The sequence below is a fragment of the Aliihoeflea sp. PC F10.4 genome (assembly GCF_054612275.1).
In genome coordinates this window covers 2,598,819-2,710,071 of the sequence record NZ_JBTSWH010000001.1, presented here as the reverse complement: position 1 = coordinate 2,710,071, position 111,253 = coordinate 2,598,819, and the positions used below count along the sequence as shown (strand labels likewise).

Below are 111,253 nucleotides of genomic sequence, written 5' to 3'. Positions count from 1 at the left end.
GCAACCTCGTCGGCGACGGTCCTGAGCTTGTCGGCAACCAGCCTGTCGAGCAGAGGAACGTCGTCCAGCCAGCCGCTATCCTCCTCGTCGAACAGGTAGCGGGGCAGCACCGGGCCGCCGGCCGCGACATAGGCGTCGAGGCCGACGAACATGGCGCGCTTGTCGGACGCGGGAACGCTGGTCTCGGTGAGCATCTGGCGGACGTGCCAGGGCTCGCGGTAGTGCGACTGCCGCACCGCATCCCAGACCTGCTCCTGACGGCCGTGATCGGGATTGGCGGTGAAGGTCTCCAGCAGCGCCAGCGTCATGCCGTTCTCGGCATAGACCTCCAGCAGCTTCGGCGAGACCTTGGCGAGCGCGAGGCGCTGCGCGACATAGCGCTCGGTGGTGAAGTAGGCGGTCGCGACCTCCGCCTCGGACATGCCGCCGCCGACCATGCGCTTGAAGGCGCGGAACTGGTCGAGCGGATGCAGTGCCAGCCGCAGCATGTTCTCGGCCAGCGAGTCGTCCACGGCCGAGGTCTTGGCGTCGGCCTTCTTGACGATGCAGGGAACAAGGCCGTCCTCGGGGAAACGCCCCGCCTTCACCAGCCGGGCGATCGACCTGTAGCGGCGGCCGCCCGCCGGGGTCTCGAAATCCCCAGTCTCGTTGCCGTCCGCATCGAGGATGGCGCGGACATTGAGGCCCTGCACGAGATCCTCGCGGCGGTCGATGTCGAAGGTGAGTTCGTCCAGGCCGGCCTCGACGTCGACCTCGCGGACATTGCTGTCCGACAGCCTGATGCGGTTGAACGGAATATCGCGCGCCCGCGAGAAGACAATCATCGGGACGGCGGCGGACTTCTTCCTGGCAGCTCTTGCCATCGTGGTTTCTCCACGACGGGCGCGGAGAGCCTCTCTCTCCGCTTCCAACCCGTCACGGAAAACCCGGCCCCTCTCTTCCTCTCGGCTGCGCCGGCACAAGCCAGCGCAGCCATCGGCCGGAACGGTCACAACGCGAACTGCCGGGGCCGTTCGTCGTTGATGCGGTATTTGCAGCGAAGCGCTAGAATTGCGCCGTTCTGCCGCTCGACCTTGCGGCGAAGCCGCTCAAGCTCGGCCTGCGCGGCATCGGTCATGCGATCGAGGATGCGCCGGTATTCGGCCTCGTCGGCGCCGGTCCAGCGGCTCATCCGGCGGTGATACCAGCGCGACTTCGGGCGCCGCCGGATGGTCTTGGCTTCCGCGCCGTCGCAAAGCCGGCGCTCGACAAGGGCGAGGTGGTGCCGGGTTTCCGCGAGGCTCGCCTCCATCCGGGCGAGCGCCGTGCGCGATTGGGCATAGGTCATCATGCCGCTCTCCTGTCGATCGAGGAGACGGTCTCTACGGCGGGCTGCTCGTCGGGCGGCAGGAAGGAGAGCAGCCAGTCCGCCGCCTTGCTGGCGTGCGAGGCGGCGCGGACGATGGCGCGGTTGTCCTCGCGCAGCACCTCCAGCCAGGAGCCGATGTAATCGGCATGGCGCACGGTCGGCACGATGCCGAGCGAGGCGCAGCAGAACGCCGCGTTCATCTCGGCCACCAGCTCCTCGAAGGCGTATTTCTTCGAGCCGAAGGAGCCGCCGAGATCGCGGTCGAGGCGCGAGCGATGGCCGCTGGCGTGGAAGTTATGCCGATATCGGCATAATGTCCATAATGCCGTAACCCGGATTATGCCGCATTGTGTCGAGACAGCGCGATTGGCAGCATGATCGTGCTGAGCGTATTCGGCATAATCTTCGTCACTCCAACAACGTGGAGTACGAAGAACATGCCTATCAATCTGCAAACCTGCGTCGAGCCGTACGTGGAGTCGTTCACCGCAAGTCTTGCCGTCGCCGACTACAAGGCGCCCACCATCAAGAACTACCGGTCGATCATCCGGAAGCTCGGCAAGGTGATGGATTCGGAAGGGGTCACGCCTTGCGCACTGACGCTCGACCAGGCCGAACGGCTGGGCCGGATGGTATCGCGAAAGCATGGGCAGACCGTCCAACCGTACAATCTCGCACGGCGGTTCGCCCACCATCTGATCGATATCGGTGTGGCGCGGCCGGCGCCGCTGACCGATGCACAGATCGCGCGCGCAGCATTGCTGGCGAACTTTGAGACCTATCTTGTCAAGCAGCGGGGCTTGAGCGAGCGGACGATCTACCACACGCTGCGCTTCGCCAACCGGTTCCTCGACTATCGCTTCGGCGAGCAGATGATCGATCCGGCTTGCCTGCGTCCCGCAGATGCAATCGGGTTCATCGAACACGTGCTGGCAGGCGCACGCCGCGACAAGACGATTGCGACCCATGTTCGCATCTTCCTGCAATATCTGTTCGGATGCGGAGCCACGCCGACCAACCTATCGCTGAGCCTGCCGAGAACAGCGAAGTCCTGGGCCGCGCGGCTGCCGCGCCATCTGTCGCCCGAGGGCGTCGAGGCGGTGCTGGCGAGCGTGCGCGACAATCCACGGCACGGCGCGCGGGACTACGCGATGCTGCTGCTCATGGCCCGGCTCGGACTGCGAGCGGTCGAGGTGATGGCGATCCAACTCGACGATATCGACTGGCGCGCGGGCGAACTCACCGTGCGCGGCAAGGGTAAGCTGCACGACCGGCTGCCGATCACGGTGGAGGTCGGTGATGCGCTGAGCCACTATCTTCGTGAGGAACGAGGGCCGACGACCTGCCGTACGATGTTCGTCACCCATCGAGCGCCGCATCGGCCCTTCAAGGACAGCCAGATTGTCAACGACATCCTCAAGGAGGCCCTGAAGGCAACGGGCCAGAAGCCGGTGACGCCCTATGTGGGATCGCACCTGCTGCGTCATAGCCTGGCGACCCAGTTGGTGAACACGGGCGCTTCGCTCGAAGAGGTCGGTGACGTGTTGCGGCACCGCTCGCGCACATCGACGATGATATACGCGCGGATCGACATCGATGGGTTGCGGTCGATCGCGCAACCCTGGCCGGTGGCGGGAGGCGTGCAATGAGCCTCGCCATCGAACTCAACCGCTATCTGAGCGTCCGGCGCAGCCTCGGCTACGATCTTGGCACCGCCGCACGCATCCTTCGCCGCTTCACCCGCTTCGCCGATTGTGAAGAGGCCGTTCATATAGATACCGCGCTGTTCCTGCGCTGGCACGCCACGCTGGCCGAGGCCTGCCCCTCCACCCGAGGGGCGAGGCTCACTGCCGTGCGCCTGTTCGCACAGTGGTTGAGCAGCTTCGATCCTGCGCATGAAGTACCCCCGCAAGGCCTGCTGCCAAGTACGGTCGCGCGGTCGCGACCTCACATATTTAGCGATGCCGAGATTGCAGCGATCATCGCGGCGGCCACGGTGTTGCCGTCCGTCTATGGCCTGCGCGGGTTGACCTGCTCGACATTGTTCGGGCTGATCGCGGTGACTGGCCTGCGGATCAGCGAGGCGTTGGCAATCGACCGCGCCGATCTCGACACCGTCGCCGACGTGCTGCGCGTGCGGCAAGGCAAGCTCGGCAAAGAGAGGTTGCTGCCGCTCGATCCAAGCGTCGTCAGGCACTTGGTCGACTATCTTGCCGAACGCGACCGGCTGGTCGGCCATCCGGCCACGCCGCTGTTCGTCACCGACAAGGCCACACGCCTCACCGATTGCTCCGCCCGCTACAACTTCGCGCGGGCCTGCCAGCAGATCGGGCTGCGAACCCATCAACCATACTGCAAGCATGGCCGGGGCCCGCGCATCCACGATCTTCGCCACAGCTTTGCGGTGAAGACGATGCTCGGCTGGTACCGCTCCGGCAAAGACCCGGCGCGCGAGATGATCCGGCTGACGACCTATCTGGGCCACACCAGTCCCTCCAACACATACTGGTATCTGGAAGCGGTCCCCGAACTGCTCGATCTGGCGATGGCGCGAGCGAGCGATGATGGCAGGGAGGCGATCCAATGAGCGCTTTTGCCTTGCCTGCGCTGATCCAGCGCTTCTTCACCGACCGGCTGTGCGTCCAGATGGAAGCGAGCCGCCATACGGTCGCCGGCTATCGCGACACGTTCCGCCTGTTGTTGCGGTATGCGAGTGCCCGGCACGGCAAGCCGCCGGTCAAGCTAACGATCGAGGATATCGATGCTGATCTCGTCGGCGACTTCCTCGTCCACACCGAAACCGCACGAGGTAACAGCGCACGGAGCCGCAATACCCGGCTGGCCGCGATCCGATCGTTCTTCCGCTACGTCGCCATGAGCGATCCAACCTGGCTGCTGCATTGCCAGCGCATCCTCGCCATGCCCAATAAGCGCTATGTGCGCCGTGCGGTGACGTTCCTCGACGGCGAAGAGATAGCTGCGTTGCTGGCGGCGCCCGACCGCACGACATGGACCGGAGGGCGTGACCATGCGCTGCTCCTGCTCGCGGTGCAGACGGGTCTGCGGGCTTCCGAACTGGTCGGCCTCCGGTGCGGCGATGTGGTGCTCGGAACCGGCGCCCATATCCGCTGCGTGGGTAAGGGGCGGAAAGAACGTGCCACCCCGCTTCGCCGCGAGACGGCCAAGCTCCTGGCGAAATGGATCGGCGACAACGAAGAGAACAGACCGCTCTTCCCCTCGCTCCGGGGCGAACCATTGAGCCGCGACGCTCTTGAACACCTCGTCCGCAAGCACAGCCTGACGGCTGCGCGCGCGTGCCCGAGCATCGGCACCAAGCGGATCACGCCGCATACGCTGCGCCACAGCACTGCAATGGACCTGCTCCACAACGGCGTTGACCAAACGGTAATCGCACTCTGGCTCGGTCACGAGAACGTCGAGACCACCCAGATCTACATCCATGCCGACATGAGGTTGAAGGAGAAAGCACTCGCCCGCGTGGCCGCCCCAGCCACGCCGTCGAGCCGCTTCCGGCCCGATGATCAGCTCCTCGCGTTCCTGGAAGGGCTCTGATTATGCCGAACTGCCGCGTGGCCGATGCCTGACCGACCAGTCTCCAGCGGACGCCATGCGGCATAATCCGGGTTACGGCATTATGCCCCAGCTCGTGCAGGGCGGTCCGGTGCCAGTCGATCGGCTCGAAATAGGCCTGTGGCGGCGGCACCTGAACATAATCGTGCGCTGGAACATAGAAGGCCTGGTTCCCACCGATGCGAAAGTCGATTCCGGTCGCCCGGATCAGCGCCTCGACCCTTGGCTCGATCATGTGGGGCGGCGGTGGCGGCGCCTCGATAGCAACATCCTCAGGCAAGCCCTCGCATTGCGCGGCGTTGAACACGGTGAAGCGCTTGAGGAACGGGATCGCGTGCGGTTCCTCGCTGGCCTCCCTCGCGCGCTCCCTCTCGTCGTCGGGGATGAATCGGTCGGCATAGACGATGACGGTGCCGTGCTCTCCCTTCCGGACCTTGCCGCCGAGCGACTTGGCCTGGAGATAGGTGAGCCAGCTCTGTCCGGCATAGCCGTGCTCGATGACGGCGCCCCAGAGGATGAGGATGTTGATGCCGGAATATTGGCGGCCGGTAGCCGCGTTCCTCGGCATCGCCAGCGGCGCCTTCGCCTCGGGCGTGCCCCAGGGCTGGACCCAGGGGACGCGGCCGGCCTCGAGCTCGGCGATGATCTTGTCGGTGATGTCGTCATAAAGGCTCGTCCGGTCGTTGCCGGTCCGGGCGCTGCGGTCATATCTGGCCATCGGGATTTCTCCGCGACGGGCCTCGGGAGCCTCTCTCCCGATCCCAGCCCGTCACGGCAAACCCGGCCTGCCTCTCACTCTAAGGGGGCGTTGCGGGGTCTCCCCGCAGAAGGGGGTGCGCCGGCAACGTAGTGCCGGCCAGGGGGAAGGCTTTCCCCCAAAAACCATTATCGAAACCGAGCCAAAGCGATCAGAAACGTGGATTCATGCGCCGCTGGCGCTGTTGCTCCGCGCCTTTCCGAAAGAAAAACCCCAGACTAAACCCCAGACTAAAGTGGATTTTTATGTTGGGGAGATGCGGCGGAGAAGCCAGAAAATAACGTATTTTCAGAGAGTTAAATGGCGCGCCCGAAAGGATTCGAACCTCTGACCCCCAGATTCGTAGTCTGGTGCTCTATCCAGCTGAGCTACGGGCGCGCATCGATCAAAAGACCGCTGGAACCGGCGAACCGGCACCGAAGTGGCCGTTACCTAGCCAGTGAAACGATCAATTGCAAGCGCCTTTGGAGAAAAATGAGCCGTCGGCCTCATTCCGCTTCGGCAAGTGCGCACGAGCGACAAACGCGATATCCGCGAAAGTTCAGGCTGGCTTGCGGATCGCTTTTCGCGCCTGGTCGAGCGCGATCGGCTGATCGGGGATCGAAATCTCGAAAACCGTTCGCCCGCCGCGCGTTTCAACGAGTTCGATGGTGCCCGAATGCGCCTGAACGAGTTCCTGTGCGACGGCAAGGCCGAGGCCCGTTCCGCCGCTGCGGGCGGCCCCGCGAAAGGCGGCGAAGAGATTGTCGCGCGCCCGTTTGGGCAGGCCCGGCCCGGTATCTTCCACGCGGATCTTCGACACGGTGCCCTCTCGCACGGCGCCGATCGTCAGGCGCTTTACGATTGCACCTTGATCATCGGTCTGCATGGCCTGAAAGGCGTTTCGCGCAAGATTGGAAAGCACACGAAAAAGCTGGTCTGGATCGGCGTCGACTTCCATCTGGACATCGACTTCATTGACGAACGAGACCTCGCTATCGGACGCAATTCCTAAGACGTCGCCGACTTCCTCAGCCATCTGGCGCAGCCTGAGCCTGCGCCGTGACGGCGGCGCCTCCTGCGTGCGGCCATAGGCGAGCACGCCTTCGGAATATGAAACCGCACGGTCGAGCGTACGTACCAGCTTCGGCACGAAAGACTGGACGGTGGGATTGTCGATCAGACGCAGCCGGTCCGACAAAAGTTGGGCGGCAGCGAGCATGTTGCGCATGTCGTGGTTGATTTTCGAAACGGCGAGGCCGAGCGCGGCGAGATGGCGCTGCTCGCCGATTGTTTGTTGCAACTGGCCCTGCATGCCGGCAAGTTCGCGCTGCGCGATGCCGATCTCGTCGGTTCGCCGCTCCGGCCGGATGATGCGGGCCGGATCGTCGGGCTTTTCGGAAAAGGCGAGCATCGATCTTGTCATGCTGCGAATGGGCCGGATCATCATCCGGTCGATCGCCCAGAAGACCAGCGCGGCGGTAATAATCGAGATGATGAGCGACAGGATGGCGACATTGTAGGCGAAAACGAGCATCGCGTCGCGCAGGCCCGCATCGGGGATGAGTAGTTCGAATTCCTTGTCGCTGTCGCCGACGGGGCCATAGACGCGAAGTATGCGATCGCCGCCATCGAATATCGTCGAGATCGCATCGGGAATCGAGGTGAGGGGCGTCGCGGAGGCCAACTCCACGTGCTCGTCGACCTGAGGTGGCATTTCGGCTGCGATCAGAAGTTGCGACATACCCTCCTCGCGCACCGCGACGGCCTTGGCGCCGAGCGCGGCGAGAAGATCGTCCTGCGTCTGGCGTGAGAGGTTCGACCCGCCTTCGTCGACGAGAACGGTGGCGACGGCCGCCGCGTTGCTCAGTCGCTCCTCAAGCCAGCGCAGGCGGAAGTCCGCGATCGACGGAATAAGAATCAGCACCGAGGCGGTCATCACGAAAAGCATCGTCAAGATGAGCAACTTGGTCGACAGGCCGCGACCAAGCGCAACGCCGGGCTGGGCGTTTCGCAGCTTGTCCTGATTGCTGTCCTCGTCGATCCCCGTCAAGCGCGCTGCCTTTGAGTAACGGCCTCCTCGACCAAATAGGATGCGGCCGTGCGTTTTCCAAATATACGAGGGGAAGAGAAGATTGGTTTCTGACGCGCCTTATCGAGCGCCCGAGTTCTCTTTTGCGCCCACCCGGCGCGTCCACCAGGTTTTCAGCATCGCCGCGACGATCGCCATGAGCGCCAGCGCGCCGAGCGCCAGCGTTATCTGCGGCGTGACGACATCCGCGAGCGTTGGAGGTCGTCCTGCCGCCTCCGCGCTGTCGAGAACGCGATCGATGCCTTGTCCGAGAAAGGCAAGCGTGACCGTCCCGGGCAGGATTCCCAGAAACGTCGTCGCGACATAGGTGGCGAGCCGCACCTTGAAGAATGCCGGAGCAACATTGACGATGAAGAACGGGAAGAGTGGCGTCAGCCGAAGGACGAGAAGATAGACGAAAGCGTCGTTCTCGAAGCCTTGCGAAAGCGCGGCAATGCGCCCTTTCAGGCGATTGCGAAGACCGTCGCCGGCTGCCGAGCGGGCGGCGAGGAAAACGAGTGTGGCGCCCAGCGTCGCCGACAGGGCGACGACGATGCTGGCGGTCACCCAGCCGAACAGGAAGCCGCCGAAGACGGTCAGCACGCCGGCGACCGGCAGCGCGAATGCCGTGACGATCATGTAGAAAAGGCCGTAGATCGCGGGGCCGAAAGCACCGAGATTTGCGACTTCCGCTTCCAGATACTGCTGGTGGGACGCCAGCCTGGCGAAACTCAGATGATCCTGAAGGCCAAGCGCATAGGCTGTCGCAAGCCCTGCGGCGATGATAAGAAACGGAAGAAAGCGCAGGAACGACCGGGTCGTGATCATGATAGGCGTTCTCGCTCCCTGGCGCTCGACCGGCGAAGCGTGTTCGTCGCCTCTCGCTGTTTGGCACCGCGCATGGAGGCGCGCAAGACGCGCCGCGTGATTGACTCGCGCCGGGCTTGTCCCTATAAGCCGCCACACGCTCGGGCCTGGGTTCCGGCGCGATTTTTCTCGCGTACGGCCGGCCGAAGCTCCTCGTCCTATGAGACAGCTATCAAGAAGGGCCGCACGCCGCGGTATTAAATAAATGAAGCGCACCTATCAGCCGTCCAAACTCGTCCGTAAGCGCCGTCACGGTTTCCGTGCGCGCATGGCCACCAAGGGTGGTCAAAAGGTCATTGCCGCTCGTCGTTCGCGTGGCCGCAAGCGTCTGTCCGCCTGATCGAGTGGCGGCCGGACATTGACCGACCGGCCCAAGGGCAAGCACCCGGCGCGCTTGAAGAAGCGTGCCCAGTTTCTGGCCGTTCGCCGGGGCGAGAAGCGCCGGGGGCGGCTTTTTCTTGTCGAGGCGCTGCGGCGTGACGACGCGGGCGAGCCGCAGCTTGGCCTTACGGTTACCAAAAAGGTCGGCAATGCCGTGGTCCGCAACAGGATCAGACGTCGGCTTAAGGAAGCGGTCCGTGTCCATGCGGTGCGTGACATGACGCCCGGCACCGATTATGTCGTCGTCGGTCGCCGCGAACTGCTCAAAACGCCGTTCGATGAATTGAAGGCCGAACTCTCCCGCCGGTTTCGGTAAGGCGGGGATAGGGATTCCTTGATGGAAAACAATCGCAATTTCTTCATCACGATCGCGCTGTCCATCGTGATCCTGACGCTCTGGCAGGTGTTCTACATGAACCCCCGCATCGAAGCGCAGCGCGAGGCCGCCGAGATCGAGGCACAGCGCACCCAGCAGACGCAAGCGACGCCGGGTCCGGCGGGCGGCCAGACAGGCGATGGAGAAATTCCCAGTGCCGGTGCCACGGGTTCGCAGGCGACCGTTCCGGGAAGCGGCGGCGGCGCAAGCGCACCGGTCAATCGTCAGGGCGCACTTTCTGAGACGGGTCGCGTCACGATCGACACGCCGCGCCTTTCCGGCTCCATCAACCTGACCGGCGCGCGGATCGACGACCTCCTGCTCAAGGATTATCGCGTTACCGTCGAGCCGAACTCGCCCAATATCGAGCTTTTGAACCCGTCCGCGCTCGCCGATGGCTACTACGCCGAAATCGGATATGTCGGTCAGGCGAATGCAGGTGACGTGCCCGGTCCGCAGACCGTGTGGAGCGTCGAGGGCAATCCGCAGCTCACGCAGGACAGCCCTGTCACGTTGACCTACACCAACGATGTGGGCCTGACCTTCGCGCGCACGATCGCCGTCGATGCGGACTATATGTTCACCATCAGCGATACGGTCGCCAATGAGGGCGAAGAGCCGGTCGAACTGATGAATTACGGCCGCATCACGCGCGTTGGCACGCCGAACATCGCAGGCATTTTCGTTCTGCACGAAGGCCTCATCGGCGTCACCGGCACCGAGGGTCTCCAGGAAATCGACTACTCGACGCTTGCCGAAGAGCGCCAGATCACGCCCGGCCGCAGCGACGACGGCTGGCTCGGCATCACCGACAAATACTGGGCCGTCGCGCTCGTTCCGCCGTCCGGTCAGTCCTTCCAGCCGCGCTACTCCTTTTTCGACGACGGGCGCGTGCGCTATCAGGCCGACTATCTGTCGGACGCGCTCGCCATCGCACCCGGCCAGTCCTCGACGATTGAAAGCCGCGTCTTCGCAGGTGCCAAGGTCGTCGGCGTCATCGACGCTTATGAGGAGGCTCATGGCATCCGCCAGTTCGAGCTTCTGATCGACTGGGGCTGGTTCTATTTCATCACCAAGCCGATGTTCTTCGTCATCGACTGGTTCTTCCGTCTGTTCGGCAATTTCGGTGTCGCCATCCTCGCGACCACCGTCCTCGTCAAGCTGATCTTCTTCCCGCTCGCCAACAAGTCCTACGTGTCGATGGCGAACATGAAGAAGGTGCAGCCCAAGCTGATGGAAATCCGCGAGAAATACGCGGACGACAAGATGAAGCAGCAGCAGGAGATGATGGCGCTCTACAAGGAGGAGAAGATCAATCCGATCGCCGGCTGCTGGCCGATCCTCCTGCAGATCCCGGTCTTTTTCGCGCTCTATAAGGTGATCTACGTGACGATCGAAATGCGTCACGCGCCGTTCTTCGGCTGGATCAACGACCTGTCGGCGCCAGATCCGACGTCGCTGTTCAACCTGTTCGGACTGTTGCCTTACGATGTGCCGGGCTTCCTGCTCATCGGCATCTGGCCGATCATCATGGGCATCACGATGTTCCTGCAAATGCGCATGAACCCGACGCCGCCCGATCCGACGCAGGCGATGATCTTCAACTGGATGCCAGTCGTTTTCACCTTCATGCTGGCGACGTTCCCGGCGGGTCTCGTGATCTACTGGGCGTGGAACAACACCCTGTCCGTTCTTCAGCAGGGCCTGATCATGAAGCGCCAGGGCGCGAAGATCGAGCTTTGGGACAATCTGATCGGCATCTTCAAAAAGAAGAAGAACGACCAGCCGGCCGAATAATCGAAAAGCCCCGCCTCGAGCGGGGCTTTTTTCTAACGTAACGACAAGGTTCTGAAACTTTCCCTTTGCGGCTGCGTGCCTGCTTCCGTCCAGTTCATTTCAATTCAACGGGAGAGGCATCATGAAATCATTTTCCATCAAGGCGCTCGCCATGACGGCGGTTATCGCATTCGCAGCGCCGGCCATGGCGCAGATGGCGCAGGAAAACCCGACGGTCGGCGGTGCGCCGATGCTGGTGGAACGCAACATCGTCGAAAACGCCGTCAATTCGCCGGTTCACACCACGCTCGTCGCGGCCGTTCAGGCGGCTGACCTTGCCGGCACGCTGTCCGGCCCGGGACCGTTCACCGTCTTCGCTCCGGTCAACGACGCCTTCGCAATGCTCCCCGCCGGAACGGTGGAGACGTTGTTGCAGCCCGAGAACAAGGATCAGCTCGTTGCGGTGCTGACCTATCATGTGGTGCCGGGCAATTTGACCGGCTCCGAACTGCTTCGCCGTGCAAATGCCGGTGGCGCGGAAGCGCAACTGACGACCGTTCAGGGCGAAGCGCTGACAGTCGTGCCGTCCGGCCGCGGGATTGCCGTCATGGATGGGAACGGAACGACCAGCGTCGTCACGACGGCGGACGTCAGGCAGTCGAACGGCGTCATTCACGTCGTCAATCGCGTCCTTCTTCCCTGATCGGTTCGAGATCGTAAGGCCGGCGCTGACATCGGCGCCGGCTTTTCCTTGACAAGAACGTGCGAACGCTCAATGCCTGCCGACCATAGGCATGGAGATGGTACTTTGAGCGAGATGACGAACGATGCGGACGGGGCGGTAGAAGCGCCGCCTTTTCCCGGGACTGGATTTTCATTCGCGGCGTGCCCGCCATGAAGTTCCTGCCGCCCGAAGGGCCGCCGGAGATCGCGTTTGCCGGCCGCTCGAATGTCGGCAAGTCGTCGCTGATCAACGCGCTTGTGGCCAAGAAAGGGCTGGCCCGCACCTCGAACACGCCCGGCCGCACGCAGGAACTGAACTATTTCGTGCCGGAGGGTCATTCGGGCGAGGCAGGCGACCTGCCGCCCATGGCGCTGGTGGACATGCCCGGCTACGGCTTCGCCAAGGCGCCGAAGGCGCAGGTCGATGCGTGGACGAAGCTGGTCTTCGACTATCTGAAGGGGCGCGTGACGCTGAAGCGCGTCTATCTGCTCATCGATTCCCGTCACGGCATCAAGAAGAACGACGAAGAGGTCATGGACCTGCTCGACAAGGCGGCAGTGTCCTATCAGGTCGTCCTGACGAAGACCGACAAGATCAAGGAAGCAGGCGTCCAGCCATTGATCGACGACACGCTCGTCCGCATCAAGAGGCGGGCGGCGGCGTTTCCCGTAGTGCTCGCCACCTCGTCTGAAAAAACGGGCGGTATCGAAGAGCTTCGCGCCGCCGTCATGATCGCGACATCGAACTGAAGGGGCCAGCGATGGAATTGGACCTGATCGTCAAGGGCGGAACGCTGCCGGACGGACGCGTTGCAGATATCGGCATCGCAGGTGATCGTATCGCGGCCATCGAACCACGGATCGAAGCGAGTTCGCGTGAGGTTATCGACGCTGCGGGCGATCTCGTTTCGCCGCCCTTCGTCGATCCGCATTTCCATATGGATGCGACGCTTTCCTATGGCACGCCGCGCATCAACGCGTCGGGAACCCTGCTCGAAGGCATCGGCCTGTGGGGCGAGCTAAAGCCGCTTTTGACCCATGAGGCGGTGAAGGAGCGCGCGCTTGCCTATTGCGACTGGGCCGTGTCGATGGGCCTGCTCGCCATTCGCACGCATGTCGACACTTGCGATGACCGGCTTCTGGCGGTGGAAGCGTTGCTCGACGTGAAGAAGGCGGTAGCGCCCTATCTCGATCTCCAACTCGTCGCCTTTCCGCAGGATGGGTTTTATCGTGACCCGACAGCGCGGGACAACACCATCCGCGCGCTCGATATGGGCGTCGAGGTGGTCGGCGGTATTCCGCATTTCGAGCGCACCATGGAAGATGGCCGCCGCTCCGTCACCGAGCTTTGCGAAATCGCGGCGCAACGTGGCCTCAGGGTCGATATGCATTGCGACGAGACGGACGATCCGATGTCGCGCCACATCGAGCAACTCGCCTATGAGGCGCAGCGGCTCGGCTTGCAGGGCAGGGTGAATGGTTCGCACCTGACCTCCATGCATTCGATGGACAATTACTACGTTTCCAAGCTCCTGCCGCTGATCGCCGAGGCCGGCGTTTCGGCCGTGCCCAATCCGCTCATCAACATCGTGATCCAAGGGCGCCACGACACCTACCCCAAGCGCCGGGGCATGACACGCGTCCCTGAAATGCTGAAGGCGGGCATTCGCGTCGGCTTCGGTCAGGATTGCGTGCTCGATCCGTGGTATCCGCTTGGAACGGCCGACATGCTCGACGTCGCCTTCATGGGTCTTCACGTCGCTCAGATGACGAGCCCTGCCGACATGCGCCGTTGTTTCGACATGGTGACCGCCGAGAATGCAGCCATTCTCGGTCTGGAGAATTATGGTATCGAAGTCGGCAAGATGGCGAGCCTCGTGGTTCTCGATGCTGGCGATCCGATCGAAGCGATCAGGCTGCGACCGGACCGTCTGGCAGTCGTCTCGAAAGGCAAGATCGTCTCCCGGCAGGCGCGTAACGATGCGCAACTCGGCATTAGCGGTCGCCCGGCGCGGGTGAGGCGTCGGCATCGGGCCGCATGAAAGGTCCTAACATGAAAGTCGCAGTCTTAGCCTGTCTTGCCTTGACCCTTGCAGCCTGCACGACGATGAGCGCCGAAGAGCGCCGCGCCTTGGATGAAGAAAACTGCCGGTCCTATGGTTTCCGCGCGGGTACGGATGCGTTCGCCGCATGTCTCCAGCGCATCGATCTCGATCGCCGGGCCGATTTCCGGGCGAACCGCGCCGAATTCGACCGCTGGGCGAACCAACCGACGGTCATCTATCGTCCGGTCTACGTACCTGTTCGCCGCAACTGATCAGCCTTGAGAGGCGGCGATGCGGGATTTGGTTTCGCCCGCTTCCTCGCCCTTGTCGCCCGGCACGCCCGCATTCGCCTGAACGGACTGCTGAGCGCTCACCGGCTCGCCCGGCCGGCGGATCGTCGGCACGGCATCGAGGACGAGCTGTTTGAACCCTTCGCCTCCCGCATCCAGTATGTCGAAGAACTGGCCGCGCATGCGCGGCTCCCAGAACTTGTTGATGTGTTCGGCAACGCCCGCGACACCAAGATCGTATGGTTTCGACTCGAAAAAGGTCGCGATCTGGTTCGCCATGCGGATCAGCTTGATGTTGCGGTCGGCACGATCATGCGACATGGCGCTTGCCTTCGAAAGTGACGCGTTCTGGGTGGGTGAAGACATCGAACTCCGACCCGCGAACCAGCGCGACCAGCGTCATGCCGGCATCTTCCGCTGTGCGGATCGCAAGTGCGGTCGGGGCCGACACGGCGATGATGAAGGATGCGCCGATTGAGGCCGTCTTCTGCACCATCTCGACGGACACGCGCGAGGTGACGACGACCGCGCCGTCTTGCCCCTCGACGGCCATCTTCGCCAATGCGCCAGCGAGCTTGTCGAGCGCGTTGTGGCGGCCGACATCCTCGCGTGCCGCGACGACGCCTTTTTCGGCAACGAAGAACCCTGCGGCATGGACTGCCCCGGTCTGGCGATGAAACGTCTGGTGCGCCGATAGCTGCTCGACCGCGCGTGTGATCTCGTCCGCCGAAAGCGTAAGCGCCGACTTTCCGACCGCATCGACCGAGCGCATCGCCTCGTCGATGGATTCGATACCGCACAGCCCGCATCCGACCGGCCCGGCGAGACGGCGGCGGCGAGCCTCAAACTTGCGGTTCGCCTGGTCTTTCAAGCGGATCTGGATGTCGATGCCCGCGCCCGCATCGATTACGTCGAACGCTTCGACTTCATCGGGATGATCGATAATGCCTTCGGTGATCGAAAAGCCGAGCGCGAAATCTTCGAGGTCGGCCGGCGAGGCCATCATCACCGCATGGGTCGTGCCGCCATAGGAAAGCGCGACGGGCGTTTCTTCCGGAACAGCGCGCTCGGCGGTCGTCGTCCCGCTGGTGCGATGGGCGACGCGTGCGCGGGCGGTAAGGGCAGGGCGAGTCATATTATTCCGCCGCTTCCAGCGGTCGCTCGATCTGGCGCGAGCGGCGCGACAGGTCTTCGTAGTCCTCCTGCCATTCCGATGGCCCGTTCGACGGGTTCACCTGCACCGCCGTCACCTTGTATTCGGGACAGTTCGTCGCCCAGTCGGAGAAGTCGGTGGTGATCACGTTGGCCTGCGTCTCGGGATGGTGGAAGGTTGTGTAAACGACGCCGGGCGCGACCTTTTCGGTGATGGTCGCGCGCAATGTCGTCTCGCCGGAACGCGAGGCAAGCCGCACCCAGTCGCCCTCGCGCACGCCGCGCTGTTCGGCGTCATGCGGGTGGATTTCCAGAATGTCTTCTCCATGCCAAACGACATTTTCGGTCCGCCGCGTCTGCGCGCCGACATTGTACTGGGAAAGGATGCGGCCCGTCGTCAAAAGAAGCGGGAAGCGCGGCCCGGTTTTTTCGTCCGTCGCGACATATTCGGTGCGGATGAACTTGCCCTTGCCGCGCACGAAACCGTCGACATGCATGATCGGCGTGCCTTCCGGCGCGGTCTCGTTGCAGGGCCACTGCACCGAACCCATCTTTTCCAGATAGTCGTAGGAGACATTTGCGAAAGCGGGCGTCGTCTTCGCGATCTCGTCCATGATTTGCGACGGATGCGCATAGACCCAGTTCAGCCCCATCGCCTGCGCGAGATTTTGCGTGACCTCCCAATCGGCCATGCCGTTCTTCGGCGTCATCACGCGGCGCACGCGGTTGATGCGGCGCTCGGCATTGGTGAAGGTGCCGTCCTTTTCGAGGAAGGTGGAGCCGGGCAGGAACACATGCGCGTAGCGCGCCGTCTCGTTGAGAAAGAGGTCCTGCACCACCACGCATTCCATGGCTTCGAGACCGGCCGAAACGTGCTTGGTATCGGGATCGGACTGGAGAATATCCTCGCCTTGAATGTAGATGCCCTTGAACGTGCCGTCGACGGCGGCGTCGAGCATGTTGGGGATGCGCAGGCCCGGCTCGTTATCGAGCTTCGCACCCCAGAGCGCTTCATAGATGTCACGTACCGCATCGCCGGAGATGTGGCGGTAGCCCGGCAGTTCGTGCGGGAACGAGCCCATGTCGCACGCGCCCTGAACGTTATTCTGGCCACGAAGCGGATTCACGCCGACGCCGCGCCGGCCGATATTGCCGGTCGCCATGGCAAGGTTTGCGATCGCCATGACGGTGGTCGAACCTTGGCTATGTTCGGTGACGCCGAGGCCGTAATAGATCGCGCCATTGCCGCCGGTGGCGTAGAGCCGCGCGGCTTCGCGGATACGTTCCGCCGGAACGCCCGAAAGCTTCTCGATTTCTTCCGGCGAATGGCGTTCATCGGCGACGAACGACGCCCAGTCTTCGAACTCCGACCAGTCGCAGCGTTCGCGGATGAACGCCTCGTCAAACAGCCCTTCGGTAACGATGACGTGGGCGAGCGAGGTGATGACGGCGACGTTCGTGCCGGGCTTCAACGGCAGATGGACGTCGGCCTTCGCGTGGACGGAATCGACGGTCTCCGTTCGGCGCGGATCGAGAACGATCAGCTTTGCGCCCTGCCGGATGCGCTTTTTCATGCGCGAGGCGAAAACCGGGTGCGCCGCCGACGGGTTTGCGCCGATCACCATGATGACGTCGGTATCCTCGACGGAATCGAAATCCTGCGTACCGGCCGAGGTGCCGTAGGTCTGGCCGAGGCCATAGCCGGTTGGCGAGTGGCAGACGCGTGCGCAGGTATCGACATTGTTGTTGCCGAAGCCCTGCCGGATCAGCTTCTGCACGAGATAGGTTTCCTCGTTCGTACAGCGCGACGAGGTGATGCCGCCGATGGCTGTGCGCCCGTATTGATACTGGATACGCCGGAACTCGCCCGCGACATGCGCGAACGCTTCCTCCCACGAAACTTCACGCCACGGATCGGTGATCTTCTCGCGGATCATCGGGCTGGTGATGCGGTCCTTGTGGGTCGAATAGCCATAGGCGAAGCGGCCCTTGACGCAGGAATGGCCGCGATTGGCCTTGCCGTCCTTCCACGGCACCATGCGCACCAGTTCCTCGCCGCGCATCTCTGCCTTGAACGAGCAGCCGACGCCGCAATAGGCGCAGGTCGTGACGACCGAATGCTCCGGCTGGCCGATTTCGATGACCGACTTTTCCGTCAGCGTAGCGGTCGGGCAGGCCTGAACGCAGGCACCGCAGGAAACGCACTCCGACGACAGGAAGCTTTCGTGCATTCCGGGCGAGACGCGACTGTCGAAGCCGCGCCCCTCGATCGTCAGCGCGAAGGTACCTTGCACCTCCTCGCATGCCCGCACGCAGCGCGAGCACACGATGCATTTCGACGGATCGTAGGTGAAATAGGGATTGCTCTCGTCCTTCGGCATGTAGCGGAAATTCGCCGCATCGTCATGCTTGCGGAAAACGTGATTGTCGCCCTCATAGCCATAGCGCACGTCGCGCAGGCCGACCGCGCCGGCCATGTCCTGCAATTCGCAATCGCCGTTTGCAGCGCAGGTCAGACAGTCGAGCGGGTGGTCGGAGATGTAAAGCTCCATCACGCCACGGCGAATGTCCTTCAGCCGCCCCGTCTGCGTGTGCACGACCATGCCAGGTGCAACGGGCGTCGTGCAGGAGGAGGGGGTGCCGTTTCGTCCCTCGATCTCGACGAGGCAAAGCCGGCACGAGCCGAAGGCGTCGACCATGTCGGTGGCGCACAGTTTCGGGATCGCGATGCCCGCCTCCATCGAGGCACGCATGACCGACGTGCCTTCTGGCACGGTGATCTCGCGCCCGTCGACGGTCAGCGTGATCTGCTCTTCGGCCTTGGACGCCGGTGTGCCGTAGTCGATTTCGGTGATGAGACCCATGAAACGTCTCCTAGCTTTTCTTTTCGGCCAATGTGTGGGCGACCAATGCATTGGCGTGACCATGGCCGAGATTGTGCTCGTTTTTCAGCCAGTTCACGATTTCCATGTGCTTCATGCCGTCCTGCTGCTGGATCAACTCCTGCCAGTGTCCGATCGGCTGGCCATAGGTCTTTTCGATCGAAGGAAAGTAGGAGGTTGGACCTTTGATCTTGTCGCTCATTCGGCCGCCTCCCGCATTTCGCGCGGCTCGAAATCTTCCGGAAAGTGCGTCATCGCGCTCATGACGGGATAGGGCGTGAAGCCGCCCAGCGCGCAAAGCGATCCGAATTTCATCGTGTTGCAAAGATCAGCGACGAGCGCGCGGTTCTTTTCCGGTTCGATACCGGCGGCCACCTTGTCGAGTGTTTCGACGCCGCGTGTCGAGCCGATGCGGCAGGGCGTGCACTTGCCGCAGGATTCGATGGCGCAGAATTCCATCGCGAACCGCGCCTGGGAAAGCATATCGGCACTGTCGTCGAAGACGGTGATGCCGGCATGGCCGATCAGTCCGTCTTTGGCCGCGAAGGCTTCGTAATCGAAGGGCGTGTCGAAAAGCGCGCGCGGGAAATACGCGCCGAGCGGCCCGCCCACCTGCACGGCCTTCACCGGCCGGCCACTCGCTGTGCCGCCGCCGATCTCGTCAACGATTTCGCCGAGCGTCATGCCGAATGCGGCCTCGAACAAGCCGCCATGCTTCACGTTTCCGGCGATCTGAATCGGGATCGTGCCGCGCGAGCGCCCGAGGCCGAAATTCTTGTAGTGTTCCGCACCCTTGTCGAGAATGACCGGTACGGAGGCGAGCGAGATGACGTTATTGACGACGGTCGGCTTGCCGAACAACCCTTGCAGCGCCGGAAGCGGCGGCTTGGCGCGTACGACGCCGCGTTTGCCTTCCAGCGAGTTCAGGAGCGACGTTTCCTCGCCGCACACATAGGCGCCCGCGCCAACACGCACTTCCATGTCGAAAAGATGCTGCGAGCCGAGCACGTTCCAGCCAAGAACGCCTTCCTTGCGTGCGATGTCGATGGCGGCGCGCATCGCCGCAATCGCGTGGGGATATTCCGAACGGATATAGATGTACCCCTTGGTCGCACCCGTCGCGATGCCGGCGATGGCCATGCCTTCGATCAGGACGAACGGATCGCCTTCCATGATCATCCGGTCGGCGAAGGTGCCGCTGTCGCCCTCGTCGGCATTGCAGACGATATATTTGTTCGCGGCCTTGGCGTCGTGGACGGTCTGCCACTTGATGCCGGTCGGAAAGCCCGCGCCGCCGCGTCCGCGCAGGCCGGATTCGGTGACGATCTTGACGATGTCGAGCGGCGGCATCGCAACCGCTTTCTCAAGGCCGACGAGCCCGCCATGGGTGCGGTAATCGTCAAGCGAAAGCGGATCGATGATGCCGCAGCGTGCGAAGGTCAGCCGCGTCTGTTTCGCCAGAAACGGAATCTCTTCCGGCCGGCCAAGACGCTTTTCGTGAGCAGCGCCTTCGAGCAGTCCAGCGCCGAGCAACGAGCTGATCTCGGACGGTTTGACCGGACCATAGGCGATGCGCCCCGCATCGGTCGCGACCTCGACCATCGGCTCCAGCCAGTACATGCCGCGCGAGCCGGTGCGCACGATTTTCGCGTCCAGTCCACGCGCGTCGATTTCGGCCCGAAGCGCCTTTGCGACCTTTTCAGCCCCAAGCGCAATCGCACCTGAATCCTTCGGAACGTAGAGAACGGTGGTCATGCTCGTACCCCCGCCGCGATTTCCTCGATGGCATCCGCATCGAGGCGGCCGATCACCTCGCCGTCGACCATAGCCGCCGGAGCGCAGGCGCAAAGGCCGAGGCAGTAGACAGGTTCTAGTGTGACTGCGCCATCGGCCGAGGTTTCGTGAAAACCGATGCCCAGCAATTGCTTCATCTTCGCGGCGAGCGCGTCTCCGCCAACCGACTGGCAAGCTTCGGCACGGCACAGCTTGACGACGTGCCGGCCTGCCGGTTCGCGGCGGTAGTCGTGATAGAAGGTGACGACGCCGTGGACCTCCGCGCGGGAGAGATTCAACGCTTCGGCGATGACGGGCAGGCTGTCTTGCGGCACGTAGCCGAATTCGTCCTGAACGCCATGAAGAATGGGCAATAGAGGACCTTCGAGTTCCCTGAACTCGTCGATGATGGCAGCGGTCCGCGCTGCGACCTGGGTACCTGCTTGCTGCATCGTCATGCAGCGCCCTCCCTGATCAAGGCATATATGCGCTTTCTATTGAGCCGCATAAATATGCCGGAATCAATAAAGTGAAATCGTTGAACGATAGAGAAAATCTATCGCAACGTCTTTTGAGGGTATGGCATTCCGGCGGTTTCGAAATCGCCTGCCAGCGTCATCGCCTCTTCCAGAAGCGCCGCGACGAGTGGCGTATGCGGCTCGCGTTCGGCTGCGACGAGCCCGACGAGATGGCTGGCGTCCGGTTCAACGATCGGAACGGCGCGGATCGGCTCGGCGAAACCGAAGGTCTCGGCGAGGTTGAGCGGCATGATCGACGCCCATTTACCGGTGCGGATATGGGAGAAGAGCACGATCATCGAATTCGATTCCAGCGTCGGTCGGGCGGTGCTGCCCGCTTCGGCCAGATGCTGGTCGATGATGCGCCGGTTCTGCATGTCGGGCGTCAAAAGGCACAGAGGAACATTCGCGACTTCCGCCCATGTCACGGTCTCGCGGTCGGAAAATTCCGTGCCGGCGGCGGTGATAAGCTGGTAGCGCTCCGAATAAAGCGGCACGGAGATGACGCGGCCAAGCGGCTCGTTGTCGAGATAGGTGATGCCGACATCGATATCGAAATTCCCCAGCAGCGACAGGACTTCGATCGACGTGCGGGACAAGACGGAAAAGGTGACGCCCGGATGGCGCTCGCGAAACGGCGTCGTCAGGCGCGGGATCATGGCGAGCGCAGTCGGGATCGCTGCGATGCGAATGCGCCCCGAAAGCCCGTGCCGTGCCGCACGCATTTCCTCGCGCATGGTGCGCGAATCGCCGGTGATACGTCGCGCCCAGACAAGCACCTGCTCCCCTTCGGCCGTCAGGCCCTGAAAGCGCGAGCCGCGCTTGACGAGCATGACGCCGAGTTGATCCTCCAACTGTTTGATCGCCGCCGAAAGCGTCGGCTGGGTAATGCCCAGTTCCTCAGCGGCCCGGCCGAAATGTTGTGCCTTGGCCAGCGCGATGAAGAATTCGAGCTTGTCGATCATAATCTGTTTACCCAGAGCAATCGCAGCTTGTGGCCTTCGAGATTTGATATCGTCATAGTTGCGAGTTACGAACGGCCCTGTCGATCCAGGATGATCAGTCTCGCGTAGGAACTTTTCATGACCATGCCAGATATGACAGCCCTTTCTTCATCCGCGATCCGCGAGGAAGAGCGGCTCGCCGCCCTTCACCGCCTCGACATCATCGACACGCCGCAGGACCAGGCGTTCGAACGCATTACGCGACTGGTGCGGCGGATCATGGACATGCCGGTGGCCCTGGTGTCGTTGCTGGACGGTCACCGCCAGTGGAACAAAGCGTGCGACGGGCTGGATGGTGTCGAAGCCTTCGAACGACGTACTACGTTCTGCAACATCACGATCCAGCGCGCCGAGCCGCTTTTCGTGGAGGATGCGGAGAACGACCCGCGTTTTTCAGACAATATCTACGTAACCGGCGAGCCTTTCGTGCGCGCCTACGCCGGCGTGCCGCTTCAAACGCGAGAGGGTCACAATATCGGAACCCTGTGCGCGCTGTCATACGAGCCGAGAATATTCACTGAGCGTGAGCGCGAGATACTCTCCGATCTCGCAGACATCGCCATGGGCGAATTCGAGTTGCGCGTCATGGCGGGCGAGGATGTGCTGACGGGTGCGCTTTCGCGCCGCGCGTTCAAGGACGATTCGAGACGCGCATTGTCCATCGCGGAGCGGGCGGGTCATGCGCTCAGCGTCATCGTGTTGGACCTCGACCACTTCAAGAACGTCAACGACACCTATGGCCACGCGGCCGGCGATGAGGTGTTGAAATATGCGGCCGCCGCCTGTCGCGGGCTGCTGCGCCCGTCCGACATTTTCGGGCGGATCGGCGGCGAGGAATTCGCGCTCGTGCTCCCGCAGACGACAGCGCGAGGCGCGATGGCCGTCGCCGAGCGATTGCGCGAGACGATCGCAAGGCTGAAAATCGAAATCGGCGATGCGGCGATCTCGCCGACGGCCAGCTTCGGCGTTGCGACCAAGGGCGCAAGCGGTGGCGACACGGTCGATTCGCTGCTCGCAAACGCCGACCGCGCGCTCTATGAGGCGAAAGCGGCCGGTCGCAATCGCTGTATGTTTCGCAAAGGGTTGGGCGATACATTGCATGCCTCGCGCTCGGTGATGAAGGCCGGCATGATCCATTTCGATGGAGCCGAACCCGTCGCCTGTACGGTTCGCAGCCTGTCCGAGGCAGGCGCCGGCATCGACGTATGGAATGCCGACGGCCTGCCCGGCTCGTTCAGGCTGATGCTGCCGGCGGATGACGTCGAGCACGAATGCCGGGTCGTCGTGCGAACGGGCCGGCATGTCGAGGTCGAATTTACGGGCTGAACTGCCGATTTAACCCACGCCTTATGCAAAAATTCCCCGTCGTCTTCACTTGGTCGCGGCGGGCGAATGCCTTATCTGGAAACAAACCTCACGTGATGAAAGTGCTCCATGTCCCTGACCAAGGAAACAGTTCTCGAGGCGCTGAAGAGCGTCAAAGGTCCGGATTTCGAAGGTGACCTTGTCTCCCTCGGACTTATCTCGGACATTTTCATCGCCGATTCGAAGGTGTTCTTTTCCATCACGGTGCCGGCTGCACGCGCGCAGGAGCTCGAACCGTTGCGCGCCGCCGCCGAACGCGTCGTCAAGGCGATCCCCGGCGTTCTGGGAGCGGTCGTTGCGCTGACGGCCGAAAAGAAGGGCGGCGGCATGGAATCCGCCCCGCCGCGTCCTGCGCCCAAACCCGCACCGCGACCAGCAGCGGCGCCTACGCCGCCACCGTCGACGCAGTCGGGTCGTCGCGGCATTCCCGGCATCAAGGCGATCATCGCCGTCGCGTCCGGCAAGGGGGGGGTCGGCAAGTCGACGACCGCCGTCAATCTGTCGCTCGGTCTTGCCGCGCAGGGCCTGAAGGTCGGCGTGCTAGATGCGGACATCTACGGCCCCTCCATGCCGCGTCTGCTCGGCATTTCCGGCAAGCCGGAAACGGTCGACGGCAAGACGCTGAAGCCGATGGAGAATTACGGCCTCAAGGTCATGTCGATGGGCTTCCTCGTCGAAGAAGAAACGCCGATGATCTGGCGCGGGCCGATGGTGATGTCGGCCCTGACGCAGATGTTGCGCGAGGTGCAATGGGGCGAACTCGACGTTCTGGTGGTCGACATGCCGCCCGGCACCGGTGACGCCCAGTTGACGATGGCGCAGAACGTGCCGCTCGCCGGCGCGGTCATCGTTTCGACGCCGCAGGATCTGGCGCTGATCGACGCACGCAAGGGCCTGAATATGTTCAAAAAGGTCGACGTGCCGCTGCTCGGCATCGTGGAGAACATGAGCTACTTCATCGCGCCCGATACCGGCGCGCGTTACGACATCTTCGGCCATGGCGGGGCCGAGCGCGAAGCCGAACGGCTGGGAGTGCCGTTCCTCGGCGCGGTGCCGCTGACGATGGATGTCCGCGAGACGTCGGATGCGGGAACGCCGGTCGTCGTCTCGAATCCCGAAGGCGCGCAGGCGGCCGTCTATCGCGGGATCGCGGCGAAGGTCTGGCAGCGGCTTCAGGCCGAAACCGCCGCGTCGGAGGCCGCGACGCCGAAGATCGTGTTCGAATAGCAGATAAGGGGGAGGGGAAATGTCGGAAGATGTCGTCCTGATCGACAGGCGTGACGGCTATGCGATCATCACGTTGAACCGGCCGGACCGGTTGAATTCCTTCAATGTCGCGCAGCATGAAGCCTTGCGTGCCGCGCTCGACGGTTGCGCGAGCGATGCGGACTGCGGGGCGATCCTCCTGACCGGCGCGGGACGTGGCTTTTGCGCGGGTCAGGATCTTTCCGACCGCGACCCGAAGATGCTTGGCGACAATCCCGATCTCGGAGCGACGCTCGAAAAATTCTACAATCCGTTGGTGCGCAAGCTGCGCGCGATGGAAAAGCCGGTTATCTGCGCCGTCAACGGTGTTGCTGCGGGGGCAGGAGCGAACATCGCCTTTGCGTGCGACATCGTTCTGGCGGCGAAGTCGGCGAAGTTCATTCAGGCGTTCTCCAAAATCGGCCTCGTACCGGATGCCGGCGGGACGTACTGGCTCACCCGGCATCTGGGCGAGGCGCGTGCCAAGGCGCTCGCCATGACAGCCGAACCCTTGAGCGCTGAAGATGCGGCCGCATGGGGGCTGATCTGGAAGGCGGTGGATGACGACAAGCTTATGGAAGAGGCCGAAAAACTTGCCCGCCAGTTCGCCGATGGTCCGACGCGCGCTTATGCGCTGACCAAGCAGGCGATCCACGCCGCGTCCGTCAATTCGCTGGACGAACAGCTCGACGCCGAACGTGGCTTCCAGCGCGAGGCTGGCCTCTCTGCCGACTACAAGGAAGGCGTTGCCGCGTTTCTGGAAAAGCGCCCCGCCGATTTCCGGGGTGCGCGCAAAAAGTGAGCGTAGGTCAGGCGGGCGTGTCCGCCTCTTTTCCGCTCACCGTGGCGTTGAACTTGGAAAAGAACTCGCCGGCGAGCTTCTTCGAGGTCGAGGTGATGAGCCGGGAGCCGAGCTGCGCCATCTTGCCGCCGACATCGGCCTTTGCGGCATAGGTTAGGGTGGTTTTGCCGGGCTCGCCCTCGGTGAGCGTCACATCCGCGCCGCCCTTGGCGAAGCCCGCGATGCCGCCCTTGCCCTCGCCCTGAATCGTATAGGAATGCGGCGGGTTGAGGTTTTGAAGCTCGACCTGTCCGTTGAACTTCGCCTTGATCGGTCCGATCTTCAGCGAGACGACCGCAGCCATTTCGGTGTCGGAGTTCTTCTCAAGGCTCTCGCATCCGGGAATGCATTCTTTGAGGATTTCAGGATCGTTGAGCGCGGCCCACACGCGCTCGATTGGCGCGTCGATCTGCTCCTCACCTTCGATGATGACGGCCATGCGCGTATCTCCCCTTCGTCGTTTTCGTCAGGCGTAGCTTGGCCGCGCGGTCTTGTCCATCTGGTCAGGCCGCGACGGCTCGCCGTCCGGCTACCATGGCAAGTTCGCGAATGCCCGGTTCGACATGCTGGAGCCCAATCGACGAAATTCCGAGCCGCATGAAATGCGCGTTCTGTTCGGGACGGTCGAAGAACCGCGCGCCCTGCTCGATCAGAACGCCGCGCGCGGCCGCGTTTTCGGCGACGATATGCGTTTTGGTGCCTGGTGGCCCCTTCAGCCATAGCGAAGTTCCGCCGGGCGTTTCCGTCACGCGCCAGTCCGGCATATAGGTCGATACCGCCTGCGTCATCCGCTCGCGCCGTTCCTGAAACGCGCTCGAAAGCCGGCGCACCAGTGCCTCGTGATGTCCGAGCGACAGGAACAGGGCAACGGCGCGCTGGTTGTTTGCGGGCGGGTGGCGGAGCATGAAGCGGCGCAGCGCGCGCAACTCCGCAATCAGATCGGCCGATGCGACGATGTAGCCGAGCCGCAGACCCGGCGCGAGCGTCTTCGACATCGAGCCGACATAGACGACGCGGCCCGAGCGATCGAGACCGCGAAGCGCCTGTTGCGGGGCGTCGTCGACGAGTTGGCTGTCATATCCGTCCTCGATGATGATGCGGTCGTATTTCTGCGCATCGGCGAGGAGTTGCTGCCGGCGCTCGTCGGAGAGCGACACCATGGTCGGGCACTGGTGGCTGGGCGTGACGAACGCGAAGCCGCAATCGTCCGGTATCGCGCTCGGGTCGATACCGTCCGGGTCGACTGGCACCGGCACGACATCCGCGCCCGAAAGCCGGAAAATCGAGCGCGCGTCGGGATAGCCGGGATCTTCCATCGCGACCTTGGTGCCGCGCCCCATCAAAAGCGTTGCCAGCATGTAGAGCGCGTGCTGCGCGCCGAGCGTGACGATGATTTCGTCTGGATTGGCGAAAATGCCGCGCCTTGGCAAAAGCCGTGCCTGAATCTGCTCGATCAGAAGCGGGTCGTCCCGGTCGACCATGTCGGCCGCCCAGTTGCGGATTTCGAGAACGGCAAGCGCCATGCGGTTGCATTCGCGCCATTCGGCAGTCGGGAAGAGCCCCGGATCGAACTGGCCGTAGACGAACGGGTATGTCGCCTTGATCCAGTTCTCCTGTTTGGACGGCTCCGGCATTTCGGAAGCGGCGACCTTGCGCCGGCTTTTCCAGTCCAGCGCCGCATCGCCGCGCCGCAAGGTGCTGGGCGCGCGAGCCGGCGAGGTCAGCATTTCCGGATTGACGAAGTGGCCGCGCCGCTCCTTTGCGATGAGGAAGCCCTGATCGACGAGTTGCTGGAAGGCGAGGACGACCGTTCCGCGCGCGACGCCCAGTTTCTCGGCAAGCACACGGCACGACGGCAGCGGCATCGAGGCGGCGATCTGGCGATCCAAAATGGCTGCGACGATGGCCTGACGGATCTGCGCTTGCAGCGTCTGCCCGGATTCGGGAGAAATCCGGAACAGTCCGGACCAGATTGCGGGGTCGGTACGAGCAGCCATGGCAATATCCTTCACATGCGAACGAGCCTATGCCTCTGGTCCAGTCGCCGCAAGACTGGTCCAATCGATTGCGCCAATGATATTTTTTGATCGTTCCAGTAAGGAAAAACGATTGATCCTTTCGCGATCCGCACCGTCCTTGCGGCGGGCCGCATGCGCTGCTTTAACGAGGGCCGATTTGAAGATGGAGTCATCGCAAATGGCCGGACCCGATTTCACCGAAGCCCGCAATCGCATGCTGGAATATGTCGAACAGCGCGATCCGATGAATATGCGAGAGGCGTTCGCCGCCGATCCCGGACGCTTCGATGCGTTTTCGCTGAGGCTCGACGATCTTCTCCTCGATTATTCCAAATGCGCTGTCGACGCGGACACCGTCGACATGCTCGTCGGTCTGGCCCGTGCCGCGAAACTGGAAGCGCGGCGCGATGCGATGTTTGCAGGCGAGAAGATCAACATCACCGAAAACCGCGCGGTGCTTCATACGGCGCTTCGTCTGCCGCCAGACGCCTCACTTGTGCTGGACGGCGTCGATGTGGTGCCGCAGATTCACAGCGTGCTCGATGCGATGTCGGCCTTCGCAGATGAACTGCGTGCAGGACCCATCACCGACGTGATCAATATCGGCATCGGCGGGTCCGACCTCGGCCCGGCGATGGCGACATTGGCGCTCGCGCCATATCATGACGGCCCGCGCCTCCATTTCGTCTCCAATGTCGATGGCGCGCATATCGCCGATACGCTGAAAGGGCTCGATCCGAAGACCACCTTCGTCATCGTCGCATCGAAGACTTTCACGACGATCGAAACGATGACCAACGCGCAAACGGCGCGCAAATGGATCGCCGATGCGCTCGGGCCGGATGCCGTTTCCGATCACTTCGCCGCCGTCTCGACGGCGCTGGAAAAGGTCGATGCGTTCGGGATTCGCAAGGACCGCATCTTCGGCTTCTGGGACTGGGTCGGCGGTCGTTATTCGCTGTGGTCGGCCATCGGCTTGCCGATCATGGTCGCCGTCGGATCGGAAAATTTCCGCAAGCTGCTTTCCGGCGCGCATGCGGTGGACCGGCATTTTGCGACGGCGCCTCTGGCCGAAAACCTGCCGGTCATGCTTGGCCTTGTCGGCTGGTTCCACCGTGTCGCCTGCCGCTATCCGTCCCGCGCAATCATTCCGTACGATCAGCGCCTCGCGCGCCTGCCGGCCTATTTGCAGCAACTCGACATGGAATCGAACGGCAAGGGTGTCAGCCTCGACGGCGAGCCGGCCGCGACCGTCACCGGCCCCGTCGTCTGGGGCGAACCGGGCACCAATGGCCAGCATGCCTTCTTCCAGCTTCTGCATCAGGGTACGGACACCGTGCCCGTCGAATTCATGGTCGCGGCCGAAGGCCATGAGCCGGAATTGAAACATCAGCACGACCTGCTTCTGGCAAACTGCCTCGCGCAGTCGGAAGCGCTGATGAAGGGGCGGACGCTGGAGGAAGCGCGCGCGCAGATGCTGGCCAAGGGCATGGTGGAGAGCGAGGCGGAATCGATCGCACCGCACCGCGTTTTCGAGGGAAACCGGCCGTCGCTGACGATCCTTTACCGCAAGCTCGATCCGTTCACGCTCGGGCGACTGATCGCGCTTTACGAACATCGCGTATTCGTCGAGGCGCAGCTTTTCGACATCAACGCCTTTGACCAATGGGGTGTGGAACTGGGCAAGGAACTTGCCACCGGGCTATTGCCGGTCGTCGAAGGCAAGGAAAGCGCGAAGGGTCATGACGGTTCGACGGCGGGTCTTGTCGCCGCCATCCAGAACCTCCGCGGGAACGCATAATGGCGATCAAGGCGATTCTCTTCGACAAGGACGGCACGCTCGTCGACTTCAACGCCACGTGGTTCGCGGTTGCTGACCGGCTCGCAATGGAGGCGGCAGGCGGCGACAGGGCAGGCGCGAATGCGCTTCTGGAGCGTACCGGTTATGATTTCGCCAGCGGAAGATTTCGCGCCGATTCCGTCTTTGCGGCCGGCACCAATGCCGAAATCGTCGACATGTGGTATCCGGATGCCGACGTCAGCGAACGCCGCGAACGCATCGGCCATTTCGACGTCGTGACCGCCAGCGAAGGTACAGCCCGTGCGGTACCGCTGCCCGGTGTTCTCGATGCACTTGCGACTTTGCATCGGCAAGGCATGCGCTTGGCGGTTGCGACCAACGATTCCACACAAGGAGCCGAGCGAACCCTCGTGACGCTGGGTGTTTCCCAGCTTTTCGAGGCGGCCTATGGATATGACGCCGTCGCCAATCCCAAACCGGCGCCTGACGTGATCATCGCCTTTTCGGACATGACGGGTCTGAAGCCGTCGGAAATCGCCATGGTCGGCGACAACAATCACGACATGGAAACGGGACGGGCGGCGGGCGCAGGCTTGCGTGTCGCGGTTTTGAGCGGGACGGGAACGCGAGCGACGCTGGAACCGCTCGCTCACGTCGTGCTGGATTCGATCGCGGACCTGCCCGCATATTTCAACGGTCGCGGCTGATGCCTCGCTCTCAACCTTGGGAGCAATGAACAAAAAGGCCCGCTTGCGCGGGCCTTTTGACGTTCAACGCAATTCGCGTCGAAGAATTTTACCGACATTGGTCTTCGGCAATTCCTTGCGGAATTCGACGTGCTTGGGCCGTTTGTAACCGGTCAGCTTGTCGCGCGTGAAATCGATGATTTCCTTTTCCGTCAGCTTCTCGTCCTTCTTGACGACGAAGAGCTTGGGAACTTCGCCCGAATGCTCGTCCGGAACGCCGACTGCGGCGACTTCGAGGACGCCCGGATGCTCGGCGACGACTTCCTCGATCTCATTCGGATAGACGTTGAAGCCGGAAACGAGGATCATGTCCTTCTTGCGGTCGACGATCTTCACAAAGCCCTTGTCGTCCATGTAGCCCATGTCGCCGGACTTGAAGAAGCCGTCCGAGGTCATGACCTTGGCGGTCTCGTCGGGACGGTTCCAGTAGCCGGCCATGATCTGCGGGCCGCGAATGCAGATTTCACCGACCTCGCCGAGCGGCAGGTCGTTGCCTTCCTCGTCGCGGATTACAACTTCCGTCGATGGAATCGGCAGGCCGATCGTGCCGGAAAACTCGTCGGCGTCGAACGGGTTCGCAGTCGCGACGGGCGAGGTTTCGGAAAGGCCGTAGCCTTCGGCGATCGTAATACCCGTCAGCTTCTTCCAGCGGTCCGCGACCGGGCGCTGGACGGCCATGCCGCCGCCGAATGTGAGCACAAGCGGCTTGAAGTCAAGCTTCTGGAAATCGGCATTGTTCAAAAGCGCGTTGAACAGCGTGTTAAGGCCGGGGAAGACGTGGAAAGGCGTCTTCTGCAACTCCTTCACGAAGGCGGGAATATCACGCGGGTTCGGGATGAGCAGGTTCTGCGCGCCCTGCTGCATGCCCATCAGCGCGTTCACCGTCAGCGCGTAGATATGGTAAAGCGGCAGCGCGCAGATATAGACGACATCCGCCGGCTTCTTCTTTTTGGTGTAGGCGGCCTGCACCCAAAGCGCGTTCTGCGCGACATTGGCGAGAACGTTCTTGTGCGTCAGCGTCGCGCCTTTCGAAACGCCGGTCGTACCGCCCGTATATTGCAGGAAAGCGATGTCGTCCTGGCCGACATCGATCTTGCGGAAGGTCTTCGACGCACCCTGCTTGAGCGCATCGTTGAACGCGACGTGACCGGGCAGCGACCAGGCCGGCACCATCTTCTTCACCCGGCGCACGACCAAGTTGACGACAAAGCCCTTGAGGCCGAGCCGGTCGCCCATCGAGGCGACGACGACATGCTTGATCTTGGTGCGGCCAATGACGGCCTGAAGCGTGGCGGCGAAGTTTTCGAGGATGATGATCGCTTCGGCACCCGAATCGTTGAGCTGGTGCTCGAGTTCGCGCGGCGTATAAAGCGGATTGACGTTGACGACCGTATAGCCGGCCCGCAGCACCGCCATCATCGCGATGGGATATTGCAGAACGTTCGGCATCATGATCGCGACGCGTGCGCCCTTCGAAAGACCTTTTGACTGGAGATAGGCGGCGAAGGCGGCTGACTGCTTTTCAAGGTCGGCGAAAGTCAGCGACTTGCCCATCGAGGTGAAGGCGGGCTTGTTGCCGTATTTGCGACAGGAATCGACCATCAGGTCGCCGAGCGACTGGTATTCGAGCGGCGCGATCTCGCCGGGTACGCCCTTGGGATAGCTGGCGAGCCATGGCTTGTCCGCCTTGGTTTTCGCTTTTGCCGCGGCGGGCTGCGGCGCTGCGGCCGCCGTCTCGGTGGATGCCTTTGCAGGGGCGGTTGCGCTCGCCTTCGGCTTTGCGGCGGTCGGCTTTTTGGCGGCAGGTTTTTTCGCCGCCGGTTTCTTTTCGGCTGCGGCTGCGGGGGCCTTCACGGTTGCCTGCTTGGCCGTTTCTTTCGCCGGAGCCTTTGCCGGAGCGCTCTTCGATGCAGTTGCCTTCGCAGCAGCCGGCTTCGCTGCGCCATTCGTCTTCGCCTTGGTCGCAGGCTTTGCAGCAGCGGCCGGCTTCGCCTTCGGCGCGGGGGCGCTTTCGGTTGTCCTCGGTGCTGCGACCTTGGCGGCAGCGGTCTTCACAGGGACGGTCTTGGCAGGAGCTTTCGCAGCCGATGCCGGCTTCGTTGCAGGCGTTTTCGGCTTGGCGGCGGCTTTCGGTTTGGCCGTTGCTTTCGGCTTTTCGGCGGTTGCTGCTTTTGCAGTGGTTTTTTTAGCGGGGGCCGGCTTTTTTGCCGCCGGCTTCTTTTCTTCCGTTGCCGCGCTTGTCGTCTTTTCGCTCGCCTTGGCCAAATCGTCCTCCTGGGATTGTCGGGGTGGCGGCGGGTTGATCCGCGACGTGTCGGCCTTCATACGTGCCGCTCACGAAATTTGCGGATGCCCGCCCGCATCCCCAGAAAATTATTACCGGTGCCTATCTAGGGCCACAATTCGCCATGGTGCAAGCCATCGGCGCGAGCAATGCACGTCCTACTGGCCGTAACCGGCGTGACCTTCGATGAATTTTTCCTCCGCTTCCGTCGTTTCGCGCCCGAGCGGCTTGTTGCGATGAGGAAACCGGCCGAATTCCTGAACGATGTCGCGATGTTCGATCGCGTATTTCAGGCCGTCTTCGTCGTTGAGCGAGCGGAAGAGATCGACACAGCGCTCCTGATCGGCGGTGATCTCGGAATGCATGAACGGCATGTAGAGAAACTGCTTCTCCTCGGCGGTAAGGCCGTGGTCGTACTGCTGTTCCACCGCATTGCGCGCGATTTCGATCGCGACATTGTCGGTGCCGAAGGCGGCTGCGCTGCCGCGAAACATGTTGCGCGGGAACTGGTCGAACACGATGATCGCGGCGAGCGCCGTGCGCGCATCGTCGATCGATCGCTGATCGAAGCCGACCCTCAGTTCTTCATAAAGATCGGCAAAGCGCGCGCGGATTTTTTCATCGAGTTCAGGTCCGCCGCCGAACCAGTCTTCGCGTGTCAGTTCTCCAAACCAGAAATTCAGGACATTATCCTGCCAGCCGTCTTTCATGTCGCATCCCTTTTGATTTTTGGAAGATGGCGCTCGCGCGCCGATCTTCGGGGCATAAAGCGTGTATGTGACACTGATATAGTGTCAGATACGGCCTTCCTCGACCCCGTGACACGCAGTCTCGCCTTCCCCGTTCCAAAGGAGCTGCGGGATTTCCTCTTTGCAACGCTGATTGGCGAAGGGGCAGCGCGGATGGAAGGCGCAGCCCGAAGGCGGATTGATCGGGTTTGGGATTTCGCCCTCCACCTTCTTGCGCTTGCGGCCCGTCATTTCGAGATCGGGAACGGCGTCGAGCAGCATGCGCGTATAGGGGTGGCGCGGCTTGGCAAAAAGCGTCTTCGAATCCGCAACCTCGGCGAGGCGGCCGAGATAAAGAACGCCGATCCGGTTCGCCATGTGGCGCACGACCGAAAGATCGTGACTGATGAAGAGGAATGTCAGGCCGAATTCGTCCTGAAGATCCTTCATCAAATTGAGGATCTGCGCCTGCACCGAAACGTCGAGCGCGGAAGTCGGCTCGTCGCACACGATGAAGTCGGGACGCGCGGCGAGCGCACGCGCGATGGCGACACGCTGGCGCTGGCCGCCCGAAAACTCGTGTGGGAATTTCACGCCGTCTTCCGGCGAAAGACCGACGAGCGTCAAAAGCTCGCCGACGCGCGCGCGGCGTTCCTTCGACGACTTGCCGCCTTCGAACACTTTCAGCGGTTCGCCGATGATGTCGGTCACGCGCCAGCGAGGATTGAGGCTGGCGAACGGGTCCTGAAAGATCATCTGGAAGCGGCGGCGCAGACGACGGGCTTCGCCGCCCTTGAGGCCATTCTTCAGCGACTTTCCGTCGAAATGGATATCGCCTTCGCTCGGATCAAGCAGGCCGACGATCAGCCGTGCGATGGTCGATTTGCCCGAGCCGGATTCGCCGACCAGCGCCAGCGTCTCGCCCTTTTCGATGCGGAACGTGACGTCGTCGACGGCGCGCACATAGGCTTTTTCGGACCGCTCGATGACGCGGTTCAGCCACGGCTTCGATACATCGAAACGGCGCGAGAGATTGTTGACTTCAACGAGTGGGGTATCGGTCATGCGGCTTGCTCCTCGGGCGCATGAAGCCAGCAGGCGACGCGCCGGGTGCCCGATGCGATCGGGTCGGGGCGTTCGATGCGGCAGCGGTCGAAGACGTGCGGGCAGCGCGGATTGAAGGCGCAGCCCTGCGGAATGGCCGACAGGCGGGGCATCGATCCGGGAATCTGCGTCAGGCGATCAGAATCCGTAGCGAGCGTCGGGATCGAGCCCATCAGCCCGGCGGTATAGGGGTGCTTGGCTTCGAGAATGACGTCACGCACGGGGCCGATTTCAGCGATACGCCCGGCATACATGACCGCCACGCGGTCGGCCGTCTCGGCGATGACGCCCATGTCGTGGGTGATCAGCATGATCGCCGCGCCGTATTCGGCGCACATGTTCTTCATCACGTCGATGATCTGTGCCTGCACGGAAACATCGAGCGCGGTCGTCGGCTCGTCGGCGATGACGAGGTCAGGGTCCGCGCACAGCGCAAGCGCGATGACGACGCGCTGGCGCATGCCGCCGGAGAACTGGTGCGGATAGTCGTCGATGCGGCGATCCGCTGCCGGAATGCCGACATCGTCGAGAAGCTTGATCGCCCGCTTGCGCGCGTCGGAGGCCGACAGCGGCATATGGGTGCGGATCGTCTCTATGAGTTGCTCGGCGATCGTATAGAGCGGGTTGAGCGAGGTCAGCGGGTCCTGAAAGACCATGCCGATCCGCTTGCCGCGATACCGGCGCAACTTTTCGGGCGACAGATTGTCGATCCGTTCGCCCTTGAGCAGGATTTCGCCGGACGAAATGCGTCCAGGCGGTGCGATGAGGCCGATGATAGCCGAACCGGTCATCGACTTGCCTGCACCGGATTCGCCCACCACGCCGAGCACTTCGCCCGGCGCGATGTCGAAGGAGATGTCGTCCACTGCCGTCAAGAGCCCACGGCGAGTGGGAAACTGGACGGAGAGATTTCTGACGGAAAGTGCGGGTTCCATGCGCTTACCTCAGCCTTGGGTTGAGCGCGTCGCGCAGCCAGTCGCCCAGAAGGTTGACCGAGAGCGCGAGCAGGACGAGCGTGACGGAGGGGAACAGAAGGATCCACCATTCGCCGGAGAAGAGATATTGCTGGCCGATGCGGATCAGCGTCCCCAGCGATGGCTGGGTCGGCGGCACGCCGACGCCGAGGAACGACAGCGTAGCCTCCTCGATGATGGCGAGCGCCAGGCCGATCGTGGCGATGACGAGCACCGGGCCGGTGACGTTCGGCAGGACGTGACGAGCCAGGATCACGATCGGATGGACGCCCATGATGCGGGCGGCCGAGACATAGTCCTTCTGACGCTCCACCATCGTAGCGCCGCGCACCGTACGGGCGAACTGCGCCCAGTTGGCAAGGCCGATGGCGATGATCAGCACGTAGACGGCCATGCCTTCCTGCTGCGAGGGCGGGATGACGCCGCGTGCGATGCCGAAGATCAAAAGCGCGATCAGGATCGCCGGAAACGAGAGCTGAACGTCTGCAACGCGCATGATGACCGCGTCCGCCGTGCCGCCCTGATAGCCGGCGACGAGACCGAGCGAGATGCCAATGACCATCGCGAACAAGGTCGCCGAAAAGCCGACGAACAGCGAAACGCGCGAGCCGTAGAGGATGGTCGAGAAGACGTCGCGGCCCTGATTATCCGTGCCGAGCAGGTAGTAATTGCCCATGCGCGATTCGGAGAAGGGTGGGGTGAAGCCGTCCATCAGGTTGAGCGAGGCCGGATTGAACGGGTTGTAGGGCGCGATCCATGGCGCAAGCAGCGCCGCGCCGACGATCACCAGAACGACGATCGAGGCGATGATCGTCACCGGCGAACGGCGATAGGAATAGAAGATGTCGCTGTCCCACATCCGGTAAAGGCGGCCGGGGGGCTTGGGCGGCAGGACGACTTCGCCTTCGGAGGCAGCCGCCAGCTTCAGATCTGGTTGGGTGTTGGCCATGGGATCACCGTTTCCCGGTGCCCACGCGCAAGCGCGGGTCGACCGTGTAATAGAGAATGTCGACGATGAGGTTGATGACGACGAACACGAAGGCGATGAACATCAGGTAGGCGGCCATCACCGGCACGTCGACGACCTGCACGGACTGGATGAAGAGCGAGCCGACGCCGGGCCACTGGAACACCGTTTCCGTCACGATCGCGAACGCGATGACGGAGCCGAGCTGAAGGCCCGTGATCGTGATGACGGGAACGAGCGTGTTCTTCAGCGCATGGCCGAAATTGATCGCCCGGTCGGTCAGCCCGCGCGCGCGGGCAAAGCGAATATAGTCGGCCCGCAGCACTTCCATCATCTCGGCGCGTACGAGGCGCATGATGAGCGTCAACTGGAAGAGCGAGAGCGTGATGGCCGGCAGGATCAGCGAGCGCAAACCGGATTCGGTCAAAAGGCCGGTTCGCCAGCCGCCGACCATGACGGTCGTCCCGCGTCCGAACGAAGGCAGCCACCCAAGCTCGACGGCGAAGACGTAGATCAGGCCGATACCGATCAGGAAGGTCGGCAGCGAGACGCCGGCGAGCGACAACGTCATCACCGTTGCCGAAACCGGCGATTTGGGCTTGAGCGCGGTATAGACGCCGAAGAAAACGCCGAAGACGAGCGCGATCAACGCGGAGGCGAAGGCCAGTTCGATCGTCGCGGGCAGGCGTTCCAGGATGAGGCGTGTGACTGGCTCCTGCAAGCGATAGGAGATGCCGAAATTGCCCTGCACGGCGTTGCCGATGAAGGTCGCGAACTGGATGTAGAAGGGATCGTTCAGCCCGAGCCTGTCGCGCATCGCCTCGCGGTCGGCAAGGCGCATGTCCTGACCGACCATGGATTCGATCGGGTCGCCGACATAGCGAAAGACGAGAAACGCGACGAGCGAAACCGCAAGCATCACGATGATGGATTGAAGCAGGCGCCTTATGACAAATGCTGTCATTGGGTTTTTCTCCGGAACGGTTCGGCATCGCGCTTTGGTTGGAACGCACGCCTTCCGATGGTCGGTAAGAATGTTGGCGGCGCTTCGGACAGTTGACGCAAGAACCACGCCAGCCCCAAGAAGCCGCAAAGGGCGCCCTTTAGACTGTCGTTCGTGCGATAATCAAGCCCGGAATGCCAATCCGCCGCGCAATTGCTTGCGCGGCGGGCTGCACGTTTAACAATGTTGCGCCGATTACTCGGAGATCGTCACATTCGCCATGTTCGGCTGGTTTTCCGGATGCACGTCGACGTTGAATTTCGACTGGGTCGCATAGGAAAGAAGCTGATTGTGGATCGGCAGGAGGACGCGGTCTTCCTGTACCTGTGCCCAGATTTCCGCAATCGTGGCGTCACGGGCTTCCAGATCGGTCTGGGTGCCGAGCGACTCGATCTTCTCGTCCAGTTCCGGGTTCGAGTAGCCGCTCGGGTTGTAGGCGCCGTAATCGCCTTCCTGCGTGTGGATCAGGTCGTTGAAGATATACGCCGAATCGAACGTCGGAACGCCCCAGCCGAGCAGGTAGAACTCGGTGTTGTTGCCGGTGATCAGCGGCGAGTGCTGCGCGACCGGACGCGAGGCGAGCGTGACGCGAATGCCGATCTGGCCGAGCATGCCAACAACCGCCTGGCTGATCGCCTCGTCGTTGACGTAGCGGTTGTTCGGCGTGTCGAGCGTGATGGTGAAGCCGTTCTCGTAGCCGGCTTCGGTCATCAGTTCGCGTGCGCGCTCGATATCCGGAGCCGGATAGGCGTCGAGCTCTTCCGTCCAGCCATTGACGAAGGGCGGCATGGCGACGCCGGCCGGCAACGAGTTGCCGCGCATGACGACTTCCTTGATCGCGTCGCGATCGACGGCAAGCGCCATGGCTTCACGAACCAGCGGATTGGAGATCGGGTTGACGTCGGTGATGTCCGAGCTCGTCAGCGGCTCTTCGCTCACCTTGTAGCCGAAATAGATGATGCGGTTCTCTGGTCCGTTGGTGACCGTGATGCCGTCGGTCTGCGACAGGCGGCCGATATCCTGCACCGGAACGTCCTGCACGAAGTCGACTTCGCCCGAAAGAAGGGCCGCGACGCGCGTCGCGGGGTCTGCGATCGGCGTGTAGACGATTTCGGTCACGGCCGGCTCGTCGCCCCAGTGATCCGGGTTCACTTCGAGAACCGAGCGTACGCCCACTTCGCGCGAAACGAGCTTGTAGGGGCCGGTACCGTTGGTGTTGCGCACGGCGTAATTGTCTTCGCCGCCGGCATAATCCTGAACCTCGACGACGTCGTTGGCTTCCGACCAGGTCTTGTCCATCATGAACGTGTTGGTCAGGTTGTTGGGATAAAGCGGGCTCGGGCCGGCCATCTTCACTTCGACCGTGAGGTCGTCGACGGCCGTCACGCTCTCCACGTCGGCGTGAAGCTGGCGCATGTTGGAGCGCTCCGAACGGGCGCGATCGAGCGAGAAGACAACGTCTTCGGCGGTGAACTCGGCGCCGTCATGGAAGGTAACGCCTTCACGCAGCGTGAAGACCCAGGTCGTGTCATCGCCTTCCTTGAGCGCCCATTCGGTCGCAAGGCGCGGGATGAGCGTGCCTTCGGTGTCGCGCCAGACGAGCGTCTCGTAGATGTGATGCGCGAACGTATGGGTCGTGCCCTCGTTCTGCGAATGCGGGTCGAGCGTCAGCGCGTCGGCGCCGCGTGCCCAGCGGATGGTTTCGGCAGATGCCGGCATGGCGCTTGCCGCGATAGCCAAAATGCTGGCCGTCAGGATCAGTTTACGCATGGTTGCTCCCATATATTGTTTTGAGCGTCCCCGTGTTGGCGGATTTTTCCGCCCACGATTGGCGCGTACCATAAAAGACGCGTTCTGGATTGGGAAGCGGGCCAAAACGCTTTGATCAGGGAGCGTAAATGACGTTGCGGTAACAAGTCATCGCGCAGTCTAGCGCGTAATGCTCATGCAATTCTTCTCGCCTACCTGCAGACACGAGAAGCAGTCACGATCCATGTCCAGCATATCGGACATTACGGATTTTTCATGTTCCAGTTCATGTCTGGTTCATGCGGGAACCAACAAGATGGTGGTGCGTCTTGAAGACAAAGGAGTTTGAGCCATGAAGAGATTTCTTTCGATCATCTGTGCGTCGACGATCGCGTTGACGGGTATCGCGGCTACGAGCGCGCCCTCGATCGCGGCACCGGCCCTTGCGCGCAGCGTCGATGTGGGCACGACGAACGCTAATGTGGTGGACGTCCAGTATCGCGGCGACCGCTGGGATCGTCGTCAGGAGCGCCGCTGGGACCGTCAGGAGCGTCGTATCGAGCGCCGACTGGATCGCCGCGATGCACGCCGCGGCTTCTACCGTGATCGCGGCTATAGCTATTACAATGGCCATCGCGGCTATCGCGACCGCCGGGCAGGCTATCGCCAGCACAATGGCTACTGGTTCCCCGCTGCAGCCTTCATTGCTGGCGCGATCGTCGGCGGTGCCGTTTCGCAGCCCGCGCCCCCGCAGCGCGTGATCGTGCGTCCGGGGCGTCTTTCGCAGGCGCATGTAGACTGGTGCTACGGCCAGTACCGTTCGTACCGGGCTTCGGACAACACCTTCCAGCCCTATAACGGTCCGCGCCGCGCCTGCTCGTCGCCTTACGGCTGATCTGCGCTTCACGACGAAAACAAAGGGCGCTCTAGGGCCGCCCTTTTTTATGTGTCAGCCGGTCTTTGAAGCGGAAAGCAGGAAATCCAGGTCATCCTGCGCGATCGCAATGCCTTCGGTTTTCGCCCGTTCGCGCTGAAGCAGACGCTTGTCGCCCGGAAGGCGCGGATCGCCGGCCTCCTTCACCAGATCGAGAAGCATGTCCGCCCGCGCTGCAAATGGCGCGATGCCGTCCGCGCCCCGGGCCGGGTCGATGAGGATGATCGTCTGGCCGGTGCAGGGCGTCTGCGCGCCCGGATGCTGGCTCCAGTCGACCTCGTATGAAAACTTCCCGCCGGTCAGCGCGGCGCATAAAAGTTCGACCATCATGGCGATGGCCGAGCCTTTATGTGCGCCGAAGGTAAGCAGCGAGCCGCCAGACAGGATCGCTTCCGGGTCGGTGGTCGGATTACCGTCCGCATCGATGCCGACGCCGAGCGGTACGGACCGGCCCTCGCGTGCGGCGACCTTGAGATCGCCATGCGCCATGGTGGAGGTGGCAAGATCGAACAACACAGGCGGAGCCGAAGCGCGCGGGGCGGCAAAGGCGATCGGATTGGTGCCGTAGACAGGCTTTTTCGCACCATGCGGCGCGACGACGGCCATCGAGTTGACGACCGACAGCGCGACGAAGCCGTCTTCTGCAAAGGGTTCGATGTCGGGATAGAGCGCGGCGAGGTGATGCGAGTTCCGGATCGCAAGAATTGCGATGCCGGCTTCGCGTGCGGCCTGTTTGAACTCGTCGCGCGCGTCAGCCAGCGCCACCTGCGCGAAGCCGTTTTTCGCGTCGACACGCAGGAATGCCGGACCGACCCGCTCCACGACGGGCTTGGCCTTGCCGTCGACCCAGCCGCTGGCAAGCGAACTGACATAGCCGCGCATGCGAAAGACGCCGTGGCTCTTGCTGCCGTCTCTTTGCGCGGATGCGCAGTTTTCGGAAAGGATGCCGGCCACTTTCGCCGAGCAGCCGCTGGCGAGAAAGATATCGCGCAAAAGCGTCTGCAACTCGTCGTAGCTCAATGTCGTGGTCATTGCCTGCCTTCCCCGTTCCGTACCCGTTCGATGGCCTCGAAACTCTCATGTATCATGAGCGGCGGCCATTATTACTGCGAAAGGCAACGCGTTTGCCGTGTCGGGTATTTGCAGTTTGGGTGAAAGTGGTGCCGCTTAGGTGACTCGAACACCTGACCCCATCATTACGAATGATGTGCTCTACCAACTGAGCTAAAGCGGCCCATCGGGTCGTCAAAAGGCGACGCCCGGAAGCGAGCGCTTGATAACTTCATCGCGTTTCAAATTCAAGCGCCTTTCGAACGCAAACTCCGGCGAATTGTCTTCTCTTGGGCAAGAAACGGTGTCGGCGATGTGATGACGCTACGGCCGCGCGTTTCGCGCGCGCCATGGACTCTTTCGAAAGCTGCGTTAGAGTTTCCTTGATTGTCGCTCGACAACAGCAATCGGAGGAGCACGCATGTCGGATGTTTCAATGGTCGTGAATGGCCGCAAGGTTGCGGGCAACGTGGAGGATCGAACGCTGCTCGTCCAGTATCTGCGCGAAAATCTCGGACTGACCGGCACGCATGTCGGCTGCGACACGTCACAATGCGGCGCGTGCGTCGTCCATATGGACGGCAAGGCGATCAAATCGTGCTCGATCCTGGCGGTTCAGGCGTCCGGCTCGCAAATCACCACGATCGAAGGGTTGGCTCCCGGCGCGGACCTTCACCCGATGCAGGCCGCCTTCAAGGAGCATCACGGGCTGCAATGCGGCTTTTGCACGCCCGGCATGATCATGACGGCGGTGGATATGGTGCGCCGCCATCCCGAGGGGCTGGACGAGAAGACCGTCCGCACCGACCTCGAAGGCAATATCTGCCGCTGCACTGGCTACCACAACATCGTCAAGTCGGTGCTGGCCGGCGCCGAAGCGATGTCGGGCAAGGTGGAAACGAAAGCGGCTTGAACAACGGGAGTAGGGCAGTAGGGCACTAAGGCAGTAGGGAAACGTACCGAAGCCGATTCACCTACTGCCTTAATGCCTTACTCCCTTACTGCCCTGATTTTCGGGAGGAAATCATATGGGTATGGAAGGCATCGGCGCCCGCGTGGCGCGCAAGGAAGACAAAAGATTCATTACCGGCGCGGGGCGCTATGTCGACGACATGGTCGTGCCCGGCATGAAGCATGCCGCGTTCGTTCGCTCGCCATACGCACATGCCGAAATCAAGAGCATCGACGTCGAGGCGGCAAGGGCCATGCCCGGCGTCATCGACGTTCTGGTCGGCAAGCAGATCAAGGCCGATGGCATCGGCAATCTCATTTGCGGCTGGATGATCCATTCGAAAGACGGCACGCCCATGAAGATGGGCGCATGGTCGCCGTTGGCGGTGGACCGCGTGCGCTATGTCGGCGATGCGGTTGCGATCGTGGTCGCGGAAACGAAAGGGCAGGCGCGAGACGCCGCCGAAGCTGTCGAGGTCGACTACGGCGAACTCGATGCGGTGATCGACGCGCCGCAGGCGCTGGAAGCCGGCGCGCCGCAGCTTCACCCGGAGGCCGAAGGAAATCTGATTTTCGACTGGGGGCTGGGCGACGAGGATGCCACCGACAAGGCGCTGGCTGGCGCGGCGCACATCGTCGAACTCGACATCGTCAACAACCGCCTGGTGCCGAACGCGATGGAGCCGCGCGCCGCGCTCGGCCAGTACGACAAGGCCGAGGATCATTACACCTGCTGGACGACGTCGCAGAACCCGCATGTGGCGCGGCTGGTGATGAGCGCGTTCTACAATGTCGCGCCGGAAAACAAGCTGCGCGTCATCGCGCCCGATGTCGGCGGCGGCTTCGGGTCCAAGATCTACATCTACCCCGAGGAAATCGTCTGCCTTTGGGCGTCGAAGAAGACAGGCGTGCCCGTCAAATGGGTAGCCGACCGCACCGAAAGTTTCCTGACCGACGCGCATGGCCGTGACCACCACACCAAGGTGAAAATGGGCTTCGACGGCGATCACCGGATCGTCGGGCTTAAGGTCGACACCATCGCCAATCTCGGCGCGTATATGTCGCTCTTTTCATCCGCTACGCCGACCTATCTCTACGCCACGCTTTTGTCGGGGCAGTACGACATACCCGCAATCTACGGGAATGTGCGTGCGGTTTATACAAACACCGCGCCGGTCGACGCCTATCGCGGGGCAGGGCGCCCCGAGGCGACCTATGTGCTGGAACGCACGATGGAAACAGCTGCGCGCCAGCTTGGCGTTTCGCCGGCGGAACTTCGGCGCAAGAATTTCATTAAATCGTTCCCGCACCAGACGCCCGTGATCATGAATTACGACACGGGCGATTTCGCGGCCTCGCTCGACGCCGCCTTGAAGGAGGCAGACTATGCCGGCTTCGAAAAGCGGCGCACGGACGCGAAGGCGAAGGGTAGGCTGCGCGGCATCGGAATGAGCTGCTACATCGAGGCATGCGGCATTGCGCCGTCTGCCGCCGTCGGCTCGCTCGGCGCGGGCGTCGGCCTGTGGGAATCGGCCGAGGTGCGCGTCAACGCAGTCGGTACGATAGAGGTTTTGACCGGCTCGCACAGCCATGGGCAGGGTCACGAAACCACATTCGCGCAACTCGTTTCGCAGCGGCTCGGCGTGGGTCTCGATACGATCAACATCGTCCACGGCGACACGGACAAGGTGCAGATGGGCATGGGCACCTACGGCTCGCGCTCCGGCGCGGTCGGCATGTCGGCCATCGCCAAGGCGCTCGACAAGGTGGAAGCCAAGGCGAAGAAGATCGCCGCGCATATGATGGAGGCCGACGAGGGCGACATCGTCATCGAGAATGGTGAATTGAAGGTCGCGGGCACCGACAAGACGGTGCCGTGGTTCCAGTTGTCGCTGGCGGCCTATACAGCGCACAATCTGCCGCAAGGCATGGAGCCGGGCCTGAAGGAGACGGCGTTCTACGATCCGACCAACTTCACCTTCCCGGCGGGCTGCTACATCTGCGAGGTCGAAATCGATCCCGATACGGGCAAGACCGAGATCGTGCAGTTCGTCGCCGCCGACGATTTCGGCAACATCATCAATCCGATGATCGTCGAGGGCCAGGTGCATGGCGGCGTGGCGCAGGGTATCGGCCAGGCGCTGCTCGAAGGCACCCGCTACGACGAAACGACAGGCCAGCTCATCACGGCGAGCTTCATGGATTACACGATGCCGCGCGCCGACGATCTGCCGTCATTCCGCGTCTCGACGCAGACGACACCATGTCCGGGCAATCCGCTCGGCATAAAAGGGTGCGGCGAGGCAGGCGCGATCGGCTCGCCGCCGGCCGTCATCAATGCGATCACGGACGCGATCGGAACCAATGAACTGACCATGCCGGCCACGCCGCAAAAGGTGTGGGCGGCGTTGAAAAGTGCAACGAGGCATTGAAGCATATGCGGGGAAGCTCGTCATCCGAGCGTAGCGAGGCAAGGGCAAACGCCCGCCGGGCACTATTGCCCGCCCCCGCGGAGGGCCAGCGCGCTTGCGCGCGACCGGCCTGTGAGCGAAAGGAAACATAGGATGTACCAGACCCAATATCACCGCGCCTCGTCGCTCGACGACGCCGCGAAATTTCATGCAGGCGGCGATGACCCGAAGTTCGTTGCAGGCGGCATGACGCTGATTCCGGCCATGAAGACCCGGCTTTCGGCCCCGTCCGACCTGATCGACCTTCGTCATATCGACGGCATGAATGGCATCAGGATTTCGGGCAGGGACATCGAGATCGGCGCGCTGACGACCCACGCCGAACTCGCGGAATCGGAGGAACTCGCAAAAGCCTGCCACTCGCTGCATTACATGGCGAACCACATCGGCGATCCGCTGGTGCGCCATCTCGGCACGATGGGCGGCTGCGTGGCCAATAACGATCCCGCGCAGGATTACCCGGCCGCGCTGCTCGCACTCGATGCGACCATCGTGACGACTTCGCGAGAGATGAAGGCCGATGAATTCTTCACCGGCCTGTTCGAAACGGCTCTGGAAGAAGGCGAGATCGTTACGGCCGTTCGCTTTACCGCGCCGGACCAATGCGGCTACGAGAAGTTCCGCAATCCTGCCTCGCGCTATGCCATGACGGGTGTCTTCGTTGCCAAGGGTCCGGGCGGGGTACGTGTCGCCGTCACGGGCGCGGGCGACAACGGCGTTTATCGGGTGACGGAGATGGAGGAAAAGCTGTCCGCCGACTTCTCCGAAAAAGCGCTCGAAGGCGTGACCGTCTCGCCGGACGATCTGATGTCGGACATCCACGCTTCGGCCGAATATCGCGCCAATCTGGTGGCGGTGATGGCGAAGCGCGCGGTCGCGAAGGCAGCTTCACACTAACGGCGAGGGCGGCTCGAGGCCGCCCCAAGCCAGTCAATGTACGTGATCGTGTGAATGCTCGTGCTCGTGCGCATGGTCATGCGGTTGCGCGCCGCCCGATTTCCATTCGGCCCATGCCTGGGTCAGAATTTGCCAGGCCGAATAGAGGAACAGGCTCGCCATGATGCCGGCGACGACAAGATCCGGCCACGCGGTTGCGCTGCCCCAGACACCGAGCGCGGCGATCATGACGGCGACATTTCCGATCGCGTCATTGCGCGAGCAAAGCCATACGGAGCGCACATTGGCGTCGCCGTCCTTGTAGGCCATCAGAATGACGACGGAGAGGAGATTGGCGGCGAGCGCCATGAAGCCGATGACGCCCATCACCCCGGCATCCGGCACACCCTGGACCATGACGCGGTAGACCGTTGAGCCGAACACCCAAAGTCCGATGACGATGAGGCTGATACCCTTGGCGAAGGCTGCGGTGGCCCTGACGCGCAACGATGCGCCGATTACCGCGAGTGAGATGCCGTAGGTCATGGCGTCGGCGAAGAAGTCGAGCGCGTCGGCCTTGAGCGCCTGCGATTCGGCCATCGTTCCGGCGGTCATTTCGACCACGAACATCGCTGCGTTGATGAACATGACGGCCCACAGACGCCGCTTGTAGCTGTCCGACATGCCGTCGAACACTTGGGTATGGCCGCAGGAGGCACTCATTTTCCCGTCCCCTTGATTGATCGAGGACCATTACATAATCTCTCCAGTCACTAGAGGTTCAAGAGGTTTTTTTCGATGTTTTCGATCGGCGATCTTTCGCGGCGAACTGGCGTCAAGGTGCCGACGATTCGGTACTACGAAGATGTCGGCCTCATCGCGCCGGCCGAACGCAGCGAAGGCAACCAGCGCCGCTTCGGGCGCGACGAGCTCGATCGTCTGGCCTTCATCCGGCATGCGCGCGACCTCGGGTTTTCGCTGGAGGCAATCCGCGACCTGATCGACCTGTCGAGCCATCCCGATCGCACATGCCACGCCGCCGACGAGATCGCCGCCGAGCAGCTTGCATCGGTGCGCGAGCGGATTGCGCGTCTTAAAAGGCTGGAGCGCGAACTGGAGCGGATGACCCGAAATTGTGAAGGGCATACCGTTGGCGAATGCGATGTTCTGCGCTCGCTGGCAGATCACGACCTTTGCGCCGGGGATCACTGACGCGGAACGACCGTCCTTCGGTTGATGCGCTCGCGCCAGGCGATAGTCAGCGCGCCGACGATGATAAGGCTCGCGCCGAGCCAGCTTGCCACGTTGGGAACCTGTGCGAACACGAGATAATCGTAAAGCGCGGCGAAGATCAGCGACAGGTAGAAGAACGGCATCACGAAGCTGGCATCACCGCGCCGCAACGCCTGGATGAACAGCGCCTGCACGCAGATCATCGTCGCGCCGAGCACGGCCATCAAAAGCCATTGCTGCGGCGTCGGCCATATCCAGACGAAGCTGGCAACCGACAGGGCCAGCGCCGCGCCGATGTAATTGTTGATCGCGAGAATGCGCAGCGGCGGTTCGGTGTCGGCGAGTTTCTTGATGAGGATCGCCTCGGCCCCGCCGAACAGGGCGGCGAGCAGTGCGATCATCGCCGCCGGCTGAAACGCGCTTGAGCCCGGCTGGACGATGGCCAGAACGCCCAGAAAGGCAATGCCGGCTGCTGCCCAGCGCCAGGGTCCGACGCGTTCGCCCAGAAGCGGGATCGCCAGGATCATCGCCACGACCGGATTGAGGAAGGAGATCGCGTTGGCGTCGGCAAGCCGCATCAGGCCGGCGGCTGCAAAAAGCGAACTGACCGTGGCCCAGCCGAACAACACCCGCAAAATGTGGTTCGGCCAGCGCGCGCCGGCCAGTGAGGGCCTGTAGACAAGCAGGAATGGCGTGAGAGCCAGTGCGGCGAACAGGAAGCGTCCGGCGGAAATCTGGAACGGATGCAACGGCGTTTCGCTGCCGCCTGCCGGTCCCAATATCTTGGCCATAAGCGTCGTGCCCGCAACGAGTGCGCAGGCGGCTATCATGCAGAGTACCGCCGTCAGCGCGTCGCCGGGCCGCCGAACGAGATTGGTTGAACTCACGCCGCGAGCTTTTGACGGACTGCCTCGTATTCGCGCGCCAGCCGGTCAACGAGTTCGCCCGCGCCGACGACTTCGTCCACCGCGCCGATGCCCTGTCCGCAGCCCCAGATTTCCTTCCACGCCTTGGCGCTGCCGAAATCCATCTTGGAGGGGTCGGAGACCGGCAGATTGTCGGGGTCCATGCCCTGCGCGACGATGGAGCCCTTGAGGTAATTGCCGTGAACACCGGTGAAAAGGTTCGAATAGACGATGTCGGCGGCCTTCGAATCGACGATCATCTGCTTGTAGCCGTCCGAGGCGCGCGCCTCGCGCGTGGCGATGAAGGGCGAGCCGATATAGGCCATGTCCGCGCCCATTGCCTGCGCTGCCAGAACGGCGCCGCCATTGGCGATCGCGCCGGAAAGCAGGAGCGGCCCGTCGAACCACTGCCGGATTTCTTGAATCAGCGCGAAGGGCGAGAGCGTGCCGGCATGCCCGCCTGCACCGGCTGCAACCGCAATCAGCCCGTCCGCGCCGCGCCGGATCGCGTTTTTCGCATGACGGTCGTGGATGATGTCGTGCAGGACGATGCCGCCATAGGAATGAACGGCCTGATTGACCTCTTCCACCGCACCGAGCGACGAGATGACGATCGGCACCTTGTATTTGACGCAAAGCGCGAGGTCTTCCTCCAGCCGCACATTCGACTTGTGGACGATCTGGTTGACGGCGAAGGGCGCTGCCTTGGCGTTCGGGTTCGCCGCATCGTGTGCCGCCAGTTCCTCGGTGATCTGAGCCAGCCATTCGTCGAGCTGCGAGGCGGGGCGCGCGTTGAGCGCGGGGAAGGAGCCGACGACGCCTGCCTTGCACTGCGCCAGCACAAGCGGGGGGTGGGAGATGATGAACAGCGGCGCGGCGACGACGGGAAGGCGAAGATTGGTCTTCAGGATATCGGGCAGCGCCATTCGGTCCTCCGCGAGTTTGACGTTTGCGTAAACGTCATTACTACCAGACGCGACGCGGGAGCAAGTTGGGCAAAGCGCTCCGGAGAGCATGTCGTGCATTGAACAGTGTGGATCGCGACGTTAAGGATGGCGCAACGGTCATGGTGAATGATCGGTTAAGAATCGAACGGGGTGCCGCTTGGACGGGATCGAGCAAGCCATAAGACGAGCCCTCGCCAAGGGAAATTCGGACGACCGGGAGTTCCGCGAGAAAGTCTATCGCTCGGCCTTTGCCGCGCTCGACCGATCGCTGAAGGAACGGCCCGAACTGACGGTGGAAAACGCGATCAAGCGCCGCAAGGCGCTGCAGGCGACCGTCACCTCCATCGAAACCGAACATCTGCCGGCTTTGCCACCCGAGCCCGTGATGGTCGAGCCGGTTCGTGCGGAGCGGGCCGGTGCGGAGCCTGTATTCGCGCCCGATCATGTTGCGCCGGACCTGCGCGCCGAACGTCGCGAGCCGATAGACGCGCCGATGATCGATTCGTTCGACGAGCCGCCGAGAGTTGGCGGCCGGCGCGCCGCCAAGCTCGACACTGCGCAGCCCGCACGAAAAAAACGTCGCGGCGGCGGCCGCATTCTCTCGCTTGTGACCGGTCTGGTCATTCTTGTCGTTCTCGTCGGCGGCGCGCTGTGGGCGTTCTCGAATTTCGGGCATCTGATCGGCAGCGACATGCGCGAGATAGAGGCGGCCATCAACGAAAGCCGTGGCCGCAGCGGGCCGCCGCCTCTGTCCGCAGATGGCGTCGACCCGGATGCCGGCTGGACGGGCGTCTACCAGCCCGAGGATCTCCGGCTCGTCTCGCCTGCCGAGGGCGCATCGGCCGAAGCGGTCGAGGGCGAATCCGGCGACTATATGCAGATACGCTCGGGCTCCTCAGGCGCGCCGATCTCTTTCGCAGTCGGGCAGGACCTCCTGCAGCGCTTTGCCGGGCAACGCGTTGTCTTCGCCATTCTCGCCCATGGCATCGACGGCGAAGCCACGCAGATTTCCGTTGAGTGCGATTTCGCCGAAATGGGGAGTTGCGGTCGCACACGCTACGACATCGGCGCGGCGCAGGAGAATTATCTGTTCGAAGTCGCGCTGCCTAATACGGCACCGGGCCGTGGCGGCTCGATCTCGATCACGACAGACGTGACGGGCGAAGGGCGCGGCATCGACGTGTTCGCGATCCGCATGCGTCCGGCCGAATAGTCAGGCATCCAGCACCACGTATCGCTACGTGTCCGGCACTGCGTATCGCTACGCGTCCAGCATCGCGTAAAGCGTTTCGAGCCGGTCGGCCTCGTGCGCCGGCTTGTCCCATCGAAGCCGAGAGACACGCGGAAAGCGCATGGCGACGCCCGATTTATGCCGTGTCGAGCGTGCCAACCCTTCGAAAGCGACCTCGATGACAAGCCCATGGTCCGGTTCCGCGCGCACGGAACGCACCGGGCCGAAGCGGTCGATCGTATTGTCGCGGATATATTTGTCGAGCAGCTTCAGTTCCTCGTCGGTGAAGCCGAAATAGGCCTTGCCGACCGGCACAAGTTCGGGCTGGCCCTGCGGCCCGGTCCACACGCCGAACGTATAGTCCGAATAAAAGCTCGACCGCTTTCCGTGGCCGCGCTGGGCATACATCAAGACGGCGTCGACCGTATGCGGGTCGCGTTTCCATTTGAACCACGGCCCTTTCGGGCGGCCGGGTACATAGTCGGAATCGAGCCGTTTCAACATCACGCCTTCGATGACCGGATGCGGCGGGGCGCTGCGCATCTTTTCAAGTTGCGCCCAATTCTCGAAGTCGATCAGCGGCGACAGGTCGAAACGCGCCGGATCGAGCGTGGCGACGAAAGCTTCAAGCCGTTTGCGGCGCTTCGAAAACGGCAGGCGGCGCAGATCGTCTTCGCCTTCCTGTAGCAAGTCGTAACACCGCACGAACGCCGGAAACTGTTTCTGGATTTTCGGCGTCACCGCCTTGCGGTTGAGGCGCTGCTGAAGGTCGGAAAACGTGCCGGTATGATCGCCCGGTATGCCGACGAGCAATTCGCCGTCGATGGCCGCATTGAAATCCATCGCTTCGAGAAGATCGGGAAACGTGCCGGAAATGTCATCTCCGGTGCGCGAATAAAGCCGCGCCACGCCGTCCTCGGCAGCGGCCTGCACGCGGATACCGTCCCATTTCCATTCGGCGGCGTAATCGACCGGTTCGATCCGCGCCAGATCGCTGTCCTCGACGGCATTGGAGAGCATCACCGGCCGGAACATGGCGAGCGCCGCGTGGACGGGCTTTTCGCCCTTGCCGTCAAGCCAGGCAAAAAGGTTTTCGTAAGGCGGCTCCAGCCCGTGCCACAACTCCTCGACCTCATGGACGTGCACACCGCCATAGTCGGCCAGCGCCTGCTTGGCGAGGCGGGCGGAAACGCCGACGCGCAAACCGCCGGTGACGAGCTTGAGCGTGGCGAATCGAGAGGCGGCCTCCATCCGGTCGAGAAGGGACGCCAGCACCTTCGGCGCATCGGAGCGGCTTGCCGCGTGCAGCCGCTCGACCGCTTCGGCCAGCGAGACGCCGCCGGGGATGGTCTCGGTTTCCGCGTCGATGCCCCAGACAAGCGAAACGGTCTCGGCAAGGTCGCCGACATAATCATAGGAATAGGAAAACAGCGTCTCGTCCATGCGGTCGGCCATCAGTGCGCGCAGGACGCCCGGCTTGACCGCGTTGAATGAGAGATTGCCGGTGATCGCCGCAAGTGCCAGCCCCCGGTCGGGATCGGGCGCCTCGCGGAAATAATCCTGCATCAGCTTCAGCTTGGTGTTGCGTGAGGGCGTCAGAAGCAGACGGTCGAGAAGTTCGGCGAAACGATCCATCTGGTGATTATTCCGCCTCGTCTTCATAACCGACGAGATGAAGCGGACGCGCCTTGATGCCCTGAAGCTCGCACCAGCGCACCAGCGCCTCCTCGCGGCCATGCGTGACCCACACTTCGCCGGCCTTCACCTCGCGGATCGTGTCGATCAGTTCGTCCCAGTCGGAATGGTCGGAAATGATGAGCGGAAGTTCGACGCCGCGCTGCTTGACCCTTTGGCGAATACGCATCCAGCCCGATGCGAAAGAGGAGACGGGATCGGGGAAACGCCGCGCCCAGCGGTCGGCGAAGGCGGACGGCGTGCCGACGACGATCGCGCCTGCGAATTGCGCCTTCGAGCCACGTTCGATCGTTGCGGGCTGGAGGTCGCCGAGGTCGATGCCCTGGGTTTGATAATAGTCGCACAGCTTCTGCAGCGCGCCGTGAATGTAGATCGGCTTGTCGTAGCCCGCTTCGCGGATCAGCTTGATGACGCGCTGCGCCTTGCCGAGCGCGTACGCGCCGACGAGATGCGCGCGTTCGGGAAATTGCGACACGGATTTCAAAAGCCGCGCGATTTCGGCCTTGTCGTCCGGGTGGCGAAAAACGGGAAGCGCGAAAGTCGCTTCGGTGATGAAGACATCGCACTCCACCGGCTCGAATGTCTGCGCCGTCGAATCCGGGCGGCGCTTGTAGTCGCCCGATGCGACGATCCGCAGCCCGTCCTTTTCCACTGCGATCTGTGCCGAGCCGAGAACGTGCCCGGCCGGATGAAACGAGACCTTCACGCCGTTGACGTCGAGCGTCTCGCCGAAGTCGACCGGCTGGCTGGACCCGGCGAAATCCGCACCGTAGCGCAGCGCCATGACGTCGAGCGTCTGGCGCGTGGCGAGCACATGCGCGTGGCCGGACCGCGCGTGGTCCGAATGGCCGTGCGTGATCATCGCATGCGCAACCGGGCGCACGGGATCGATGAAGAAATCGCCGGGCGGGCAATAAAGCCCTTCCGGGCGGGGCACAAGAAGACGATGTGGGTCCATTCACTCCATCAGATAGGAATTTTCCCCGCCGCGGAAAGGAGGCGGCGCTTGGACAGCGGTGTGACCGGCGCTACATCTTGATCGTGAACAAGCCGCATGACGACCGCTCGCTTTCCGGCGCGACCGCGCTGCCCGACGCCTTTTCGCGCTGGTTCGCCATGCGTGGCTGGCAGCCGCGCGCGCACCAGCTCGACCTTTTGGCGCGCGCCGAGGCGGGCAAGTCCGTTCTGCTTATCGCGCCGACGGGCGCAGGCAAGACGCTCGCCGGCTTCATGCCTTCGCTGGTCGATCTGGCGCGGCGCGGTAGAAAGACGCCCGGCGCGGCACGGCAGGGCGTCCACACGCTCTATATTTCGCCGCTGAAGGCACTGGCGGTCGATATCGAGCGCAACCTGACCAAGCCCGTCACCGAGATGGATCTGCCGGTTGCCATCGAGACGCGCACGGGCGACACGCCGTCGTTCAAACGCCAGCGCCAGCGACAGGCACCGCCCGACATTTTGCTGACAACGCCCGAACAATTGTCGCTGCTTCTGGCATCGAAGGATGCCGAACGCTTCTTCGCCGATCTGCGATACGTCGTCTTCGACGAACTTCATTCGCTCGTCACGTCGAAGCGCGGTCAGCTTCTCTCGCTCGCGCTGGCAAGACTGCGCCGCTACGTGCCGGAGCTGCGCACGGTCGGTCTGTCGGCGACCGTCGCCGAGCCGGAGGAACTGCGCCGCTGGCTGGTTGCGCAGGAACCGCCCGGCGCGATGGCCGACATCATCACTGTGGAAGGCGGCGCGAAACCGGACATCACCATTTTGGACTCGGTCGAGCGTGTACCGTGGGCCGGGCATTCGGCTGCCTACTCGGTGCCGGAAATCTACCAGTCGATCATCGACCACAAAACGACGCTGCTCTTCGTCAACACGCGCAGCCAGGCCGAGCGGCTGTTTCAGGAACTCTGGCACGCGAACGAACACAATCTCCCGATCGCGCTTCATCACGGTTCGCTCGATGTCGGCCAGCGCCGGCGCGTGGAAAAGGCGATGGAGACCAACAGCCTGCGCGCCATCGTCGCCACCTCCACGCTCGATCTCGGCATCGACTGGGGTGACGTCGATCTCGTCGTCCATGTCGGCGCGCCCAAGGGCGCAAGCAGGCTCGCCCAGCGCATCGGACGTTCCAATCACCGCATGGATGAGCCGAGCCGTGCGATCCTCGTGCCGGCAAACCGTTTCGAGGTGCTCGAATGCCGGGCGGCGCTGGAGGCGAATTATCTGGGTGCGCAGGATACGCCGCCGGTCGGCACGGGCGGGCTCGACGTTCTCGCCCAGCATGTCATGGGCATGGCCTGTGCCGAGCCGTTCGACGCCGACGAGCTTTATTCCGAGATCGTGACGGCGTCGCCCTATGCGGGCCTGCCGCGCGAAACCTTCGACCGTGTGCTCGATTTCGTCGCAACAGGCGGCTACGCGCTACGCACCTATGAGCGCTTCGCTCGCATCCGCCAGACGAAGGACGGGCGCTGGCGCGTCTCGCATCCGTCCATCGCGCAGCAATATCGGCTGAATGTCGGCACCATCGTTGAAGCACCGATGATCAATCTGCGCATCGTCGGCAAACGCGGATCGGGGCGGCTGTCAGGTGGCGGGTCGCTCGGCAAGGTGGAGGAATATTTCGTCGAGACGCTGAAACAGGGCGACACTTTCATCTTCGCCGGCATGGTCGTGCGCTTCGAGGGCATTCGCGAGAACGAGGCCTATGTTTCCCATGCGCCGGGGGCCGATGCGTTCGTGCCGGCCTATGGCGGCTCGAAATTCCCGCTTTCGACGTATCTCGCGCGAGAGGTACGCGCCATGCTGGCCGACCCGAAGCGCTGGAAAAGCCTCCCCTCCCAGGTCGCCGAATGGCTGACGCTGCAAAAGCTGAAATCGGTGCTTCCCAGCCGCGACGATATGCTGATCGAGACCTTTCCGCGCGGCAAACGCTTTTATCTCGTGGCCTATCCCTTCGCCGGTCGGCTCGCGCACCAGACGCTCGGCATGCTGCTGACACGGCGCATGGAACGTGGCGGCGCGCGCCCGCTCGGCTTCGTCGCGACGGATTACTCGATTGCCATCTGGAGCCTGCGCGATCCGGGCGAAATGCACGAAAGCGGCGAACTGACCTTTGCCGAGTTGTTCGACGAGGACATGCTGGGCGACGATCTCGACGCCTGGCTGAACGAAAGCTGGCTCTTGAAGCGCACCTTCCGAAATTGCGCGGTCATCGCTGGCCTGATCGAGCGCCGTCATCCCGGCAAGGAAAAGACCGGGCGACAGGTCACCGTGTCGGCAGACCTTATCTACGACGTACTACGCAGCCATGATCCTGACCACATTCTGCTTCAGGCAACGCGTGCCGACGCGGCTTCCGGCCTGCTCGATGTCAGCAGGCTCGCGGAGATGCTCTCGCGTATCAGGGGCCGAATCGTGCATAAGAGACTGGAACGGATTTCGCCGCTCGCCGTGCCGGTCATGATGGAAATCGGCAGGGAGCGCGTGCCCGGCGAAGCCGACGACGTGCTTCTGGGCGAAGCCGCCGAAAGCCTGATCGAAGAGGCGATGGGAACGAAATGACCGTGACTGCCAAACGTCAGACGAGCCGCTTTGCGGCGACCAGCGAGAGCGCGGTCGCTGGCGAACGCATGGTCTGTGACGTGCGCGGCGCGATCTACCTTCCCGAAGCGCAGCTTCTGGCCGTCTCCGATCTGCATCTGGAAAAAGGTTCGCGTCAGGCGCGTCGCGGTTATCTGCTGCCGCCTTACGACACCGGCGCGACGTTGGAAAAACTCGGCGGCGTCATCGCCGATTACGAGCCGCGCATCGTCGTTTCGCTCGGCGACAGTTTCGACGATGTCGGCGGCGCGGCACGCATGCCGGCCATCTATCGCGACCGGCTTCTCGACCTGATGCGCGGGCGCGACTGGATTTGGGTCGCAGGCAACCACGATCCCGAAAAACCGGCCGACCTGCCCGGTGCGACGGTAGCCGAACTTGCCATCGGGCCGCTCGTCTTTCGGCACGAGCCGTCGCGCGGGCGACAGGCGGGCGAGGTTGCCGGTCATCTTCACCCAGGCGCGCGCATCGTTCAGCGCGGCCGCTCGGTTCGCCGCCGTTGCTTCGCCAGCGACGGGGCAAGGCTGATCATGCCGGCCTTCGGAGCCTACACAGGCGCGCTCAATGTGCTCGACCGGGCTTTCTCCGGCATGTTCTGCCCGGACAATCTTATCGCCTACATGATGGGCGACGGCCGGCTCTATCCGATGACCCGCCGCCTGCTGCACGCGGATTGAGCATAAGGCGGGCGGACCTTGCGATCCGCCCGTGATCTTCAGTCGATCGTCGCGCCGGAAACCTCGACGACTTCCGCCCATTTGGCCGTCTCGGTTTCGATGAAAGCAGCGAACTCGTCGGGCGTTTCGGGGTGCGGTGTCGCGCCCTGCTGGGCAAGCTGCTCCTGAACCTTCGGGTCGGCGAGCGCTTCCACGATCGTCGCGTTGAGCTTTTCCACGATCTCGTCGGGCGTGCCGGCTGGCGCGAAAAGCCCGAACCACGATGTCGCTTCGTAGTCCGGCAGGCCGGATTCGGCGATCGTGGGAACATCCGGCAGCGCTTCGGAGCGCTCTGCGGAGGTCACGGCGATCGGACGCAGCGCGCCTGAGCGGACCTGTTCGATACTCGACGGCAGATTGTCGAACATGATCGCGACCTCGTTGCCCATCAAAGCGACGACCGCCGGCCCGCTACCGGGGTAGGGGATATGCGTCATGTCGACATCGGCCTGCACCTTGAACAGCTCGGCCGACAGATGGATCGACGTGCCGTTGCCGGACGAGGCGTAAAAGATGTCGCCGGGGTTCTCGCGCGCGTAGTCGATGACGTCCTGAACGGTCTCGTAGGTCTCGTTCGGGTTGGCGACGAGAAGGTTCGGCACGGTCGCGACGCGCGACAGCGGTTTGAAATCCGCGATATGGTCGAACGGCATGTCGGGATAGAGGCTCGCATTGATCGCGTGGGTTCCGACGGTGCCCATCACGAGCGTATAACCATCCGCCTCGCCCTGCGCGACCGCACCCGTCCCGATATTGCCGCCCGCGCCGCCGCGATTTTCGACGATGACGTTCTGGCCGAGCCTTTCGCCGAGCGCGGCCGAGATGATACGGCCGAGAATGTCGGTCGTTCCACCGGCCGGGAACGGCACCATGACGGTGACGGGGCGCGTCGGATAATCGGTCTGCGCCATTGCCGAAACGGGCAGAAGACAGGCCGCAAGAAGCCCGATCGTGGCGCTTTTCAGCATGGCTGCTCGGTGTTGGGATGTCGTCATGCGTGTCTCCTCCTTGTGATGAAAGGAAACTACAGCGCGGTCGGGTCGATTCAAACTCAAATAAGCCGACGCAGCGTCAATCGCGCTTGAAGATGAGGCGGCCAAGCCAACCAGTGACGACGGCCAGAAGAACGGCAAGCAGACCAAAGACGAGCCCGTTGTCCTGTGCGGTGCGATAGATGCGCTCTTCGAGACCCGCCTTGACGATCGTCAACTGTGCCGACGTTTCCTTGACGAAGACGCCGTTGCGAAACAGGAAGGCGCGCGCGCGATGCGTTCCCACGGGCACGTTCGGGGCAAGCGTGAGCGTTGCGCGAAAAAGGCTCGGGGAAAGGAACTGCACGCCGCCGATCCGCTCATTGTAAAGCCCGGTGGCGCGTTTTTGCTGGCGCAGGGCAGCGGTGAACTCGGCGACCCTTTCGGGGTTGCGCTGCTCTTCGTCTTCGACAGCCCGCATGAAGATATTTTCAGAACCGAGCGCCAGCCGCTGATACATGACCGGCTGGGTGATGTCCTGCATCGGTCGTGTCGTCGCCACGGCATAGGAAATCGGCACGCTGGCGAAGCTTTGGGACTGGGTGTTCACCCACACGCCGAGCACGCGCGTCTTCTTGCGCACCGTGATCGGCCGGGCCGGGCCTTCGAGCACCACCACGATGTCGTAGCGGCCCTGTCTGGCAAGCGCCTGATCGGCGTTGTCGAGCGCGCCGAAAATCGTGAGATCCGCTCCCGAAAAATCGGACGAAATCGCCACGCGGTTCGTCGAAAGGCCGATCTGGAACGATTCCGGCGCGTTGGCATCCTGTGCGTGTGCCCCCGTCACCCAGAACACGAACAGCAACATCGGCAGGAAGCGCTTCATCTCAAAGCCCTCCCGTCGTCGCCAGCGAATAGGGGCTGATGGGCGGTACGAAGAGGTCGACGGCGAGGCGGCCAGCTACCATCAGAACCATGAGTGCGAGCAATGCGCGCAATTGTTCGCCGCGCAGCTTTTGTCCTGCCCTAGCGCCGTATTGCGCGCCGGCGACGCCGCCGACCATCAAAAGAAAGGCCAGCACGATATCTACCGTCTGGTTCGTGGCGGCATGGACGATGGTCGTGTAGGCGGCGACGAAGATGATCTGGAAAAGCGAAGTTCCGATGACGACGTTGGTCGGCACCTTCAAAAGGTAGATCAGCGCGGGAACCATGATGAAGCCGCCGCCGACACCCATGATCGAGGCGAGAAAGCCGATGCCCGCGCCAAGCCCGACGACCGGAATGACGGAAACGAAGAGCTTCGACGTACGGAAGCGCATCTTCCATGGAAGGCGGTGAATCCAGTTGTGTTGCCCGGGTTTGCGCAGGGTAGGCGCATGTCCGCCGGCCGAACGGCGCCAGGCGCGCACGCTCTCCATCAGCATCAGTCCGCCGACCGTACCGAGCAGGCCGACATAAAGGAGCGACACGACGAGATCGAGCTGGCCGACATTTCGCAAAAGCGCGAACACGAAGACGCCGATCGTCGACCCGAAAATGCCGCCCGTCAGAAGAACCGTGCCGAGCTTGAAGTCGAGCGTACCTTTCTTCACATGCGCCAGAACGCCCGAGACGGACGAGGCCACGACCTGATTGGCGCCGGTGGCGACCGCGATCGCGGGCGGGATGTTGTAGAAGATCAGAAGCGGCGTGATCAGGAATCCGCCGCCCACGCCGAACATGCCGGAAAGGAATCCGACCGCCCATCCCATGCCGAGAATGACCAGCATGTTTACGGACAGTTCTGCGATCGGGAGATAGATGCCCACCGGCTCATCTCTCAGGCTTCTGGGTGGAATTTTCCCTTGGATTTCAGGGGCGCGGTATCATCGTTCTTGCGCTTTGAATAAGGCGAAGTCAAACCGCTGCGCCTACAATCGCGCTAAAAAATGCGCCCGCCGTTAACGGCGGGCGCGGATCGCATGAAATATGGGTTGAATCGGTTACGAAACGGCCAGAAGTGCGCGCACCAGCGGTTCGTCGATCTGCCCGGTGGGCTGCATCTGGTTGTCCGTCTGGAAGGCGGAAATCGCCGAGACGGTGCGCGCGCCGATGATGCCGTCGGGCTGTCCGACGTCATAGCCTTTTGCGTTGAGCATCGCCTGTATCTGCCGGACCGCGTCCTCCATATCGATGCTTGCGGTGGTTTGCGTGTCCTCCCCCCATTCGGCGGGGATCGAAACCGCGTTGGCTTCGGCGGAAGTCGTTTTCGGCTTCCACAGCTCCACGGTTTTCTTCGCCTTTTCGAGGTCCGCTTCGGACAGGAGGGCGGCGATTTCGTCGCGCTTGGCGGCCGCGTCCGTATCGCCGGCATCGGCGACGATCGCCAGCCACTTATACGCGGTGACGAGGTCCTGGCTCATGCCGACGCCTTTTGCGGCGAGGATTGCCAGATTGAACTGGCTGTCGCGTATGCCAAGCTCCGCTGCCTTGCCGAAATTGCGTGCTGCGGCAGCGTTGTCCGCTCGTCCGTCGGCACCCATGGCCTGCAGGACGGCGAGGTTGTGCATGGCGTTGGCGTTGCCCTTGGCGGCGGCGGCCGCATAGAGGTCCATTGCGCGTGGGAGGTCGCGTTCTACGCCGTTCGCCTTTTCGAGCATGTTCGCGAGCCGGTATTGCGCGGGCGCAAGGCCGGCACTGGCCGCGCTCTCGTACCATTGCGCGGCGGCGTTCAGGTCTTCCGTGACGCCGCGCCCTTCGGCGTAGCGGTTGCCGATTTCGAAGAATGCTTTCGGGTCGCCAGCTTCGGCAGCGGTGCGCAGCGCTGCATTGACCTGTTGCGGTATTTCAGGGATGGCGGCCGTCTCGTCGGCCAGAGGATCGGCGACATCCACCGCCGGTTCATTTGCTCTTGCTGCCGCGATCGTGGGGCCGGCGACGGTTGCAGCCCGGGCTTGCGAGGGGGGCGAAGCCGAAACTGTTGCGGACGGTGCTGCCGGCGTCGGTACGGCGCGCTCGGCGTTCCGTGCGGTTTCGTGTTTCGCTGTCACAACCGGCTCGGGCAGTGCCGCCGTCTGTGTCTCGTCGATCCTTGCGACGGCAACAGGCTGAGTGGCCGCCGGCTCCACGCTTGCAACCGCCTCCTCGACGGTCTGTGATCTGTTGATCTGAAGACCCGTCAGCGCCAGCGCCACGGCGACGATACCCATCGTCAGCGCGCGGTTCTTGGACTTGAGAAGCTTGGAAAGGCTGAAGCGCTGCGATCCTTCGCCGGTGCGGCCCGCCTTGAGGCTTTCCGCCTCGGCAGCTGCCGCCTGCGCCGCGCGGCGGGCGGCTGCGATGAAGTCGGCCTTGGCGTCGTCGCCCGAAGGCGTGTCCCTGGCCGGCATTTCGCGCTCGTCGCGAACCCTGCGCATGATCGCATTGAGATCGGGCGAGCCGAGGCCGGGTTCGATCGGCTGGTTCGCGAGTGCGGGATCGATCGGCGCATCGAGATCGAGCGTCGGCGCGATGGCAGTCGCTTGGTTTGGTGCGGCGTTCTCGGACTTGTCTTTCGTCTTCCGGCCAAGCACTCGCGCGATCATTGAGCGGGTCGCCAGCGTCTCTTCGCTGCGGCCTGCCTTCGTGGCCCGCACGGCCTGATGCGCGGCCTCGCGCGGCGTCAACGGCTCCGGCGTCACCGAAGGTGCGTCCGCACTGTCATCTTCGGAGGCGTGCGCGTCGAGCGCCAGATCGTCAACGTTCGTGTGCATTGCTGGAGCGGAAGCGATGCCCAGTCGTGCCGGCTCCTCGTCGGTGTCGTCCGGTTCCATCGCGCCGAGACGCTCGACGATCTTCAAAAGCGTGTCATGGATCGCTTCGAATGTCTTGGTGTTGCGCTCGTCGGATCGGCGCGCGAGGCTTTCGAGCGCCCGCAGATCATCGGCAAGGCCCTGAACGACATCGTTGTCGCGCGTCGGCGTCGAGCCGATCGAGCGAACTGCTTCCTCCGCCGCGCTGCGCGCTGCATCGAGAACGGCGGCGTGATTGTCTGCGATCATCTGCTCGAGCCGTTCGAGGCGCGGAGCGACGTCCTCGAATTCGCTGCCGGCGTGGGAGGGCGTCTGGATCGTCTCGGAAAGGGTTTTCACCTGCGCTTCGAGGCTGCGCACCAGATCTGGATCGATCGCGGCGAGCGTAGCCGTCGTCGTCTCCAGCCGCTTCGAAATGCCGTCGAGCCGGGTTTCGAACGTATCCGCGAAGCTGGCGAACCGCTCGTCCATCGCCGCCATCAGCGCATCGGTGGACTGGTTCGCCTGAACGGCTTCGAGGCGCTCGGTAAGCACGGTCAGGCGCTGGTCGAGTTCGGCGAAAAGCTGGGCGCTGCCGGTTGCCGCCGTTTCATTGCGCTCGTCCATGATTTGCGAGAAGGCGGCAAAACGCTTCTCGACGCCGTCAAAAATCTCCGACAGATCAGGCGAGGGTGAAATGGCGTCGACCTTGCCGGCGATCAGGCTCATCTGCTCGGCAAGACGCGTGATCGTCTCGAACGGCATCGCCTCGCGCGCGGCCATTTCGTCGATGCGCTTGCTCATCGCGGCGATCTGCTCGCCAATATCGGCGGTCGGTCGATCCTCGACCAGTTCTTCGATCTGCCGCGCAAGCGAGCCGATGCGCGCCTCGATGCGCTCGAACGGCTTGCCGTCGACGATCAGCCCGCGACCTGCGCTCGCCGACGAGGCGATGGCGCGGGAAATCTCGTCGAGACGCTCGTCGATCAGCGTCAGTGCGCCGTCGCCCAGTGGGCCTTCGTTCTGCGCGAAGCGATCCATCGCCGCGGCAAGGATTTTCAGCTTTTCGTCGAGCGCGTGCATTGCGGCCTGTTCCGGCAACGAACCGACGGCTACGCTGATCTCTTCGAGCCGCGACTGGATCGCAGTCATCAATTCCGGTTCCGTGCCGGTGAAGGCATCGAGCCGGCGCTCGACGGACTGGAGCGTCGTTTCGCGCGCAAGCTCGGCAAGCGTCTGTCTGATCGTCTCCATCTCGGCCTGAAGCCGCGCCGCATTGTCCTCGCTGCCGCGTGCCGCCAGTGCGTCAATCATGCCCGAAAGCCGCTCGACCTCGCCGGACAGTTCGTCCGCCTTGCAAGCAGCCGGCTCGGCGCGGGCATCTTCGATCTGCGATTTCACGACGGCGAATTCGCGCTCGATGCCGTCGGCGATCTTGGCGTTGAGGTCGTCGCGCAAAAGCTTCAGTTCGCTCGCGATCGATCCGGCCGCCTCGATGCTTTCCTCGTTTTGGCGCTGCGTTTCGATTTCGGCGGCAAGCCTTGCGGGCGCGGCTCCAGCATCGGGTTCGGAACGCTGTGCTATGCGCGTTTCAAGATCGGCCAGCGTGCGGTTGAGGTCTTCGATCGAAGTGCTCGGCCGGCGGCGCCGTCCGGTGTTCAATGCATCGAGATAAGCTTGCTTCGTGTTCATCTGACGCTCGTTGCCTCCACCGGCCCCCTGCCGGATTGAGTTGATAGTCCGGCGACGGTAATCGCCGGAGGGTCGAACCCGTGAGGAACGAGATACGATTGAAATCACGGTGAATCGCTGAACGTCACCATTCCCTAAGCATGGTAAACAAGCCGTTAACCATCCTTACCGATGGCGCGTTTCGCTGCGGCAAAGTTGCGTGTCGTTTCTTTTCGCACTTGCGATAAATGCGGGGCCGGATTATATGCGCGCCCCATGCCGTCGCCTTACGGAAGGCGGCGTTTCGACTTTTCCGCGAGGCGTCCTCGCCTTGCCACAAAGTCTGGCGACATTCTGTTTCGAATCAAATCACGGGAACTGACATGACCACCATGCCGGCTGGCTCGGACACGGCCTCCTTTTTCACTGCCGACGAGCAAAACGATGACCTGATGCGTATCGGCGACGTCGCGAAGATGTTCGACGTTTCGCTTCGCACCTTGCGCTTTTACGAAGACAAGGGCCTGATCCAGCCGAAGCGCGAAGGCATGACCCGCCTTTATTCCAGGCGCGACCTGTCGCGCCTTAAGCTGATCACGTTCGGCACGCGCGTCGGTTTCTCGCTGCGCGAGATCAAGCAGATGATGGATCTTTACGATCCGTCCGGCACGAATATGCGCCAGTATCGCTTCGTGCTCGACAAGTCCGAGCGCCAGATCACGCGGCTGGAAGAGCAGCGCCGTCAGCTCGATTCGGCGATCACCGAATTGCACGAGATGCGCGAAGGCGTCCGCACGATGGTCGAGGAGCGGCAGCGCAACGCTGCATAATCGCTGTTCGTCAACGTGAATTCGAAGGGGTCGGCATCGCCGGCCTCTTTTTCGTATCCGCATGTAAAAACTTTGACGTTTACGCAAACGTCAAAGTTTGATAGAAATCCCTTCGACCAAGTGCCCCATCGGCCGCGTCCGATCCGGGGGCTCGTTACAGGCTTCTTTCGGAGGATTTCGATGCCGACTTACAAGGCACCCGTCGCGGATACGCTTTTCGTTCTCAACGACGTTCTGGGTTACGAGCGCTACGGCAATCTTGCCGGTTTCGCCGATGCGACGCCCGACGTTCTGGAAGCGATCCTCGAAGAAGGCGCGAAGCTCGCCGAAAACGTGCTCCATCCCTTGAATCGCGTTGGCGACGAGGAAGGCTGCACGCGCAATTCCGACGCGTCGGTGACGACGCCGAAGGGCTTCAAGGAAGCGTACGGCCAGTATCGCGAAGGCGGTTGGATGGGCCTTGCCGTGCCCGCAGAATATGGCGGGCAAGGGCTTCCCTATACGGTCCATTCGGCGGTCGGCGAATACATGTCGTCGGCCAACATGGCGCTGATGATGTATCCGGGACTGACGCAGGGCGCGGTCGCGGCGATCCTCGCCCATGGCTCCGAGGAGCAGAAGCAGACCTACGTGCCGAAGATGGTCGACGGAATATGGACCGGCACCATGAACCTGACGGAGCCGCATTGCGGCACCGATCTGGGCCTGTTGCGAACGCGCGCCGTGCCGAACGGCAATGGCGGCTACAAGATTTCCGGCCAGAAGATTTTCATCTCGGCTGGCGAACACGACATGTCGGACAACATCATCCATTTGGTGCTCGCCCGCATCGAAGGCGCGCCGGAAGGCGTAAAGGGCATTTCGCTGTTCATCGTGCCGAAGTTCAAGCTCGATGCGAACGGCAATCCCGGCGAGAAGAACGGCGTGTCCTGTGGTTCCATCGAGGAAAAGATGGGCATCCACGGCAACGCTACCTGCGTCATGAATTACGACGAGGCCGAAGGCTATCTGATCGGGCAGGAGCATGGGGGCCTGAAAGCCATGTTCGTCATGATGAACGAAGCACGTCTCGGCGTCGGCCTTCAAGGCCTGTCGATCTCCGAAATCGCCTATCAGAATGCCGTGACCTACGCGAAGGATCGCTTGCAGGGCCGTTCGCTTTCCGGCGCGAAGGAGCCGGAAAAGAAGGCCGATCGGATCATCGTCCACCCCGACATTCGCCGCAAGCTGATGACCATGCGCGCCATCAACGAGGCGGGTCGCGCGCTGATCCTGTGGACCGCGCTGAAATCCGACGTCGCCCATCGTTCCGATGACGAAAAGGCGCGCGAGCAGGCGGAAGATCACATGAGCCTGATGACGCCGGTCATCAAGGGCGTGCTGACCGACAAGGGCTTCGACAACGCCGTGATGGCGCAGCAGGTCTATGGCGGTCACGGCTACATCGAGGAATGGGGCATGAGCCAGTTCGTGCGCGACGCCCGCATCGCCCAGATTTATGAAGGTGCGAACGGCATCCAGGCGCTCGATCTCGTCGGCCGTAAGCTCGGTGCGAACGGCGGCCGTGCGGTGCAGGCGTTCTTCGCCGAGGTCGGCGCGTTCTGCGAGGAAAACCGCGGTGACGAGAAGCTGGCACCGTTCACCAAGTCGCTGAAGAAAGGCCTCAACGATTTGCAGGCCGCGACCATGTGGCTGATGCAGAACGCCATGGGCAAGCCGGACAATGCAGGTGCCGCCTCGACCGACTACATGCACCTCTTCGGCCTCGTCTCGCTCGGCTATATGTGGGGCATGATGGCGAAATCCGCGCAGGAGAAACTCGCCGCCGGCGCGAACGGCTCGTCCGAATTCTGCGAAAACAAGATCGCAACGGCGCGTTTTTATTTCGACCGGGTCATGCCGGAGAGCGCGGCGCATCTGGCACGCATCTCGACCGGCGCGGATTCGATGATGGCGCTCAACGTCGAGGCGTTCTAGGCTTTCTTCTATCGACGCCCGGCCTGTCCGGGCGTCGATCGCTTTCGTCGCAAAACGATCGGAGGAGATCGAGTTGACTGCCCATCCCGCCAATATTCTCGGCCTGCCGAAGCCCGCATGGGCAGGCGACGACGTCGCCATGCTCTATGATATGGCGGAAAAGTTCCTCGATGCCGAAATCGCACCGCGCTACGAGGAGTTCGAAAAGAACGAGATGTTCGACCGGGAAAGCTGGCGAAAGGCGGGAGAGGCGGGGCTTCTCTGCGCTTCGATGCCGGAGGAATATGGCGGCTCGGGCGGCACCTTCGCCCATGAAAGCGCGATCATCGAGGCCATCGGCCATGTTGGCGTCGACGGCTTCGGCATATCGCTGCATAACTCCATCGTCGCCCCTTACATCCTCCATTACGGCTCGGAGGAGCAGAAGAAGAAGTGGCTGCCGAAAATGGCGACCGGCGAACTCATCGGCGCGATCGCCATGACCGAGCCGGGCGCGGGCTCCGACCTTCAGGGCGTCAAGACGCGCGCCGAAAAGGACGGCAATCACTACCGTCTCAACGGCTCGAAGACCTTCATCACCAATGGCCAGCTTGCCAATCTCATCATCGTCGTCACCAAGACCGACCCTGCGGCCGGCGCGAAGGGCACCTCGCTGATCGTCGTGGAGACGAACGACGCCGATGGTTTCGAGCGCGGCCGAAATCTCGACAAGATCGGCCTGAAATCCAACGACACGTCGGAGCTTTTCTTCAACGATGTGCGCGTCCCGACCTCGAACCTGCTTGGCACCGAGGAAGGGCAGGGCTTCGTTCAGTTGATGCAGCAATTGCCGCAGGAGCGCCTGCAGATCGGAACGGGTGCGATCGCCATGATCGAGCGCGCTCTAGCGCTGACCATCGATTACGTCAAGGAGCGCAAGGCGTTCGGCAAGGCGGTCATCGATTTCCAGAACACGCAGTTCAAGCTGGCCGAACTCAAGACCGAAGCGACCATCGGTCGCGTTTTCTACAATGATTGCGTGACGCGCCACATAAATGGCGGCCTCGATCCGGTCACGGCATCGATGGCGAAGTATTGGCTGTCCGATCTTCAGAACAAGATCGTCGACGAATGCCTGCAACTCTTCGGCGGCTATGGCTATATGAACGAATATCCGATCGCCCGCATGTTCCGCGACGCGCGCGTCCAGCGCATTTACGGCGGAACGAACGAAATCATGAAACTCCTGATCGCCAGAAGCCTTTAAGGAAGACATGTCGAAACACATCGCAGAAGTGGTCTGGACCGCGCGCCCCGAGGATGATTTTGCCTCGGGCCGATATTCGCGCGCCCACACGATCCGCTTCGACGGCGGTGCGGTTGTGTCGGGCTCGCCATCGCCGGGCGTGGTGCCGGCACCGTGGTCGGACGAGGCGGCGGTCGATCCCGAGGAGATGTTTGTCGCCTCGCTATCCACCTGCCATATGCTTTGGTTTCTGGATTTCGCGCGCCGTGCCGGCGTCGTCATTCGCGCCTATCGCGACACGGCAGAAGGCGTGATGGAGAAGAACGAAAAGGGCCGGATAGCGATCACGAAGGTGGTGCTGCGTCCGTCCATAGAAACGGATGCGGACGCGGCGGCAATCGCCGAACTGCATCAAAAGGCGCATGAGGCCTGTTTCATTGCCAATTCGGTCACGACCGACGTGACGGTCGATGCCGATTTCGAGAATCAGAGGAGAAACACATGACCGACGTATTCGTCTATGACGCCGTGCGCACGCCGCGCGGCCGCGGCAAGAAGGACGGCTCGCTGCACGAAGTGCCGGCCGTGCGCCTCGGCGCAAAAGTGCTGGAAGCCGTGCGTGACCGAAACAACATCGACACAGCCAATGTCGACGACATTATCTTCGGCTGTGTCGATCCGGTTGGCGAGGCCGGTTCCGTCATTCCGCGTTCGGCCGCCTTCGAGGCGCGCTACGACAACAAGGCTCCCGGCATCCAGCTCTCGCGCTTTTGTGCGTCGGGCCTCGACGCGATCAATCTCGGCGCGGCCAAGATCGCCGGCGGTTCGGACGAACTCGTCATCGCGGGCGGCGTGGAATCCATGTCCCGCGTCGGCATGGGCATGTCGGGCGGTGCCTGGTTCATGGACCCGTCGGTCGGCCTGCCGGGCTATTTCGTTCCGCAGGGCGTCTCGGCAGACCTGATCGCGACGAAATACGGATTTTCCCGCGACGACGTCGACGCCTATGCCGTCGAAAGCCAGAAGCGCGCGGCCAATTCCTGGGAGAAGGGCTACTTCAAGAACTCGGTCGTGCCGATCAAGGACCAGAACGGCCTGACGATCCTCGACCACGACGAGCATATGCGCCCGTCGACGGACATGCAGTCGCTGGCTTCGCTCAACCCATCCTTCGTGATGCCCGGCGAGATGGGCGGCTTCAACGCGGTCGCCATCCAGCGCCACCCGGAAGTCGAAGCGATCAACCACGTCCACCATGCGGGCAATTCGTCCGGCATCGTCGATGGTGCAGCAGCCGTTCTGCTCGGTTCGAAGGAAGGCGGCGAGAAAATCGGCGCCAAGCCGCGTGCTCGCATCAAGGCGTTCACCAATATCGGCTCCGAGCCGGCGATCATGCTGACCGGCCCGGTCGACGTGACGGAGAAACTGCTGGAGCGTGCCGGCATGCAGCTTTCCGACATCGATCTGTTCGAACTGAACGAGGCATTCGCCTCGGTTGTCCTGCGCTACATGCAGGCATTCGACATTCCGCACGACAAGATCAACGTCAATGGCGGCGCGATCGCCATGGGCCATCCGCTCGGCGCGACCGGCGCGATGATCTTCGGCACGGTTCTCGATGAATTGGAGCGCCGCAATCTCAACACGGCTCTCGTGACCTTGTGCATCGGCGCGGGTATGGGCACCGCGACGATCATCGAGCGCGTTTGAGCGGACGGAGGAGACAGAAAAATGGCTGACTATAAGAACTTCACCGTCGAAACCGATGCCGACGGCATCGCACTCGTCACCTGGGACATGCCGGATCGCTCGATGAATGTCTTCACCGAAGAGGTGATGGACGAACTCGACAAGATCATCGATCAGGTCGTCGCCGACGACGCGGTCAAGGGCGCGGTCATCACCTCGGGCAAGGACACCTTCTCGGGCGGTGCGGACTTGACCATGCTCAACAAGATGCTCGGCATCTTCCAGAAAGAGCAGGCCAACGATCCCGACGCCGCCATGAAGATGCTGTTCGACGGCGCGGGCCGCATGTCGTGGCTGTGGCGCAAGCTGGAAACCTGCGGCAAACCGTGGGTCTCGGCCATCAATGGCGTGTGCATGGGCGGCGCGTTCGAGCTTTCGCTTGCCTGCCATGGCCGTGTCGCTGCCGATAGCGACAAGGTCAAGATGGCCCTGCCGGAAGTGAAGGTCGGCATTTTCCCCGGTGCCGGCGGCACGCAGCGCGTCCCGCGTCTGGCCGATCCGCAGTCGGCGCTCCAAATGCTGACCTCGGGCCAGAACCTGTCGCCGAAAAAGGCGAAGGGCATGAACCTGATTCACGAAATCTCCGCACCGGACGCGCTGATCGACACCGCCAAGGGCATGATCAAGAATGGCCTCAAAGCCGTTCAGCCATGGGACGAAAAGGGCTTCAAGCTGCCGGGCGGTCCCGTCTATTCGGCTGCCGGCGCAAACCTCTGGCCGCCGGCAATCGCGATCCTGCGCCGCGAAACCTACGGAAATTATCCGAACGCCGCCGCGATCCTGAAATGCGCCTATGAGGGGCTGCTGGTTCCCTTCGACACCGCGCTCAAGATCGAGCAGCGCTATTTCACGGAAATCCTGCGCTCGACCGAAGCGGCGATGATGATCCGTTCGCTGTTCATTTCCTTGCAGGAACTGAACAAGGGCGCGCGCCGTCCCGATGGCATCGAACCGACGAAATTCTCGAAGATCGGCGTTCTGGGCGCGGGTTTCATGGGCGCGGGCATTGCTTTCGTCACCGCCAAAGCAGGCATTCCCGTTGTGCTTTTGGACCGCGACACGGCGTCCGCCGAAAAGGGCAAGGCGCATTCGGCCGGCCTGATGGACGGCGCGATCAAGAAGGGTCGCGCCACCGAGGACGAGAAGGAAAAGCTTCTCTCGCTGATCACGCCGACCGACGATTATGCGCAGCTCGACGGCTGCGACCTCGTCATCGAGGCCGTGTTCGAGGATTCGGAAGTCAAGAAAAGCGCGACCGAGCAGACCGAGGCGGTCATCGCAGACAGCGCGATCTTCGCCTCCAACACCTCGACCATTCCGATTTCCGGTCTGGCGAAAAACTCGAAGCGTCCCGACAAGTTCATCGGCATCCACTTCTTCTCGCCAGTCGACAGGATGATGCTCGTCGAAATCATTCTGGGCGAAAAGACCGAGGACAAGGCGCTGGCGACCGCCATCGACTATGTCCGCGCGATCAAGAAGACGCCGATCGTCGTCAACGACACGCGCGGTTTCTACGTCAATCGCTGCGTGCTGCGCTACATGTCGGAAGCGTTCAAGATGCTGATCGAGGGCGTGCCGCCTGCGATGATCGAGAACGCGGCGAAGATGGCCGGCATGCCGGTCGGCCCGCTCGCGCTCACCGACGAGACGGCCATCGACCTTGCGCAGAAGATCATGAAGCAGACAATCCGCGACATGGGCGAGGCAGCCGTCGATCCCAGGCAGTTCGAACTGATCAACAATATGGTCGACACGCATGGACGCCATGGCCGCAAGAACGGCAAGGGCTTCTACGACTACCCGGCAAAGCCCGCGAAGAAGCATCTGTGGCCCGAGTTGAAGACGCTTTATCCGCAGCAAGATGCCGACAGCATCGATGTCGAGGAGTTGAAGCAGCGCTTCCTCGTCGTCATCGCGCTGGAAGCGGCGCGCGTGATGGAGGAGGGCATCGTCACCGACCCGCGCGAAGCGGATGTCGGCTCGATCCTCGCCTTCGGCTTCGCGCCCTATACAGGCGGTGCGCTCTCTTACATCGACGGCATGGGCGTGAAGAACTTCGTTGCGCTCGCCGAAAAGCTCGGGGCCGAATACGGCAAGGAATTCGACGTGCCGAAGCTGTTGAAGGACATGGCCGCGAGGGGCGAGACCTTCTACCAGCGCTTCGACCCGTATGGAAAAAAGCAGGCGGCCTGATCCGCTTGATCCGACAATCGGCCGGGCGGGCAACTGCCCGGTCTTTTTTTGAGCAATTTCAGGAAAAGTGCGAAGCGGTTTTCCGTCCGAAATTGCGGGAAATCAAATGTGGGGTGACGGCGATGTATGTCTGGGGGCGTCTTGCGCGCATGGTGGCGACGGCGAAGTCGCGGGGGCCTTTCGTGCCAGGTGACGAGAGCCGCCTGCATTTTCGGTGCCTGCCATCCGATATCGACCGCAACATGCATCTGAACAATGCTCGCTACATGATGCTGGCCGATGTCGGCCGCGTCGACATCTTCCTGCGCCTTGGCTTTTTGAGGCTCGCCCGCGAAAAGGGATGGGGGCCGATGATGGGCGGCCTGCAATCGGTCTATGTGCGCGAGATCAAGCTTTGGAAGCGCTTTGAGGTTGTATCGACCGTCGAGACGTGGACGGACCGCCAGATGATCGGCCGGCATCGCTTCCTGCTCGAAGACGGTCAGACCGCAGCGGTCATCATGACGACTGCCGGTGTCTACGATCGCACGAACCGACGTTTCGTACCGATGGACGAGGTTATCGCCGGGCTCGGGATCGACGCGACACCGCGCCCGCTCGTGCCTCAGGAGGAAGCTTTCCTTACTTCTCATCAAGGCTTGCGGGAACTGGCGAAGACGGATTGAATTGATTATCCTGTAACCAGCGTTCCACAAAAGGACCGGCTCGATGAGCAAAATGGAACTGGCGCTCCGCGCCGCCGAAAAGCTGCCGCCGCAGATGCAGGACAAGCTTGCCGAGGATCTCCTGCATTACATCGACAAATATCTTGCCTTGCAGGAACAACTGGCGATCGGCATCGAGCAGGCGGATCGGGGCGAGGTTGTTTCAGGCGAAGAGGTTTTCGCAAGGTTGAGGGCAAAGTTTGCCGCTTGAACTCGCCTTCACGCGCCAGGCCGAAACGGACTTTGAAGATATCGCGACATTCGTCTCGCATCGTTCCATGCGGGGAGCCCTTACTTTCGTCGAGAGTATTGAACGTGCATCCGGCATAATCGGCAACCACCCGCATGCCGGACGCCTCGCGCCCGAAACCGGTAACGCGCAGGTGCGGCGTTTTGCGATACCACCCTATTCAATCTACTATCGAATTTTGAACGATCGCTTGGAAATTCTCAGGCTTCTTCACGGGGCCCGTGACCTCAACGAAGCTGATTTTGAAGAGATTTCATGACCAAAACCATCGACTACTATTTCATCTGCTCCTCGCCTTATGCCTATCTCGGCCACAAGGCGTTTCACGATCTGGCCGTCCGCCATGGCGCTGAAATTCGCTACCGACCGATCGACATAACCGGCGTCTGGGCGAATTCGGGATCGGTTCCGCTCGGCCAGCGCACGCCGTTGCGCCAGCGCTATCGCCGCGTCGAGTTGCAGCGCTTTGCCGAATGGCGCGATCTGCCGCTCGAACTGGAGCCGAAATTCTTTCCCGTCGATTCCGCGCTCGCCGACAAAGTCGCGATCGCGCTTTACGAGGCCGGACGCGATCCGGCGGGCTATATCTGGCGCGCGCATCGCGGTGTCTGGGCGGCAAGCGAAAACATCGCCGATGCCGGGCAACTCGCTTCTTATCTCGAAGCCGAAGGCCATGACGCCAAGGAGTTCATCGACTTCGCGCAAGGCACACGCGCCGAGGAACTGCGGCAGGCCAATACGACGGAAGCCGCCGATAGCGATGCCGTCGGCGCACCCGTTTATGTCTACGAGGGCGAACCGTTCTGGGGGCAGGACCGGCTTGATCTTCTCGATCGCATGCTGGAAACGAAACGCGCTCCGTTCCGCTCCTGAAGGACTGGACAGGACAGACGGTCCGCGTTAACGTCTGAAGGTATTTTTTCCTCTTTTGGAAGGCGAACATGCTTTCGCACGAGAAGGTCTGGTCCGCGATCGACGCACTTGCCGTGCGCCATTCGCTCTCGGCGTCGGGTCTCGCCAAGCGGGCCGGGCTCGATTCCACGGCTTTCAATAAATCCAAGCGGCAGTCGGCCGATGGTCGCCCGCGCTGGCCTTCGACCGAATCCATCGCCAAGATCATGGATGCAACCGGGGAAACACTCGATGGGTTCTTCGGCCTCATCAAGGGATCGGGCGCGGCTGCGACGGTGCCGTTGATCGGCTTCGCGCAGGCGGGCGCGGGCGGTTATTTCGACGACGCCGGCTTTCCGGCCGGCCATGGCTGGGACGAGGTTCCATTGCCTGCCGGCGCGAGCGAGGGAGCTTACGCTTTGCAGGTGCAGGGCGATTCCATGTTGCCGCTCTATCGTGACGGCGATGTCGTAATCGTTGATCCCGCCGCGCAGATCAGGAAGGGCGACCGCGTTGTCGCCAAGACCTCGGCGGGCGAGGTGACGGCCAAGATACTCGCGCGCAAGACCAGCAAGGTCGTGGAGTTGCAATCGCTCAATCCCGAGCACCCCGACCGCACACTTCCCGCCGCGGACATCGTGTGGATGGCGCGCATCGTGTGGGCGAGCCAGTAGCATGCGCCTTGCCGGCCTTCTGACTGGCATCGGCGGCATCGTTCTCGTCAGCGCGGTCGTGTTCGGCTGGGGGCAGAGCCAGCGCACAGCGATCCCCATGCCCGAGACGGATTTTCCCCCTGAAGAGACACAGATCGAGGAGCAGGTCGCGCCAACGGCCTCGCAACCCGTTCCCGATGTCACCGCACCACGAGCGCCCATCACCGAATTCGAGCGCATCGCGCCGCGGGAGCCGTTGTCGCCGCTCGGCGCGCCGGAAGACCCGGCGACACGTCCGCCACGCGAAACGCTGTTGCATCGTCCGGTCGTGATCGCTGCGGGTGAATTCGAGGCGCAGGGCCATCGCGTGGCGCTGGAGGGGATCGAAATCGTGCAACCGGAAGAGACATGCGAGCGCAGCGGGCGAAGCTGGCCTTGCGGCGTCTATGCCCGCACAGCCTTTCGCAATTATCTGCGTGGGAGGTCGATTTCCTGCACGGTTCCGGGCATGCCTGGCGAGGAAATCGTCGTCAGCCGCTGCATGATCGGCAACGCCGATCCGGCTGCATGGCTCGTCGCGCAAGGCTGGGCACGCGCCGCATCGGGCGGACCTTATGAGGAGCAGCAAAGTGAGGCAATCGAGGGGCGGCGCGGCGTCCATGCCGCCGCGCCTGCCGCGAATTGACTATTTCAATTCGCCCTTGAGCGCCTGTTCGATCAGCTCGCGCGTGTTGTCGATGCCGTAAAGCGCGGCGAACGAGCCGAAGCGCGGGCCGCGTTCCTGCCCCAGCAGCACCTGATAGATCATCTGGAAGAACGCGACCGAAACTCCGGGGCCGCCGGTCGGGCTTTGCTTCTTGTGATCCTGATAGCGCTCGATCCCGCGCGCGACATCGAGCGCGGCATTCTGGATCGCCTCGCCATCCGCGCCGGTCGGCAATTCGCCGAGCTTCGCCGACAGCGCGGTGAGCGCGGCGCGCTCTTCCTCGTCCGGCGCACGGAACTGCTTGGACGGCTTCACGAAATCGTCGAAATAGCGGATCGCGTAGCCGACGAGTCGGTCGAGTTCGGGGTGGCTCTGCGCGGTTACGCCATCGGCATGGCGCGAGATGAAGCCCCACAGAACTGCCTTGTCATGTGCGTTGGACGCCGAGACGAGGTTGAGCAGCAGTGCGAACGACACCGGCAGTTCGATCTGCGGCGGGTTGCCGTCATGGATGTGCCAGACCGGATTTCCGAGCCGCTCCTTCCAGTCCTGTCGCTGATAGGCGGCGAGAAACTGATAATACTCATCGACCGCGCGCGGGATGACGTCGAAATAGAGCTTCTTGGCCTGGCGCGGACGCTGGAACATGTAGAGCGCGAGGCTTTCGGTCGGCGCGTAGGTCAGCCACTCGTCGATGGTCAATCCGTTGCCCTTCGACTTCGAAATCTTCTGACCGTTTTCGTCGAGGAAAAGCTCGTAGACGAAGTGCTCTGGTGCGGTGCCGCTGAGCGCTTCGCAGATCGCGTCGTAGACGCCCATATTCGGCCCGTGGTCCTTGCCGAACATTTCGAAATCGACGCCGAGTGCGGCCCAGCGCGCACCGAAATCGGGCTTCCATTGCAGCTTCACCTTGCCGCCAGTAACGGACAACGTCGTCTCCACGCCATCCTCGTCGTCGAAGGTGATGGTCGCGTTTTCGGCATCCACCTTCTTCATCGGCACGTAGAGCACGCGGCCGGATTTGGGCGAGATCGGCAGGAAGGGCGAATAGGTCGCGCGGCGTTCTTCGCCGAGCGTTGGCAGCATGATCGCCATGATGTCGTCGTAGCGTTCGGCGACGCGCTTCAAGATCGCGTCGAGCTTGCCGGAATTGTAATAGTCCGTCGCACTGGCGAAGTCGTAGTCGAAGCGGAATGCGTCAAGGAAACGGCGCAGCATCGTGTTGTTGTGATCGCCGAAGCTTTTGTAATCGCCGCCGAATGGGTTCGGCACGACGGTCAGCGGCATGTGCAGATAAGGCTCAAGCGCCGCCCGGTCCGGTACGTTGTCGGGGATTTTGCGCATTCCGTCCATGTCGTCGGAAAAGCACAGGAGCTTGGTCGCAACCTTGTCTTCCGTCAGGATGCGGAACGCGTGGCGCACCATCGTCGTGCGCGCGACCTCGCCGAACGTGCCGATATGCGGCAGGCCGGACGGGCCGTAGCCGGTCTCGAACAGCACCGTTTCCGGCCAGTCCTTGCCCTCATAGCGTTTGACGATCTTGCGCGCTTCCTCGAACGGCCAGGCTTTGGAGGCATGGGCCGCTTCGAGAATTTCGGGTGTCAAATGGAGCGCGTTCGATCCTGTGGTCGCCATGGTGTTGAGATCCGTTTTTGAAAAAACCCGCAAGCGAGGCGGGCGGGCATGGTCTATGCGCGCGCCTGCCGCCCGTCAATGACGCGGCGTCTTTTCATTGCGATGCCGCGTGGCTGCGCCTAACTTCCAGATGAGCAAAACTGGAGAAGCATTCAAATGGCGAAACTGTCGGTGCAGGAAGCACTCGTCTATCTGATGGTCATCATGTCCGCATCGGATCGCGACATGGGAGACGAGGAGCTGGCGCGGATCGGCGCCATCGTGCGAACTTTGCCGGTGTTTCGCGGCTTCGATCAGGCGCGCACGCTGCTTGTCGCACAGGATTGCCAGAAGGCTCTCGCGGAAGAGGGCGGGTTCCAGGCCGTTCTCGACGACATCGCCGGTGCGCTCTCGCAGCCTTTGCGCGAGACGGGCTACGCCGTTGCTGTCGATATCGCGGCCGCCGACAGCAAAATCCGTCTGGAGGAGGACCGCGTCCTCGATATCTTCAAATCGAAGCTCGCCATAGATGCACTCGCCGCCGCTTCCATCGAGCGCGCGGCGGCCATCCGGCACCGGACGGCCTAAAAGAAACTGACCGGGAAATAGCGCAGATAAAGTTCTGCGAACCGCCCGCTGGCGTCGATCTCGCGCAGCGCGGTATCGATCGCCAGGGCAAGAGCGGCATTGTCGCCGTCGACGGCGATCGTCAATCCTTGTCCGGTATATTCGGGGACGAGATAGGGGCCGCCTGCGAACGTGCAGCAGGCGTCGCCTTCCTGTGCGTCCAGCCAGAACGCCAGACGCATGCCATCCGAAAAGGCCGCGTCGATCTCACCCTCCTGCAGATTTTCAACCATCGCTTCGAAGCGGGGGAAGACGACAGGTTCCGCATCTGAAAACAGGGCGGTCAACATCGCCTCATGCGTCGAGCCGGCAACGACGCCGACGCGTTTGCCTGCGATGGACCGATAGAGCGGTTCCGGCATTGGCGAGGATCGCGCGACCATGAAACGGGCAGGAAATTTCAGATAGGGCCGCGAAAAGGCGAGGCTTTCGCGCAGTTCCGCCGTCGGCGCGAGACCGGCGATGATGGCTTCGCCTTCGCCGTTTTCGAGCGCGGGAACGAGTTCGTCCCATGGCAGCGCCTGAATCTGGCACACGGCATCGAGCGACAATTGGCGGCAGATGTCGCGCGCAAGTTCGATATGAAAGCCGACAAGTTGTCCGTTGGCATCGAGCATGTTGAAGGGCGCAAAATCCACCGTCGTCAGGAAACGCAGCCGGGGCAGGTTGGTGAGCGCGGGACGTTCGAGCCTCTCGCGCGTATCCCAAAAACCGGGAATCCGCGTGTCCTGCGCGGTTGCGGGCGCCACGGTGGCAAGAGCGGCAAGGATAAGGACGATGGCGCGGATCATGTCGTTTTGTCTTCCGCGAGCGGCAGGTGAATGGTGAATGAGGCGCCGTCGCCCGGAGTGGACCTTATGGTCAGACGGCCCTGATGCCGCGACAATATATGCTTGACGATGGCAAGGCCCAGACCCGTTCCCTTTTGTGCACGGCTGGTCTCGACGTCAACCCGGTAAAAGCGCTCGGTCAGGCGCGGAATGTGCTCGGTCGGAATGCCCGGCCCGTGGTCGCGTACCGTCAGCGCCGCATCTGCCTGATCGGTCGACAGCGATATGTCGAGACGCTTGCCGGACTGGCCGTATTTGCATGCGTTTTCGATGAGATTTTCAAGAACCTGTACGATCTCGTCGGGATTGGCGACGATCGGGACCGGCCTGTCCGGCAGGTCGAGCGCAAGCGTCATGCCGTTGTCCCTGATCAATTGGCCAAGCGAAACGGTCACCTGCCTTGCCAGATCGGCAAGGTCGACGCTTGTGTCGGCATGGGCAAGCGGCTTCATTTCGAGGCGGGACAGCGAGAGGAGATCGTCGATGAGCCGGGCCATGCGTGCCGTCTGGTTCTGCATGATTCCGAGGAACTGCTCGCGCGCCTTCGGGTCGTTTTTCGCCGGGCCGGAAAGCGTCTCGATGAAGCCCGAGATCGAGGCGAGCGGCGTTCTCAATTCGTGGCTCGCATTGGCGATGAAGTCGGCCCGCATCCGGTCGATACGCCGGGTTTCGCTCTGGTCGCGGAAGAAAAGAGCGAACCGTCCGTCACCGCCGACCATTGTGGCGCTGACCTTGAAACTGCGCTCCATCGGCACGCGTTCGGCATGTTCGATGGCTCCCGATGGCGCGCCGGCGAGCGCCGACTCGATCAGCGCCTGCATCTCGGGGCTTCTGAACCGAAGCGCGATGAGATCGCCGGGCACGAATTGTCCGAATGCCACCGAAGCGGCCCGGTTGGCCGACAGCACCACGCCGATGGCGTTGCACAAGATCAGCGGGTCGACGATCGCTTCGGACAGTTCGGCTGCGCTTGGATGGCTTTCGTCCGGTTTTGTTGCAGTCGAAGGCCTCTCGGCTGGAGGAGGCGTGATGCGCGCCGGGGCCGAGCGCGTTCCCGCAACTGCGATGACTGCAATCATCAGAACAATGCCAAGCCACGGCCGGCCGGCCAGGAGGGCGAGGATGAGGATTGCGCCGGCCGCCACTGTGAGAACGAGCGCATTGCGGGCAATGCTGACACGCCAGCGTGCCGCCAGCCGTTGAACAGATGACGGCGATGCCGAACTGCCGCTTGCCAATGAACCGCCTCGTCGAACCCGATTCCCTTGGTTCGCTATAGCATGCCTTTGTGAAATCGGAAGGCGGCCGGCGTTCAGCGCGTCAGTCTGTCGTTTGCCGGCACGAGCCGATGTTTGGGCGGATGATATGTCTTTTCCCAGTGATGCGGGCGACGAATGAGATGCCACAGAGCGCGCCATGCACCATGCGACAGAGCGAGCCAGTAAAGCGGTGTCGCAAGCGCGATCTTCCAGAACCCTTTGCGCTCGGCCGGGGCGAGCGTGCGCCGTCCAAGGAGGATGAAGGCGGCGTACCCGCCCGCGACATTGAAGATGTCGAGCATCAGAATTGCGGAATGATAGTCCGGCAGGGGCGTATCGGTTACGAGCAGGAATGCCAGCATGACGATCGCCGCGACGAAGATGACATGTGCAAGCGCGGAAACCACCATCCCCGCGAAGAGGATCTGCATCAAAATGAAATTTCCAGGTCCGAGATCGCGCAGAAGCGTGCGCGGACTGCGCATATGAACCAGCCAGCTCTGTATCCAGCCCTTGAACCATCGCGTGCGTTGCGGCAGCCATGTCGCATAATCGGCCGGGGCGTCCTCGTGGGTAGGGTGGGTGATCATCCCGATCCGATAGCCGCAGCGCGTCAGACGCAGGCCAAGATCGGCATCTTCGGTAACGTTGTACGGGTCCCATCCGCCGACCGCGTCGAGCGCCTCGCGGCGAAAGTGGTTCGAGGTCCCGCCAAGCGGGATAAGCGCCTGCCAGTTCGCCAGTTTCGGCAAGAGGCCGCGAAAAAGAGCCGCATATTCGAATGCGAAGAGGCTGGGAAGGAGCTTCGTCGAGCGTGAAATGACGAGCGGTGCCTGCAGGCAGGCAAGTTCTGGCCCGCTTTGGCTGAACCGGTCCCACGCCTCGCGCAGTTGCAGCGGGTGAGGGCGATCCTCCGCATCGTAGAGTACGACGAACTCGCCCTTGCATTGCGGAAGCGCATAGGCGAGCGCCTTCGGCTTCGTTCGCGGATTGGCAGCCGGTACGACGATCACTTCGACACATGGATGAAGGTCATGCGCGCGAAGCGCAGCGATCGTCTCCGGGTCGTCGCTCTCGCAGATCAGCTTGATTTCGAGTTTCGAGCGCGGCCAGTCCAGCTTGCCAAGCGCGATCAGAAGTTCGGGCACGATCTGCGCTTCGTTGCGCAGCGCGACGAGGACGGAATAGATGGGCAGCGTATCGGTGGCTGCACGCGGAACGCGCGCGAGGCTCAATGGTCTGGCGCTCATCGCCGCCGCGATCCGCAGGACGATGCATGCGAGAAATGCAAGGCTCCCCGTCAGGTGGAAAACAAGCGACAGCAACGCCGGGCCAAGCCAGGCGAACGCTCCTATGCCCATCGCCAGGAGGCCAGCCGCAAAGGCTTGCCACCCCGAAACGACGCGTCTGGCGCTGAAATCGGGAAAGCTGCGTGCCAGACCGTCGACGGCGATCTGCATCAAGGATGCGCGGCTGCGCGCTTGAATAGCGCGGCGCAGGGTATCTGGTGTGACGATGCGAAGACGCGCGGCGAGTTTCGGATTCCCGGCGACCATGCGCCCCGCCTCGTGTGGGCAGAGCCTTGTCGGCGCCCAGAGGATCAGAACTTCGTCGGCGCAGCAGTAGCGGATCGGCGGCAGGTCCGAGCTTCGCGACAGGGCCTCGACCCCCGCAGCTTCCCCCATGACGATGAATGCTGGATCGATCTCGGCCTGAAACCGTAGCCCGAGAAGTTCGGATAGTGCTCGGAAATAGCGATCCTGCGTAATCAGCCGGGCTGCGAACAGTTCTTCGGGGAGGCTGGTGCCGTTCGCTGTGGAGAGATCAGCGGCTTTTGCCAGATCACCGCGCGAAATATCGAGATGTCTTCCAAGGGTATGCCAGGATTCAATTGCCGGCCGGCTGTGCATGTCGCCGTCTTGCGACAACGGGTTCGGTTCGTCCTCTACCGTTTCGGTCAGCCAACCGGTGCCATGCTCTTCAAACATGACGCAGCCCGAACATGCCCTTCCAGCCGCAACGGGCGGCATCCAATATGTCCGTCATGACTGGCCCCCGCCCGCGTCTCCGGATGAATGACGGTATCCTAGAGTTGCGTGTCAAATCATGTCCAGTCTAAATATTCATGTTACTTGTTTTCGGTGTTGTCCGGTTAGGTCCTTCCATTGGCGGTCGGGACGCCGACGGATCTGAAGCCACAGTCGCATCCGACGAATAAATATGAGCGTTCTTTTTTCCGTCATGCGCGAAGGGTATTTTGAAGCAAACCGATTCTGGAGTGGTTGAATGCATTCGGCCCATATCGTGCGTGCCTATGACGAAGATCTCGCAAAACTCGGCGCCCGCATCGCGGCGATGGGCGGGCAGGCTGAACGCATGGTCGAGCAATCGGTGGCGGCGTTGGTCAATGCCGATCTGGCGCTCGCACGCCACGTGATCGAGGCCGACAAGGCTCTCGATCAGGCGCATCGCGAAATCGATGACAAGGCCGTTCAACTGATTGCACGCCGTCAGCCGATGGCGGCCGACCTGCGCGAAATCCTGAGTGCCATCAGGATCGCTGCCGATCTCGAACGCGTCGGCGATATGGGCAAGAATATCGGCAAGCGTGTCGCCGCCATTGCCGAGACGCGTCAGCCGCCCCGCCTGTTTCGCGGTCTGGAGGCGCTGTCGGACCTCGCGCTGACGCAGCTCAAGGACGTGCTCGACCTTTACGCCACGCGCTCGGTTGAGCGCGTTCCGTTTATCCGCGATCGCGACGAGCAGATCGACCAGATGTACACGTCGCTGTTCCGCGAACTTTTGACCTATATGATGGAAGATCCGCGCAACATCACGGCCTGCACGCATCTTCTGTTCTGCGCCAAGAACATCGAGCGGATCGGAGACCACGCCACCAATATCGTGGAGACGGTCTATTTCATCGTGACGGGAAGGCAGTTGCCGGTGGAGCGTCCCAAGGAGGACGCCAGCCACCATGTCATGCTGGATGCTATCGGCAATTATTAAATAGCGGCCTTCGCAATCGATTTATCGGTTGCGCCGTCTGTCCGCGACCGGCTGGTACGCAACACGCGAATGGTAGCCGCAATAGGGGCCGGCTTCGCCGACGTCGTTTCCGCAGAACGAAAATTCCTCGGCCAGCGGATCGCCGTTCGGCCATTTGCAGGTGCGCTCGGAAAGTTCGAGCAGCGCCAGATTGCGCGAGATCGGCACCACAACGCTGGTAAGGCGCGGTGCAGGCGCTGCATCTGGCTCGGCATCGAAGCGCGCCTGAAGGGCTGTCGCGCCGATCGAAGTGGTGATGGGCCGGCTCGGACGCGGTGCCTTCGGTGCGGAAGGAGCCGTTTTCTTCGCCCGCGGCGTCGTGGAAGAGGCACGCCCGCGTCCCGACAGTTTCAGGCGATGCACCTTGCCGATGACCGCATTGCGGCTGACGCCGCCGAGCTGGGTCGCGATCTGGCTGGCGCTAAGGCCCTCCGACCATAGCTTCTTGAGAAGTTCTACCCGCTCGTCGGTCCAGTTCATGGCGACATGCTCCTGCGTGATGTGCTGAATCCGAATCCATTCCCGTCCGGCAATTGCCGGTTAGGCACCGCGTTGAGCTTGGTGATTAGATCCGCCGCACGAAATCTAGTTCTTGTCTGCCCGGAAGCTACAATATGCGCTGACTCGGTGACAAGAGTCGGGCCCACCCGCTGAATCCGTTTTTTCGGTTTTCCCCAACTTGGGGGCTTTGTAGCGCCGAATATGACTTTCACATGACGTTGCGTTGCAAAGAATTGACAGCCGCCGCACGAAACCGGATAAAGCGTGTCCGAAGCCGCCCTTGAGGCGGATTTTTTGTTTCTGATCGCCACCTGACCGGAGTGACGCCATGAGCGGTTCGGCCCTTTATACCACCTATGCCCGCGCGCCGCTGAGCTTCGAGCGCGGCGAAGGCTCGTGGCTGACGACTGACAAGGGCGAGCGTTATCTGGATTTCGCTGCCGGCATCGCCGTTAATTCGCTTGGTCATTGCCATCCGCATCTCGTGGAGGCGCTGACGTCGCAGGCCCACAAATTGTGGCATGTCTCGAACCTCTATGAAATTCCCGATCAGACGCGTCTTGCCGAGCGTCTCGTGGACGCAACCTTTGCCGATAAGGTGTTCTTCGCAAATTCGGGCGCGGAAGCGCTCGAATGCGCCGTCAAGACGGCCCGGCGCTATCACTTCGCCAAAGGCCATCCCGAGCGCTATCGCATTATAACCTTCGAGGGCGCGTTCCACGGACGCACGCTCGCGACCATCGCCGCCGGTGGCCAGCCGAAATATCTGGAAGGCTTCGGCCCTAAGGTGCAAGGCTTCGATCAGGTGCCTTTCGGCGATCTCGACGCGGTGGAAAAGACGATCACCGACGAGACGGCCGCAGTTCTCATCGAACCCGTCCAGGGCGAAGGCGGCATTCGTCCGATGGAGACGGACGCGCTGAAGCGGCTGCGCGCGCTGTGCGACAAACACGGGCTTTTGCTGATCTATGACGAAGTTCAGAGCGGCATCGGACGGACCGGCAAGCTGTTCGCATATGAATGGTCGGGCGCTGCTCCCGATATCATGGCGATCGCCAAGGGCATCGGCGGCGGCTTCCCGATGGGCGCCTGCCTTGCGACGGACGAGGCCGCTTCCGGCATGAAGCCCGGCGTGCACGGCACGACCTTCGGCGGCAATCCTCTGGCGATGGCGGTCGGCAACGCGGTTCTGGACGTCGTTCTCGAAGACGGATTTTTGGACGAAGTCAGCCGCAAATCGCTCCTGCTCAAGCAGTCGCTGGCCTCTGTGGTCGACGAATATCCAGACGTGTTCGAGGCGGTTCGCGGCTCCGGCCTGATGCTCGGTCTCAAATGCCGCATGCCCAATACGGACGTGAATGCGGCGCTGCGTGAGCGCAAGTTCCTTGCGGTGCCGGCCGGCGACAACGTGATCCGTCTTCTGCCGCCGCTCACCGTCACCGACGAGGAAATCCGCCTTGCCATCGACGCGATCCGCGCTGCGGCATCGGACCTTTCCGCGAAGACTGCCGAACAGACCGGCTCGGCCGCTTGAGAAATGAGATCATGACTTCGACCTTCCGGCATTTCACAGACCTTTCCACCGTTTCGGCAGCGGATCTGCGCGCCATTTTGGACGATGCGCGTGCGCGCAAGGACCGCCTGAAATCCGGCGCGCGCGAAAAGCCGCTGGACGGCAAGGTTCTCGCGATGATTTTCGATAAACCGTCGACTCGCACGCGCGTGTCGTTCGATGTCGGCATGCGCCAGCTTGGCGGCGAAACCCTGATGCTGACGGGCACGGAAATGCAGCTCGGGCGCTCGGAGACCATTGCCGATACCGCACGCGTCCTGTCGCGCTATGTCGATGCGATCATGATGCGCACGACCGAGCATGCGCGGCTGGCCGAGATGACGGAGCACGCCAGCGTGCCTGTAATTAACGGTCTGACGGACGACACGCATCCGTGCCAGATCATGGCCGACCTGATGACGTTCGAGGAGCATCGTGGACCGGTGAAGGGTCGCCTGTTTGCCTGGACCGGTGATGGCAATAATGTCCTCCATTCGCTGGCCGAAGCCTCGGCGCGCTTCGATTTTCGCCTGAACGTCGCCGTGCCGAACGGCAGCGAGCCGGACGCGAAGTTCACGGACTGGGCGGCGAAGAACGGGGGCCGTATCGAGTTCCATGACAGCGCGGCAGCCGCCGTAACCGACGCCGACTGCGTCGTCACCGATACATGGGTGTCCATGAATCAGGAGCATCGCGCGCGCGGCCACAACGTCTTCCAGCCCTATCAGGTCAATGCCGAACTGATGGCGAAAGCGAAGCCGGACGCGCTTTTCATGCATTGCCTGCCGGCACACAGGGGCGAGGAAGTCACCGACGAGGTGATAGACGGTCCGCATTCGGTCGTCTTCGACGAGGCGGAAAACCGGCTTCACGCGCAAAAGGCGATTCTGGCCTGGTGCTTCAACGCTTGATCGGCTTTGCGGCCGCACCTATCTGGCAGACAAGCAAGAAACCCCTGAAAAATTCAGGAAGCCGTTCGCATAAAGCGGCGGCTTGAGAATAGGATTGTTTCCGTGTCAGCACCTGAGACGAAGCTCGGCGATTTCGGTTTCGCCGGAGATGATACAGTCGTTCCCTTCGAGGTCGGCCCGCTCGACGCGCGCGGCCGGGTCGTGCAGCTTGGCCCGATCCTCGATTCGATCCTCGCCCGGCATGATTATCCCGACGCTGTCGCGCGGCTCCTCGCCGAGGCGATGACGCTGACCGTGCTGTTGGGCACGTCGCTGAAATTCGACGGCAAGTTCATTCTTCAGACGCGCTCTGACGGGCCGGTCGACATGCTGGTCGCCGATTTCACAACGCCGGGCTCGCTGCGCGCCTATGCGAGTTTCGATGCCGACGCCGTCGCCGAGGCGTCTCAGGAAGGTCGTGCATCGCCTGCCGATCTTCTCGGTAAGGGCGTGCTGGCCCTCACCATCGATCAGGGCACGCACATGCAGCGCTATCAGGGCATCGTGCAGCTCGATTCGATGTCACTGGAAGACGCTGCGCGAACCTATTTCCGCCAGTCGGAGCAAATCCCGACCGAGGTTCGGTTGGCCGTCGCACGCCAGATGGTCAAGGGCGAGGACGGCTTTGAAGGCCATTGGCGCGCTGGCGGGCTACTCGCGCAGTTCCTGCCCGAATCTCCGGAGCGTCTGCGCATGCCGGACCTGCCGGGCGGCGATGGCGATGTGGACGAGATCGAGGACGTGACGGACGATGCGTGGGCCGAGGTTCAGGCGCTGGTCGGGACCGTCGAGGCGGACGAATTGTCCGACCCGACCGTCGCGCCAGAGCGCTTGCTCTACCGGCTGTTCAACGAGCACGGCGTTCGCGTCTTCGAGGGTGCCGAAGTGATCGACGATTGCTCGTGCTCGCGCGACAAGATCCAGAATATCCTCGAAGGGTTTACGCAAGAGGAGATCGCCGACAGTATCGAGGATGGAAAGATCAACGTATCGTGCGAATTCTGTTCGACGCGATATGAATTCGATCCGGCCGATTTCGTCACCAGGAATTGAGGAAACAGTCATGCGCGCCCTTGTCACAGCAATCGGTCTGACATTTTTCGTCGGTGCGGCACATGCCGTCGAAGTCACGATCGATCTGCCCGGCGAAGTGGATGAGACGACGATCGACTATGCCTGCGAGGGCGGTCAGCCGATGACCGTGCGTTACGTGAATGGCGGCGCGGCCTCGCTCGCGATCTTCGACTGGCAGGGCCAGCGCTATGTCGCGTCGGCGGCGATTTCGGGGTCTGGCGTCCGTTACGTCGCGGATCGTTTCGTGTGGTGGACGAGGGGCGAGGAGGCCACGCTTTTCGACGAATTGGCGGGCGCGGATGCGGACCCGCTTGCCAACTGCGCGGAGAATTAAGCCACATTTACGCCGTATTTGTTAACGGTTGAATTAAAGCTTCATCAAGCCGGCAGTTGCACACTGGCTCAGAATTCGGCAAGCGGGGGGCAACGCTACCGGATGAGATATGCTTATAAGACTGGCGATTATCTGGCTCGTGGTTGCGGGCTTCGCGGTGGGTTTCGCGGAACTGGTCACCTCCGACACGGTCGGTCGTGATGACCGCGCAGGCTCGCCTTGCGACGAGTGGTCGAATCCGAATTGCTCTAACGGGGCTTCGGGACCTTTCGGCAGTTAGCAAAGCCGAAACCGTCGCCATGGCAAGATGACCTGCCATGAAGCCGATCGGAACCGCGATGACCCCTCCTTCCGCCGGCCAGGAGGAAGAAATTGCGCAGGCCGTCTGCGATATCGCCGTTCTCCTGGCGCAGGCCATTCACCAACTCGACCCGGAAGCCGCGCAGCGCATGAACTTCGCTGCCGGAATGTCCTACAATCGTCATCTTGGCGAGAACCGCCCGTTAGCGGCAGACATCATGTACCGCTTCGGACGCGCACTCGTGGATCGGGAGCTTTTCCCGGTGTCAGGTGAAGGCGAGCTCAGTTGACCGAGCGGTGTATGCCAGGCAGGTCGAGCGAGAATGGCGGGATGACGACCTCGAACTCCTGACCGGTTTCGCCGCGCATCGTATAGTCGCCCTCCATGAAGCCGGACGGCGTCGTGAGCGGGCAGCCGGACGTATATTGGAAACTGTCGCCCGGTTCGAGTTCGGGCTGTTCGCCAACGACGCCAGCACCACGCACCTCTTCGAGATGGCCGGTTGCGTCGGTGATGCGCCAGTGACGCGAAACCAGCTTGACGCCGATGTCACCGCGATTGGCGATGGTGACGCGATAGGCCCAGAAATAGCGCTGCTCCTCCGGTTCCGAACGCTCTTCCAGATAGAACGGCTCGACGGTGACTTCTATGCTTTTGGTGGTTGCGCGGTACATCTGCCCTGTGCCTTTCGCCGCGATACATAGCGGCCAGCGCCGATGTTGCCACCGGCGCTGGCCCTGTTCTGGCGCGATTGTGATCTGCTTCAGATGCGCTCCAGCGCCTGATCGAGATCGGCGATGATGTCATCGGCGTCTTCAAGACCCAGCGATAGCCGCACGGTCGACGGGTGGATGCCGAGATCGGCGCGCGCGTCCTCTGTCAGGTTCTTGTGCGTGGTCGTCGTCGGGTGCGTGATCAGGCTCTTTGCGTCGCCAAGATTGTTCGAAATCCCGACGAGCTTCAGCGCATTCTGGAAACCGAACGCGCCGGCCTTGCCGCCTGTCACATCGAAACAGACCAGCGTCGAGCCGCCCTTCATCTGTCGCGCGATGATCTCGGCCTGCGGATGATCCTTCCGACCGGGATAGATCACACGCTCGATCTTCGGGTGGTTCGCCAGATGATCGGCGATGCGGGCGGCGGTCTCCGTCTGCTGCTTCACGCGGATCGGCAGCGTCTCCAGCCCCTTCAGGAGCGTCCATGCGTTGAACGGCGACAGGCTGGGTCCGGTATGGCGGAAATAATCGTGCAGATTGGCGTCGATCCATTCCTTGTCGGACAGGATGATACCGCCGAGGCACCGCCCCTGACCGTCGATATGCTTGGTCGCCGAATAGACGACGACATGCGCGCCGAGTTCCAGCGGCTTTTGCTGCAGCGGGGTCGCGAAGACATTGTCCACCACGAGCCGCGCGCCGGCAGCGTCGGCAATCTTCGCGACGGTGGCAATGTCGACCACTTCCAGCGTCGGATTGGTCGGGCTTTCGAGGAAAAACAGCTTGGTGTTCGGCCGCACGGCCTCTTCCCATGCCTTCAGGTCGCGCCCGTCGACGAGCGTGGATTCGATGCCGTATTGCGGCATCAGCTTTTCCACGATGTAGCGGCACGAGCCGAACAAGGCGCGGGCCGCGACGACATGGTCGCCCGCCTTGACCGAGCACAAAAGCGCCGCAGCGATGGCGGCCATGCCGGACGCCGTGGCGCGCGCGTCTTCCGCGCCCTCCAGCATGCACATGCGCTTTTCGAACATCTCGACGGTCGGATTGGCGTAGCGCGAATAGATGAAGCCGGGTTCCTCGCCCTTGAAGCGCGCTTCGGCGGCCTCGGCGCTGTCATAAAGGAAGCCCTGCGTCAGATAGATCGCTTCGGACGTCTCGCCGAATTGCGAGCGCATCGTTCCGCCATGGACGAGTTGAGTGGCGGGCTTCCAGTTCGTTTCGTTCGATTTCGACATCACGCTTCATCCAGACACAAAAAAACCGGTCGCGAAAAGTCGCGCCGGGTCCATGATGCCCTTGCCGGGCTACGGTCCTTTAGCGACTTGTTTTACGTGGCTGCAAGCCGACCGGCAAATCACCACGGGATAAAAGGCCGTCTACCGGCTTTCTCGCCTTGCGTCAATTCGCCAGCCGTTTAAACCTCGCTCGATTTTGACGATGGGGATGGGCGTGCGCCAGACGGGAATTTTGCCGGACAGGCAGATCAGGGAATTGTTCGACGCGGGCGCGCTTGCCTGCGACCGTGCGCTGGACGGCGACCAGATCCAGCCTGCCAGCCTCGACCTGCGGCTCGGCGCAAAAGCTTACCGTGTCCGCGCGAGCTTCCTGCCGGGCGCAGGCAGTCGCGTTTCGGACAAGCTGGAACGTCTCAAACTGCACGAATTCGACCTGACCGCCGGAGCGGTTCTGGAAACAGGGTGCGTCTACATCGTCCCGATTCTCGAGACACTGGCGCTGCCGCCCGAGGTCGCGGCTTCGGCAAATCCCAAAAGCTCGACCGGCCGGCTCGATATCTTCACGCGCGTGATGACCGACCACGGCGTCGAGTTCGACAAGATTCCTGCCGGCTACAACGGCCCGCTCTTCATCGAGATCAGCCCGCGCACCTTCCCGATCGTCGTTCGCACCGGCTCGCGCCTGTCGCAGATCCGCTTTCGCATCGGCAATGCGTTGCTGGACGGCGAGGCACTCCATGCACTCCACGAGGCCGAAACGCTGGTCGCGTCCGAAACGCCTGACATTTCGGGCGGCGGCATCGCGCTTTCCATCGACCTGACAGGCGATGCCGACGGCCTTATCGGCTATCGCGGCAAGCATCACACCTCCGTGGTCGACGTCGACAAGCGCGCGGCGCAGGACGTCTTCGATTTCTGGGAGCCGATCCACGATCGCGGCGCGAAGGAACTGATCCTCGATCCCGACGAGTTTTACATTCTCGTCAGCCGCGAGGCGGTGCATGTGCCGCCGAACCATGCTGCGGAGATGACGCCCTTCGACCCGCTGGTCGGCGAGTTTCGCGTCCACTATGCGGGGTTCTTCGATCCCGGCTTCGGCCATTCGGCCGCCGGCGGCACGGGCAGCCGCGCCGTGCTGGAAGTGCGCAGCCATGAAGTGCCGTTCATCCTCGAGCACGGCCAGACGGTCGGCCGTCTCGTCTATGAGCACATGCTTGAGAGGCCGGACGCTCTTTACGGCGCGGACCTCAAATCGAACTATCAGGCGCAGGGCCTGAAACTGTCGAAGCATTTCCGTTCGCCATGAGCGAAGCGCAGCAGTCGGAAACGCGACAGAGCGCCGGGACGCTACCGCAAGGGCCTCTTTATCGTCGCGCCTACAAATCCATCTGGCTCGCCTATCTTTTTCTTTTGGTGGCGAGCGGCGTCGGCCTGCATCGCTTTTATCTCGGCTACCGGCGCACGGCCGCTGTCCAACTGGCGCTCTTCGTTCTTGCGATGGTTTTAGCGTTCAGCGGTTTCGGGCCGGGCAATATCGCATTCTTCGCGATACTGGGTTGGGTGTTCGTCGATCTTTTCATGCTGCCTTGGCTGACGCGCTGGCGAAACGAGGCGATCGCCGCAGAAATCACGCGCAGCCTGCCGCCCGTTCGTCCAGCGGCTTCAATGTCTTCAAGCTGAAGGAGAGGCTATCGCCATGGCACGTGTTCCGACAGTCGAACGAAAAGCCGAAATGCGGTTGGACAGCCTGCCGGACAACGCGGTTTATCGGCACGCCTACAAGAAGATGTGGATCGCCTATGTCCTGCATCTCGTCGGCTTCGGGGCGTTCGGTGCCCACCGTTTCTATCTGCTTTATTACCGCTCGGCCTGCGCGCAACTTGCACTTGCCGTCGTCTATGTTTTTTCCGGCCTCGCCGTTCCTCTGGTTTCGGATGCTGCCGGCATTGTGCTGGTTGTCTGGCTGATCGTCGACCTGTTCCTCATTCCGGGCCTGACGCGGGCGCGCAACGCGACGATCGCCGCCGATATCGACGCACAGGTCGAGGAGATGCGCGGCTGAAGCTTTTTCAGCCGCGTGGGTTTCTCAATCCTCGGACTTCCTCACGCAGCGCGCGCACTTCCTGCAGGATCAAATCCTGTTCGTTCTTCATCTGAGAGCGCTCTTCGGATGCGGTCGATTCATGCTCGTCCTGCATGGCCGAGACGATGATACCGATGAACAGGTTCAGCACGGCGAAGGACGTCGTGACGATGAACGGGATGAAGTAGAGCCACGACCACGGATAGACTTCCATGACAGGCCGCACGATGCCCATCGACCAGCTTTCCAGCGTCATGATCTGGAACAGCGTATAGGCGCTCTCGCCGATCGTTCCGAACCACTCGGGAAAGGAGGCCGCGAAAAGCTTCGTCGCCATCACGGCGAAGACGTAGAAGACGAGCGCGAGCAGAAGCACGATCGACCCCATGCCCGGCAGGGCGGCGACGAGGCCGCCGACGACGCGGCGCAGCGACGGCACGACGCTGACGATGCGCAGCACGCGCAGGATGCGCAACGCCCGCAGCACCGAAAGATTTCCCGTCGCCGGCATCAGCGCGATGCCGACCACGATGAAGTCGAAGATGCGCCACGGATCGTGGAAAAAGCGTCCGCGATAGACGTAAAAACGTGCCAGCAATTCGGCGACGAACACCGCGAGCACGACCCGGTCGATCAGAAGCAAAACCGTACCGAAGCGTGACATCACCGCCTGGGATGTTTCGAGGCCGAGCGTGATCGCGTTGACGATGATCAGGATCGTGATGAATGTCTCGAACCGGCGCGATTCGATCAGCATTTTCAGGCGGGTCACTAGGGCATCCTGCGCGGTGGTGGGATCGCGTGACAAGTGGGTGAAGGATGCGCGTGCGTCAACTGCCGGTGATGCGAATCGCGCTTGACGCGACGTTCGCGCTCACCGATTAATGAGGTCGTTGCGGGTGTAGCTCAATGGTAGAGCAGCAGCTTCCCAAGCTGAATACGAGGGTTCGATTCCCTTCACCCGCTCCACCCGAACCGGCCGGAAATCGCAAAATGAATGCAGAATCGCTGCTTTGATGCCTCGATGTCAGGAAAAGTGCGCTTGCGCGACGGTGAAGACTACTCGGAGGCGATGACGCCGTAGCCATCGACGACCTGGTCGCCGGCGGCGTCGGCCGCATAGATGCCCGCACCCCAGAAGACGATACCGGAAAGCATGGAAAGGGTAATCAGGGCTGCACGCACGGCGGTCATCTCGGTTTGTCCTGCAAGTCTTCTAGAACGAGGTCCGTTACAATTCGGTTTCGATAGATGAATCCCATGCGCCAAAAATCGTTCCGCGCGAAACGCTTCGCGTGGCTTTCGATCGGGCGCATTTGAGCGGAAATCCCATCGGATGCGGCGGCTGATCTAGGCTTGAACCGAGGCGAAAGCCAGACGTCCCAAGGGTTTGCCACTGCTATTTTCGCGCCGTTGCATTTGTGCAACGCCGGCCGTCAGATCACCGAAACGAAGGCGCGCGCAAGTGTTAGCCCCGCCACGTCGGCATCCGGCCCGTAGCGCTCGGCATCGGTGCTGTGGCGTGTTTCCCAGTCGGGCTCCTGCTTAGCGATCCAGTCCGCGAACATCGTCGACCACGTCTCGACATGCGGCCGGTCGGCTTCGAAATGAAATTGCATCCCATAAGCCTTCGCGCCGACGCGATAAGCCTGATTGTGCGAAACCAGATTGCCGGCAAGGCGCGATGCGCCGCGCGGCAGCATGTAATGGTCCTCGTGCCACTGGAAGACTGGGAAGCCGTCCGGAAGCGCGCCGAGCACCGGATCGTCGCGGCCTTCCGGCGTCAGTTGCACTTGTTGCCAGCCGAATTCGTAGGCGGATTTGACCAGAACCTGCGCATCGAATGCGCGCGCCAGCAATTGCGCGCCGAGGCAGATGCCGAGCGTCGCACGGCCGCTGTCGGCGAATTCGCGCATGAAGCTGACGAGATGCGGAAGATAGGGGTGCTCGTCGTCGGCAAGTGCGCTTTGCGCGCCGCCAAGAACGATCAGCGCATCGTGCCCGTCGATCGTCTCCGGCAGCGTGTCGCCATTATATGGCATGCGCAGGTCGATGGTCGCGCCTGCTTCGTCAAGCGCGCCGCGAAGCTGCCCGAGACCGGAGCCGTCTATATTCTGGATAACGAGAACGCGCATGAGACCGCCTGACGAATTGCTCTTTCGCGGTTAGCATGCGTTCATGCGCGGTGCAAAGGAGACCGTATGACGTTGCAAAACCGCGTCGATCCGTTCGGCAACCTTCATGCGGTCGAGGCGCGCGGCCTGTTCACCGGCAATCGCGGCGTCATCCATGATCCCGAAACGAAACGCCTGACGGGCCGTCGCTGGACGACGAAAGCGTGGATCGTGTGCGTTTGCGCGTGGCAGGGAAGGCGGCGCGACGTGTGGGGCCGCAATGGGCCGAAGGGCCGTGCCAGTTGGACGGAACTGTTCTTGCCGGACGAGGTGACGGCGCTCGCCGCCGGTCATCGACCGTGTTTTTACTGCCGGAGAGCCGATGCGATTGCGTTTCGCGATGCGTTTGCAAAGGGGAACCGACTTCAAGCGGTGACCGCGCCGCAGATGGATGCGCGCCTGCATGCCGAGCGCCGATTGTCTGCCCGCACCGAACCCAGGCCGGTCTCGCTAGACGGTCTGCCCGACGGTACGGTGATCGAAGCCGGAGGCGTGGCCTTTGCGCGGCGAGATGGGCAATGGCTACACTGGTCGTTCGAAGGCTACACGCCTCAAACGCCGAAAGGAGCGACTTACCTCATCACGCCATCTGCTACGATTGCGGCCTTGCGGGCAGGTTACAGGCCGCTCTGGTCAGGCTGATGCGGCAACAGCCTTGACGATCTCGTCCACCACGGCCTGATCGCGTGCCGCGCGTTCGATCTTCGCGGAAAAAAGGCATGCTTCGGAACGCAGGATCACGCCGTCGTCGAGCACTTTCAGATGGTTCGCCTTCAGCGTCGAGCCGGTCGTCGTGATGTCGACGATAATGTCGGCCGAACCGGCCGCCGGTGCGCCCTCCGTCGCGCCGAGGCTTTCCACGATCCGGTAGACCTGAATGCCGTGGGTGCGCGAGAAGAATTGCTGCGTCAGCCGCCAGTATTTGGTGGCGATGCGCAGCCGCCGTCCGTGGCGCTGGCGAAAATCGGCGGCGACGTCCTCGAGGTCCGCCATGGTCTCGACATCGAGCCACGCATCGGGCACGGCGACGACGACGTCGGCGCGCCCAAAGCCGAGGCGGCCGGCGATCTCGGCGCAATCCGCCCAGTCGGCAATGCCTTCGCAGACGAGGTCTTCGCCGGTAACGCCAAGATCGATGCTGCCCTGTGCGAGTTCGCGTGCGATTTCCGAGGCCGACAGGAAAGCGATCTCGATATCGTCGCGCCCGGCGATGCGCGCGCGATAGCGGCGTTCGTCGGCGGGCGTTTCCACCGTGAGACCGGCCGCACCGAGCTTTTCGATCGCCGCGTCCTTGAGCCGCCCCTTGGAGGGTAAAGCGAGCGTAACGGTCATTCGGCCGGCTCCCTGAGTGCTTCGATCCGGTCGAGCCAGACGGAAAAGCCGACGCCCGGAATGGGCTGCTTTGCACCCAGAAGCGTCAAAAGCCGGTCGTAGCGCCCGCCGCCGACGAGCGGCCGGTCCGTATCTCCCGACGAAATCTCGTAGACGAGGCCGGTATAGTAATCGAGCGGCCGACCGAACGCCGCGTCGTAGCGGATTTCCGCCTCGGGAAGGCCGAGTTCCGAGATCGCGCGAGAGCGTGCGAGAAAGATGTCGAGCGCCGCGCCGAGCGAGATACCCGCATCGCCGGCGAAGTCGCGCAGTGCGTTGCCGGCCTGCCGCAGCGGCGCGCGGATGGCGAGAAACGTCTTCAACGCGTTGAGTGCGTCGTCGGCAAGGCGCACGGAGCGCAGTTCGGCCTTCTCGATCAGGCGGCGGGCGATTTCCCGCGACGTGCGTCCCGCGCTTTCCGGCAGGCCTGTCTCGGCCATGCGTGCGGCGATGTGGTCGGCAAGCCCGTCATGGTCGCCCTCGGCGACGAGCGAGGCGACGGGTTCGTCGAGCGTCACGCGCCGCGAGGGATTGGCGAGGTCGTCGAGCGCCGCGTCCAGCATATCCTTGGAGCCGAAGGCGCGGCCAAGGCGCTTTTGCCAGCCGCGCGGCAGCCCGAGCGCGGCAAGAACGGCCTCGAACACGCGCTGGTCGCCAAGCGTGACGGTCAATTCACGGTCGGGGAGAACACCTGCGATCAGCGCATGCGCGTCGGCGATCGACCGCGCGTCGGCGCGCGCGATATCGGTTTCGCCCAGATCCTCGATGCCGGCCTGGTAGAATTCGTTGCCGCCTTCGCGCCGCTGGCGGAACACTTCGCCGAGATAGGCGTAGCGACGCGGCGTGCCGGCCTTCGACGCGATGTGGTCGATGCAGACGGGAATTGTGAATTCGGGCCGCAAGCACAGCGCCGCGCCTGTCTCGCTTTCCGTCAGGAAGATGCGGCGGCGCAGATCTTCGCCCGCCATGTCGAGAAACGGATCGGCCGGTTGCAGGATGGCGACGTCGACCATGCCCGCACCGCGCGCGGAAAAGATCGCGCGGATGTCGTCTGCGATTTCAGGAATGTGGGAGGTCATCCCCGGTCCGCCGCCTGCGCGTCGAGCACCTTCTTCACCGCCGCCACCAACTCGCCTTCCTTGACGGAAAACTGCGCCGGCCGGCTTTCGCGCCATGCGTCGTTGTCGGTGATTTCGGCCGAAAGGCGCGCGCCTTCGACGAGGTCCTTGATCTGGACTTCGCCGGCCGCGCGCTCGTCGCCGCCTTGAATGACAACGCAAGGTGCGCCGCGCCGGTCGGCATATTTCATCTGCGCCTTCATGCCGGCTCCGCCGAGATACATTTCGGAGCGGATGCCCGCCGCGCGCAGGTCGGAGACCATCTTCTGGTACCGGCCGAGGCTTTCGGTGTCCTTGTCCATGACGAGGACGACGACCGGCGCGGTGACATTCGCAGCGTCGAGCTTGCCGAGGTTCTTCAGCGCGGTGACGAGGCGCGAGACGCCGATGGAAAAGCCTGTCGCCGGAACCGGCTCACCGCGAAAGCGCGAAACAAGCCCGTCATAGCGACCGCCGCCCGCGACCGAGCCGAAGCGCACGACTTGTCCCTCTTCATTGGTGACTTCGAATGTCAGTTCCGCTTCATAGACCGGGCCGGTGTAATATTCGAGCCCGCGCACGACCGACGGGTCGATCTTGATGCGACCGTCATCGTAGCCGGCAGCAGCGCATAGAGCGCGGATCTGTTCGAGTTCGGCAACGCCCTCATTATCCTCGATCTCGCCGGTTTCGATATAGGCAAGCACCTTGTCCGTCGCGGCGTCGTCCAGCCCGACGCCTTTGGTGAAGTCGCCGCTTTCATCCATGCGGCCTTTGCCGAGCAGGGCGCGCACGCCTTCGGGGCCGAACTTGTCGAGCTTGTCGATGGCGCGCAGGACGCCGAGCCGACGGCCGGCGTTCTCGTCACCGCCAAGGCCGATGGCTTCCAGCACGCCGTCGAGCACCTTGCGGTTGTTGACGCGGATGACGTAGTCGCCGCGCTTCACGCCCACAGCTTCCAGCGTGTCGGCCATCATCATCGCCATTTCGGCATCGGCGGCCACGCTCGGCGTGCCGACGATATCGGCATCGAATTGCATGAACTGGCGGAAGCGGCCGGGGCCAGGCTTTTCGTTGCGGAATACCCAGCCGGAGCGATACGAGCGATAGGGCTTCGGCACGCGTTCGAAATTCTCGGCGACGAAGCGGGCGAGCGGCGCGGTCAGGTCGTAGCGCAGCGACAGCCACTGCTCGTCGTCGTCCTGAAAGGAAAAAACGCCCTCGTTCGGCCGGTCCTGATCGGGCAGGAACTTGCCTAGCGCGTCGGTATATTCGATCAGCGGCTGCTCGACCGGATCGAAGCCGTAAAGCTCGTAGACTTCCCGGATTTTCGCCGTCATCGCGTCGACGGCGCGAATGTCGTCCGCATGGCGGTCGACGAAGCCTCGCGGGAGCCGCGCCTTCATCTTGTCCGCCTTGCTGTTCATCGTTTTATCCGCCTGCGATTGAATAAAAAAAGCGCCCGGAACGGGCGCGGCTGTCCTAACTTATCGATACCGGCGCGGCAAGGGTTAGAAGGCAGGTGGCAGGCAAACGAAAGGCGGGCCGAAGCCCGCCTTCGCATATTCGACGTGCAGAAACGATCAGCGGCGGCCGAGCGAAAGCGCGCCGGGGCCGGAAACCGACAGGGCCAGAAGGCCGCCCGCGACGGCGATGTTCTTCCAGAAGATCTGCATCTGGTCGGGCGTGAAGTGGCCGATGAAGGCGGTCACAACACAGAAAGCAGCGAGTGCGTAAGCGGCCGGGCGAACCTGGAAACCGACGACAAGCGCAAGACCGGCGACGATCTTGAGCAGCGCGACGAGGATCGCGACGACCATCGGGGCGGGCATGCCGATGGACCCCATATAGCCAGCGAAGCCCGACGGCGCCAAAAGGATCGGCACGCCGGAAATGAGGAACATGAGCGCCAGCGCGATGCGGGCGATAAGGAGGACGACGTCGTTGGACATGGAATGGCGATCCTTGGAGGAGACGATATGCCCCTCCAATATGCCTCGATTACGCCAAGTAAGCGAGACGCCTGCTTTTCGACAATTCGTTCGCTATTCGTGAACGATAACAGCGCTCACGTTCACCACTATCCCGGCTGGATCATTTTCTCCGGCCGCACGATGCGGTCGTATTCCTCGGCCGTCACGTCGCCGCTGGCAATCGCCTCCGCGCGCAGCGTGGTGCCGTTTTTGTGCGCGGTCTTGGCGATCTTCGCCGCCTTATCGTAGCCGATGGTCGGCGCAAGCGCGGTGACGAGCATCAGCGAGTTCTGTACGAGTTCGGAAATGCGCTCTTCGTTGGCCGCGATGCCCGAAACGCAATTGTCTGCGAAGGAGCGCGCGGCGTCGCCGGCAAGCCGCACCGACTGCAGGACAGCATTGGCGATGACCGGCTTGAAGACGTTGAGTTCGAAGTGACCCTGGCTGGCTGCCGTCTGGACGATGGTCTGGTTGCCGAGAATCTGCGTGGCCACCATGGTCAGCGCCTCGGCCTGCGTCGGGTTGACCTTGCCGGGCATGATCGACGAGCCGGGCTCGTTCTCCGGCAGGTTCAGTTCGCCCAGACCCGAGCGCGGGCCGGAGCCGAGGAAGCGGATGTCGTTTGCGATCTTGAAGAGGTCGGCGGCCAGCGCCGCCAGCGCCCCGTGGAAATGCGTCGCCGCGCCATGACTCGCCAGCGCTTCGAATTTGTTTTCGGCGGTGCGGAAGGGCAAGCCGGTCAGTTCGGCGATGCGTGCCGCAAACCCCTCGTCGAAGCCGGTGGGCGCATTGAGGCCGGTGCCGACGGCCGTGCCGCCCTGCGCCAGCGCGTGAACGTCGTGCAGGCTTTCAACGAGCCTGCGCCGTCCCGCGACGAGCGCTGCGACATAGCCGGAAAATTCCTGGCCGAGTGTGAGCGGGGTTGCGTCCTGCGTGTGCGTGCGCCCGATCTTGATGATGTCGACGAAGGCGTTCTGCTTTTCCTGAAGCGCGGCGATCAGATGGTCGAGGCCCGGCAGGAGCGTGGCGTGGGCCTCGCGAACGATGGCGATGTGGATCGCGGTCGGGAACGTATCGTTCGACGACTGGCTCATATTGACGTGGTCGTTGGGATGAACCGGCTTTTTCGATCCCATCTGCCCGCCGAGAATTTCGATAGCGCGGTTCGAAATGACCTCGTTCGCGTTCATGTTGGATTGGGTGCCCGAACCGGTCTGCCACACGACGAGTGGAAAATTGTCGTCGAGCTTGCCGTCGATGACTTCCTGAGCCGCCTTGACGATCGCGCCCGCTCGCTCGGAATCGAGAATGCCGAGCGACAAATTCGTTTCGGCGGCCGCGCGCTTGACGAGGCCGAGCGCGTGGACGAGCGGCAAGGGCATCTTTTCCGTGCCGATGCGGAAATTTTCGATCGAACGCTGCGTTTGCGCGCCCCAGTAACGGTTCGCAGGAACGTCGATGGGGCCGAACGTGTCGGTTTCGGTGCGGGTGGTCGTCATGTTCGCTCCTTGAGAAGGGCTGCGGCAAATGCCGCGGCGATGTCGTCAGGGCTTGGAGGCCGGCTCCTGGCTGACAGACATATGCGTCATCGCGGCCTCGACTTGAAGGGGTTCAGACGAGACCGGCCAGATAAAGAACGAAAGCGTATCGGCTCGTTTTTGCGATCGCGACGATCGCAAGAAAAGGGAGGAAGGGAACGCGCATCACGCCCGCGACCACGGTCAGCGGATCGCCGATCACCGGAACCCACGACAAAAGGAGCGACCACAGGCCATAGCGCCTGTACCAGTCTTCGGCTCTGGCAAGCTGCGCGGGCGAGGCGGGAAACCATCGTCGGTCGCGAAACCGCGTGAGGAAGACGCCCATCATCCAGTTGACGCAGGAGCCAAGCGTATTGGCGACACTCGCAACGACAAGTAGCGCGAGCGGATCGGCCGTGCGTGTGGCGTGCAGCACGGCGAGAACGGCCTCCGACGTGCCGGGCAGAAGCGTAGCCGAGGTAAAGGCGGAAACGGCCAGTCCCCAAAGGGCGGCGACTTCAGTTTCCATGAACAGGCGCGGGTGGCAGCATCAAAGGGCGATGCCAGCCGCCGGCCGGCGATGCAAGATGCGCCCAGCAAAAAGGGCGGCAAAGCCGCCCGTTTCGTTATGAATGCGCAGAAAAACTATTTCAGCTTTTCCTTGACGTTACCAGCTTCCTTCTGGACCTTGCCGGCGGTCTTTTCGGCCTTGCCCTTCATTTCGGTCTTGGTGGAGCCGGTGGCCTTGCCGGCAGCTTCCTTGACTGCGCCGGTCGCCTGCTTTGCTGCGCCCTTGACCTGATCCTTGTTCACCATCGCTCGTCTCCTTGAGGTTCCGGCGGAGCGCCGGAATGGCAGAAGAACGCGGAAACCCGACGGTGGTTGCCGGATATTACGTTGGGGCAAAAGAAAAGGGCGCCGAGAGGGCGCCCTTCCTTGAAGTTTGGGGATTGGACTTCTTAGAAGTCCATGCCGCCACCCAAGCCCGCTTGACGGGCTTGGGCAATCTAGATGATGGGCGTGCTTTATGGACTTCTTAGAAGTCCATGCCGCCCATACCACCCATGCCACCGGGCATACCACCCGGCATGCCGCCGCCGGCCGATTCCTTCTTCGGAGCCTCGGCGATCATCGCCTCGGTGGTCACGAGAAGGCCGGCAACCGAAGCTGCGTCCTGAAGAGCGGTACGAACGACCTTGACCGGATCAACGATGCCGAGCTGGATCATGTCGCCATATTCACCCGTCTGGGCGTTGTAGCCGTAGGTCTTCGAGCCGTTCTCGAGGATCTTGCCGGCGACGATCGATGCTTCGGCACCGGCGTTCGCGGCGATCTGGCGGGCAGGAGCCTGCAGGGCGCGACGCACGATGTTGATGCCGGCGTCCTGGTCGACGTTCTCGCCCTTGACGGTCAGGTCGGCCGAAGCGCGCAGAAGAGCGGTGCCGCCGCCTGCAACGATGCCTTCTTCCACGGCCGCGCGGGTCGCGTTGAGGGCGTCATCGACGCGGTCCTTCTTTTCCTTGACTTCGACTTCCGTGGAGCCGCCGACGCGGATGACGGCAACGCCGCCGGCCAGCTTGGCAAGACGCTCCTGAAGCTTTTCACGGTCGTAGTCCGAGGAGGTTTCCTCGATCTGCTGCTTGATCTGGCCGACGCGGGCTTCGATCTCGGCCTTCTGGCCGGCACCGTCGACGATCGTGGTGTTCTCCTTGGTGATGGAGACCTTCTTGGCGCGGCCGAGCATGTCGAGGCCGACATTTTCAAGCTTGATGCCGAGGTCTTCGGAGATCACCTGACCGCCGGTCAGGATCGCGATGTCTTCCAGCATGGCCTTGCGGCGGTCGCCGAAGCCCGGAGCCTTGACGGCAGCGATCTTGAGGCCGCCACGCAGCTTGTTGACGACGAGCGTGGCAAGAGCCTCGCCTTCGACGTCTTCCGAGATGATGACGAGCGGCTTGGACGACTGGACGACGGCTTCGAGAACCGGCAGCAGCGCCTGAAGGTTCGACAGCTTCTTCTCGTGAAGGAGAATGTAGGCGTCTTCCAGCTCGGCGACCATCTTCTCCGGGTTGGTCACGAAGTAGGGCGACAGGTAGCCGCGGTCGAACTGCATGCCTTCGACGACTTCGAGTTCGGTCTCGGCGGTCTTGGCTTCCTCGACGGTGATGACACCCTCGTTGCCGACCTTCTGCATGGCCTCGGCGATCATGTCGCCGATTTCCTTTTCGCCGTTAGCCGAGATCGTACCGACCTGGGCGACTTCAGCCGAGGTGTTGATCTTTGCGGCCGAGGAAACGAGCGTCTTGACGACTTCCGAGACGGCGAGGTCGATGCCGCGCTTCAGGTCCATCGGGTTCATGCCGGCGGCAACGGCCTTGGCGCCTTCCTGAACGATCGACTGTGCCAGAACCGTAGCGGTCGTGGTGCCGTCGCCGGCGATGTCGTTGGTCTTCGAGGCCACTTCGCGCACCATCTGGGCGCCCATGTTCTCGAACTTGTCTTCGAGTTCGATTTCCTTGGCGACGGTGACGCCGTCCTTGGTGATGCGCGGTGCGCCGAACGACTTGTCGATGACGACGTTACGACCCTTCGGGCCGAGCGTGACCTTCACGGCGTTGGCGAGAATGTCCACGCCGCGCAGCATGCGCTCGCGGGCGTCGCGGGAAAACTTGACGTCTTTAGCAGCCATTTCTTAGCTCCCTGGGTCTTTGGACCCGTTGAATTTCGGATTGGACGGATGTGCGGCTTATCAGCCGATCACGCCCATGATGTCGGATTCCTTCATGATCAGAAGGTCTTCGCCGTTGAGCTTGACCTCGGTGCCCGACCACTTGCCGAACAGGACGCGGTCGCCTGCCTTGACGTCGAGCGGGACGAGCTTGCCAGCTTCATCGCGCGCGCCGGAGCCGACGGCGATGACTTCGCCTTCCTGCGGCTTTTCCTTGGCGGTGTCGGGAATGATGATGCCGCCCTTGGTCTTTTCCTCGGAATCGACCCGGCGAACGACCACGCGGTCATGAAGCGGGCGGAACGTCGACTGTGCCATGTGACTTTGATCCTCGATTGGGATGATGTAAATGGTTCCCTCCGTCCGGCGAACCGGACTGCTAGCACTCACATATGGAGAGTGCCAACGGCGGCGGAGGTAAGCACACTCATTCGCAGAGTCAAGAAAGTTGCGGGAGCGTGCGTTGAAAATTTCTAGACCGGAGATGTGACATTCCTATGCGCCGCCGTTCGTCTTTCGGTTTTTTCGGCATGTTCGGCCGCTCATTCGACCTGCGTCAGCTCGATGCGGCCTTGCGCGGCGTCGACCTTCATCCGGCGTTGGTGCCGGAAGGCGTGAAGATGACCATGGTCAATCTGATGAAGGATCACGGCGTCGACGAGATCGAGGAAGCCTATCCGGCGGTCGCCGAGATGTTCGGCTATTGCGTGATGGGCGCGAACGCCTTTGAGGCCGTCAATGGCGGGCAGCGGCTCGCCGCCGTCGAGGCGAGGATCGAAAAGGCGCTCGACGCGGGCGAGGGGATCGATGCGCAGCTTATCCTGCTGGCGGTCCACGCAAAGCTGATCCAGCCGGAAGTCATCGAGCGCTACGGTATTTCCGCCGACGAATAGGTCAAGTCTTCGCGCTCATGTCGTCGGTCGGTTCGAGCGCCCCACGATCCATCCAAACACGATGCCTGCCGCGATTGCCGCCGGAACGAATGCGGATGCTACCTCAATTATCTGAGCGCGATGGTCGGCCCACGAAAGATGCGGAAACATTTCCGGCGAACTGTATGAGAAGAAGACACCGACGCCGATGCCGAGCACGGCTCCGGTGCCGATCGTCGCTGCCAGTCCGTATCGCCGCATGATGTAAAGCGCGAGAGGGTAGGCGGGCAGGGATACCGGTATCGTAAATGCGCCGATGACAGCGGCGATGAGAAGCGTCACGCCGATGAAGTTCACAACAAGACCTGGGCCCGAAACATCCGGCGGCATGTCCCCTCCGGACATCCACAGCATAGGCGCCATAAGCAGTGCGCTGGCCGATATGGCCGCGCCAAGATGCGCCACGATGAATGTCGTGACATGACGCAGAAACGAATGTGATCTCGTCGGTTGCATGCTTCAAAGCCTGTTTCGAACGGGCACCATAGCCAACGGCTCGTGGAAGCTTGGTTAAAGCGGGTGACTTCATCGCCTCCATCCGGTAGATGCGGATCGAAAATCTCCTGTCCTGACGAGTACCTCATGAGCAATATGATCGACACACTCGACGACATCGCCGACGGCTATTCCGTCATCCTGAGCGATGTGTGGGGCGTGGTCCATAACGGCATCGAGCCGTTTCCCGACGCCTGCGCCGCGCTGAAGCGCGCGCGCGAAAAGGGCAAGATCGTGGTGCTCATCACCAACTCGCCGCGCGTGCGCGACGATGTGGAGGAGCAGCTTGCCGCTATCGGCGTGCCGCGCGACTGCTGGGACCATCTGGTGACGTCCGGTGACGTGACGCGCGAATTGATCACTGAAGGCCCCCGCCGCATCTTTCATCTCGGCCTTGACCGGGATCTGTCCCTTTATGACGGCCTCGACATCGAGCTCGTCGAGGAACAGGAGGCGTCGGGTGTCGTTTGCACCGGCCTGTTCGACGACGAGACCGAAACGCCGGACGACTATGCCGAGATGCTGCGCCGGTTCCGCTCGCGTGATCTGCCGTTCATCTGCGCCAATCCCGACATCGTCGTCGAGCGCGGCGACAAGCTTGTCTGGTGCGCTGGTGCGCTGGCTCGCGACTATGGCCAACTCGGCGGGCGCTCTTTCGTCGCCGGCAAGCCGCATCAGCCGATCTATGTGGCGGCGCTGATCCTCGCCAACCAGTCGCTCGGCCGTCAGGCGCGACCCGAAGACGTGCTGGCCATCGGAGACGGCGTCCTGACCGACGTGAAGGGCGCGGTGTCGAACAATATCGATATATTGTTCGTTACGGCGGGCATCCATGCGCGCGAATACGACGCCGACGGCGCGCCGGACCTTGCGCGTCTCGGCACTTTTCTCGAAGGGCATGGCTATACGCCTGTCGCTTCGATCCCGCGTCTGCGCTGAGGCCAGGAGCTGACCTTGGGATGAAGACCGGTTTCGCCCATATCAGCGGCAGTGGCGAATTGCCCGAAAATTTACGCGGCGGGGTCGTTGCGATCGGCAATTTCGACGGCGTTCATCGCGGCCATCGCGCCGTGCTCGACCGCGCGCTGGACGAGGCGAAAACGCGCGGTGTTCCTGCCTTGGTGCTGACCTTCGAGCCGCATCCGCGCAAATTCTTTCAGCCCGATGCCGCCCTTTGCCGCCTGACGCCGCCTTCCATGAAGGCGCGATTGATAGCCGCCTGCGGTTTTGACGCGATGATCGAGCAGCGCTTCGACGGCGATTTCGCCGGCCTGACAGCGTCCGAGTTCGTCGAACGGATACTCGTCGGCCGGCTTGGAATTTGCCATGCCGTCACCGGGTTCGATTTTCATTTCGGCAAGAAGCGCGGCGGCGGCCCGGCCTATCTGATGGAGGCGGGCGAAAAGCACGGCTTCGGCGTGACGCTCGTTGATGCCTTTCGCGATGAGGGGGCAGAGATCGTTTCATCGAGCCGCATCCGCGATCTTCTGGCGATTGGCGACGTGGCCGAGGCGGCCGGACTGCTTGGCTATCGGTTCGCCGTTGAAGGCGAAGTGATAGGCGGCGAGAAGCTCGGACGAACCCTTGGCTATCCGACTGCCAACATGGCTCTTTCCGAGGATATCCAGCTTGCGCACGGCATCTATGCTGTTCGCTTTCGCCGCGCGGACGGTTCGCTTCATGACGGCGTGGCGAGTTTCGGGCGCCGCCCGACTGTGACGACGGATGGCGCGCCGCTGCTTGAAACTTATCTCTTCGACTTTTCCGGCGATCTTTACGGCGAGACGTGCCAGATTTCGTTCTTCGCCTTTCTGCGCGGCGAGGAAAAATTCGACGACCTTGATGCGCTTGTCGCGCAGATGAAGCGCGATGAAGAAGAGGCGCGGGCGATCATGACGAGCGCGAAGCCGCTCGGTGACCTTGATCTGGCACTGAATTTTTCCGCGCCGACAGCGTGAATATTTCTTTACTTGTTCAATTGTAAATTTAGCGGCAAGAACGCTTGCCTCATGAGGGAAATCCGATGTCGAAGTTCGCGGCCGCCGGCCTTGCAGTATTTGCCGCCACATTGGCCACGACGCCGTCCTTCGCGCAGCAGAGCTGGTTTTCGGGAGACTGGAGCCTGACGCTTGGCGTCGCGGCGATTTCGGCACCGGAATATGAAGGCGACGACAAGTACAAGTTCTTCGCCCAGCCGATCGTCTCGTTCGGCAGACAGGGCACCGAACGCCGCTTTTCCTCGCGCAACGACAACATCTCCATCGGTCTGATCGATACCGGAACGTTCCGCGCCGGCCCGACCGGCAAGCTCGTTTTCGAGCGCGACGGCGGCGATTCCGATGATCTCGAAGGTCTCGATCCGATCCGCTTCGGAGCCGAGATCGGCGGGTTTGCGGAAATCTACCCGACTGACTGGCTGCGCCTGCGCGGCGAGGTGCGTCACGGTATCCGCTCGCATGACGGCGTCGTCGCCGACGTTTCGGCGGATGCGTTCATGAATGTGACGCCCACCATTCAGGTTTCGGCCGGCCCGCGCGTTTCAATGGCGTCGAGCGATTATTTCGAAGCCTATTACGGCGTTTCGCCCGCCGAATCCGTGGCGTCCGGCCTGACGCCCTATACGCCGGACGGCGGCTTTCGTTCGGTTGGTGTGGGCGCGGCGATCAGATGGGACGTGACCGATAAGATCGAGACGAGCCTGTTCGGCGAATATTCGCGCCTCGTCGGCCCGGCGGCGGATTCGAGCCTGGTGCGCGAGCGCGGCGACGAGAACCAGTTTCTGATCGGCGTCTCGGCGACCTATCGCTTCGACTTCTCGCTATAGTTCCGGCGACCGTTCTAGGGGGCTTCCTTCCGGTGCAAGGCTCCGCTAAAAGCGCGGCTATGTCATATTTGGCGCGCCGCATGGCCCTGACGATACGAATTATTGGCCCGGCTGTCCGGGCGGCCTGAGGCTGCCGGACGGTCCGGGACTTTGCCGTTTGCGCGCTTTCCAGCGCGATCCTTCCCATGAGACATACGACGCGCGCGCCGGAATACCGGTTCGCCACAGGGCATGATGATGACCGATACCGCCGATAAGATCGACTATTCCAAGACGCTTTATCTGCCGCAGACGGAGTTTCCGATGCGCGCCGGCCTGCCGGACAAGGAGCCCCAGATCGTGGCGCGCTGGCAGGAAATGGGCCTCTACAAGAAGCTGCGAAAGGAGGCCGAGGGCCGTCCGCTCTTCGTGCTTCACGATGGCCCGCCTTATGCCAATGGCAACATCCATATCGGCCACGCGCTCAACAAGATCCTGAAAGACGTCATCACGCGCTCGTTCCAGATGCGTGGATACAACTCGAATTACGTTCCGGGCTGGGATTGCCACGGCCTGCCGATCGAGTGGAAGATCGAGGAGCAATACCGCGCCAAGGGTCTCGACAAGGATCAGGTGCCGGTCAACGAGTTCCGTAAGGAATGCCGCGAATTCGCGCAAAAGTGGATCGACGTGCAGACTGTCGAATTCAAGCGCCTTGGCGTTGAGGGCGACTTCGACAATCCCTATACGACGATGAATTTCCACGCCGAGTCGCGCATTGCGGGTGAGCTGTTGAAGTTCGCGATGAGCGGCCAGCTTTATCGCGGCTCGAAGCCGATCATGTGGTCGGTCGTCGAGCGCACCGCGCTGGCGGAGGCCGAGGTCGAATATCAGGATTACGAGAGCGACACGATCTGGGTGAAGTTCCCGGTTTTGACGAATAATGATCTTGCCGGCGCTTCCGTCGTCATCTGGACGACGACGCCGTGGACGATCCCCGGCAACCGTGCCGTCGCATATTCGCCGCGCATCGCCTATGGCCTTTACGAAGTCACGTCGGCCGAAAACGATTTCGGTCCGCAGCCGGGCGAAAAGTTGATCTTCGCTGACGCTCTTGCCGAGGAAACGTTTGCCAAAGCAAAGTTGGGTTTCACGCGTCTGCGCGACGTTTCGGCAGAGGCGCTTGGCGCGATCACGCTTTCTCATCCGCTCAAAGGTCTTGGCGGCGGCTACGAATTCACCGTGCCGATGCTCCCCGGCGATCACGTGACCGACGATGCGGGTACGGGCTTCGTCCACACGGCGCCCGGCCACGGACGCGAGGATTTCGACGCGTGGATGGACATGGCGCGCGATCTCGAAGCACGCGGCATCGATCCGCGCATCCCCTTCACCGTCGACGATGCCGGCTTCTTCACCAAGGACGCGCCCGGCTTCGGGCCGGATCGCGAGGGCGGTGCCGCGCGCGTCATCGACGATAACGGCAAGAAGGGCGATGCCAACAAGGCCGTCATCGAGGCGCTGATCGGCGCGAACGCGCTGTTCGCACGCGGGCGGCTCAAGCATTCCTACCCGCATTCCTGGCGTTCCAAGAAGCCGGTCATCTTCCGCAATACGCCGCAATGGTTCGTCTATATGGACAAGGACCTCGGCGATAACTCCACACTTCGCAGCCGAGCGCTCAAAGCGATCGACGACACACGCTTCGTGCCGGCTGCGGGCCAGACGCGGTTGCGCGCGATGATCGAGGACCGTCCCGACTGGGTGCTATCCCGCCAGCGCGCCTGGGGCGTACCGATCTGCGTCTTTGCCGATGAGAATGGCGAGGTGCTGAAGGACGAGGCGGTCAACCAGCGCATTCTGGGTGCCTTCGAGACCGAGGGCGCGGATGCCTGGTTCACTGATGGCGCGCGTGAGCGTTTCCTCGGCAGCCGCGCGAACGAGCCATGGACCATGGTCACCGACATTCTCGATGTCTGGTTCGATTCCGGCTCCACCCACACCTTCACCCTCGAAGACCGCCCGGACCTGAAATGGCCCGCCGACGTCTATCTGGAAGGCTCTGACCAGCATCGCGGCTGGTTCCATTCTTCGCTTCTGGAAAGCTGTGGAACACGCGGCCGTGCGCCCTACGATGCCGTAATCACCCATGGCTTCACCATGGACGAGGACGGCCGCAAGATGTCGAAATCGCTCGGTAACACGGTGACGCCACAGGATGTCATGTCGAAATCCGGCGCGGACATTTTGCGTCTGTGGGTCATGACGACCGATTATTGGGAAGACCAGCGCCTCGGCAAGAACGTGCTGCAGACCAATATCGACGCCTATCGCAAGCTCCGGAATACGATCCGCTGGATGCTTGGCACGCTCGCCCATGACGAGGGCGACGACGTCGCTTTCGCGGACATGCCGGAACTGGAGCGCCTCATGCTCCATCGCATCGCCGAACTCGATGAGGTGGTGCGCAAGGGCTACGACGCGTTCGACTTCAAGCGCGTGACCCGCGCGCTGATCGATTTCATGGTCGTCGAATTGTCTGCATTCTATTTCGACGTGCGCAAGGACACGCTCTATTGCGATGCGCCGTCGAGCACACGCCGCAAGGCAGCGCTCGCGGTCGTGCGCCTTCTCTTCGATAATCTGGTGAAATGGCTTGCACCGATGCTGCCCTTCACCTGCGAAGAGGCGTGGCTGGAACGCTACCCGGAAACGGTTTCCGTTCACCTTCAGCAGTTCGACGAGATTCCGGCTGAGTGGCGCGATGCGGCGCTTGCCGAAAAGTGGCGCAAGGTTCGTCAGGTGCGCCGCGTTGTTACGGGTGCGCTCGAAATCGAGCGCAAGAACAAGACCATCGGCTCCTCACTTGAAGCCGCACCGAAGGTCTATGTTTCCGATGCGGACTTGCGCGCTGCCATCGCGGACCGCGACATGGCCGAAATCTGCATCACCTCCGATATCGAGATCATCGATAGCGAAGCTCCGCAGGATGCGTTCAAGCTCGATGACGTGAAAGGTGTCGGTGTCGTCTTTGCACGCGCATCTGGAACAAAATGCGCGCGCTCGTGGCGCTTCACCGACGATGTCGGGCAGGACGCCGAGTTCCCGGACGTGTCGGCCCGCGATGCGGCGGCATTGCACGAGTTGAAGGCGCTCGGCCGGCTTGCTTGATGGAACCGGCCGCGCCGGCTGGCGCGGCGTTGCTGCTTTTGCCTTCGACCTCTCACCCCATCCGGTAGCGGCGCTCCGGCAACACTCGCGCGCCGCCTGTTGGCAAGTTTCCGCCGCCGTTGCGTGAGGGCGGCGGGCATGCGATACAGGCGCGCATCCACCAAGCGCCTTGTTGTCGCCGCCTTTGCGCGCGAAGGCGCGATGGGGCATAGCGCAAATAAGCGAGGGCGCGATGATCAAAGCGAAACTGACAGCCAAACGGATGCTGCCCATCGGGGCGATCCTGGTGACCGCGACCGTACTGTCCGGCTGCATGGGGCCGACCTACGGAACTGGAACGTCATCGGGTCAGCAGACGCTGGAAGACGTGACCGGTCTGTTGGCGATCGGCGGCACCCGCGAGCGCGAAGAACCCATCGCCTACCAACCGCGCGGCGAACTCGTCCAGCCGGGCTCGAGAGAAGTGCTGCCGACACCGCAGCAAAGCGCCGCGAATAACGAGGCATGGCCCGAATCGCCGGAGCAGCGGCTGGCGCGCATCCGTGAGGACGCAACACTCAATCAGGAAAACAACCAGTATCGCACCAATGTTCGCGGCGCGCGCACCAATGATGGCGGGCCGATGGTGGACTGGGATCAGCATGGCGTTCACGAACGCAACACCGGTGCAAACCGCGCAAACCAGCGCGAGGAGTTCAACCGTCGCCTGGCACAGACGCAGCAGGGCAATCCAAACCAACGCCGCTATCTGAGCGAGCCGCCGACGACCTATCGTCAGCCTGCGGCAACAGCCGCTGTAGGCGATGTGGGTGAGGACGAGTGGCGCAAGGATCGCGCCGCCGGTCGTGCTCAGGGTCGTGGCTCTTGGCGCGACTGGATTCCAGGAATGTAAGGGCTTAGACCCGCTGCCGGCGAAAGAAGGTACGTAAAAGGTCCGCCGATCGCCGTTCCGAAAAGCCTGAATAGGTTTCGGGAGCGTGGTGGCAGGTGGGTGACGAAAAAAAGCGCGGCCCGTTGATGACGGCGCCGCCTTTTTCGTCTTCGGCACCGAAATAGAGGCGGCGGATGCGCGCGAATGAGATCGCTCCGGCGCACATGGCGCAAGGTTCGAGCGTGACATGCAGATCGGCACCGGTGAGTCGCTCCTGTCCGAGCGCGCCGCAGGCGTTCCGGATCGCGAGCATTTCGGCATGTGCGGTCGGATCGTTGAGTTCGCGTGTCCGGTTTCCCGCGCTGGCGATGACAACGCCGTCCACCACGACGACGGCGCCCACGGGCACCTCACCGCGCGCGGCGGCGGCCTCGGCCTCGGCAAAGGCCGTATCCATGAAATTTGGATGAGCGGTTGTAGGGAATTCGCTGGACATTTTTCTCGCGGAACCGAAAACGCTCTGATAGTTACCCGCGCTGAAAGGCAAAGGCCACATGACAGACGATCAAAAGAATAAGGGGCGTTCCGGCCCGCGCGGCGGCAAACCCTTCGTCCGACGCGAGGACGGTGGCGGAAAGCCTTACGCAAAGCGGGACGGCGACGGCAAGCCTTTCCAGAAGCGCGAAGATGGCGAACGCAAGCCCTATGCGGCACGCGATGGTGAGAAGAAGCCCTTCCGCAAGCGCGAAGATTCTGACGGAAAGCCTTTCGCAAAACGCGATGGCGAGCGCAAACCGTTCCAGAAGCGCGAAGACGGCGACCGCAAGCCATTCGTGAAACGCGACGGGGACCGCAAGCCCTACGCGCCCCGCGACGGCGAGAAGAAGCCTTTCGCCCGTCGTGAAGACGGGGACCGCAAGCCATTCCGCAAACGCGATGACGAGCGCCCGGGCCGTGACGAGCGCGCCGCCGAGGCTGCGCGCGGCGAAGAGCGTATCGCCAAGCGTCTGGCGCGTGCGGGCGTTGCCTCGCGCCGCGATGCCGAAGAAATGATTACGGCTGGCCGTGTGTCGGTCAACGGTAAGGTAATCGAAAGCCCGGCGCTCAATGTCACCGGCCGCGACACGATCGAGGTCGATGGCAAGCCGATCCCGGCGATCGAGCGCACGCGGCTTTTCCTGTTTCACAAGCCGTCTGGCGTGGTGACGACGAACAAGGACCCCGAAGGCCGTCAGACCGTTTTCGATGTGCTGCCAAAGGGCCTGCCGCGCCTTTTGACCGTCGGCCGTCTGGATATCAACACCGAAGGTCTGTTGCTTCTCACGAATGATGGCGGCCTCGCGCGCACGCTCGAACTGCCTTCGACCGGCTGGCTGCGTCGCTATCGTGTGCGCGTTCACGGCAAGGTCGAGCCCGAAAAACTGGAAGCGCTGAAAGACGGCATCGCCGTCGAGGGCGTGTTCTACGGCTCCATCGAGGCGACGCTGGAGCGCGAGCAAGGCACGAATGCGTGGATTTCGGTTGGCCTGCGCGAAGGCAAGAACCGTGAGGTCAAGAATGTGATGGGTGCGCTCGGCCTTGAGGTCACGCGCCTGATCCGCGTCTCGTACGGTCCGTTCCAGCTTGGAGAACTCACCGAAGGCGAGATTCAGGAACTGCGCGGTCGTCATTTGCGCGACCAGCTCGGCGACAAGCTGGTCGCCGAATCGGGCGCGGATTTCGACGCGCCGGTGATCAAGGAATTTTCGAACAAGCCGGTCGCCCAGCGCGTCAGCGAAGACGAGGCGCGAGGCCCCGCGCCGCGCCGCAAGGACCGCGACGAGCGGCGCGAGGATGCGCTAGGTCGCCTTCAGACCTCGAAGCCCGGCGGACGCGGAAAGCCGGGTCAAGGCTTCGACAAGGGCGCGGGCGGAAAGCGTGGCGAGAGCGCAGAGAAGCGTTCCGAACCGCAGCGCTCGCGCAATTCGAATGTGTGGATGGCGCCTGGCGCAAAGGCCGTCGGCCCGAAGAAGGCCGCGCGCCGCGCCGAGGAAACGGACGGACGGCGCTATGCCGGCAAGCCGCGTCCGAAGTCCGACGGAGCACCGAAAGGGCCGCGCCGCGATGATCGCGGGCCGTCGCGTCCTGGCAGCGGTCCGCGCGGAGACCGGCGCAAGTGAGAATCGTCGGCGGAACGCTTCGCGGGCGGCCGCTTTCGACCCCGAAGACCGATGCGATCCGCCCGACGACGGACCGCACCCGCGAGGCCGTCTTCAACGTGATCGCCCATCGCTACGGCGATTTGCTCGATGGCGGCCGCGTGCTCGACCTGTTCGCCGGCACCGGCGCGCTTGGCCTCGAAGCGCTTTCGCGCGGCGCGTCCTATGGCGTTTTCATCGAAGAATCAGCGGAAGGGCGCGGCCTGATCCGCACGAATGTCGAAGCGTTCGGCCTGTCCGGGCGCACGAAGATATTCCGCCGTGACGCGACCCGTCTTGTCGAGGCCGGTACGCTCGCCCCGTTTGATATCGTCTTCGCCGATCCGCCCTATGCGAAAGGGCTTGGCGAAAAAGCGCTTGCGGCGGCAATTGAAGGCGGGTGGCTGAAGCATGGCGCGCTGTGCGTCGTGGAGGAAGCGGCGGCCTCGCCCTTCCAGCCGCCTGCGGGCCTGACGCTCGAAGATCGCCGCGACTACGGCGATACGAGTGTCGCTTTCTGCGTCTTTGCCTGATTTCGGCCTCTGTCACTTTGCACACATGAAGAAGATTTAATCCGGTTATCGGTTCGAACTGGGCCGTGACCGCGCTATTTGTGCGATCAACGCATGCAACCCGAGGAAAAGCGAATGCATCTGATGCAAGCTGCGGCGAGAACTTTGGCGAGCACGGCGATCGGTCTTGCGCTTCTGGCCGGCGCTGCCGCTGCACAGGACGCGACGCCCGCCGAGGCCGAGAACGAGATCGTCGACTTCACGCTCGACAATGGTCTTGAAGTGGTCGTCATCCCGGATCGTCGCGCACCCGTCGTCACCCACATGCTTTGGGTCAAGGTCGGCAGCGCTGACGAGCAGCCCGGCAAGTCCGGCATCGCCCACTTTCTCGAACATTTGATGTTCAAGGGCACGCAGAATCATCCGCAAGGAGAGTTCTCCGCTCGCATCGCTGAAGTCGGCGGACGCGAGAACGCGTTCACATCCTACGACTACACCGCCTATTTCCAGCAGGTCGCGCCCGAACACCTCGAAGAGATGATGCAGTTCGAATCCGACCGTATGACCGGCCTTGTGCTGAGCGACGAGGTCGTGAATCCCGAACGGCAGGTGGTGATCGAGGAACGCAACTCGCGGATCGAGACGCAGCCGAATTCGATTCTCGGCGAATCCATCAACGCGACGCTTTACCAGAACAGCCGCTACGGCGTGCCGATCATCGGCTGGATGCAGGAGATCGAACAGCTCAACCGCGAAG

107 protein-coding genes, 3 tRNA genes, 2 pseudogenes and 1 riboswitch (2 of these 113 only partly in view) are annotated in these 111,253 nt (G+C 62.5%); of the genes and pseudogenes, 57 read left to right on the top strand and 55 right to left on the bottom strand.

Annotation, left to right across the window (positions count from 1 at the left end):
- The 3 genes and pseudogenes from ACX82Z_RS13655 to ACX82Z_RS13645 form a co-directional block, all read right to left on the bottom strand.
- Positions 1–863 carry the beginning of a ParB/RepB/Spo0J family partition protein gene (locus ACX82Z_RS13655; protein WP_024586503.1) on the bottom strand. The gene continues 1,300 nt to the left of window position 1, outside the view, so 863 of the gene's 2,163 nt are visible here — the first part of the coding sequence; it begins with the start codon at positions 861–863; its stop codon lies beyond the left edge, outside the window.
- A gap of 125 nt (positions 864–988) precedes the next feature.
- A complete protein-coding gene (locus ACX82Z_RS13650; protein WP_024586502.1) occupies positions 989–1,330 on the bottom strand; it encodes a hypothetical protein in 342 nt (113 codons plus the stop codon).
- Positions 1,327–1,638: pseudogene (locus ACX82Z_RS13645) on the bottom strand (zincin-like metallopeptidase domain-containing protein); the annotation flags it as partial. The gene ACX82Z_RS13650 and the pseudogene ACX82Z_RS13645, both read right to left, overlap by 4 nt.
- Before the next feature lie 84 nt (positions 1,639–1,722).
- Here ACX82Z_RS13645 and ACX82Z_RS13640 point away from each other — a divergent pair.
- From ACX82Z_RS13640 to ACX82Z_RS13630, 3 genes and pseudogenes are all read left to right on the top strand, one after another.
- Positions 1,723–2,997: a site-specific integrase gene (locus ACX82Z_RS13640; RefSeq protein ID WP_244437346.1), complete on the top strand. Its 1,275-nt coding sequence runs from the start codon at positions 1,723–1,725 to the stop codon at positions 2,995–2,997.
- A complete protein-coding gene (locus tag ACX82Z_RS13635) occupies positions 2,994–3,935 on the top strand; it encodes a tyrosine-type recombinase/integrase (RefSeq protein ID WP_024586499.1) in 942 nt (313 codons plus the stop codon). Before ACX82Z_RS13640 ends, ACX82Z_RS13635 begins: the two co-directional genes overlap by 4 nt.
- A pseudogene (locus ACX82Z_RS13630) lies at positions 3,932–4,807 on the top strand (tyrosine-type recombinase/integrase); the annotation flags it as partial. The gene ACX82Z_RS13635 and the pseudogene ACX82Z_RS13630, both read left to right, overlap by 4 nt.
- Here the strand turns inward: ACX82Z_RS13630 and ACX82Z_RS13625 are convergent.
- From ACX82Z_RS13625 to ACX82Z_RS13610, 4 genes are all read right to left on the bottom strand, one after another.
- Positions 4,689–5,657 (bottom strand): ArdC family protein, encoded by a 969-nt coding sequence (locus ACX82Z_RS13625; protein ID WP_459589568.1) that lies wholly within the window; start codon positions 5,655–5,657, stop codon positions 4,689–4,691. The pseudogene ACX82Z_RS13630 and the gene ACX82Z_RS13625 overlap by 119 nt on opposite strands.
- Before the next feature lie 340 nt (positions 5,658–5,997).
- Positions 5,998–6,074: transfer RNA gene (locus tag ACX82Z_RS13620), tRNA-Arg, on the bottom strand.
- Positions 6,075–6,237: 163 nt separating this feature from the next.
- Positions 6,238–7,728, bottom strand: coding sequence for a sensor histidine kinase (locus ACX82Z_RS13615; protein ID WP_459589567.1), 1,491 nt, complete (start codon positions 7,726–7,728; stop codon positions 6,238–6,240).
- Positions 7,729–7,827: 99 nt separating this feature from the next.
- Entirely contained in the window at positions 7,828–8,574 is a 747-nt protein-coding gene (locus ACX82Z_RS13610; protein WP_459589565.1) for a TVP38/TMEM64 family protein, read from the bottom strand.
- A gap of 244 nt (positions 8,575–8,818) precedes the next feature.
- On the opposite strand from ACX82Z_RS13610, the gene rpmH reads away from it, so the two are divergent.
- The 7 genes from rpmH (at position 8,819) to ACX82Z_RS13575 (ending at position 14,186) form a co-directional block, all read left to right on the top strand.
- Positions 8,819–8,953 carry a 50S ribosomal protein L34 gene (gene rpmH / locus ACX82Z_RS13605; RefSeq protein WP_459589563.1) on the top strand — a complete coding sequence of 45 codons (135 nt, stop codon included), beginning with the start codon at positions 8,819–8,821 and terminating at the stop codon, positions 8,951–8,953.
- Positions 8,954–8,971: 18 nt separating this feature from the next.
- The gene (gene rnpA / locus ACX82Z_RS13600; RefSeq protein WP_459589561.1) at positions 8,972–9,310 is read left to right on the top strand and encodes a ribonuclease P protein component; all 339 of its coding nucleotides are present in this window, start codon (positions 8,972–8,974) and stop codon (positions 9,308–9,310) included.
- A gap of 21 nt (positions 9,311–9,331) precedes the next feature.
- Positions 9,332–11,167, top strand: coding sequence for a membrane protein insertase YidC (gene yidC, locus ACX82Z_RS13595; protein WP_459589559.1), 1,836 nt, complete (start codon positions 9,332–9,334; stop codon positions 11,165–11,167).
- A gap of 121 nt (positions 11,168–11,288) precedes the next feature.
- On the top strand, positions 11,289–11,849 hold the full coding sequence (locus ACX82Z_RS13590) for a fasciclin domain-containing protein (protein ID WP_459589557.1): 561 nt from the start codon (positions 11,289–11,291) through the stop codon (positions 11,847–11,849).
- A 167-nt stretch (positions 11,850–12,016) separates the two neighbouring features.
- The gene (gene yihA / locus ACX82Z_RS13585; RefSeq protein WP_459911794.1) at positions 12,017–12,619 is read left to right on the top strand and encodes a ribosome biogenesis GTP-binding protein YihA/YsxC; all 603 of its coding nucleotides are present in this window, start codon (positions 12,017–12,019) and stop codon (positions 12,617–12,619) included.
- Between the two features lie 11 nt (positions 12,620–12,630).
- The gene (locus ACX82Z_RS13580) at positions 12,631–13,911 is read left to right on the top strand and encodes an amidohydrolase family protein (protein WP_459589555.1); all 1,281 of its coding nucleotides are present in this window, start codon (positions 12,631–12,633) and stop codon (positions 13,909–13,911) included.
- 11 nt (positions 13,912–13,922) lie between these two features.
- Positions 13,923–14,186: a hypothetical protein gene (locus ACX82Z_RS13575; protein WP_459589553.1), complete on the top strand. Its 264-nt coding sequence runs from the start codon at positions 13,923–13,925 to the stop codon at positions 14,184–14,186.
- On the opposite strand, the gene ACX82Z_RS13570 is transcribed toward ACX82Z_RS13575, so the two are convergent.
- From ACX82Z_RS13570 to ACX82Z_RS13540, 7 genes are all read right to left on the bottom strand, one after another.
- Positions 14,187–14,525: a formate dehydrogenase subunit delta gene (locus tag ACX82Z_RS13570; RefSeq protein ID WP_459589552.1), complete on the bottom strand. Its 339-nt coding sequence runs from the start codon at positions 14,523–14,525 to the stop codon at positions 14,187–14,189.
- On the bottom strand, positions 14,515–15,339 hold the full coding sequence (gene fdhD, locus ACX82Z_RS13565) for a formate dehydrogenase accessory sulfurtransferase FdhD (RefSeq protein ID WP_459589550.1): 825 nt from the start codon (positions 15,337–15,339) through the stop codon (positions 14,515–14,517). Before fdhD ends, ACX82Z_RS13570 begins: the two co-directional genes overlap by 11 nt.
- A gap of 1 nt (position 15,340) precedes the next feature.
- On the bottom strand, positions 15,341–18,220 hold the full coding sequence (gene fdhF, locus ACX82Z_RS13560; protein ID WP_459589548.1) for a formate dehydrogenase subunit alpha: 2,880 nt from the start codon (positions 18,218–18,220) through the stop codon (positions 15,341–15,343).
- A 10-nt stretch (positions 18,221–18,230) separates the two neighbouring features.
- The gene (locus ACX82Z_RS13555) at positions 18,231–18,440 is read right to left on the bottom strand and encodes a DUF4287 domain-containing protein (protein ID WP_459589546.1); all 210 of its coding nucleotides are present in this window, start codon (positions 18,438–18,440) and stop codon (positions 18,231–18,233) included.
- Positions 18,437–19,993, bottom strand: a complete 1,557-nt coding sequence (locus ACX82Z_RS13550) for a formate dehydrogenase beta subunit (protein WP_459589544.1) — start codon at positions 19,991–19,993, stop codon at positions 18,437–18,439. Before ACX82Z_RS13550 ends, ACX82Z_RS13555 begins: the two co-directional genes overlap by 4 nt.
- Entirely contained in the window at positions 19,990–20,469 is a 480-nt protein-coding gene (locus tag ACX82Z_RS13545) for a formate dehydrogenase subunit gamma (protein WP_459589542.1), read from the bottom strand. Before ACX82Z_RS13545 ends, ACX82Z_RS13550 begins: the two co-directional genes overlap by 4 nt.
- Before the next feature lie 98 nt (positions 20,470–20,567).
- A complete protein-coding gene (locus ACX82Z_RS13540; RefSeq protein WP_459589540.1) occupies positions 20,568–21,494 on the bottom strand; it encodes a LysR family transcriptional regulator in 927 nt (308 codons plus the stop codon).
- Positions 21,495–21,611: 117 nt separating this feature from the next.
- Between ACX82Z_RS13540 and ACX82Z_RS13535 the strand changes: the two genes are divergently transcribed.
- From ACX82Z_RS13535 to paaG, 3 genes are all read left to right on the top strand, one after another.
- Positions 21,612–22,859: a sensor domain-containing diguanylate cyclase gene (locus ACX82Z_RS13535; RefSeq protein ID WP_459589538.1), complete on the top strand. Its 1,248-nt coding sequence runs from the start codon at positions 21,612–21,614 to the stop codon at positions 22,857–22,859.
- A 108-nt stretch (positions 22,860–22,967) separates the two neighbouring features.
- Complete coding sequence (locus ACX82Z_RS13530; RefSeq protein ID WP_459589534.1) at positions 22,968–24,125, top strand: Mrp/NBP35 family ATP-binding protein; 1,158 nt, start codon at positions 22,968–22,970, stop codon at positions 24,123–24,125.
- A gap of 19 nt (positions 24,126–24,144) precedes the next feature.
- Positions 24,145–24,945, top strand: coding sequence for a 2-(1,2-epoxy-1,2-dihydrophenyl)acetyl-CoA isomerase PaaG (gene paaG, locus ACX82Z_RS13525; protein WP_459589532.1), 801 nt, complete (start codon positions 24,145–24,147; stop codon positions 24,943–24,945).
- A gap of 7 nt (positions 24,946–24,952) precedes the next feature.
- On the opposite strand, the gene ACX82Z_RS13520 is transcribed toward paaG, so the two are convergent.
- The gene (locus tag ACX82Z_RS13520) at positions 24,953–25,423 is read right to left on the bottom strand and encodes an SRPBCC family protein (RefSeq protein ID WP_459589530.1); all 471 of its coding nucleotides are present in this window, start codon (positions 25,421–25,423) and stop codon (positions 24,953–24,955) included.
- A 64-nt stretch (positions 25,424–25,487) separates the two neighbouring features.
- Complete coding sequence (pdxR, locus tag ACX82Z_RS13515; protein WP_459589528.1) at positions 25,488–26,981, bottom strand: MocR-like pyridoxine biosynthesis transcription factor PdxR; 1,494 nt, start codon at positions 26,979–26,981, stop codon at positions 25,488–25,490.
- A 199-nt stretch (positions 26,982–27,180) separates the two neighbouring features.
- Between pdxR and pgi the strand changes: the two genes are divergently transcribed.
- Positions 27,181–28,803 (top strand): glucose-6-phosphate isomerase, encoded by a 1,623-nt coding sequence (pgi, locus tag ACX82Z_RS13510; protein WP_459589526.1) that lies wholly within the window; start codon positions 27,181–27,183, stop codon positions 28,801–28,803.
- Complete coding sequence (locus ACX82Z_RS13505; RefSeq protein WP_459589524.1) at positions 28,803–29,510, top strand: HAD family hydrolase; 708 nt, start codon at positions 28,803–28,805, stop codon at positions 29,508–29,510. Before pgi ends, ACX82Z_RS13505 begins: the two co-directional genes overlap by 1 nt.
- A 63-nt stretch (positions 29,511–29,573) precedes the next feature.
- On the opposite strand, the gene ACX82Z_RS13500 is transcribed toward ACX82Z_RS13505, so the two are convergent.
- The 7 genes from ACX82Z_RS13500 to ACX82Z_RS13470 form a co-directional block, all read right to left on the bottom strand.
- Positions 29,574–31,604, bottom strand: coding sequence for a long-chain-fatty-acid--CoA ligase (locus ACX82Z_RS13500; RefSeq protein WP_459589522.1), 2,031 nt, complete (start codon positions 31,602–31,604; stop codon positions 29,574–29,576).
- A 387-nt stretch (positions 31,605–31,991) separates the two neighbouring features.
- On the bottom strand, positions 31,992–32,543 hold the full coding sequence (locus tag ACX82Z_RS13495) for a DUF924 family protein (RefSeq protein ID WP_459589521.1): 552 nt from the start codon (positions 32,541–32,543) through the stop codon (positions 31,992–31,994).
- Positions 32,544–32,627: 84 nt separating this feature from the next.
- Positions 32,628–33,626 carry an ABC transporter ATP-binding protein gene (locus ACX82Z_RS13490; RefSeq protein WP_459589519.1) on the bottom strand — a complete coding sequence of 333 codons (999 nt, stop codon included), beginning with the start codon at positions 33,624–33,626 and terminating at the stop codon, positions 32,628–32,630.
- Complete coding sequence (locus tag ACX82Z_RS13485; RefSeq protein ID WP_459589517.1) at positions 33,623–34,600, bottom strand: ABC transporter ATP-binding protein; 978 nt, start codon at positions 34,598–34,600, stop codon at positions 33,623–33,625. The genes ACX82Z_RS13490 and ACX82Z_RS13485 overlap by 4 nt, the downstream gene beginning before the upstream one ends.
- Positions 34,601–34,604: 4 nt before the next feature.
- Complete coding sequence (locus tag ACX82Z_RS13480; protein ID WP_459911793.1) at positions 34,605–35,498, bottom strand: ABC transporter permease; 894 nt, start codon at positions 35,496–35,498, stop codon at positions 34,605–34,607.
- 94 nt (positions 35,499–35,592) lie between these two features.
- Complete coding sequence (locus ACX82Z_RS13475; protein WP_459589516.1) at positions 35,593–36,570, bottom strand: ABC transporter permease; 978 nt, start codon at positions 36,568–36,570, stop codon at positions 35,593–35,595.
- A 234-nt stretch (positions 36,571–36,804) separates the two neighbouring features.
- Positions 36,805–38,379: an ABC transporter substrate-binding protein gene (locus tag ACX82Z_RS13470; RefSeq protein ID WP_459589514.1), complete on the bottom strand. Its 1,575-nt coding sequence runs from the start codon at positions 38,377–38,379 to the stop codon at positions 36,805–36,807.
- A 331-nt stretch (positions 38,380–38,710) separates the two neighbouring features.
- On the opposite strand from ACX82Z_RS13470, the gene ACX82Z_RS13465 reads away from it, so the two are divergent.
- Positions 38,711–39,253: a BA14K family protein gene (locus ACX82Z_RS13465; protein WP_459589513.1), complete on the top strand. Its 543-nt coding sequence runs from the start codon at positions 38,711–38,713 to the stop codon at positions 39,251–39,253.
- Between the two features lie 54 nt (positions 39,254–39,307).
- Here the strand turns inward: ACX82Z_RS13465 and ACX82Z_RS13460 are convergent, their stop codons facing one another.
- Positions 39,308–40,324, bottom strand: coding sequence for an Ldh family oxidoreductase (locus tag ACX82Z_RS13460; protein ID WP_459589511.1), 1,017 nt, complete (start codon positions 40,322–40,324; stop codon positions 39,308–39,310).
- A gap of 126 nt (positions 40,325–40,450) precedes the next feature.
- A tRNA-Thr gene (locus tag ACX82Z_RS13455) sits at positions 40,451–40,526 on the bottom strand.
- Positions 40,527–40,763: 237 nt separating this feature from the next.
- Here ACX82Z_RS13455 and ACX82Z_RS13450 point away from each other — a divergent pair.
- The 3 genes from ACX82Z_RS13450 (at position 40,764) to ACX82Z_RS13440 (ending at position 44,661) form a co-directional block, all read left to right on the top strand.
- On the top strand, positions 40,764–41,255 hold the full coding sequence (locus tag ACX82Z_RS13450) for a (2Fe-2S)-binding protein (protein WP_459589510.1): 492 nt from the start codon (positions 40,764–40,766) through the stop codon (positions 41,253–41,255).
- A 115-nt stretch (positions 41,256–41,370) separates the two neighbouring features.
- Positions 41,371–43,725, top strand: coding sequence for a xanthine dehydrogenase family protein molybdopterin-binding subunit (locus ACX82Z_RS13445; protein WP_459589508.1), 2,355 nt, complete (start codon positions 41,371–41,373; stop codon positions 43,723–43,725).
- A gap of 132 nt (positions 43,726–43,857) precedes the next feature.
- Positions 43,858–44,661 (top strand): FAD binding domain-containing protein, encoded by an 804-nt coding sequence (locus ACX82Z_RS13440; protein ID WP_459589507.1) that lies wholly within the window; start codon positions 43,858–43,860, stop codon positions 44,659–44,661.
- 33 nt (positions 44,662–44,694) lie between these two features.
- On the opposite strand, the gene ACX82Z_RS13435 is transcribed toward ACX82Z_RS13440, so the two are convergent.
- On the bottom strand, positions 44,695–45,363 hold the full coding sequence (locus ACX82Z_RS13435) for a cation transporter (RefSeq protein WP_459589505.1): 669 nt from the start codon (positions 45,361–45,363) through the stop codon (positions 44,695–44,697).
- Positions 45,364–45,438: 75 nt separating this feature from the next.
- Here ACX82Z_RS13435 and ACX82Z_RS13430 point away from each other — a divergent pair, with 75 nt between their 5' ends.
- On the top strand, positions 45,439–45,852 hold the full coding sequence (locus ACX82Z_RS13430; protein ID WP_459589504.1) for a MerR family transcriptional regulator: 414 nt from the start codon (positions 45,439–45,441) through the stop codon (positions 45,850–45,852).
- Here the strand turns inward: ACX82Z_RS13430 and ACX82Z_RS13425 are convergent.
- Positions 45,846–46,760 carry a DMT family transporter gene (locus tag ACX82Z_RS13425; RefSeq protein ID WP_459589502.1) on the bottom strand — a complete coding sequence of 305 codons (915 nt, stop codon included), beginning with the start codon at positions 46,758–46,760 and terminating at the stop codon, positions 45,846–45,848. The two genes, ACX82Z_RS13430 and ACX82Z_RS13425, sit on opposite strands and share 7 nt — an antisense overlap.
- Positions 46,757–47,704 (bottom strand): NAD(P)H-dependent flavin oxidoreductase, encoded by a 948-nt coding sequence (locus ACX82Z_RS13420; protein WP_459589500.1) that lies wholly within the window; start codon positions 47,702–47,704, stop codon positions 46,757–46,759. Before ACX82Z_RS13420 ends, ACX82Z_RS13425 begins: the two co-directional genes overlap by 4 nt.
- A gap of 178 nt (positions 47,705–47,882) precedes the next feature.
- Here ACX82Z_RS13420 and ACX82Z_RS13415 point away from each other — a divergent pair, with 178 nt between their 5' ends.
- On the top strand, positions 47,883–48,938 hold the full coding sequence (locus ACX82Z_RS13415; RefSeq protein WP_459589499.1) for a hypothetical protein: 1,056 nt from the start codon (positions 47,883–47,885) through the stop codon (positions 48,936–48,938).
- A 48-nt stretch (positions 48,939–48,986) separates the two neighbouring features.
- Here ACX82Z_RS13415 and ACX82Z_RS13410 read toward each other — a convergent pair whose 3' ends face one another.
- A complete protein-coding gene (locus ACX82Z_RS13410; protein ID WP_459589498.1) occupies positions 48,987–50,591 on the bottom strand; it encodes a cisplatin damage response ATP-dependent DNA ligase in 1,605 nt (534 codons plus the stop codon).
- A gap of 7 nt (positions 50,592–50,598) precedes the next feature.
- On the bottom strand, positions 50,599–51,609 hold the full coding sequence (locus ACX82Z_RS13405; RefSeq protein ID WP_459589496.1) for a ligase-associated DNA damage response exonuclease: 1,011 nt from the start codon (positions 51,607–51,609) through the stop codon (positions 50,599–50,601).
- 158 nt (positions 51,610–51,767) lie between these two features.
- On the opposite strand from ACX82Z_RS13405, the gene ACX82Z_RS13400 reads away from it, so the two are divergent.
- Both ACX82Z_RS13400 and pdeM read left to right on the top strand, forming a co-directional pair.
- Complete coding sequence (locus tag ACX82Z_RS13400) at positions 51,768–54,215, top strand: ligase-associated DNA damage response DEXH box helicase (protein ID WP_459911791.1); 2,448 nt, start codon at positions 51,768–51,770, stop codon at positions 54,213–54,215.
- Positions 54,212–54,931 carry a ligase-associated DNA damage response endonuclease PdeM gene (gene pdeM / locus ACX82Z_RS13395; protein WP_459589494.1) on the top strand — a complete coding sequence of 240 codons (720 nt, stop codon included), beginning with the start codon at positions 54,212–54,214 and terminating at the stop codon, positions 54,929–54,931. The genes ACX82Z_RS13400 and pdeM overlap by 4 nt, the downstream gene beginning before the upstream one ends.
- 38 nt (positions 54,932–54,969) lie before the next feature.
- On the opposite strand, the gene ACX82Z_RS13390 is transcribed toward pdeM, so the two are convergent.
- The 4 genes from ACX82Z_RS13390 to ACX82Z_RS13375 form a co-directional block, all read right to left on the bottom strand.
- Positions 54,970–55,965 carry a Bug family tripartite tricarboxylate transporter substrate binding protein gene (locus ACX82Z_RS13390; protein ID WP_459589493.1) on the bottom strand — a complete coding sequence of 332 codons (996 nt, stop codon included), beginning with the start codon at positions 55,963–55,965 and terminating at the stop codon, positions 54,970–54,972.
- Positions 55,966–56,041: 76 nt separating this feature from the next.
- On the bottom strand, positions 56,042–56,827 hold the full coding sequence (locus tag ACX82Z_RS13385) for a TIGR02186 family protein (RefSeq protein ID WP_459589492.1): 786 nt from the start codon (positions 56,825–56,827) through the stop codon (positions 56,042–56,044).
- A 1-nt stretch (position 56,828) separates the two neighbouring features.
- On the bottom strand, positions 56,829–57,752 hold the full coding sequence (locus ACX82Z_RS13380; RefSeq protein WP_459589490.1) for a sulfite exporter TauE/SafE family protein: 924 nt from the start codon (positions 57,750–57,752) through the stop codon (positions 56,829–56,831).
- Positions 57,753–57,926: 174 nt separating this feature from the next.
- Positions 57,927–61,385, bottom strand: a complete 3,459-nt coding sequence (locus ACX82Z_RS13375; RefSeq protein WP_459589488.1) for a peptidoglycan-binding protein — start codon at positions 61,383–61,385, stop codon at positions 57,927–57,929.
- Positions 61,386–61,747: 362 nt separating this feature from the next.
- Between ACX82Z_RS13375 and ACX82Z_RS13370 the strand changes: the two genes are divergently transcribed.
- From ACX82Z_RS13370 to ACX82Z_RS13315, 12 genes are all read left to right on the top strand, one after another.
- Positions 61,748–62,194, top strand: coding sequence for a MerR family transcriptional regulator (locus ACX82Z_RS13370; protein WP_459589486.1), 447 nt, complete (start codon positions 61,748–61,750; stop codon positions 62,192–62,194).
- A gap of 180 nt (positions 62,195–62,374) precedes the next feature.
- Positions 62,375–64,171 (top strand): acyl-CoA dehydrogenase C-terminal domain-containing protein, encoded by a 1,797-nt coding sequence (locus tag ACX82Z_RS13365; protein WP_459589484.1) that lies wholly within the window; start codon positions 62,375–62,377, stop codon positions 64,169–64,171.
- A 139-nt stretch (positions 64,172–64,310) separates the two neighbouring features.
- Complete coding sequence (locus ACX82Z_RS13360) at positions 64,311–65,417, top strand: acyl-CoA dehydrogenase family protein (RefSeq protein ID WP_459911789.1); 1,107 nt, start codon at positions 64,311–64,313, stop codon at positions 65,415–65,417.
- A 7-nt stretch (positions 65,418–65,424) separates the two neighbouring features.
- Positions 65,425–65,901 (top strand): OsmC family protein, encoded by a 477-nt coding sequence (locus ACX82Z_RS13355; RefSeq protein WP_459589483.1) that lies wholly within the window; start codon positions 65,425–65,427, stop codon positions 65,899–65,901.
- Positions 65,898–67,106, top strand: a complete 1,209-nt coding sequence (locus ACX82Z_RS13350) for an acetyl-CoA C-acetyltransferase (RefSeq protein ID WP_459589481.1) — start codon at positions 65,898–65,900, stop codon at positions 67,104–67,106. The genes ACX82Z_RS13355 and ACX82Z_RS13350 overlap by 4 nt, the downstream gene beginning before the upstream one ends.
- Positions 67,107–67,127: 21 nt before the next feature.
- Positions 67,128–69,341, top strand: a complete 2,214-nt coding sequence (locus ACX82Z_RS13345) for a 3-hydroxyacyl-CoA dehydrogenase NAD-binding domain-containing protein (RefSeq protein WP_459589480.1) — start codon at positions 67,128–67,130, stop codon at positions 69,339–69,341.
- A 122-nt stretch (positions 69,342–69,463) separates the two neighbouring features.
- Positions 69,464–70,006: a thioesterase family protein gene (locus ACX82Z_RS13340; RefSeq protein WP_459589478.1), complete on the top strand. Its 543-nt coding sequence runs from the start codon at positions 69,464–69,466 to the stop codon at positions 70,004–70,006.
- Positions 70,007–70,049: 43 nt separating this feature from the next.
- Positions 70,050–70,256 (top strand): hypothetical protein, encoded by a 207-nt coding sequence (locus ACX82Z_RS13335; RefSeq protein ID WP_459589477.1) that lies wholly within the window; start codon positions 70,050–70,052, stop codon positions 70,254–70,256.
- Positions 70,246–70,554 carry a type II toxin-antitoxin system RelE/ParE family toxin gene (locus ACX82Z_RS13330; protein WP_459589475.1) on the top strand — a complete coding sequence of 103 codons (309 nt, stop codon included), beginning with the start codon at positions 70,246–70,248 and terminating at the stop codon, positions 70,552–70,554. Before ACX82Z_RS13335 ends, ACX82Z_RS13330 begins: the two co-directional genes overlap by 11 nt.
- Positions 70,551–71,168, top strand: coding sequence for a DsbA family protein (locus tag ACX82Z_RS13325; RefSeq protein WP_459589473.1), 618 nt, complete (start codon positions 70,551–70,553; stop codon positions 71,166–71,168). The genes ACX82Z_RS13330 and ACX82Z_RS13325 overlap by 4 nt, the downstream gene beginning before the upstream one ends.
- Before the next feature lie 68 nt (positions 71,169–71,236).
- Entirely contained in the window at positions 71,237–71,860 is a 624-nt protein-coding gene (locus ACX82Z_RS13320; RefSeq protein ID WP_459589472.1) for a S24 family peptidase, read from the top strand.
- 1 nt (position 71,861) lies between these two features.
- Entirely contained in the window at positions 71,862–72,524 is a 663-nt protein-coding gene (locus ACX82Z_RS13315; protein WP_459589470.1) for a thermonuclease family protein, read from the top strand.
- On the opposite strand, the gene ACX82Z_RS13310 is transcribed toward ACX82Z_RS13315, so the two are convergent.
- The gene (locus ACX82Z_RS13310) at positions 72,525–74,180 is read right to left on the bottom strand and encodes a lysine--tRNA ligase (protein ID WP_459589469.1); all 1,656 of its coding nucleotides are present in this window, start codon (positions 74,178–74,180) and stop codon (positions 72,525–72,527) included.
- 156 nt (positions 74,181–74,336) lie between these two features.
- Between ACX82Z_RS13310 and ACX82Z_RS13305 the strand changes: the two genes are divergently transcribed.
- The gene (locus tag ACX82Z_RS13305) at positions 74,337–74,747 is read left to right on the top strand and encodes a tellurite resistance TerB family protein (protein WP_459589467.1); all 411 of its coding nucleotides are present in this window, start codon (positions 74,337–74,339) and stop codon (positions 74,745–74,747) included.
- Here the strand turns inward: ACX82Z_RS13305 and ACX82Z_RS13300 are convergent.
- The 3 genes from ACX82Z_RS13300 to ACX82Z_RS13290 form a co-directional block, all read right to left on the bottom strand.
- The gene (locus ACX82Z_RS13300) at positions 74,744–75,577 is read right to left on the bottom strand and encodes a transporter substrate-binding domain-containing protein (RefSeq protein ID WP_459589466.1); all 834 of its coding nucleotides are present in this window, start codon (positions 75,575–75,577) and stop codon (positions 74,744–74,746) included. The two genes, ACX82Z_RS13305 and ACX82Z_RS13300, sit on opposite strands and share 4 nt — an antisense overlap.
- Positions 75,574–76,854: an ATP-binding protein gene (locus tag ACX82Z_RS13295; RefSeq protein ID WP_459589464.1), complete on the bottom strand. Its 1,281-nt coding sequence runs from the start codon at positions 76,852–76,854 to the stop codon at positions 75,574–75,576. Before ACX82Z_RS13295 ends, ACX82Z_RS13300 begins: the two co-directional genes overlap by 4 nt.
- 74 nt (positions 76,855–76,928) lie before the next feature.
- The gene (locus ACX82Z_RS13290; RefSeq protein WP_459589462.1) at positions 76,929–78,863 is read right to left on the bottom strand and encodes a glycosyltransferase family 2 protein; all 1,935 of its coding nucleotides are present in this window, start codon (positions 78,861–78,863) and stop codon (positions 76,929–76,931) included.
- Positions 78,864–79,161: 298 nt separating this feature from the next.
- Between ACX82Z_RS13290 and phoU the strand changes: the two genes are divergently transcribed.
- Positions 79,162–79,884: a phosphate signaling complex protein PhoU gene (phoU, locus tag ACX82Z_RS13285; RefSeq protein ID WP_459589460.1), complete on the top strand. Its 723-nt coding sequence runs from the start codon at positions 79,162–79,164 to the stop codon at positions 79,882–79,884.
- Between the two features lie 21 nt (positions 79,885–79,905).
- Here the strand turns inward: phoU and ACX82Z_RS13280 are convergent, their stop codons facing one another.
- A complete protein-coding gene (locus ACX82Z_RS13280) occupies positions 79,906–80,403 on the bottom strand; it encodes a GcrA family cell cycle regulator (RefSeq protein WP_459589458.1) in 498 nt (165 codons plus the stop codon).
- A 349-nt stretch (positions 80,404–80,752) separates the two neighbouring features.
- Between ACX82Z_RS13280 and ACX82Z_RS13275 the strand changes: the two genes are divergently transcribed.
- The 5 genes from ACX82Z_RS13275 (at position 80,753) to ACX82Z_RS13255 (ending at position 84,924) form a co-directional block, all read left to right on the top strand.
- Complete coding sequence (locus ACX82Z_RS13275; protein ID WP_459589456.1) at positions 80,753–81,958, top strand: acetylornithine transaminase; 1,206 nt, start codon at positions 80,753–80,755, stop codon at positions 81,956–81,958.
- Between the two features lie 11 nt (positions 81,959–81,969).
- Positions 81,970–82,887, top strand: a complete 918-nt coding sequence (argF, locus tag ACX82Z_RS13270; RefSeq protein ID WP_459589454.1) for an ornithine carbamoyltransferase — start codon at positions 81,970–81,972, stop codon at positions 82,885–82,887.
- A 102-nt stretch (positions 82,888–82,989) separates the two neighbouring features.
- A complete protein-coding gene (locus ACX82Z_RS13265) occupies positions 82,990–83,979 on the top strand; it encodes an Hsp33 family molecular chaperone (RefSeq protein ID WP_459589452.1) in 990 nt (329 codons plus the stop codon).
- Positions 83,980–83,989: 10 nt separating this feature from the next.
- Positions 83,990–84,334 carry an MliC family protein gene (locus tag ACX82Z_RS13260; protein WP_459589450.1) on the top strand — a complete coding sequence of 115 codons (345 nt, stop codon included), beginning with the start codon at positions 83,990–83,992 and terminating at the stop codon, positions 84,332–84,334.
- 317 nt (positions 84,335–84,651) lie between these two features.
- A complete protein-coding gene (locus tag ACX82Z_RS13255) occupies positions 84,652–84,924 on the top strand; it encodes a hypothetical protein (RefSeq protein ID WP_459589448.1) in 273 nt (90 codons plus the stop codon).
- On the opposite strand, the gene apaG is transcribed toward ACX82Z_RS13255, so the two are convergent.
- Both apaG and ACX82Z_RS13245 read right to left on the bottom strand, forming a co-directional pair.
- Positions 84,917–85,309, bottom strand: coding sequence for a Co2+/Mg2+ efflux protein ApaG (gene apaG, locus ACX82Z_RS13250; RefSeq protein ID WP_459589446.1), 393 nt, complete (start codon positions 85,307–85,309; stop codon positions 84,917–84,919). The two genes, ACX82Z_RS13255 and apaG, sit on opposite strands and share 8 nt — an antisense overlap.
- Before the next feature lie 89 nt (positions 85,310–85,398).
- Positions 85,399–86,589, bottom strand: a complete 1,191-nt coding sequence (locus ACX82Z_RS13245; RefSeq protein WP_459589445.1) for an O-succinylhomoserine sulfhydrylase — start codon at positions 86,587–86,589, stop codon at positions 85,399–85,401.
- 59 nt (positions 86,590–86,648) lie between these two features.
- A riboswitch (SAM riboswitch) is annotated at positions 86,649–86,725 on the bottom strand.
- Positions 86,726–86,797: 72 nt separating this feature from the next.
- On the opposite strand from ACX82Z_RS13245, the gene ACX82Z_RS13240 reads away from it, so the two are divergent.
- The 3 genes from ACX82Z_RS13240 to ACX82Z_RS13230 are packed head-to-tail and all read left to right on the top strand — an operon-like array spanning position 86,798 to position 88,651.
- Positions 86,798–87,895 (top strand): 2'-deoxycytidine 5'-triphosphate deaminase, encoded by a 1,098-nt coding sequence (locus tag ACX82Z_RS13240; protein WP_459911787.1) that lies wholly within the window; start codon positions 86,798–86,800, stop codon positions 87,893–87,895.
- Positions 87,892–88,269, top strand: a complete 378-nt coding sequence (locus ACX82Z_RS13235) for a TM2 domain-containing protein (protein ID WP_459589443.1) — start codon at positions 87,892–87,894, stop codon at positions 88,267–88,269. The genes ACX82Z_RS13240 and ACX82Z_RS13235 overlap by 4 nt, the downstream gene beginning before the upstream one ends.
- A 16-nt stretch (positions 88,270–88,285) precedes the next feature.
- Positions 88,286–88,651 (top strand): TM2 domain-containing protein, encoded by a 366-nt coding sequence (locus tag ACX82Z_RS13230; protein ID WP_459589441.1) that lies wholly within the window; start codon positions 88,286–88,288, stop codon positions 88,649–88,651.
- Positions 88,652–88,658: 7 nt separating this feature from the next.
- On the opposite strand, the gene ACX82Z_RS13225 is transcribed toward ACX82Z_RS13230, so the two are convergent.
- Positions 88,659–89,444, bottom strand: coding sequence for an ion transporter (locus tag ACX82Z_RS13225; protein ID WP_459589439.1), 786 nt, complete (start codon positions 89,442–89,444; stop codon positions 88,659–88,661).
- A 123-nt stretch (positions 89,445–89,567) separates the two neighbouring features.
- Here ACX82Z_RS13225 and ACX82Z_RS13220 point away from each other — a divergent pair.
- A tRNA-Gly gene (locus ACX82Z_RS13220) sits at positions 89,568–89,641 on the top strand.
- Between the two features lie 90 nt (positions 89,642–89,731).
- Here the strand turns inward: ACX82Z_RS13220 and ACX82Z_RS13215 are convergent.
- Together ACX82Z_RS13215 and ACX82Z_RS13210 are read right to left on the bottom strand one after the other, a co-directional pair.
- Positions 89,732–89,866 (bottom strand): hypothetical protein, encoded by a 135-nt coding sequence (locus ACX82Z_RS13215; protein WP_459589437.1) that lies wholly within the window; start codon positions 89,864–89,866, stop codon positions 89,732–89,734.
- Between the two features lie 242 nt (positions 89,867–90,108).
- Entirely contained in the window at positions 90,109–90,807 is a 699-nt protein-coding gene (locus ACX82Z_RS13210) for a type 1 glutamine amidotransferase (RefSeq protein WP_459589435.1), read from the bottom strand.
- A 66-nt stretch (positions 90,808–90,873) separates the two neighbouring features.
- On the opposite strand from ACX82Z_RS13210, the gene ACX82Z_RS13205 reads away from it, so the two are divergent.
- A complete protein-coding gene (locus ACX82Z_RS13205; protein ID WP_459589433.1) occupies positions 90,874–91,488 on the top strand; it encodes a hypothetical protein in 615 nt (204 codons plus the stop codon).
- Here the strand turns inward: ACX82Z_RS13205 and hisG are convergent.
- From hisG to ACX82Z_RS13170, 7 genes are all read right to left on the bottom strand, one after another.
- Positions 91,480–92,178: an ATP phosphoribosyltransferase gene (gene hisG / locus ACX82Z_RS13200; RefSeq protein ID WP_459589431.1), complete on the bottom strand. Its 699-nt coding sequence runs from the start codon at positions 92,176–92,178 to the stop codon at positions 91,480–91,482. The two genes, ACX82Z_RS13205 and hisG, sit on opposite strands and share 9 nt — an antisense overlap.
- The gene (locus ACX82Z_RS13195) at positions 92,175–93,296 is read right to left on the bottom strand and encodes an ATP phosphoribosyltransferase regulatory subunit (RefSeq protein WP_459589430.1); all 1,122 of its coding nucleotides are present in this window, start codon (positions 93,294–93,296) and stop codon (positions 92,175–92,177) included. The genes hisG and ACX82Z_RS13195 overlap by 4 nt, the downstream gene beginning before the upstream one ends.
- Complete coding sequence (gene hisS / locus ACX82Z_RS13190; protein WP_459589428.1) at positions 93,293–94,741, bottom strand: histidine--tRNA ligase; 1,449 nt, start codon at positions 94,739–94,741, stop codon at positions 93,293–93,295. The genes ACX82Z_RS13195 and hisS overlap by 4 nt, the downstream gene beginning before the upstream one ends.
- 156 nt (positions 94,742–94,897) lie before the next feature.
- Positions 94,898–95,266: a DoxX family protein gene (locus ACX82Z_RS13185; protein WP_459589426.1), complete on the bottom strand. Its 369-nt coding sequence runs from the start codon at positions 95,264–95,266 to the stop codon at positions 94,898–94,900.
- A gap of 128 nt (positions 95,267–95,394) precedes the next feature.
- Complete coding sequence (gene fumC / locus ACX82Z_RS13180) at positions 95,395–96,786, bottom strand: class II fumarate hydratase (RefSeq protein ID WP_459589425.1); 1,392 nt, start codon at positions 96,784–96,786, stop codon at positions 95,395–95,397.
- 112 nt (positions 96,787–96,898) lie between these two features.
- Positions 96,899–97,336 (bottom strand): YqaA family protein, encoded by a 438-nt coding sequence (locus tag ACX82Z_RS13175; RefSeq protein WP_459589423.1) that lies wholly within the window; start codon positions 97,334–97,336, stop codon positions 96,899–96,901.
- Positions 97,337–97,452: 116 nt separating this feature from the next.
- Positions 97,453–97,623 carry a CsbD family protein gene (locus tag ACX82Z_RS13170; RefSeq protein ID WP_459589421.1) on the bottom strand — a complete coding sequence of 57 codons (171 nt, stop codon included), beginning with the start codon at positions 97,621–97,623 and terminating at the stop codon, positions 97,453–97,455.
- Positions 97,624–97,658: 35 nt separating this feature from the next.
- Here ACX82Z_RS13170 and ACX82Z_RS13165 point away from each other — a divergent pair, with 35 nt between their 5' ends.
- Positions 97,659–97,847 carry a hypothetical protein gene (locus ACX82Z_RS13165; RefSeq protein ID WP_459589419.1) on the top strand — a complete coding sequence of 63 codons (189 nt, stop codon included), beginning with the start codon at positions 97,659–97,661 and terminating at the stop codon, positions 97,845–97,847.
- On the opposite strand, the gene groL is transcribed toward ACX82Z_RS13165, so the two are convergent.
- Together groL and groES are read right to left on the bottom strand one after the other, a co-directional pair.
- Entirely contained in the window at positions 97,844–99,496 is a 1,653-nt protein-coding gene (gene groL, locus ACX82Z_RS13160; RefSeq protein ID WP_459589417.1) for a chaperonin GroEL, read from the bottom strand. The genes ACX82Z_RS13165 and groL overlap by 4 nt on opposite strands.
- Positions 99,497–99,556: 60 nt before the next feature.
- On the bottom strand, positions 99,557–99,853 hold the full coding sequence (gene groES / locus ACX82Z_RS13155; RefSeq protein WP_459589415.1) for a co-chaperone GroES: 297 nt from the start codon (positions 99,851–99,853) through the stop codon (positions 99,557–99,559).
- A 179-nt stretch (positions 99,854–100,032) separates the two neighbouring features.
- On the opposite strand from groES, the gene ACX82Z_RS13150 reads away from it, so the two are divergent.
- Positions 100,033–100,428, top strand: coding sequence for a hypothetical protein (locus ACX82Z_RS13150; RefSeq protein ID WP_459589413.1), 396 nt, complete (start codon positions 100,033–100,035; stop codon positions 100,426–100,428).
- Positions 100,429–100,443: 15 nt separating this feature from the next.
- Here ACX82Z_RS13150 and ACX82Z_RS13145 read toward each other — a convergent pair whose 3' ends face one another.
- A complete protein-coding gene (locus ACX82Z_RS13145; protein WP_459589411.1) occupies positions 100,444–100,797 on the bottom strand; it encodes a hypothetical protein in 354 nt (117 codons plus the stop codon).
- Positions 100,798–101,058: 261 nt separating this feature from the next.
- Between ACX82Z_RS13145 and ACX82Z_RS13140 the strand changes: the two genes are divergently transcribed.
- From ACX82Z_RS13140 to ACX82Z_RS13120, 5 genes are all read left to right on the top strand, one after another.
- The gene (locus ACX82Z_RS13140) at positions 101,059–101,901 is read left to right on the top strand and encodes a TIGR01459 family HAD-type hydrolase (protein ID WP_459911778.1); all 843 of its coding nucleotides are present in this window, start codon (positions 101,059–101,061) and stop codon (positions 101,899–101,901) included.
- A 20-nt stretch (positions 101,902–101,921) separates the two neighbouring features.
- Positions 101,922–102,920 carry a bifunctional riboflavin kinase/FAD synthetase gene (locus ACX82Z_RS13135; protein WP_459589409.1) on the top strand — a complete coding sequence of 333 codons (999 nt, stop codon included), beginning with the start codon at positions 101,922–101,924 and terminating at the stop codon, positions 102,918–102,920.
- Positions 102,921–102,985: 65 nt separating this feature from the next.
- Entirely contained in the window at positions 102,986–103,786 is an 801-nt protein-coding gene (locus ACX82Z_RS13130; protein WP_459589407.1) for a MipA/OmpV family protein, read from the top strand.
- Positions 103,787–104,023: 237 nt separating this feature from the next.
- The gene (gene ileS, locus ACX82Z_RS13125) at positions 104,024–106,936 is read left to right on the top strand and encodes an isoleucine--tRNA ligase (protein ID WP_459589405.1); all 2,913 of its coding nucleotides are present in this window, start codon (positions 104,024–104,026) and stop codon (positions 106,934–106,936) included.
- 232 nt (positions 106,937–107,168) lie between these two features.
- Positions 107,169–107,828 carry a hypothetical protein gene (locus ACX82Z_RS13120; RefSeq protein WP_459589403.1) on the top strand — a complete coding sequence of 220 codons (660 nt, stop codon included), beginning with the start codon at positions 107,169–107,171 and terminating at the stop codon, positions 107,826–107,828.
- Positions 107,829–107,832: 4 nt separating this feature from the next.
- Here ACX82Z_RS13120 and ACX82Z_RS13115 read toward each other — a convergent pair whose 3' ends face one another.
- Entirely contained in the window at positions 107,833–108,303 is a 471-nt protein-coding gene (locus ACX82Z_RS13115; protein ID WP_459589401.1) for a nucleoside deaminase, read from the bottom strand.
- A 58-nt stretch (positions 108,304–108,361) separates the two neighbouring features.
- Between ACX82Z_RS13115 and ACX82Z_RS13110 the strand changes: the two genes are divergently transcribed.
- From ACX82Z_RS13110 to ACX82Z_RS13100, 3 genes are all read left to right on the top strand, one after another.
- Complete coding sequence (locus tag ACX82Z_RS13110; protein ID WP_459589400.1) at positions 108,362–109,966, top strand: pseudouridine synthase; 1,605 nt, start codon at positions 108,362–108,364, stop codon at positions 109,964–109,966.
- The gene (rsmD, locus tag ACX82Z_RS13105) at positions 109,963–110,517 is read left to right on the top strand and encodes a 16S rRNA (guanine(966)-N(2))-methyltransferase RsmD (RefSeq protein WP_459589398.1); all 555 of its coding nucleotides are present in this window, start codon (positions 109,963–109,965) and stop codon (positions 110,515–110,517) included. Before ACX82Z_RS13110 ends, rsmD begins: the two co-directional genes overlap by 4 nt.
- A 114-nt stretch (positions 110,518–110,631) precedes the next feature.
- A protein-coding gene (locus tag ACX82Z_RS13100) for a M16 family metallopeptidase (RefSeq protein WP_459589396.1) crosses the window boundary here: on the top strand, positions 110,632–111,253 show its start. It continues 758 nt past the right edge of the window; only the first 622 of its 1,380 coding nucleotides appear in the window; the start codon lies at positions 110,632–110,634; the stop codon falls past the right edge of the window.

What these genes read in the sequence shown, in the direction of transcription:
- ACX82Z_RS13650 (WP_024586502.1), bottom strand. Translation starts at nt 1,330, where the DNA reads ATGATGACCTATGCCCAATCGCGCACGGCGCTCGCCCGGATGGAGGCG.
- ACX82Z_RS13640 (WP_244437346.1), top strand. Translation starts at nt 1,723, where the DNA reads ATGATCGTGCTGAGCGTATTCGGCATAATCTTCGTCACTCCAACAACG.
- ACX82Z_RS13635 (WP_024586499.1), top strand. Translation starts at nt 2,994, where the DNA reads ATGAGCCTCGCCATCGAACTCAACCGCTATCTGAGCGTCCGGCGCAGC.
- ACX82Z_RS13625 (WP_459589568.1), bottom strand. Translation starts at nt 5,657, where the DNA reads ATGGCCAGATATGACCGCAGCGCCCGGACCGGCAACGACCGGACGAGC.
- ACX82Z_RS13610 (WP_459589565.1), bottom strand. Translation starts at nt 8,574, where the DNA reads ATGATCACGACCCGGTCGTTCCTGCGCTTTCTTCCGTTTCTTATCATC.
- rpmH (WP_459589563.1), top strand. Translation starts at nt 8,819, where the DNA reads ATGAAGCGCACCTATCAGCCGTCCAAACTCGTCCGTAAGCGCCGTCAC.
- yidC (WP_459589559.1), top strand. Translation starts at nt 9,332, where the DNA reads ATGGAAAACAATCGCAATTTCTTCATCACGATCGCGCTGTCCATCGTG.
- ACX82Z_RS13590 (WP_459589557.1), top strand. Translation starts at nt 11,289, where the DNA reads ATGAAATCATTTTCCATCAAGGCGCTCGCCATGACGGCGGTTATCGCA.
- ACX82Z_RS13580 (WP_459589555.1), top strand. Translation starts at nt 12,631, where the DNA reads ATGGAATTGGACCTGATCGTCAAGGGCGGAACGCTGCCGGACGGACGC.
- ACX82Z_RS13575 (WP_459589553.1), top strand. Translation starts at nt 13,923, where the DNA reads ATGAAAGTCGCAGTCTTAGCCTGTCTTGCCTTGACCCTTGCAGCCTGC.
- ACX82Z_RS13570 (WP_459589552.1), bottom strand. Translation starts at nt 14,525, where the DNA reads ATGTCGCATGATCGTGCCGACCGCAACATCAAGCTGATCCGCATGGCG.
- fdhD (WP_459589550.1), bottom strand. Translation starts at nt 15,339, where the DNA reads ATGACTCGCCCTGCCCTTACCGCCCGCGCACGCGTCGCCCATCGCACC.
- fdhF (WP_459589548.1), bottom strand. Translation starts at nt 18,220, where the DNA reads ATGGGTCTCATCACCGAAATCGACTACGGCACACCGGCGTCCAAGGCC.
- ACX82Z_RS13555 (WP_459589546.1), bottom strand. Translation starts at nt 18,440, where the DNA reads ATGAGCGACAAGATCAAAGGTCCAACCTCCTACTTTCCTTCGATCGAA.
- ACX82Z_RS13550 (WP_459589544.1), bottom strand. Translation starts at nt 19,993, where the DNA reads ATGACCACCGTTCTCTACGTTCCGAAGGATTCAGGTGCGATTGCGCTT.
- ACX82Z_RS13545 (WP_459589542.1), bottom strand. Translation starts at nt 20,469, where the DNA reads ATGACGATGCAGCAAGCAGGTACCCAGGTCGCAGCGCGGACCGCTGCC.
- ACX82Z_RS13540 (WP_459589540.1), bottom strand. Translation starts at nt 21,494, where the DNA reads ATGATCGACAAGCTCGAATTCTTCATCGCGCTGGCCAAGGCACAACAT.
- ACX82Z_RS13535 (WP_459589538.1), top strand. Translation starts at nt 21,612, where the DNA reads ATGACCATGCCAGATATGACAGCCCTTTCTTCATCCGCGATCCGCGAG.
- ACX82Z_RS13530 (WP_459589534.1), top strand. Translation starts at nt 22,968, where the DNA reads ATGTCCCTGACCAAGGAAACAGTTCTCGAGGCGCTGAAGAGCGTCAAA.
- paaG (WP_459589532.1), top strand. Translation starts at nt 24,145, where the DNA reads ATGTCGGAAGATGTCGTCCTGATCGACAGGCGTGACGGCTATGCGATC.
- ACX82Z_RS13520 (WP_459589530.1), bottom strand. Translation starts at nt 25,423, where the DNA reads ATGGCCGTCATCATCGAAGGTGAGGAGCAGATCGACGCGCCAATCGAG.
- pdxR (WP_459589528.1), bottom strand. Translation starts at nt 26,981, where the DNA reads ATGGCTGCTCGTACCGACCCCGCAATCTGGTCCGGACTGTTCCGGATT.
- pgi (WP_459589526.1), top strand. Translation starts at nt 27,181, where the DNA reads ATGGCCGGACCCGATTTCACCGAAGCCCGCAATCGCATGCTGGAATAT.
- ACX82Z_RS13505 (WP_459589524.1), top strand. Translation starts at nt 28,803, where the DNA reads ATGGCGATCAAGGCGATTCTCTTCGACAAGGACGGCACGCTCGTCGAC.
- ACX82Z_RS13495 (WP_459589521.1), bottom strand. Translation starts at nt 32,543, where the DNA reads ATGAAAGACGGCTGGCAGGATAATGTCCTGAATTTCTGGTTTGGAGAA.
- ACX82Z_RS13490 (WP_459589519.1), bottom strand. Translation starts at nt 33,626, where the DNA reads ATGACCGATACCCCACTCGTTGAAGTCAACAATCTCTCGCGCCGTTTC.
- ACX82Z_RS13485 (WP_459589517.1), bottom strand. Translation starts at nt 34,600, where the DNA reads ATGGAACCCGCACTTTCCGTCAGAAATCTCTCCGTCCAGTTTCCCACT.
- ACX82Z_RS13480 (WP_459911793.1), bottom strand. Translation starts at nt 35,498, where the DNA reads ATGTGGGACAGCGACATCTTCTATTCCTATCGCCGTTCGCCGGTGACG.
- ACX82Z_RS13475 (WP_459589516.1), bottom strand. Translation starts at nt 36,570, where the DNA reads ATGACAGCATTTGTCATAAGGCGCCTGCTTCAATCCATCATCGTGATG.
- ACX82Z_RS13470 (WP_459589514.1), bottom strand. Translation starts at nt 38,379, where the DNA reads ATGCGTAAACTGATCCTGACGGCCAGCATTTTGGCTATCGCGGCAAGC.
- ACX82Z_RS13465 (WP_459589513.1), top strand. Translation starts at nt 38,711, where the DNA reads ATGAAGAGATTTCTTTCGATCATCTGTGCGTCGACGATCGCGTTGACG.
- ACX82Z_RS13460 (WP_459589511.1), bottom strand. Translation starts at nt 40,324, where the DNA reads ATGACCACGACATTGAGCTACGACGAGTTGCAGACGCTTTTGCGCGAT.
- ACX82Z_RS13450 (WP_459589510.1), top strand. Translation starts at nt 40,764, where the DNA reads ATGTCGGATGTTTCAATGGTCGTGAATGGCCGCAAGGTTGCGGGCAAC.
- ACX82Z_RS13445 (WP_459589508.1), top strand. Translation starts at nt 41,371, where the DNA reads ATGGGTATGGAAGGCATCGGCGCCCGCGTGGCGCGCAAGGAAGACAAA.
- ACX82Z_RS13440 (WP_459589507.1), top strand. Translation starts at nt 43,858, where the DNA reads ATGTACCAGACCCAATATCACCGCGCCTCGTCGCTCGACGACGCCGCG.
- ACX82Z_RS13435 (WP_459589505.1), bottom strand. Translation starts at nt 45,363, where the DNA reads ATGAGTGCCTCCTGCGGCCATACCCAAGTGTTCGACGGCATGTCGGAC.
- ACX82Z_RS13430 (WP_459589504.1), top strand. Translation starts at nt 45,439, where the DNA reads ATGTTTTCGATCGGCGATCTTTCGCGGCGAACTGGCGTCAAGGTGCCG.
- ACX82Z_RS13420 (WP_459589500.1), bottom strand. Translation starts at nt 47,704, where the DNA reads ATGGCGCTGCCCGATATCCTGAAGACCAATCTTCGCCTTCCCGTCGTC.
- ACX82Z_RS13410 (WP_459589498.1), bottom strand. Translation starts at nt 50,591, where the DNA reads ATGGATCGTTTCGCCGAACTTCTCGACCGTCTGCTTCTGACGCCCTCA.
- ACX82Z_RS13405 (WP_459589496.1), bottom strand. Translation starts at nt 51,609, where the DNA reads ATGGACCCACATCGTCTTCTTGTGCCCCGCCCGGAAGGGCTTTATTGC.
- ACX82Z_RS13400 (WP_459911791.1), top strand. Translation starts at nt 51,768, where the DNA reads ATGCGTGGCTGGCAGCCGCGCGCGCACCAGCTCGACCTTTTGGCGCGC.
- pdeM (WP_459589494.1), top strand. Translation starts at nt 54,212, where the DNA reads ATGACCGTGACTGCCAAACGTCAGACGAGCCGCTTTGCGGCGACCAGC.
- ACX82Z_RS13390 (WP_459589493.1), bottom strand. Translation starts at nt 55,965, where the DNA reads ATGACGACATCCCAACACCGAGCAGCCATGCTGAAAAGCGCCACGATC.
- ACX82Z_RS13385 (WP_459589492.1), bottom strand. Translation starts at nt 56,827, where the DNA reads ATGAAGCGCTTCCTGCCGATGTTGCTGTTCGTGTTCTGGGTGACGGGG.
- ACX82Z_RS13375 (WP_459589488.1), bottom strand. Translation starts at nt 61,385, where the DNA reads ATGAACACGAAGCAAGCTTATCTCGATGCATTGAACACCGGACGGCGC.
- ACX82Z_RS13370 (WP_459589486.1), top strand. Translation starts at nt 61,748, where the DNA reads ATGACCACCATGCCGGCTGGCTCGGACACGGCCTCCTTTTTCACTGCC.
- ACX82Z_RS13365 (WP_459589484.1), top strand. Translation starts at nt 62,375, where the DNA reads ATGCCGACTTACAAGGCACCCGTCGCGGATACGCTTTTCGTTCTCAAC.
- ACX82Z_RS13360 (WP_459911789.1), top strand. Translation starts at nt 64,311, where the DNA reads ATGCTCTATGATATGGCGGAAAAGTTCCTCGATGCCGAAATCGCACCG.
- ACX82Z_RS13355 (WP_459589483.1), top strand. Translation starts at nt 65,425, where the DNA reads ATGTCGAAACACATCGCAGAAGTGGTCTGGACCGCGCGCCCCGAGGAT.
- ACX82Z_RS13350 (WP_459589481.1), top strand. Translation starts at nt 65,898, where the DNA reads ATGACCGACGTATTCGTCTATGACGCCGTGCGCACGCCGCGCGGCCGC.
- ACX82Z_RS13345 (WP_459589480.1), top strand. Translation starts at nt 67,128, where the DNA reads ATGGCTGACTATAAGAACTTCACCGTCGAAACCGATGCCGACGGCATC.
- ACX82Z_RS13340 (WP_459589478.1), top strand. Translation starts at nt 69,464, where the DNA reads ATGTATGTCTGGGGGCGTCTTGCGCGCATGGTGGCGACGGCGAAGTCG.
- ACX82Z_RS13335 (WP_459589477.1), top strand. Translation starts at nt 70,050, where the DNA reads ATGAGCAAAATGGAACTGGCGCTCCGCGCCGCCGAAAAGCTGCCGCCG.
- ACX82Z_RS13325 (WP_459589473.1), top strand. Translation starts at nt 70,551, where the DNA reads ATGACCAAAACCATCGACTACTATTTCATCTGCTCCTCGCCTTATGCC.
- ACX82Z_RS13320 (WP_459589472.1), top strand. Translation starts at nt 71,237, where the DNA reads ATGCTTTCGCACGAGAAGGTCTGGTCCGCGATCGACGCACTTGCCGTG.
- ACX82Z_RS13315 (WP_459589470.1), top strand. Translation starts at nt 71,862, where the DNA reads ATGCGCCTTGCCGGCCTTCTGACTGGCATCGGCGGCATCGTTCTCGTC.
- ACX82Z_RS13310 (WP_459589469.1), bottom strand. Translation starts at nt 74,180, where the DNA reads ATGGCGACCACAGGATCGAACGCGCTCCATTTGACACCCGAAATTCTC.
- ACX82Z_RS13305 (WP_459589467.1), top strand. Translation starts at nt 74,337, where the DNA reads ATGGCGAAACTGTCGGTGCAGGAAGCACTCGTCTATCTGATGGTCATC.
- ACX82Z_RS13300 (WP_459589466.1), bottom strand. Translation starts at nt 75,577, where the DNA reads ATGATCCGCGCCATCGTCCTTATCCTTGCCGCTCTTGCCACCGTGGCG.
- ACX82Z_RS13290 (WP_459589462.1), bottom strand. Translation starts at nt 78,863, where the DNA reads ATGTTTGAAGAGCATGGCACCGGTTGGCTGACCGAAACGGTAGAGGAC.
- phoU (WP_459589460.1), top strand. Translation starts at nt 79,162, where the DNA reads ATGCATTCGGCCCATATCGTGCGTGCCTATGACGAAGATCTCGCAAAA.
- ACX82Z_RS13280 (WP_459589458.1), bottom strand. Translation starts at nt 80,403, where the DNA reads ATGAACTGGACCGACGAGCGGGTAGAACTTCTCAAGAAGCTATGGTCG.
- ACX82Z_RS13275 (WP_459589456.1), top strand. Translation starts at nt 80,753, where the DNA reads ATGAGCGGTTCGGCCCTTTATACCACCTATGCCCGCGCGCCGCTGAGC.
- argF (WP_459589454.1), top strand. Translation starts at nt 81,970, where the DNA reads ATGACTTCGACCTTCCGGCATTTCACAGACCTTTCCACCGTTTCGGCA.
- ACX82Z_RS13260 (WP_459589450.1), top strand. Translation starts at nt 83,990, where the DNA reads ATGCGCGCCCTTGTCACAGCAATCGGTCTGACATTTTTCGTCGGTGCG.
- ACX82Z_RS13255 (WP_459589448.1), top strand. Translation starts at nt 84,652, where the DNA reads ATGAAGCCGATCGGAACCGCGATGACCCCTCCTTCCGCCGGCCAGGAG.
- apaG (WP_459589446.1), bottom strand. Translation starts at nt 85,309, where the DNA reads ATGTACCGCGCAACCACCAAAAGCATAGAAGTCACCGTCGAGCCGTTC.
- ACX82Z_RS13245 (WP_459589445.1), bottom strand. Translation starts at nt 86,589, where the DNA reads ATGTCGAAATCGAACGAAACGAACTGGAAGCCCGCCACTCAACTCGTC.
- ACX82Z_RS13240 (WP_459911787.1), top strand. Translation starts at nt 86,798, where the DNA reads ATGGGCGTGCGCCAGACGGGAATTTTGCCGGACAGGCAGATCAGGGAA.
- ACX82Z_RS13235 (WP_459589443.1), top strand. Translation starts at nt 87,892, where the DNA reads ATGAGCGAAGCGCAGCAGTCGGAAACGCGACAGAGCGCCGGGACGCTA.
- ACX82Z_RS13230 (WP_459589441.1), top strand. Translation starts at nt 88,286, where the DNA reads ATGGCACGTGTTCCGACAGTCGAACGAAAAGCCGAAATGCGGTTGGAC.
- ACX82Z_RS13215 (WP_459589437.1), bottom strand. Translation starts at nt 89,866, where the DNA reads ATGACCGCCGTGCGTGCAGCCCTGATTACCCTTTCCATGCTTTCCGGT.
- ACX82Z_RS13210 (WP_459589435.1), bottom strand. Translation starts at nt 90,807, where the DNA reads ATGCGCGTTCTCGTTATCCAGAATATAGACGGCTCCGGTCTCGGGCAG.
- ACX82Z_RS13205 (WP_459589433.1), top strand. Translation starts at nt 90,874, where the DNA reads ATGACGTTGCAAAACCGCGTCGATCCGTTCGGCAACCTTCATGCGGTC.
- hisG (WP_459589431.1), bottom strand. Translation starts at nt 92,178, where the DNA reads ATGACCGTTACGCTCGCTTTACCCTCCAAGGGGCGGCTCAAGGACGCG.
- ACX82Z_RS13195 (WP_459589430.1), bottom strand. Translation starts at nt 93,296, where the DNA reads ATGACCTCCCACATTCCTGAAATCGCAGACGACATCCGCGCGATCTTT.
- hisS (WP_459589428.1), bottom strand. Translation starts at nt 94,741, where the DNA reads ATGAACAGCAAGGCGGACAAGATGAAGGCGCGGCTCCCGCGAGGCTTC.
- ACX82Z_RS13185 (WP_459589426.1), bottom strand. Translation starts at nt 95,266, where the DNA reads ATGTCCAACGACGTCGTCCTCCTTATCGCCCGCATCGCGCTGGCGCTC.
- fumC (WP_459589425.1), bottom strand. Translation starts at nt 96,786, where the DNA reads ATGACGACCACCCGCACCGAAACCGACACGTTCGGCCCCATCGACGTT.
- ACX82Z_RS13175 (WP_459589423.1), bottom strand. Translation starts at nt 97,336, where the DNA reads ATGGAAACTGAAGTCGCCGCCCTTTGGGGACTGGCCGTTTCCGCCTTT.
- ACX82Z_RS13170 (WP_459589421.1), bottom strand. Translation starts at nt 97,623, where the DNA reads ATGGTGAACAAGGATCAGGTCAAGGGCGCAGCAAAGCAGGCGACCGGC.
- ACX82Z_RS13165 (WP_459589419.1), top strand. Translation starts at nt 97,659, where the DNA reads ATGGCAGAAGAACGCGGAAACCCGACGGTGGTTGCCGGATATTACGTT.
- groL (WP_459589417.1), bottom strand. Translation starts at nt 99,496, where the DNA reads ATGGCTGCTAAAGACGTCAAGTTTTCCCGCGACGCCCGCGAGCGCATG.
- groES (WP_459589415.1), bottom strand. Translation starts at nt 99,853, where the DNA reads ATGGCACAGTCGACGTTCCGCCCGCTTCATGACCGCGTGGTCGTTCGC.
- ACX82Z_RS13150 (WP_459589413.1), top strand. Translation starts at nt 100,033, where the DNA reads ATGCGCCGCCGTTCGTCTTTCGGTTTTTTCGGCATGTTCGGCCGCTCA.
- ACX82Z_RS13145 (WP_459589411.1), bottom strand. Translation starts at nt 100,797, where the DNA reads ATGCCGCCGGATGTTTCGGGCCCAGGTCTTGTTGTGAACTTCATCGGC.
- ACX82Z_RS13140 (WP_459911778.1), top strand. Translation starts at nt 101,059, where the DNA reads ATGATCGACACACTCGACGACATCGCCGACGGCTATTCCGTCATCCTG.
- ACX82Z_RS13135 (WP_459589409.1), top strand. Translation starts at nt 101,922, where the DNA reads ATGAAGACCGGTTTCGCCCATATCAGCGGCAGTGGCGAATTGCCCGAA.
- ACX82Z_RS13130 (WP_459589407.1), top strand. Translation starts at nt 102,986, where the DNA reads ATGTCGAAGTTCGCGGCCGCCGGCCTTGCAGTATTTGCCGCCACATTG.
- ileS (WP_459589405.1), top strand. Translation starts at nt 104,024, where the DNA reads ATGACCGATACCGCCGATAAGATCGACTATTCCAAGACGCTTTATCTG.
- ACX82Z_RS13120 (WP_459589403.1), top strand. Translation starts at nt 107,169, where the DNA reads ATGATCAAAGCGAAACTGACAGCCAAACGGATGCTGCCCATCGGGGCG.
- ACX82Z_RS13115 (WP_459589401.1), bottom strand. Translation starts at nt 108,303, where the DNA reads ATGTCCAGCGAATTCCCTACAACCGCTCATCCAAATTTCATGGATACG.
- ACX82Z_RS13110 (WP_459589400.1), top strand. Translation starts at nt 108,362, where the DNA reads ATGACAGACGATCAAAAGAATAAGGGGCGTTCCGGCCCGCGCGGCGGC.